Source organism: Glaciecola punicea ACAM 611 (assembly GCF_000252165.1).
Classification (GTDB): Bacteria; Pseudomonadota; Gammaproteobacteria; order Enterobacterales; family Alteromonadaceae; genus Glaciecola; species Glaciecola punicea.
The window spans coordinates 1-115,343 of record NZ_BAET01000012.1 but is presented as its reverse complement, the minus strand read 5'-3'; the positions used below and the strand labels follow the sequence as shown (position 1 = coordinate 115,343).

111 protein-coding genes are annotated in these 115,343 nt (G+C 42.6%); 65 read left to right on the top strand and 46 right to left on the bottom strand.

Annotation, left to right across the window (positions count from 1 at the left end; translation table 11 throughout):
• Window positions 1-195: 195 nt before the first annotated feature.
• Complete coding sequence (locus GPUN_RS06140; protein ID WP_006004522.1) at window positions 196-408, top strand: hypothetical protein; 213 nt, start codon at window positions 196-198, stop codon at window positions 406-408.
• A gap of 370 nt (window positions 409-778) precedes the next feature.
• Here GPUN_RS06140 and GPUN_RS06135 read toward each other — a convergent pair whose 3' ends face one another.
• Window positions 779-2,419, bottom strand: a complete 1,641-nt coding sequence (locus tag GPUN_RS06135; protein ID WP_141567235.1) for a BCCT family transporter — start codon at window positions 2,417-2,419, stop codon at window positions 779-781.
• A 657-nt stretch (window positions 2,420-3,076) separates the two neighbouring features.
• Between GPUN_RS06135 and GPUN_RS13675 the strand changes: the two genes are divergently transcribed.
• The gene (locus GPUN_RS13675) at window positions 3,077-3,268 is read left to right on the top strand and encodes a hypothetical protein (protein WP_141567234.1); all 192 of its coding nucleotides are present in this window, start codon (window positions 3,077-3,079) and stop codon (window positions 3,266-3,268) included.
• A 568-nt stretch (window positions 3,269-3,836) separates the two neighbouring features.
• On the opposite strand, the gene GPUN_RS06125 is transcribed toward GPUN_RS13675, so the two are convergent.
• Together GPUN_RS06125 and gcvA are read right to left on the bottom strand one after the other, a co-directional pair.
• Window positions 3,837-6,344 (bottom strand): CoA transferase, encoded by a 2,508-nt coding sequence (locus GPUN_RS06125; RefSeq protein ID WP_006004513.1) that lies wholly within the window; start codon window positions 6,342-6,344, stop codon window positions 3,837-3,839.
• A 368-nt stretch (window positions 6,345-6,712) separates the two neighbouring features.
• Window positions 6,713-7,606 carry a transcriptional regulator GcvA gene (gene gcvA / locus GPUN_RS06120; RefSeq protein ID WP_006004511.1) on the bottom strand — a complete coding sequence of 298 codons (894 nt, stop codon included), beginning with the start codon at window positions 7,604-7,606 and terminating at the stop codon, window positions 6,713-6,715.
• A 373-nt stretch (window positions 7,607-7,979) separates the two neighbouring features.
• Here gcvA and GPUN_RS14330 point away from each other — a divergent pair, with 373 nt between their 5' ends.
• The 9 genes from GPUN_RS14330 to GPUN_RS06080 all read left to right on the top strand — a co-directional run bounded on the left by GPUN_RS14330 (window position 7,980) and on the right by GPUN_RS06080 (window position 18,002).
• The gene (locus tag GPUN_RS14330) at window positions 7,980-8,132 is read left to right on the top strand and encodes a hypothetical protein (protein WP_006004510.1); all 153 of its coding nucleotides are present in this window, start codon (window positions 7,980-7,982) and stop codon (window positions 8,130-8,132) included.
• 936 nt (window positions 8,133-9,068) lie between these two features.
• Window positions 9,069-10,229 carry an iron-containing alcohol dehydrogenase gene (locus tag GPUN_RS06115; protein ID WP_006004505.1) on the top strand — a complete coding sequence of 387 codons (1,161 nt, stop codon included), beginning with the start codon at window positions 9,069-9,071 and terminating at the stop codon, window positions 10,227-10,229.
• A gap of 42 nt (window positions 10,230-10,271) precedes the next feature.
• A complete protein-coding gene (locus GPUN_RS06110; protein ID WP_006004504.1) occupies window positions 10,272-11,768 on the top strand; it encodes a CoA-acylating methylmalonate-semialdehyde dehydrogenase in 1,497 nt (498 codons plus the stop codon).
• 82 nt (window positions 11,769-11,850) lie between these two features.
• Complete coding sequence (locus tag GPUN_RS06105) at window positions 11,851-12,000, top strand: IS3 family transposase (protein WP_006004502.1); 150 nt, start codon at window positions 11,851-11,853, stop codon at window positions 11,998-12,000.
• Between the two features lie 211 nt (window positions 12,001-12,211).
• Complete coding sequence (locus GPUN_RS14770; RefSeq protein WP_369403272.1) at window positions 12,212-12,316, top strand: Fic family protein; 105 nt, start codon at window positions 12,212-12,214, stop codon at window positions 12,314-12,316.
• 132 nt (window positions 12,317-12,448) lie between these two features.
• Entirely contained in the window at window positions 12,449-12,889 is a 441-nt protein-coding gene (locus GPUN_RS13670; RefSeq protein ID WP_051987300.1) for a Fic family protein, read from the top strand.
• Between the two features lie 686 nt (window positions 12,890-13,575).
• Window positions 13,576-14,022 (top strand): hypothetical protein, encoded by a 447-nt coding sequence (locus GPUN_RS06090; RefSeq protein ID WP_193360400.1) that lies wholly within the window; start codon window positions 13,576-13,578, stop codon window positions 14,020-14,022.
• Window positions 14,023-14,845: 823 nt separating this feature from the next.
• Complete coding sequence (locus tag GPUN_RS06085) at window positions 14,846-16,189, top strand: ATP-binding protein (protein WP_040520467.1); 1,344 nt, start codon at window positions 14,846-14,848, stop codon at window positions 16,187-16,189.
• Window positions 16,190-16,763: 574 nt separating this feature from the next.
• Window positions 16,764-18,002, top strand: a complete 1,239-nt coding sequence (locus GPUN_RS06080; protein WP_006004496.1) for an ATP-binding protein — start codon at window positions 16,764-16,766, stop codon at window positions 18,000-18,002.
• 81 nt (window positions 18,003-18,083) lie between these two features.
• Here GPUN_RS06080 and groL read toward each other — a convergent pair whose 3' ends face one another.
• The 3 genes from groL to GPUN_RS06065 all read right to left on the bottom strand — a co-directional run bounded on the left by groL (window position 18,084) and on the right by GPUN_RS06065 (window position 20,799).
• Window positions 18,084-19,727: a chaperonin GroEL gene (gene groL, locus GPUN_RS06075; RefSeq protein WP_006004494.1), complete on the bottom strand. Its 1,644-nt coding sequence runs from the start codon at window positions 19,725-19,727 to the stop codon at window positions 18,084-18,086.
• An 85-nt stretch (window positions 19,728-19,812) separates the two neighbouring features.
• Window positions 19,813-20,103: a co-chaperone GroES gene (locus GPUN_RS06070; protein WP_006004492.1), complete on the bottom strand. Its 291-nt coding sequence runs from the start codon at window positions 20,101-20,103 to the stop codon at window positions 19,813-19,815.
• Between the two features lie 192 nt (window positions 20,104-20,295).
• Window positions 20,296-20,799 carry an FxsA family protein gene (locus GPUN_RS06065; protein WP_006004490.1) on the bottom strand — a complete coding sequence of 168 codons (504 nt, stop codon included), beginning with the start codon at window positions 20,797-20,799 and terminating at the stop codon, window positions 20,296-20,298.
• Between the two features lie 293 nt (window positions 20,800-21,092).
• Here GPUN_RS06065 and GPUN_RS06060 point away from each other — a divergent pair, with 293 nt between their 5' ends.
• From GPUN_RS06060 to purD, 13 genes are all read left to right on the top strand, one after another.
• Window positions 21,093-23,411, top strand: coding sequence for a protein-disulfide reductase DsbD (locus tag GPUN_RS06060; RefSeq protein WP_006004488.1), 2,319 nt, complete (start codon window positions 21,093-21,095; stop codon window positions 23,409-23,411).
• Window positions 23,412-23,635: 224 nt separating this feature from the next.
• The gene (locus GPUN_RS14325) at window positions 23,636-23,803 is read left to right on the top strand and encodes a hypothetical protein (protein WP_006004486.1); all 168 of its coding nucleotides are present in this window, start codon (window positions 23,636-23,638) and stop codon (window positions 23,801-23,803) included.
• A 320-nt stretch (window positions 23,804-24,123) separates the two neighbouring features.
• Entirely contained in the window at window positions 24,124-24,561 is a 438-nt protein-coding gene (gene aroQ, locus GPUN_RS06055; protein ID WP_006004483.1) for a type II 3-dehydroquinate dehydratase, read from the top strand.
• A gap of 30 nt (window positions 24,562-24,591) precedes the next feature.
• Window positions 24,592-25,032 carry an acetyl-CoA carboxylase biotin carboxyl carrier protein gene (gene accB / locus GPUN_RS06050; protein WP_006004482.1) on the top strand — a complete coding sequence of 147 codons (441 nt, stop codon included), beginning with the start codon at window positions 24,592-24,594 and terminating at the stop codon, window positions 25,030-25,032.
• A gap of 11 nt (window positions 25,033-25,043) precedes the next feature.
• Window positions 25,044-26,390 carry an acetyl-CoA carboxylase biotin carboxylase subunit gene (accC, locus tag GPUN_RS06045; RefSeq protein WP_006004480.1) on the top strand — a complete coding sequence of 449 codons (1,347 nt, stop codon included), beginning with the start codon at window positions 25,044-25,046 and terminating at the stop codon, window positions 26,388-26,390.
• A gap of 288 nt (window positions 26,391-26,678) precedes the next feature.
• On the top strand, window positions 26,679-27,056 hold the full coding sequence (locus GPUN_RS06040; RefSeq protein ID WP_006004479.1) for a hypothetical protein: 378 nt from the start codon (window positions 26,679-26,681) through the stop codon (window positions 27,054-27,056).
• 9 nt (window positions 27,057-27,065) lie between these two features.
• Window positions 27,066-27,251, top strand: a complete 186-nt coding sequence (locus tag GPUN_RS06035) for a DUF6435 family protein (protein WP_006004477.1) — start codon at window positions 27,066-27,068, stop codon at window positions 27,249-27,251.
• Window positions 27,252-27,268: 17 nt separating this feature from the next.
• Window positions 27,269-28,777, top strand: coding sequence for a S10 family peptidase (locus GPUN_RS06030; protein WP_006004475.1), 1,509 nt, complete (start codon window positions 27,269-27,271; stop codon window positions 28,775-28,777).
• A gap of 17 nt (window positions 28,778-28,794) precedes the next feature.
• Window positions 28,795-29,679: a 50S ribosomal protein L11 methyltransferase gene (prmA, locus tag GPUN_RS06025; protein ID WP_006004474.1), complete on the top strand. Its 885-nt coding sequence runs from the start codon at window positions 28,795-28,797 to the stop codon at window positions 29,677-29,679.
• A 137-nt stretch (window positions 29,680-29,816) separates the two neighbouring features.
• A complete protein-coding gene (gene dusB / locus GPUN_RS06020; RefSeq protein WP_006004473.1) occupies window positions 29,817-30,815 on the top strand; it encodes a tRNA dihydrouridine synthase DusB in 999 nt (332 codons plus the stop codon).
• A 34-nt stretch (window positions 30,816-30,849) separates the two neighbouring features.
• Window positions 30,850-31,143, top strand: a complete 294-nt coding sequence (gene fis / locus GPUN_RS06015) for a DNA-binding transcriptional regulator Fis (RefSeq protein ID WP_006004472.1) — start codon at window positions 30,850-30,852, stop codon at window positions 31,141-31,143.
• A gap of 162 nt (window positions 31,144-31,305) precedes the next feature.
• Window positions 31,306-32,907 (top strand): bifunctional phosphoribosylaminoimidazolecarboxamide formyltransferase/IMP cyclohydrolase, encoded by a 1,602-nt coding sequence (gene purH, locus GPUN_RS06010; RefSeq protein WP_006004471.1) that lies wholly within the window; start codon window positions 31,306-31,308, stop codon window positions 32,905-32,907.
• An 89-nt stretch (window positions 32,908-32,996) separates the two neighbouring features.
• Window positions 32,997-34,280: a phosphoribosylamine--glycine ligase gene (purD, locus tag GPUN_RS06005; protein WP_006004470.1), complete on the top strand. Its 1,284-nt coding sequence runs from the start codon at window positions 32,997-32,999 to the stop codon at window positions 34,278-34,280.
• Here the strand turns inward: purD and GPUN_RS06000 are convergent.
• Window positions 34,219-35,241, bottom strand: coding sequence for a transposase (locus GPUN_RS06000; RefSeq protein WP_141567233.1), 1,023 nt, complete (start codon window positions 35,239-35,241; stop codon window positions 34,219-34,221). The genes purD and GPUN_RS06000 overlap by 62 nt on opposite strands.
• A 234-nt stretch (window positions 35,242-35,475) precedes the next feature.
• Between GPUN_RS06000 and GPUN_RS05995 the strand changes: the two genes are divergently transcribed.
• From GPUN_RS05995 to envZ, 3 genes are all read left to right on the top strand, one after another.
• A complete protein-coding gene (locus GPUN_RS05995) occupies window positions 35,476-36,381 on the top strand; it encodes a phosphoribulokinase (protein ID WP_006004468.1) in 906 nt (301 codons plus the stop codon).
• Between the two features lie 93 nt (window positions 36,382-36,474).
• Entirely contained in the window at window positions 36,475-37,200 is a 726-nt protein-coding gene (ompR, locus tag GPUN_RS05990; RefSeq protein ID WP_006004467.1) for an osmolarity response regulator transcription factor OmpR, read from the top strand.
• Between the two features lie 10 nt (window positions 37,201-37,210).
• Window positions 37,211-38,506, top strand: a complete 1,296-nt coding sequence (gene envZ / locus GPUN_RS05985; protein ID WP_040520461.1) for a two-component system sensor histidine kinase EnvZ — start codon at window positions 37,211-37,213, stop codon at window positions 38,504-38,506.
• A gap of 16 nt (window positions 38,507-38,522) precedes the next feature.
• Here envZ and hslO read toward each other — a convergent pair whose 3' ends face one another.
• Window positions 38,523-39,404 (bottom strand): Hsp33 family molecular chaperone HslO, encoded by an 882-nt coding sequence (gene hslO, locus GPUN_RS05980; protein ID WP_006004465.1) that lies wholly within the window; start codon window positions 39,402-39,404, stop codon window positions 38,523-38,525.
• Window positions 39,405-39,415: 11 nt separating this feature from the next.
• Window positions 39,416-39,841 (bottom strand): ribosome-associated heat shock protein Hsp15, encoded by a 426-nt coding sequence (gene hslR / locus GPUN_RS05975; protein WP_006004464.1) that lies wholly within the window; start codon window positions 39,839-39,841, stop codon window positions 39,416-39,418.
• Window positions 39,842-40,192: 351 nt separating this feature from the next.
• On the opposite strand from hslR, the gene gspC reads away from it, so the two are divergent.
• The 12 genes from gspC (at window position 40,193) to GPUN_RS05915 (ending at window position 51,803) form a co-directional block, all read left to right on the top strand.
• Window positions 40,193-41,149 (top strand): type II secretion system protein GspC, encoded by a 957-nt coding sequence (gene gspC / locus GPUN_RS05970; RefSeq protein ID WP_006004463.1) that lies wholly within the window; start codon window positions 40,193-40,195, stop codon window positions 41,147-41,149.
• A 12-nt stretch (window positions 41,150-41,161) separates the two neighbouring features.
• The gene (gene gspD, locus GPUN_RS05965) at window positions 41,162-43,216 is read left to right on the top strand and encodes a type II secretion system secretin GspD (RefSeq protein WP_006004462.1); all 2,055 of its coding nucleotides are present in this window, start codon (window positions 41,162-41,164) and stop codon (window positions 43,214-43,216) included.
• 89 nt (window positions 43,217-43,305) lie between these two features.
• Window positions 43,306-44,793, top strand: coding sequence for a type II secretion system ATPase GspE (gene gspE, locus GPUN_RS05960; protein WP_081483907.1), 1,488 nt, complete (start codon window positions 43,306-43,308; stop codon window positions 44,791-44,793).
• A complete protein-coding gene (gene gspF / locus GPUN_RS05955; RefSeq protein WP_006004460.1) occupies window positions 44,793-46,013 on the top strand; it encodes a type II secretion system inner membrane protein GspF in 1,221 nt (406 codons plus the stop codon). Before gspE ends, gspF begins: the two co-directional genes overlap by 1 nt.
• 3 nt (window positions 46,014-46,016) lie before the next feature.
• Window positions 46,017-46,466 carry a type II secretion system major pseudopilin GspG gene (gene gspG / locus GPUN_RS05950; protein ID WP_006004459.1) on the top strand — a complete coding sequence of 150 codons (450 nt, stop codon included), beginning with the start codon at window positions 46,017-46,019 and terminating at the stop codon, window positions 46,464-46,466.
• A 154-nt stretch (window positions 46,467-46,620) separates the two neighbouring features.
• Window positions 46,621-47,256, top strand: a complete 636-nt coding sequence (gspH, locus tag GPUN_RS05945; protein WP_006004458.1) for a type II secretion system minor pseudopilin GspH — start codon at window positions 46,621-46,623, stop codon at window positions 47,254-47,256.
• A complete protein-coding gene (gspI, locus tag GPUN_RS05940; protein WP_238528943.1) occupies window positions 47,246-47,653 on the top strand; it encodes a type II secretion system minor pseudopilin GspI in 408 nt (135 codons plus the stop codon). The genes gspH and gspI overlap by 11 nt, the downstream gene beginning before the upstream one ends.
• Window positions 47,653-48,315, top strand: coding sequence for a type II secretion system minor pseudopilin GspJ (gspJ, locus tag GPUN_RS05935; protein WP_006004456.1), 663 nt, complete (start codon window positions 47,653-47,655; stop codon window positions 48,313-48,315). The genes gspI and gspJ overlap by 1 nt, the downstream gene beginning before the upstream one ends.
• Window positions 48,312-49,376, top strand: a complete 1,065-nt coding sequence (gspK, locus tag GPUN_RS05930; protein ID WP_006004455.1) for a type II secretion system minor pseudopilin GspK — start codon at window positions 48,312-48,314, stop codon at window positions 49,374-49,376. The genes gspJ and gspK overlap by 4 nt, the downstream gene beginning before the upstream one ends.
• Window positions 49,377-50,561, top strand: coding sequence for a type II secretion system protein GspL (gene gspL / locus GPUN_RS05925; RefSeq protein WP_006004453.1), 1,185 nt, complete (start codon window positions 49,377-49,379; stop codon window positions 50,559-50,561). It begins immediately after the preceding gene.
• Window positions 50,561-51,037 (top strand): type II secretion system protein M, encoded by a 477-nt coding sequence (locus GPUN_RS05920; RefSeq protein WP_006004451.1) that lies wholly within the window; start codon window positions 50,561-50,563, stop codon window positions 51,035-51,037. The genes gspL and GPUN_RS05920 overlap by 1 nt, the downstream gene beginning before the upstream one ends.
• Window position 51,038: 1 nt before the next feature.
• Entirely contained in the window at window positions 51,039-51,803 is a 765-nt protein-coding gene (locus GPUN_RS05915; RefSeq protein WP_006004449.1) for a type II secretion system protein N, read from the top strand.
• A gap of 19 nt (window positions 51,804-51,822) precedes the next feature.
• On the opposite strand, the gene yjjX is transcribed toward GPUN_RS05915, so the two are convergent.
• Both yjjX and yrfG read right to left on the bottom strand, forming a co-directional pair.
• Complete coding sequence (yjjX, locus tag GPUN_RS05910) at window positions 51,823-52,371, bottom strand: inosine/xanthosine triphosphatase (protein ID WP_006004447.1); 549 nt, start codon at window positions 52,369-52,371, stop codon at window positions 51,823-51,825.
• Between the two features lie 44 nt (window positions 52,372-52,415).
• Window positions 52,416-53,099, bottom strand: coding sequence for a GMP/IMP nucleotidase (yrfG, locus tag GPUN_RS05905; RefSeq protein ID WP_006004445.1), 684 nt, complete (start codon window positions 53,097-53,099; stop codon window positions 52,416-52,418).
• A gap of 59 nt (window positions 53,100-53,158) precedes the next feature.
• Here yrfG and nudE point away from each other — a divergent pair, with 59 nt between their 5' ends.
• Complete coding sequence (nudE, locus tag GPUN_RS05900; protein WP_006004443.1) at window positions 53,159-53,722, top strand: ADP compounds hydrolase NudE; 564 nt, start codon at window positions 53,159-53,161, stop codon at window positions 53,720-53,722.
• Entirely contained in the window at window positions 53,719-54,540 is an 822-nt protein-coding gene (gene cysQ / locus GPUN_RS05895; RefSeq protein ID WP_006004441.1) for a 3'(2'),5'-bisphosphate nucleotidase CysQ, read from the top strand. Before nudE ends, cysQ begins: the two co-directional genes overlap by 4 nt.
• A gap of 187 nt (window positions 54,541-54,727) precedes the next feature.
• Here cysQ and GPUN_RS05890 read toward each other — a convergent pair whose 3' ends face one another.
• From GPUN_RS05890 to GPUN_RS05875, 4 genes are read right to left on the bottom strand one after another with little or no spacing between them, the layout of a single operon-like run.
• Window positions 54,728-54,934: a YheU family protein gene (locus GPUN_RS05890; RefSeq protein WP_006004438.1), complete on the bottom strand. Its 207-nt coding sequence runs from the start codon at window positions 54,932-54,934 to the stop codon at window positions 54,728-54,730.
• Complete coding sequence (locus GPUN_RS05885; RefSeq protein WP_006004435.1) at window positions 54,928-55,938, bottom strand: hydrolase; 1,011 nt, start codon at window positions 55,936-55,938, stop codon at window positions 54,928-54,930. Before GPUN_RS05885 ends, GPUN_RS05890 begins: the two co-directional genes overlap by 7 nt.
• Window positions 55,935-56,501 carry a DUF2390 domain-containing protein gene (locus tag GPUN_RS05880; RefSeq protein WP_006004433.1) on the bottom strand — a complete coding sequence of 189 codons (567 nt, stop codon included), beginning with the start codon at window positions 56,499-56,501 and terminating at the stop codon, window positions 55,935-55,937. Before GPUN_RS05880 ends, GPUN_RS05885 begins: the two co-directional genes overlap by 4 nt.
• Window positions 56,501-58,426, bottom strand: coding sequence for an ATP-binding cassette domain-containing protein (locus tag GPUN_RS05875; RefSeq protein WP_006004431.1), 1,926 nt, complete (start codon window positions 58,424-58,426; stop codon window positions 56,501-56,503). Before GPUN_RS05875 ends, GPUN_RS05880 begins: the two co-directional genes overlap by 1 nt.
• A gap of 111 nt (window positions 58,427-58,537) precedes the next feature.
• Between GPUN_RS05875 and GPUN_RS05870 the strand changes: the two genes are divergently transcribed.
• A complete protein-coding gene (locus GPUN_RS05870) occupies window positions 58,538-58,744 on the top strand; it encodes a YheV family putative zinc ribbon protein (protein ID WP_040520433.1) in 207 nt (68 codons plus the stop codon).
• Window positions 58,745-58,770: 26 nt separating this feature from the next.
• Here GPUN_RS05870 and GPUN_RS05865 read toward each other — a convergent pair whose 3' ends face one another.
• Window positions 58,771-58,989: a SlyX family protein gene (locus GPUN_RS05865; protein ID WP_006004427.1), complete on the bottom strand. Its 219-nt coding sequence runs from the start codon at window positions 58,987-58,989 to the stop codon at window positions 58,771-58,773.
• 508 nt (window positions 58,990-59,497) lie between these two features.
• Between GPUN_RS05865 and fkpA the strand changes: the two genes are divergently transcribed.
• The 4 genes from fkpA (at window position 59,498) to GPUN_RS05845 (ending at window position 64,426) form a co-directional block, all read left to right on the top strand.
• Window positions 59,498-60,232, top strand: a complete 735-nt coding sequence (fkpA, locus tag GPUN_RS05860; protein WP_006004426.1) for an FKBP-type peptidyl-prolyl cis-trans isomerase — start codon at window positions 59,498-59,500, stop codon at window positions 60,230-60,232.
• Between the two features lie 225 nt (window positions 60,233-60,457).
• Window positions 60,458-60,934, top strand: a complete 477-nt coding sequence (greB, locus tag GPUN_RS05855) for a transcription elongation factor GreB (RefSeq protein WP_040520432.1) — start codon at window positions 60,458-60,460, stop codon at window positions 60,932-60,934.
• Between the two features lie 132 nt (window positions 60,935-61,066).
• A complete protein-coding gene (locus GPUN_RS05850; RefSeq protein WP_006004420.1) occupies window positions 61,067-63,412 on the top strand; it encodes a Tex family protein in 2,346 nt (781 codons plus the stop codon).
• A gap of 306 nt (window positions 63,413-63,718) precedes the next feature.
• Entirely contained in the window at window positions 63,719-64,426 is a 708-nt protein-coding gene (locus GPUN_RS05845) for a ComF family protein (RefSeq protein ID WP_006004418.1), read from the top strand.
• 11 nt (window positions 64,427-64,437) lie between these two features.
• Here GPUN_RS05845 and GPUN_RS05840 read toward each other — a convergent pair whose 3' ends face one another.
• Window positions 64,438-67,002, bottom strand: coding sequence for a M14 metallopeptidase family protein (locus tag GPUN_RS05840; protein ID WP_006004416.1), 2,565 nt, complete (start codon window positions 67,000-67,002; stop codon window positions 64,438-64,440).
• A 199-nt stretch (window positions 67,003-67,201) separates the two neighbouring features.
• On the opposite strand from GPUN_RS05840, the gene nfuA reads away from it, so the two are divergent.
• Entirely contained in the window at window positions 67,202-67,780 is a 579-nt protein-coding gene (nfuA, locus tag GPUN_RS05835) for a Fe-S biogenesis protein NfuA (RefSeq protein WP_006004415.1), read from the top strand.
• A gap of 43 nt (window positions 67,781-67,823) precedes the next feature.
• Here the strand turns inward: nfuA and GPUN_RS05830 are convergent, their stop codons facing one another.
• The 7 genes from GPUN_RS05830 to GPUN_RS05800 form a co-directional block, all read right to left on the bottom strand.
• On the bottom strand, window positions 67,824-69,128 hold the full coding sequence (locus tag GPUN_RS05830) for an MATE family efflux transporter (protein ID WP_006004413.1): 1,305 nt from the start codon (window positions 69,126-69,128) through the stop codon (window positions 67,824-67,826).
• A gap of 72 nt (window positions 69,129-69,200) precedes the next feature.
• Window positions 69,201-69,413 carry a hypothetical protein gene (locus tag GPUN_RS05825; protein WP_006004411.1) on the bottom strand — a complete coding sequence of 71 codons (213 nt, stop codon included), beginning with the start codon at window positions 69,411-69,413 and terminating at the stop codon, window positions 69,201-69,203.
• A gap of 18 nt (window positions 69,414-69,431) precedes the next feature.
• Entirely contained in the window at window positions 69,432-70,103 is a 672-nt protein-coding gene (locus tag GPUN_RS05820; RefSeq protein ID WP_006004409.1) for an SCO family protein, read from the bottom strand.
• 28 nt (window positions 70,104-70,131) lie between these two features.
• Entirely contained in the window at window positions 70,132-71,049 is a 918-nt protein-coding gene (gene cyoE / locus GPUN_RS05815) for a heme o synthase (RefSeq protein WP_006004406.1), read from the bottom strand.
• 66 nt (window positions 71,050-71,115) lie between these two features.
• A complete protein-coding gene (locus tag GPUN_RS05810; protein WP_006004404.1) occupies window positions 71,116-72,099 on the bottom strand; it encodes a COX15/CtaA family protein in 984 nt (327 codons plus the stop codon).
• A gap of 22 nt (window positions 72,100-72,121) precedes the next feature.
• Window positions 72,122-72,685: a redox-active disulfide-containing membrane protein gene (locus tag GPUN_RS05805; RefSeq protein ID WP_006004402.1), complete on the bottom strand. Its 564-nt coding sequence runs from the start codon at window positions 72,683-72,685 to the stop codon at window positions 72,122-72,124.
• Between the two features lie 77 nt (window positions 72,686-72,762).
• A complete protein-coding gene (locus tag GPUN_RS05800) occupies window positions 72,763-73,494 on the bottom strand; it encodes an SURF1 family protein (RefSeq protein WP_158309260.1) in 732 nt (243 codons plus the stop codon).
• A 78-nt stretch (window positions 73,495-73,572) separates the two neighbouring features.
• On the opposite strand from GPUN_RS05800, the gene GPUN_RS05795 reads away from it, so the two are divergent.
• Entirely contained in the window at window positions 73,573-73,779 is a 207-nt protein-coding gene (locus GPUN_RS05795; RefSeq protein ID WP_006004398.1) for a DUF2909 domain-containing protein, read from the top strand.
• Window position 73,780: 1 nt separating this feature from the next.
• On the opposite strand, the gene GPUN_RS05790 is transcribed toward GPUN_RS05795, so the two are convergent.
• The 5 genes from GPUN_RS05790 to lexA all read right to left on the bottom strand — a co-directional run bounded on the left by GPUN_RS05790 (window position 73,781) and on the right by lexA (window position 79,009).
• Window positions 73,781-74,659 carry a cytochrome c oxidase subunit 3 gene (locus GPUN_RS05790; protein WP_006004396.1) on the bottom strand — a complete coding sequence of 293 codons (879 nt, stop codon included), beginning with the start codon at window positions 74,657-74,659 and terminating at the stop codon, window positions 73,781-73,783.
• 15 nt (window positions 74,660-74,674) lie between these two features.
• Window positions 74,675-75,286 (bottom strand): cytochrome c oxidase assembly protein, encoded by a 612-nt coding sequence (locus GPUN_RS05785; protein ID WP_006004393.1) that lies wholly within the window; start codon window positions 75,284-75,286, stop codon window positions 74,675-74,677.
• 9 nt (window positions 75,287-75,295) lie between these two features.
• Entirely contained in the window at window positions 75,296-76,936 is a 1,641-nt protein-coding gene (gene ctaD / locus GPUN_RS05780; protein ID WP_006004391.1) for a cytochrome c oxidase subunit I, read from the bottom strand.
• A 2-nt stretch (window positions 76,937-76,938) separates the two neighbouring features.
• Window positions 76,939-78,066: a cytochrome c oxidase subunit II gene (gene coxB, locus GPUN_RS05775; RefSeq protein WP_040520447.1), complete on the bottom strand. Its 1,128-nt coding sequence runs from the start codon at window positions 78,064-78,066 to the stop codon at window positions 76,939-76,941.
• Window positions 78,067-78,388: 322 nt separating this feature from the next.
• The gene (gene lexA, locus GPUN_RS05770; RefSeq protein ID WP_006004388.1) at window positions 78,389-79,009 is read right to left on the bottom strand and encodes a transcriptional repressor LexA; all 621 of its coding nucleotides are present in this window, start codon (window positions 79,007-79,009) and stop codon (window positions 78,389-78,391) included.
• 254 nt (window positions 79,010-79,263) lie between these two features.
• Here lexA and plsB point away from each other — a divergent pair, with 254 nt between their 5' ends.
• Entirely contained in the window at window positions 79,264-81,696 is a 2,433-nt protein-coding gene (gene plsB / locus GPUN_RS05765; protein WP_006004386.1) for a glycerol-3-phosphate 1-O-acyltransferase PlsB, read from the top strand.
• A 90-nt stretch (window positions 81,697-81,786) separates the two neighbouring features.
• On the opposite strand, the gene ilvA is transcribed toward plsB, so the two are convergent.
• On the bottom strand, window positions 81,787-83,379 hold the full coding sequence (gene ilvA, locus GPUN_RS05760; protein WP_051987297.1) for a threonine ammonia-lyase, biosynthetic: 1,593 nt from the start codon (window positions 83,377-83,379) through the stop codon (window positions 81,787-81,789).
• A 202-nt stretch (window positions 83,380-83,581) separates the two neighbouring features.
• Between ilvA and GPUN_RS05755 the strand changes: the two genes are divergently transcribed.
• The gene (locus GPUN_RS05755; protein WP_040520429.1) at window positions 83,582-85,135 is read left to right on the top strand and encodes a YifB family Mg chelatase-like AAA ATPase; all 1,554 of its coding nucleotides are present in this window, start codon (window positions 83,582-83,584) and stop codon (window positions 85,133-85,135) included.
• Window positions 85,136-85,171: 36 nt separating this feature from the next.
• On the opposite strand, the gene ilvY is transcribed toward GPUN_RS05755, so the two are convergent.
• Window positions 85,172-86,047 (bottom strand): HTH-type transcriptional activator IlvY, encoded by an 876-nt coding sequence (gene ilvY, locus GPUN_RS05750; protein WP_006004380.1) that lies wholly within the window; start codon window positions 86,045-86,047, stop codon window positions 85,172-85,174.
• Between the two features lie 239 nt (window positions 86,048-86,286).
• Here ilvY and ilvC point away from each other — a divergent pair, with 239 nt between their 5' ends.
• Window positions 86,287-87,765: a ketol-acid reductoisomerase gene (ilvC, locus tag GPUN_RS05745; RefSeq protein WP_006004378.1), complete on the top strand. Its 1,479-nt coding sequence runs from the start codon at window positions 86,287-86,289 to the stop codon at window positions 87,763-87,765.
• A gap of 150 nt (window positions 87,766-87,915) precedes the next feature.
• Here the strand turns inward: ilvC and GPUN_RS05740 are convergent, their stop codons facing one another.
• The 6 genes from GPUN_RS05740 to GPUN_RS05715 form a co-directional block, all read right to left on the bottom strand.
• Window positions 87,916-89,094, bottom strand: coding sequence for a glutathionylspermidine synthase family protein (locus GPUN_RS05740; RefSeq protein WP_006004375.1), 1,179 nt, complete (start codon window positions 89,092-89,094; stop codon window positions 87,916-87,918).
• Window positions 89,095-89,712 (bottom strand): DUF1190 domain-containing protein, encoded by a 618-nt coding sequence (locus GPUN_RS05735; RefSeq protein ID WP_006004372.1) that lies wholly within the window; start codon window positions 89,710-89,712, stop codon window positions 89,095-89,097.
• An 11-nt stretch (window positions 89,713-89,723) separates the two neighbouring features.
• On the bottom strand, window positions 89,724-90,137 hold the full coding sequence (locus tag GPUN_RS05730; protein WP_006004370.1) for a DUF350 domain-containing protein: 414 nt from the start codon (window positions 90,135-90,137) through the stop codon (window positions 89,724-89,726).
• Window positions 90,138-90,202: 65 nt separating this feature from the next.
• Complete coding sequence (locus GPUN_RS05725; RefSeq protein ID WP_006004368.1) at window positions 90,203-90,847, bottom strand: YjfK family protein; 645 nt, start codon at window positions 90,845-90,847, stop codon at window positions 90,203-90,205.
• Between the two features lie 200 nt (window positions 90,848-91,047).
• The gene (locus GPUN_RS05720; RefSeq protein WP_006004366.1) at window positions 91,048-91,731 is read right to left on the bottom strand and encodes a PspA/IM30 family protein; all 684 of its coding nucleotides are present in this window, start codon (window positions 91,729-91,731) and stop codon (window positions 91,048-91,050) included.
• Between the two features lie 13 nt (window positions 91,732-91,744).
• A complete protein-coding gene (locus GPUN_RS05715; RefSeq protein WP_006004364.1) occupies window positions 91,745-92,134 on the bottom strand; it encodes a DUF2170 family protein in 390 nt (129 codons plus the stop codon).
• A 201-nt stretch (window positions 92,135-92,335) separates the two neighbouring features.
• Here GPUN_RS05715 and GPUN_RS05710 point away from each other — a divergent pair, with 201 nt between their 5' ends.
• The gene (locus tag GPUN_RS05710; RefSeq protein ID WP_006004362.1) at window positions 92,336-92,617 is read left to right on the top strand and encodes a DUF6471 domain-containing protein; all 282 of its coding nucleotides are present in this window, start codon (window positions 92,336-92,338) and stop codon (window positions 92,615-92,617) included.
• Between the two features lie 21 nt (window positions 92,618-92,638).
• Here the strand turns inward: GPUN_RS05710 and GPUN_RS05705 are convergent, their stop codons facing one another.
• The gene (locus tag GPUN_RS05705) at window positions 92,639-93,874 is read right to left on the bottom strand and encodes a multidrug effflux MFS transporter (RefSeq protein WP_006004361.1); all 1,236 of its coding nucleotides are present in this window, start codon (window positions 93,872-93,874) and stop codon (window positions 92,639-92,641) included.
• A 264-nt stretch (window positions 93,875-94,138) separates the two neighbouring features.
• On the opposite strand from GPUN_RS05705, the gene GPUN_RS05700 reads away from it, so the two are divergent.
• A complete protein-coding gene (locus GPUN_RS05700) occupies window positions 94,139-95,185 on the top strand; it encodes an AI-2E family transporter (protein WP_006004358.1) in 1,047 nt (348 codons plus the stop codon).
• 119 nt (window positions 95,186-95,304) lie between these two features.
• On the top strand, window positions 95,305-96,126 hold the full coding sequence (locus GPUN_RS05695) for a DUF6671 family protein (protein WP_006004357.1): 822 nt from the start codon (window positions 95,305-95,307) through the stop codon (window positions 96,124-96,126).
• 74 nt (window positions 96,127-96,200) lie between these two features.
• Here the strand turns inward: GPUN_RS05695 and GPUN_RS05690 are convergent, their stop codons facing one another.
• From GPUN_RS05690 to GPUN_RS05680, 4 genes are all read right to left on the bottom strand, one after another.
• A complete protein-coding gene (locus GPUN_RS05690) occupies window positions 96,201-97,028 on the bottom strand; it encodes a type 1 glutamine amidotransferase family protein (protein ID WP_051987296.1) in 828 nt (275 codons plus the stop codon).
• Between the two features lie 6 nt (window positions 97,029-97,034).
• Window positions 97,035-97,346: a hypothetical protein gene (locus GPUN_RS13665; RefSeq protein ID WP_051987295.1), complete on the bottom strand. Its 312-nt coding sequence runs from the start codon at window positions 97,344-97,346 to the stop codon at window positions 97,035-97,037.
• Window positions 97,347-97,579: 233 nt separating this feature from the next.
• On the bottom strand, window positions 97,580-98,794 hold the full coding sequence (proB, locus tag GPUN_RS05685; protein WP_006004353.1) for a glutamate 5-kinase: 1,215 nt from the start codon (window positions 98,792-98,794) through the stop codon (window positions 97,580-97,582).
• Between the two features lie 74 nt (window positions 98,795-98,868).
• Window positions 98,869-99,555 (bottom strand): hypothetical protein, encoded by a 687-nt coding sequence (locus tag GPUN_RS05680; protein ID WP_006004351.1) that lies wholly within the window; start codon window positions 99,553-99,555, stop codon window positions 98,869-98,871.
• 238 nt (window positions 99,556-99,793) lie between these two features.
• Between GPUN_RS05680 and GPUN_RS05675 the strand changes: the two genes are divergently transcribed.
• Window positions 99,794-101,119 carry an ABC1 kinase family protein gene (locus GPUN_RS05675; RefSeq protein WP_006004349.1) on the top strand — a complete coding sequence of 442 codons (1,326 nt, stop codon included), beginning with the start codon at window positions 99,794-99,796 and terminating at the stop codon, window positions 101,117-101,119.
• 83 nt (window positions 101,120-101,202) lie between these two features.
• Here GPUN_RS05675 and GPUN_RS05670 read toward each other — a convergent pair whose 3' ends face one another.
• Window positions 101,203-101,511 carry a DUF6482 family protein gene (locus tag GPUN_RS05670; RefSeq protein WP_006004348.1) on the bottom strand — a complete coding sequence of 103 codons (309 nt, stop codon included), beginning with the start codon at window positions 101,509-101,511 and terminating at the stop codon, window positions 101,203-101,205.
• Between the two features lie 251 nt (window positions 101,512-101,762).
• Between GPUN_RS05670 and GPUN_RS05665 the strand changes: the two genes are divergently transcribed.
• From GPUN_RS05665 to GPUN_RS05645, 5 genes are all read left to right on the top strand, one after another.
• Window positions 101,763-102,635: a DUF3014 domain-containing protein gene (locus tag GPUN_RS05665; RefSeq protein ID WP_006004344.1), complete on the top strand. Its 873-nt coding sequence runs from the start codon at window positions 101,763-101,765 to the stop codon at window positions 102,633-102,635.
• Between the two features lie 16 nt (window positions 102,636-102,651).
• Window positions 102,652-103,203, top strand: a complete 552-nt coding sequence (locus GPUN_RS05660) for a DUF1285 domain-containing protein (protein ID WP_006004343.1) — start codon at window positions 102,652-102,654, stop codon at window positions 103,201-103,203.
• A 230-nt stretch (window positions 103,204-103,433) separates the two neighbouring features.
• Window positions 103,434-104,759, top strand: a complete 1,326-nt coding sequence (locus GPUN_RS05655) for a metal-dependent hydrolase family protein (protein ID WP_006004339.1) — start codon at window positions 103,434-103,436, stop codon at window positions 104,757-104,759.
• A gap of 131 nt (window positions 104,760-104,890) precedes the next feature.
• Window positions 104,891-105,469 carry a YqaA family protein gene (locus tag GPUN_RS05650; protein ID WP_006004337.1) on the top strand — a complete coding sequence of 193 codons (579 nt, stop codon included), beginning with the start codon at window positions 104,891-104,893 and terminating at the stop codon, window positions 105,467-105,469.
• A gap of 40 nt (window positions 105,470-105,509) precedes the next feature.
• Window positions 105,510-106,274, top strand: a complete 765-nt coding sequence (locus GPUN_RS05645) for a class I SAM-dependent methyltransferase (RefSeq protein WP_006004334.1) — start codon at window positions 105,510-105,512, stop codon at window positions 106,272-106,274.
• 77 nt (window positions 106,275-106,351) lie between these two features.
• Here GPUN_RS05645 and tusA read toward each other — a convergent pair whose 3' ends face one another.
• The 3 genes from tusA to rph form a co-directional block, all read right to left on the bottom strand.
• Complete coding sequence (gene tusA / locus GPUN_RS05640; protein ID WP_006004332.1) at window positions 106,352-106,633, bottom strand: sulfurtransferase TusA; 282 nt, start codon at window positions 106,631-106,633, stop codon at window positions 106,352-106,354.
• A gap of 127 nt (window positions 106,634-106,760) precedes the next feature.
• Window positions 106,761-107,402, bottom strand: a complete 642-nt coding sequence (pyrE, locus tag GPUN_RS05635; RefSeq protein ID WP_006004329.1) for an orotate phosphoribosyltransferase — start codon at window positions 107,400-107,402, stop codon at window positions 106,761-106,763.
• Between the two features lie 24 nt (window positions 107,403-107,426).
• Window positions 107,427-108,140: a ribonuclease PH gene (gene rph, locus GPUN_RS05630; RefSeq protein WP_006004327.1), complete on the bottom strand. Its 714-nt coding sequence runs from the start codon at window positions 108,138-108,140 to the stop codon at window positions 107,427-107,429.
• 226 nt (window positions 108,141-108,366) lie between these two features.
• Here rph and GPUN_RS05625 point away from each other — a divergent pair, with 226 nt between their 5' ends.
• The 5 genes from GPUN_RS05625 to GPUN_RS05605 form a co-directional block, all read left to right on the top strand.
• Complete coding sequence (locus GPUN_RS05625; RefSeq protein WP_006004325.1) at window positions 108,367-109,230, top strand: YicC/YloC family endoribonuclease; 864 nt, start codon at window positions 108,367-108,369, stop codon at window positions 109,228-109,230.
• Window positions 109,231-109,407: 177 nt separating this feature from the next.
• On the top strand, window positions 109,408-109,647 hold the full coding sequence (locus tag GPUN_RS05620; protein ID WP_006004322.1) for a hypothetical protein: 240 nt from the start codon (window positions 109,408-109,410) through the stop codon (window positions 109,645-109,647).
• 253 nt (window positions 109,648-109,900) lie between these two features.
• Complete coding sequence (locus GPUN_RS05615) at window positions 109,901-110,884, top strand: NUDIX domain-containing protein (protein WP_006004320.1); 984 nt, start codon at window positions 109,901-109,903, stop codon at window positions 110,882-110,884.
• The gene (locus tag GPUN_RS05610) at window positions 110,881-114,201 is read left to right on the top strand and encodes a DUF3427 domain-containing protein (protein WP_006004317.1); all 3,321 of its coding nucleotides are present in this window, start codon (window positions 110,881-110,883) and stop codon (window positions 114,199-114,201) included. Before GPUN_RS05615 ends, GPUN_RS05610 begins: the two co-directional genes overlap by 4 nt.
• Window positions 114,202-114,504: 303 nt before the next feature.
• Window positions 114,505-115,343, top strand: an 839-nt coding sequence (locus tag GPUN_RS05605) for a PKD domain-containing protein (protein ID WP_040520419.1), incomplete at its 3' end; no start/stop codon positions are given.

Here is a 115,343-nt window from a genome sequence, read left to right as displayed (position 1 = left end):
CCCGTGCGACTCGTTGCTCTTGCGCTTCTCTCATGCGGTAAGAATCGCCTTCAGTCGCTATGACTTCACTTATGTGGACTCCCCCTTGTCAACAATAATATTGCTAAATGATAAAAGGATAATCTGATAACAGCAGCCCTACGAAAGGTGGCAGCATGTTGGCGAGCTTACAACAACTCGGAAGAAGATAACCTTATGCACCTAGGCAACCATCCTACCTTAGTTGTTTGCCATCCTGACTTTGCGAAATCTTTTGGAAAGGATCTAAGCATAAAACATATGGCCGAAGCTGAAGTTGTACAAACTGTTGGTGCTGAAACAAATTGGATTAAAATGTCTAAACTTTATGAGCTAAATCTTAAAATGCCAGCTAATTGGATTAAAGCAGATTCATCGCTGATTACCTGACAGGCAGTTTTATCTGGTCAGAACTCAACCATTTTTTTTCAGACAATGCGCGAAATGGTATTTAGACCAAGGTCTATTCGTTTCGCCATTTGAATACCGTTTACCAAACCTCTCTTCACTTTATGCTGTGCTGAGGCACGGCGTAAAAAACGTGAAGAAATCAGAGTTTTCTGTACCTGGCTGCACTCATTAAGCTAAACTTGATTCAGCAAATAAATATTCGTATAAATCTGACTACTTTGTTGGTCACTGCGCGAGTATTACTTAGTCCGGTTGGTGTTATTAGTGATGTAGCACTAAATACAATAATAAAAGCGTAAATTGAGCTTTTAATATTCTTTATCTATTGCAACTTAATTTATCGGTTTATCTACTTATTAACTGGCTCCATTGAATGCCCTTTAGAGGCTTTATGGATCAGTTTAAACAACGTTATATTAGTACCAATGATTATAATCATCGCGGGTAAACCACCTAAATTAGACATCATTTTTATGCCATCAATACTAGCAAAACTCACCATAACCCAAGCGATTACGCCAATAGAAATGCCCCAAACAAATTTAAGTAACATCTTAGTTTTGGCTGTTGAATCTTCGCTGTTAATTTTTTCATCACTTTTATTTAGCGCACACTCACTCGTACTTTCGCCAGAGTCAGCGGCACAGAGATTACTCATTGCATCTGTATTGGAATCAGCTGCGGTAACAAATGAAATGAAGGTAATACCAATAAAAATTGCAATAGTAATTGCTGACAGAGGCAAGTTATCAAATACGGTAAAGATAACCGCTTCAGCACCTTTCTCTTGCATGACCTGATGTAAACTGCCTAAAGTGAGATGATCTAAACGCATGGCGGTACCTGAAAAAGTAGCCATCCAAACAATTGCACATGAAGCGGGTAATATTAAGTTAATCATAATAAATTGACGAACGGTGTAACCTAACGCTATTCGCCCTAAAAATAAAGCGGTGACAGGTGCCCATGCATACCAATTGGCCCAATAAAACACAGTCCAAAGTTTTGGCCAGTTATCTTCTGGTCCGGTATAGGTATTAAAACTTCTCGCAAAAAAGTTGCCAAAATAATCAAGAATGCCATCAAAACCAATAGACAAAATATAGCCTGTTGGCCCAAAAATAAAAACAAATACACAACAAAGGATAAATACTTGAGCATTAATATTTGATAACCGAGCAATCCCTTTTTGTAGGCCACTAACCGCTGAAGCAATAAAGGTCATAACAATCGCAAGAGCAATCATCGCCATAACGGTCTTATTACTAGAGATCCCAAAGACTGACTCTACGCCACCACTTAACACTAAAATTCCGGTGCCTAAAGACGAAGCCATTCCTGCAACTAAAGCAAATAATGCTATAGCATCAATTACTTGACCTTTTCTTCCTTGTACCCAACTCCCAAAGATGGGGCTTAATGTTGAGCCAATAGAAAAAGGCAGCTGTAAATTATAATAAACCAATGCAAAAACTAAACCAGGTAGACAATAGATGGCGTAGGGGGTAAAGGACCAGTGCATAAACATTGTGGCCATAGTAAATTGAATAGCTTCGGTACTTTGGGGAACAATTCCTAAAGACTCTGGTGGTTGATAAAGATGAAACATTGGCTCTGCCGTGCCCCAAAATAAAATGCCAGTCGCTATGGTGGTACACAAGGTAATTGAAAACCAACGCCATTTAGACAGTAGCGGTTTGGCGTCATCGCCACCAATACGTATTTTACCTAATGGTGAGAAATACGTAACAATCAATGTGACTAACAAAAGAAAACTAGACAGACTAAAGAGCCAAGCAAATTTAGACAAAATCCAGTCATTAATTTGCGTCGCAATGCGCATATACTGTTCTAAATTGACAAAACTAAAAACAACCGCAACTATCAATAATAAAAAAGGCGCCCAAAACACGCCATGTTTTACGTTAAAAATAAATATATTTCTTTGAGTTTTCTCGAACATCGGTTTTGTTTGGTCTTTCGCCATCATTGCCCACTTATGCTATCTACTTCGCCATTACAGTACTAGGAATTTAAATCACGCATATTATTTATTGATAAGTTGCTTATTTGTTTTTAGTTGATGTTAAATTTTCCTAATTCCGTATCAAGCCTGAACCAGATCCGTTAGCTAAATGAATTTACCCAGTTTCACCAACAAGGCTTAGTACCATTTATATTTAGATCTGAATAATTAAATATATGATTATTATTATGTAAATACCACGTCAGCATAACTGAAATATTTTGAGTGTTTGGTAATAATAATTAACTGTTTAAGATCAGCTCAACATGCACACTTATGATTTTCTATATGCTTCCAATTAACTATCCACTTTTTCCAAGTAATAACCATCGTGCATTAATAATCAAGAGACACAACCAAAGAATTTAAACACAAATAACAAGCTTTTATTGAAATCTAAGAATGAAGACTGGCACTCTCTTTCCCCAGGTAAAACTATTAACAAGCGCCAGCTAAATTTAATGATTAGCAATCTAATTAGGATTAGTAGGTGTGGATGTGATGATGAACTTAGTATATCGACGACTGTCACGAACCTTTGGTTCGTTCTTACAATGAAGTACTGCAAGGTGAGAATTAAACATAAAAATAAAAATAAGAATAAGAATACTTTATCCCCCGTTGCCATTCAAAGTGCAGGATGTCATTGGAAAGAAAAACAAGCTCAGCAATGTCGATGCGGATATGCCAGAAATAGCTGTGTACATAGGTACTGGTCGCCCTAAATTAGGCCAGTTACTCCAGCGAATTGAATACCAAATAGTTGGCGCATTATTCACGCCATTGGCGTCTCGTAAGACAGCCTTGCAGTAATTTGGATTGTTTATTATTGCCACCAATAATGTCAGCGAACACCTCGATATGGCAAGCTTGCTGAGCATTTATAAAGCACAGCAGAATGTTGAAAAAGGCTTTCGTTTTTAAAAAGTCCTGACTTCCTAAGCAGCGCAATCTATGTTAAAAAGCCCGAACGAATTGAAGCCCTGCTGATGGTGATAACTTACTGCTTGATGGTATATGCAGGCTTAGAGCATCAAGTCCGTAAAACCTTGGTAGAAAAGTCCTGCTACTTCCCCGATATGAAATACAAAGCTCGCTAGCGGCTGATGGCGCGCTGGATATTCAAGTGTTTCGAAGGTGTTACCATCATGTATTGGCCGGATAATCCGCCAATAGTGGCAAATTTACAAACGCGCAATCAAACCACCATTGATTGCTTGGGCAAAAAATATCAGAGGATTTATTATTAAAGTAGGTCCGCAATGTCAGTTATATGGTTCTTGCTAGCTTATTTAAGCCTGTTCCATTCATTCATCTTTTATCAGTAGAAAGTTGTGATTGTGGAACAGGCTATTAGCAAATTTTTAATCCAGTTCGAAGATTAACTAGGTAAAAACTCTCTCCCCCAGCCGGTAGCAGCAATTTTTCTATCGATCATTGATTGCACTTCTGCACTATTGTAACCAAGGCCTTCGAGAACTGTTTGTGTCGAATGACCAAAGCGTTCTGTAGACTCTATAGCTAAAATTCTCGCTTCTGTTGGACGAATAGCATATTGGTCAATAATAGTAACGCGATGGCCACTTGGGTGGTTATCATAAACAGAAAAAGCATAACTGCCACGGTCAAGTCCAACAGTGCCATCAGCATCTCGAGTATACAAGTCTCTGAGTTGCTCAATACCCATAGGTTTTGCGGCGGCAATATCGGCACTTTGTAAAACCTCAGCCCAGTTTTCTGAGCTATCCTGACTAAATCTTTCAGTTAAAAATTCACTTATATTTTCAGTATTAGCAATCCCTGATAGTCCACTGATCGTTTCAAGCTTTGCTAACTCACTTTCGTTTGAGTCAATAAAAATAAAGCCATTTCGAGTATGGTAAAAGTGAGAATATACATCATTGCCTAATGCTTCACGCCCTGAAGCTTCATTAAATGGAGCTCGACCTTCATAATCAAAGGCAAATTTGATTTGTACCAGATTAGTAACCGCTGAAAGCGATGTCCTAGCGCGTGATGTTTGACCATGTTTTTGTTTGTTATATAAAGCGACGACCATGCCCAAGCCTCCTGCAAAACCACAGTTAACATCTAAGGTACCTAAATGTGCGTGTTCTTCTGGTGTTTGAATACCACCGAAGCGGCTCATAATGCCACTATTTGCCTGAATAATATCATCATAGCCTATATAGTCCGTTTTAGGACCACGCTTAGGACCCCCTAAACAATCTAAACGACAAAATAAAACCCCTGGGTTAATTGCTTGTAAGCTGTCGTTATCTAAACCAAGCTGTTCCATTTGACGTTCTGGCGCATTAATCACCACAACATCAACTGATTTAACTAAACGCTCAAATATTTCTCGACCTTCACTCATCGTAATATCAACGAGCACACTCTTTTTGCCAAGATTGGTTTGAAAAGTAAACAATGTACCAATAAGAGGGTCATATAGTGGTGTAACTGGATCAAGTTTAATAACTTCAGCGCCAAATCGTCCTAAAAATGCTGTTGAGTGTGGACCCGCAATAACATTGGTAAGATCTAAAATTCGAACGCCATCTAACCAAGCACTATTATTAATAGGCTGAATTTGATTACCTACAGGGCGAGTAATGACTTGGCTGTCAATAATATCGACTAGCTGAGCCATCGCTTGGCTAAAATCAACTTCTTTACGTGGTTTTGGTGTTAGCATTTGCTCGACCGATTCTTCAAGCCATGCTATTGGCCCTGGTTGCTTCATCAAACCGTATTGAGGATCATTAACTTCAACAATAAGGCCTGAAGCCACACAGTGTTGACTGTTCACCCACTCTTGCGTTGTTCTATGTGGAGCCCCTGGAATTTGTCCTTCACCAAAAATAGTGCCCCATTGCTCTGACGTTTTGGTCAAAAAAACTTTTTTCATTTTATTAGAAATAATATCAGCCCATTTTTTCGGTAATGGGTAAACACCAATTGATGTTTCACCATCCCATTCTTCTATAGGTAAGTGCAGATCATTTACTTCGGGTAATCCATCAGACAATAACTCCTCATACAGACCTAAAGCTTGTAAACAGCGGCGAGCATGATTACGATGCGATGGACATACCACATAGAAAAAGCGTCCGTCACTGCATTTATAGGTGCGATAAAAGGGGTCTAAATATTCTTGAAGATCTTGGTAGCTCAAATCCATTTCAAGATTATTTACTTTACGATGCTCTATTTCAAGCTCGCGCATTGTCAGATAACGCTGTGGCAAATCTTCAATGACAACAGAGTTATAAGATAATCCTTCCATTAATGCCGCTGCGAGAGGTACTTCGATGCTATCACCACGCCCGGTTTTTTCACGCGCCAATAATGACATCACTACAGAGCTTGTAGCTAACGTGGTTGCATAAGAAGAGCCCAAAGACAAAGGTGAAAAGCTTGGATTAAGTCCCATTAATATACGATTGAAGCCCATGTCAGTAAATGCTCCTGATGTTGCATTTACAATTGCTTCAGTGGCTTTCCATTGACTTCTAAGTTGGTCGTTACTAGCAAAACCAGGCATGGATAGCGTAATCAGCTCTGGGCGAGTTTCGCGTAATTTAGCAAAATCGATTCCCAAACGTTTCATTACATTGGGTCGGAAATTTTCAAGTACTACATCAGCATGTTCAATTAGAGTTAGTGCTTCAACTAAGCCTTTGGGCGATTTTAGATCTAGCCTTAGTGTACTTTTATTTCGGTTCAATATCGCATTTGCAGGGTGATCCCATTGCGGCCCTTGAGGTGGTTCAATATGAATCACTGTTGCCCCTAAGTCAGCGAGAATCATAGCAACAGCAGGTCCAGCTATTTGTTGACCAAAATCAATGACGCGCACGCCGATTAACGGTAGTTTTGTTTTCATTTGTTTTTTTCCTATCATTAATATTGTTAGCCAAAATGTTTTTTAATCTCACTTAAAGAGTTTGCTAAACAGGCTGCTTTTATATTTATCAGTTAGGTTATTTCAAAGACCTAGAGCCTGATTAGGTGGATATTAGGTTGTTATTACTGTCTGAACCAACAATAAAAAATACACCTATAACGCTGTTTTTTTTATGGCTTGGTAACGCTCATGAGGGATGAACAAAGGGAGATTACGTCATTAGTACTATTTGAAAATTGTTACGCTTATTGACGTGAGCTTTTTTAAATTTGAATTAGCTGAAATATTTAGTGGTTAACAACTTGCCTAAATTGTAGAAGCAAGCGTCATAAAGGAAGTAAGTGTTTCTATTTTTTGTCTATTTTATTTAAGATCCATTCTTTAAATTTATTCGCGTGAGGATGTATTAAATTAGAGCTTGCATAAGCAAGGTAAAATGCTTCGTCAGTAGCAATTTGTTCTTTAAATGGAGCTATTAATTTACCCGAGCTTAGCATTTCATCAACCAAACTAGTACGCCCCAGAGCAATACCTTCACCTAAGATAGCCATTTCGAGCGCAGTAATTAAAGTGTCAAACTGAAACCCCTGACTTATTTTAAGGTGCTCATGGTTTGTCTGGTTTAACCAATATCCCCAGCCATCTTCGTAACCTATAACGTGCAACAATGTGTGATTAGCGAGATCGTTTGGGGTTATTAAAGGTGCATTACTATTTAGGTAATTTGGGCTACACACAGGTAAAAGGTTATCCCAAGTTAAACGTTCTGCTTGTAATCCTTTCCACTTTCCTTTGCCATAACGAATCTCGAAATCATTATCTGAAGGAGTATCTTTGTCATTGATCCAAATATTACTGGTAATGCGCAGATTAATCTCAGGGTATGTAATTCTGAAGTCACTGATTTTTGGTGCAAGCCAATTCATAAAAAAAACCAAATTAACTTTAATCGTTAATAAATTGGTTCGGCCTTGACCAAAAATTTCTTCAGTAGCAACTCTTAAACGCTCAACAGATTCATGCACAATAGGTAGATAAGCTGCACCAGCATTAGTCAGCTCTAAACCGCGAGGAAGTCGCTTAAACAGTACAGTGCCAAGCTGGTGTTCAAGTCCTTTAATTTGTTGACTGATCGCTGCTTGGCTTAAATTTAATTCGACTGCGGCATGAGTAAAACTTAAATGTCGCGCTGCTGCTTCAAATGATCGGATCCAGTTAAGTGGAGGTAATTTTTTTTTCATTATCAATTCCAATATTGCCGTAGTTCTGCTTTTTATTATAAATATAACCTCATTTATTTTCGGATATTAGCATACTGTTATCGCTTGCCTCATAAGTAATCACAGCAGAGATATAAATATTTTAATGTCTCAGGGGTGTTTTTTATTGTTTGTGGATTTGCTGATCATTTCACAAAATGATGATTAATATTGCAACCGCAAGAATTGTGAAATAAGTACGAACAAAAGAATCACCATAGGATCGATTCTCCCTCTGTCATAGTTGTTGTTACCTTAATTAATTTACTAAATAAAAGAGAGGTGTCGGTAAGTAAATATAGATGAAGCTGTCAATGCGGGTGCGCGTAAAGTAAAAGCGTGCGAAGAGGTCGGTGTGTCCATAAAAACACTCCAAAGATGGCGTCAAGAGGATGAAATGTCCGATGATAAGCGTCCTGAAGTCATTAGGCCGGTGCCGCCTAGTAAGTTAACAGAAGCTGAGCGTGAGCACATTTTAGCGGCCTGTAATCAAGATGAATACGCCTAACTACCGCCCAGCCAGATGGCCCAAAGTTGGCAGATAAGGGTATTTATATCGCCTGTGAGTCGACATTTTACGGTTTACTTAGAGGCAAGAATCACTTGCATCATAGCGGACGTGATAAGCCTAAAGGGACGGTTGTTAAACCAAACACACATACCGCGATAGACCTTAATGAGGTGTGGTGCAGCATTGTGTCAGCGCCAGCCCGATGAAAAACCTGACAATGCGAGCAAAAATCCGCGCATTGGGTGTAGAAGGCTCGTGCGGACGCCCTAGCTTGAGCTATGATAATCCGTATTGTGAATCATTATTTAGAACAGTGAAGTACAGCCCGCACTAGCCTTCAAAGGGTGTTGAGTCGCTTGAAAAAGCGCGGGACTGGGTAAAAGAATTTACGCATTGGTACAATAAAAAGCAGTGTCATAGCAACACAAAGATTATTACGCCGGAGAAAAGACACCTTGGCTTAGACAAAGAAACTTTAAAAAAGCGCCATGAATTATATTTGGCCCAAAAGCAAACAAGCCACATCGGTGGAAACGAACACTCTCCGACTCAATAGTGCGTATTCTTTTGTGCCTATTGGATCCGTAGTGGGAGGATTACTACTGGCGGGCCGACTCTATATGTTACAAACAGCCTCAATTGAAGCATCTTTGCTTTTGCCTTTTTTATTTTTTCTCTCTTGATGGTATAGGGTCTATATAAATATCTTAGAGAGGAGGGCAGTGCAATAAAACGATCATATACTATGTCGGGAGTAACCCCGATGATGATAAAAAATAAAACATGCAGTTCACACATGATTAACTTTTTGGCGACTGACAACTTTGGCTATCAGTTACTGTTTTACAAAAATATTATTGTTTAATCTCCTTTATACACAGGTATATACAAGAAATGATTAAATGGTGCTATTTGAGATAAGGATTCAAATTTATGTCTTCACAAATAATCTTACCACGCATTATGCAAGTTGGCGCAGACGCCAGCCTTCAAATACCTAATGTTTTAGCTAGCCTAAACTGCAACAGAGCTTTAATTGTTACCGACAAAATGATGGTTAAGCTAGGTTACGCCAATACTATTCAAACGGTATTACAGCAGTATGATATTTCATGTGATGTTTTTGATGATACTGTGCCAGAACCGACAGTAGCATCTATTCAGGCAGGTGTTACCAAAGCGAAAAATGGCGATTATGACTGCATTATTGCTTTGGGTGGTGGTAGCCCAATTGACAGCGCTAAAGCCATTGCGATTTTAGCTAAGCATGGTGGTGTGATGCAGGATTATCGCTTTCCTCGCATGGTTACAGAACAAGGCTTACCTCTTATTGCTATACCAACAACTGCTGGCACTGGATCTGAAGTAACTAAATTCACCATTATCACCGACGAAACAAGTGATGAGAAAATGCTATGTGTTGGCATTGGATTTATGCCCGTCGCGGCCTTGGTTGATTATAAATTAACAATGAGTTTACCCCCACGAACAACGGCCGATACGGGTATTGATGCCTTAACACATGCCATAGAAGCTTATGTTAGTAAGAAAGCTAATCCATATAGCGATTGCCAAGCGATTGCCGCAATTAAGTTAATAGGGCCAAACTTACGGAAAGTATATAACAATGGAGGTGATGAAAAAGCGCGTGAAGCTATAATGATTGGTTCAACCCTAGCTGGTATTGCATTTTCTAGCGCATCAGTGGCATTGGTACATGGTATGAGTCGCCCTATTGGAGCATTTTTTCATGTGCCTCATGGTCTGTCTAATGCGATGTTATTACCAAGCGTTACCGCTTTTTCTATTCCCGCCGCACCAGCACGCTATGCCGATTGTGCACGAGCTATGGGTATCGCAACTGAGCAAGACAGCAATGAGCTTGCTAACCAGAAACTATTAATTGAACTTCGTGCATTAAACGATGAATTAGCGGTGCCAACGCCTGAGCAGTTTGGTATTAAACGCGATGACTTTTTCGAGGTTTGTCAAACTATGGCAGAGCAAGCCTTGGCTTCAGGCTCTCCAGCTAATAACCCGATTGAACCGTCTATTAGCGATATCGTCGCTATCTACCAAGGCCTGTGGGATTAAGCTCTGTACTTACATTACTTTTTATAACGTTAGGAATTATTTATGAATACAATTGGACACTTAATTAACGGTGAAATCTGCACCGACGCTGCTCGCACTCAAGATGTGTTTAACCCAGCAACGGGTCAGGTGATACGACAAGTGGCATTAGCCTCTGTTGAAACAGTAGAGCAAGCTATTAGTTATGCTCAGGCCGCATTCCCAGCATGGCGAAATACGCCGCCGATTAAACGGGCGCGAGTGATGTTTCGTTTTAAAGAATTGCTTGAAGCCAATGCGGATAAAATCTGCCAATTGATAGGGGAAGAGCATGGTAAAATATCACATGATGCGGCGGGTGAATTACAACGCGGTATCGAGAATGTTGAATACGCTTGTGGCGTGCCTGAATTATTAAAAGGCGAGCATAGCAAAAATGTTGGACCAAATATTGATTCATGGAGCGAGTTTCAACCCTTAGGTGTTGTGGCGGGTATCACGCCATTTAACTTCCCTGCGATGGTACCACTGTGGATGTTCCCAATGGCGATTGCGTGTGGTAACTGTTTTATATTAAAACCATCAGAACGGGATCCAAGTTCAACGTTACTTATTGCTCAGTTATTAAAAGAAGCGGGACTACCTGATGGCGTCATGAATGTTGTTAATGGCGATAAGGTGACGGTTGATGTGTTGTTGTCTGATGAGCGTATTAAAGCGGTTAGCTTTGTAGGTTCAACACCGATTGCTGAATATATTTATGCCACAGCCAACGCGAATGGTAAACGTTGTCAGGCATTGGGTGGCGCAAAAAATCATGCCATCGTGATGCCAGATGCGGATATGGACAACGCCGTTAATCAGTTACTTGGTGCTGCATTTGGCTCTTCAGGCGAACGTTGTATGGCGCTATCTGTTGCAGTTGCTGTTGGCGATGTTGCCGGTGATGCGTTAGTTGAAAAGATGACCAAGGCAATGGCAGGTCTAAAGGTTGGCGCATATACTGATAGCATCAATGATTTTGGCCCTGTTATTACCGCTCAGCATCGTGACAAAGTGGTTGGCTATATTAATCATGCTCAAGAGCAAGGCGCAACAATTGTGGTTGATGGTCGAAACCCAGAGGTTGAAGGCTATTCGGATGGTTTCTTTGTTGGCGGTACGTTAATCGATAACGTGACAACTGATATGGTGAGTTATAAAGAAGAAATTTTTGGTCCGGTGTTACAAGTTATTCGTGTGCAAACAATGCAAGAGGCAATGGATTTAATTGACGCCCATGAATATGGCAATGGCACGTGTATTTTTACTCGTGACGGTGAGGCGGCGCGTTATTTTTCTGACAACATTCAGGTGGGTATGGTTGGTATTAACGTGCCATTGCCTGTGCCTGTTGCTTATCACAGCTTTGGTGGTTGGAAGCGTTCCTTGTTTGGTGATTTACATGCTTATGGACCTGATGCGGTTCGCTTTTACAGCAAACGTAAAACGGTCACTCAGCGTTGGCCTTCTGTCGGAGTGCGTGAAGGGGCAGAGTTTTCAATGCCAACAATGAAATAATTTACTACCCTGAACTTTTGTTATGGTTGAATTAGAAGGACACTTCAATAAAGAATAAACTCCAACTTATTGAGGTGTAAGAATGCCTAAACGTACAAACAAGAATTACCCAAATAATTTTAAGCAAGAAGCAGTGTCACTGGCAACTGAACAAGGTTATTCAGTTGTTGAGGCTCCTGCTTCATTAAATATTACCGATAAATTGCTTTATAATTGGGTAACGAAGTTTTGAGAAGATGCTTGCGCCACTGCCGCCTAAAAGCGACGTTTAATCCCCGATTGTGCTTAAAGCCCTTATTCATGCTAGCGCAGGAATGCGCAAAACTCCTGGCACTGTGCTTAAAAATGAACGCACTGGTGAGATTGTATTTCAACCACCATCGCCTGAGACTATTGCACCATACATGTCGTCGTTTGCGCTATTTATGAATACCTAGCAACAAATAGACCCACTTGTTTGTATGTCACTTATTCATCGTCAATTTGAAACTATCCACCCATTTTATGACGGTAACGGACGTACAGAGCGGATCATAAATATTCTATAATTGGTTCAATAAGGTCTATTAAACACCCCTATTTTATATCTCAGTCGATATATTAATCATACCAAAAACGACTATTATCAGCTGTTCCAGTAAACCAGAGATACTGGTAATTGGGAGCCTTGGTTAGTTTATATGCCCAAAGCAGTTCCCAACACAGCGAAACATACCACCATTTTGATAGGAGGAATTAGTCAGTTACTCGCTAAGCAAAAGCAGCTTATTCGACGCGATTACAAATCCTACAGTCAAGATCTAATGAATAACCTGTTTTCACATCCATACACAAAAGTCGCTTTTGTAGAAAAAGACCTGAATGTCTCCGGGGCAACAGCAACCCGTTATTTGGAAGCACTTAGTAAAGGTGGGGTATTGGAAAAGCACAAGTTAGGATGTCAAATATCGCTTTTTAGAGTAAGTGGTTCGAACGAGTTATATGGTGTCTGGCTGTCGTATGATTTTACTCGCGTAACTTTGGGTGTCGGATATAATAGAAACGATAGGCGAATAACTTGTAGAAAGGAAACTTCTCAGGTCAGCAGTAATCGTAGTCCCCCTATTGAAATTGGCTCATAAACAACTGAGAAGGAACAAGCGAATGCGCGGGGTGTCACAGGCGCTTGCTTTATTGGCTGTGGTGACGTGAATCGTCTTTTTTAAGATAATAATATGCCAGACAGCGCTTAATCATCTTAAATATCAAGATAGATGCTACAGACGCTAAACCAGGTGCTGCGTACGCATAAAAGTTTTTTTCGACATTATAGGTATCAAACAAAAGCATTGGCACAAACCAATGCAGTAAAAGATACTGTTAAACCCATAACCAATGACACAGCAAATATTTGGTTTTTGTTCATGTACGCTTATCTCTTTCAGGCTGTTGGACTACAGTAACAAGATAGTTGACGGACTAACAAACAAACAAAGCCGCCAGCAGAATGCTTTAATTAATTCCGGTCGTATTTTCCGCCTTCAAAATTCTCGATCCTCATACTTTTTCTTCCTAACATCGCACCTGCAAAAGTTGAGCTGCTTCCTGTCCCAACAGCAAAGCCAACAAAAGCACCGATAGCCCCGCCAATTGGCCCGCCAATTGCGGCGCCAGTGGCAAATCCAGCAACCGTACCGGCAAAACCCTTCGGATCACTATATACCCTCTCACTTTTCAAGAATTTATGTTAGCGTGTGGCGAACGTATATTAGCTCAATTACTAAACGAACATCCCTCTAGCATTCCCAAAATAGCGCATGACAAATTAATGAAGGCATTAAATGATTATCTATTTGTGGGCGGGATGCCCGATGCTATTAAAGAATGGACGGCGGGAATTAACAGTGATCAAAGTATTTTGAAAACACTTCAAAATGTAAGAAATACCCAAAATCAGCTCGTCACAGATTATATAAACGATTTTGGTAAATTCTCTGAAGGGGAGAAGATGTCAGCGTTAATGGTTGAACGCATCTATAGGAATATTCCGGTGCAGTTGGCGCAAACACAAAATGAAAAGCCAATACCGCTGGAAGTAAAAAGTGGAAAAAACACTAAAGCTAAAAGTTTAACAGCGCTTGTGACCCGCTTTGATTTGCCAAAAGCTTATAAACTGAGTGCTAATTTACTAGAGGTAAATGCTCAGCGAGTTGTGGAGCAATGGCCAATATATTTAGCTAGGATTCTTTATAAAACCAAAGTAGTCAATCATTAGGTCATTGCACCGAGTTTTATAGGCTATTGCTAATTAACCATGGAACAAACGCAATAATAGGAAACGCGCTTCGTTTAAAACATCAAAAAACCCGCAGACCATAAAATCTGCGGGCTCTGATACTACTACATTGCAAGCTTATGCAATGCACGACAATGCAATCTAATGCAATTACATCATGCCGCCCATACTCGACTTAGCGCAACGTTTTTAATGAATATTTAAACTTATAAAAAAGGTACCCCACTTTGTACCCCATTAATATTGCAACTTAATGCAACCCTATGCAATGTAATGCAACCAATCTCAGAATTACGCTTTTTAAATAAAAAGGTGACTAACTTCTCAAAAGAATCAATTATTGAGAATAAGAGTATTTACGTGTTCAATATAACGCGGTTTTAAGAAGATGTGTAAGCCACTGCCGCCCAAACGCGACTGATGAGCTTAATTTAGCCAGACAGTTCAGGTTGACGAGACCGACTATGTTTGGTTACGCCTGAACTATACTGGTGAGCAGCGCGCTTTTTTCTAAACCAGAGAAAAAGCCTGAAAATATTGAAATCTGCGGGCTTTAATCGTGTCATATTGCGACCTCATACAATAGGCTAGAGGCTTAATACATATGTAGTCTAACAATGAATTTAGTAGTATCCAATCACTTATATCACTCTATAAATCTCAATTTTTGGAATTATACATACTAGTATATCTCATTACATAGAAATTATTCCCTTGTTAAATTCTCATTAGCATGATAATTTCAATCAATAAAATTGTAACAGGTAGATTTATTGTGTTTGTGCGGATTTACGAAGACATCATGCTTTCTTGGAAAAACAAGCAAAATCGTCAGCCCCTACTTGTGGAAGGAGCAAGGCAAGTAGGTAAAAGCTTTTTAATTGAAAAGCGGTTCGCTCCTAAGCATTTCGAAAAAACACTAAAGCTAGATTTTATGCAAACGCCAGAGTTTAGTGCTATTTTCGATGATGGTCTGTCACCAAAGTCAATCATTAGAAATGCAGAAATTGCCACAGGACAAGCTTTCAATCCAGATACAGATCTTCTATATTTTGAAGAAGTAGGCATGTGCAAACAAGCACTTGAGTCGCTCAAGTACTTTAGCCAAGATGCCCCTAATATTTTTTTAATTGCTACAGGCTCCAATATTGGCCTTTTTGGCCGATTCCCTGTTGGCAAAACCCTTCGGATCACTATATACCCTCTCACTTTTCAAGAATTTATGTTAGCGTGTGGCGAACATATATTAGCTCAATTACTAAACGAACATCCCTCTAGCATTCCCAAAATAGCGCATGACAAATTAATGAAGGCATTAAACGATTATCTATTTGTGGGCGGGATGCCCGATGCTATTAAAGAATGGACGGCGGGAATTAACAGCGATCAAAGTATTTTGAAAACACTTCAAAATGTAAGAGATACCCAAAATCAGCTCGTCACAGATTATATAAACGATTTCGGTAAATTCTCTGAAGGGGAGAAGATGTCAGCGTTAATGGTTGAACGCATCTATAGGAATATTCCGGTGCAGTTGGCGCAAACACAAAATGAAAAACCCATTCCTAAATTTCAGTTTAAACAAGTCAACCCCAATCGAAACACATCGTATGCTGATGTGAGTTCACCTATTTCGTTTTTGGGAAAACTCAACTTAGTACAGCGTATAGGACTCATTGATACCGCAGATAGTAAATTTCCACTGGCATCTTATAGGCAGGAAAGCTTATTTAAGTTAACACTCACTGATATTGGCTTGCTCAATGCGATGGCAAATATTCAATACAAACAAATTATAAACAAAGACTTTGCTTTCAAAGGTTTTATTGCCGAAGTGTTTGTACTTAATGAAATAGTAAGTGCGCATATTAGGCCAAGTAACGCTGCGTTTTACGCATACAAAAAAGGCGAAAGTGAGGTTGAGTTTTTATTCCAAGGAGCAAGCGGCTACCCAATACCGCTGGAAGTAAAAAGTGGAAAAAACACTAAAGCTAAAAGTTTAACAGCGCTTGTGACCCGCTTTGATTTGCCAAAAGCTTATAAACTGAGTGCTAATTTAGTAGAGGTAAATGCTCAGCGAGTTGTGGAGCAATGGCCAATATATTTAGCTAGGACTCTTTATAAAACCAAAATAGTCAATCATTAGGTCATTGCACCGAGTTTTATAGGCAGTTGCTAATTAACCATTGAACAAACGCAATAATAGGAAACGCGCTTCGTTTAAAACAACAAAAAACCCGCAGACCATAAAATCTGCGGGCTCTGATACTACTACATTGCAAGCCTATGCACGACAATGCAATTACATCATGCCGCCCATATGCCAGTTAGAGCCTTGTTTCTATTGGTTATTTCCATTTAATTTAAAAAAGGCACCCCCATTTGGTACCCTATAAATGATGCAACTTAATGCAACCCTATGCAATCGCATGCAATGGATATACTGTTCATTTGACAGACCATGACAAATTAAAGACGACAACACAAAAGTATCAGTAATAATTCGAAAAGTACGTTTACGCTATTCAATCATTACGCCATAGAGACTAACTACATTTTGAACGGTGAACTGTCGGCATTACTTAATGCCGCTAAGAGCTTTTGCCCCTGTCGGCGGGTAGTAATTTTCGTGTAAAATTTCAATTAGACGAATTTAAACTTTCAATTGGACGATAAAGAATCTACAATTAGCCGAGCAAATATCTTCTCAGGCGCAAAGCATGTTTCCACGATTCGTTGAGCATAAATTACTAGAAGCGCTACAAGACACGCCCGTTGTCTTAATTCATGGCTCACACCAATCTGGTAAAACGACACTTGCACAAATGGTGGGTCAACGACATAACTATCTTTACATTACATTTGACGATGTTAACCAACTCAATTCAGCCAAAGCTGATCCTGTCGGGTTTATTGATAGTTTGCCCGAAAAAACAATATTAGATGAGATCCAAAGAGTCCCCGAAATTTTTACCAGTATAAAATCAAGTGTGGATAAAAACCGATTGCCAGGAAGGTTCATTTTAACCGGCTCTGCAAATGTATTGCTTCTACCCACCCTATCAGACTCTTTAGCAGGAAGAATAGAAATCATCCATTTAAGGCCATTAGCACAGGCTGAAATTAATGGTCAACTCTCTGGTGTATTCAACACCTTATTTTCAACCGAGGTGGGTTATCAGTTGACTACCACGGGTTATTCCAAACTAGGCAATGAATTAACTAAATTAATCACGGCTGGTGGATACCCTTCAGCACTATCTCGAGCAAGCACAAGCAGAAGAATGTCATGGTATAGGGACTTTACAAATACGCTCATTCAACGCGATATTAAAGACATTGCTAACATTCAACATATCAATGTCATTCCTAAGTTATTGCGTTTATGTGCCAGTCAAACAGCTAAACTATTCAATGTATCAGGCCTCGCTTCGCCATTTAATATTAGCCGCCCTACTATTAAAGAATATATTGGATTACTTGAACAACTATTTTTAGTTGAACAAATTCAACCTTGGCACACCAATCGACTTAGTAGGCTTATCAAGACGCCAAAAATGCACCTTACAGACACAGGTTTAATTTGTGCTTTACTCAATATAAAAGCAGATGATTTAAAAGCTGACCGAAATCTCTTAGGACAACTTTTAGAAACTTACATATTTCAGGAATTACAGAAATATATAAGCTGGCAAGATTCGACATTCGAGGTTTATCATTTCAGAAATAAGGATAAAGTAGAAGTCGACTTCATATTACAAAACGGGCAATTTATCACAGGTATTGAAGTCAAAGCTTCAGCAACTATTCAAATGGCTGACTTCAAGGGTCTGGTTAAACTGCGTGATTCAATCGGGGATAGATTTATCAAAGGTATTGTATTTTATGATGGTGAATCAATTCTTTCGTTCGGCGATAGGCTATTTGCGATACCTTATGGCGCATTCCTTTTAAAATAAAAAAGCCCGTAGACTATAAAATCTGCGGGCTTTAATACTACTACATTGCAAGCTTATGCAAGCTTATGCAATCTAATGCAATTACATCATGCCGCCCATACCACCCATGCCGCCCATATCAGGCATACCACCACCGGCTGATTCGTCAGTCGGTGCATCAGCGATCATCGCCTCTGTGGTGATCATAAGGCTGGCAATTGACGCTGCAAACTGGAGTGCAGAGCGAGTCACTTTAGTAGGGTCAAGAATACCCATTTCTATCATGTCGCCGTAGGTGTCGTTTGCCGCATTGTAACCGTAGTTTCCGGTGCCACTTTTCACTTGGTTAGTCACCACCGAAGCTTCTGCACCTGCGTTAGATGCGATTTGACGAAGTGGAGACTCCATTGCGCGTAGCAATAACTTTATGCCTTGTGTTTGGTCTTCGTTTTCACCGGTAAGGCCATGTAGCTTAGACGCGGCTCTTACTAATGCAACGCCACCTCCAGGTACTACACCTTCTTCAACAGCTGCGCGAGTCGCATGAAGTGCATCTTCAACGCGCGCTTTCTTCTCTTTCATTTCAACTTCAGTGGCTGCACCAACCTTAATCACGGCAACACCGCCAGCTAGCTTAGCCAAACGTTCCTGCAACTTTTCTTTGTCGTAGTCTGAAGAAGATTCTTCAATTTGGGCACGAATTTGGTTACAACGGCCTTGAATTGCGTCTTGCTCACCGGCGCCGTCAACTAAGGTAGTGTTATCTTTAGTAATAACTACACGCTTAGCGGTACCTAAGTCTTCAAGCTGCACTTTTTCAAGTTCTAAACCAATTTCTTCAGAAATAACAGTGCCACCCGTTAGCATAGCGATGTCTTGCAACATTGCTTTACGACGGTCGCCAAAGCCTGGCGCTTTAACGGCTGCTACTTTCACAATACCGCGCATGTTGTTTACCACTAAAGTAGCTAAGGCTTCGCCTTCAACGTCTTCAGCAATAATCAATAATGGCTTAGACGATTTCGCAACTGCTTCTAAGGTAGGTAGCAATTCGCGAATGTTAGATATTTTCTTATCAACTAACAAAATGTACGGACTTTCTAGCTCAATTGAACCGCTTTCTTGGCTGTTGATGAAGTAAGGAGATAAGTAACCGCGGTCAAACTGCATACCTTCAACCACTTCTAGTTCGTTTTGAAGTGCTTGACCTTCTTCAACGGTAATAACGCCTTCTTTACCCACTTTTTCCATCGCTTCGGCAATAATTTCGCCCACAATAGTGTCAGAGTTTGCAGAAATTGTACCTACTTGTGCAATAGACTTGCTGTCGGCGCAATCAGTTGAAAGTGCTTTAAGCTCTTCAACAGCAGCAATAACGGCTTTGTCGATACCGCGCTTAAGATCCATTGGGTTCATGCCTGCAGCTACAAGCTTGAGGCCTTCCGCTACGATTGACTGAGCTAACACAGTTGCAGTAGTGGTTCCGTCACCGGCTTCGTCGTTTGCTTTAGAAGCCACTTCTTTGACCATTTGGGCGCCCATGTTTTCGAATTTGTCTGCTAATTCGATTTCTTTAGCTACCGATACACCGTCTTTGGTAATGGTAGGCGCGCCAAAAGACTTGTCTAAAACTACGTGACGGCCTTTAGGACCTAAAGTTACTTTTACTGCATTTGCTAATACGTTTACGCCTCTTAGCATTTTAGTGCGGGCGTCGTTGCCAAAATGAACTTCTTTAGCTGCCATGATAATTATTCCTCTAAACTTATGTGGTAAGCCCAACAGGGCTTAAAATCAAATATTTACGTAACGCTGATATGCTGAATAGGGTTTATTCAACAATCGCTAAAATGTCGTTTTCACTTAATATTAGTACTTCTTCACCGTCTAACTTTTCAGTTTTAACGCCGTAGCCTTCGCTGAAAATTACGCTGTCGCCTACTTTTACATCCAAAGGTTGCAGGTTACCGTTGTCTAAGATACGACCTTTGCCTACCGCAATAACTTTACCGCGCGTTGACTTTTCGGCGGCAGAGCCTGTTAATACGATGCCACCAGCTGACTTGCTTTCTACTTCTTCGCGCTTGATTATTACGCGGTCGTGTAAGGGACGAATTGCCATTTTTCAAATCTCCAGAATTGTTACTAAAAAAGTTGTTTATATAACGATAGAACAAAGCATTATGGCCTTATTCTAGCCATTTTCTTTTTGCGAACGGCAAATAAAAAAAACGATTTAAATAATGTCATTGTCTATTGTAAAAAGGAGGTGGGGCTTAGGAAGGCGATCTCAAGGGCAGACAATGAAAAATAATTAATTTAAACGATTTTTATCATCACTTTGGGTCTTGTCGGTGAACTCGCCGTCAATAATATCGCCGTCATCGGTTTTGCCCTCATTAAATGGCCTGCCGGTAGGACGGGTATTGAAACCGCTTTGACTGAAATGCGCACCACCTGCCTGCATGATGGGTATTTTTCGCATTAAAAACTCGGCGATAGGGGCGCGACTAAACGGCAATGTAAATAAAAACCCAAGTATATCGGTAATAAACCCAGGAGTAATTAGCAACACACCGGCAACTAACAACAATGCTGCTTCAGCCATTTCGGTACTTGGTGCTTCGCCGGCGCGTAGTTTTGTTTGAATTTGCTGCAGTAAAGAAAACCCTTGTTGACGCACGAAATAAGCGCCAAATGCAGCGGTAACGATAACGATTAAGAATGTGTTCAAGCCGCCAATACTGCCAGATACATTAATGAGCAGTATTATTTCAGCAATAGGCAAAACCACGAATAAAGTGAACAATATAAGCATTAATGCTCCTTGTTTAACATACTGTGTAAAAAGGTGAAGTGCCTGCCTCCTATACACATAAATTGGGACACCTATAAATATTTCAATCTAACCCGGCGTCAATTGAGTATGATATGCTAGCCGCTTGGCATCTTTCATAGTATTTATGCATCTATATTCACCTATATAGCACTGGTAATAAAACAACGGCGACCCAGACACAGCGCTACCTAACACGACCAAAACGTAACAGTAATCAAGTGTTATCCACACTACTATTACAATACTACCAATCGTTTTTAAAAGGAATAGGCGTGCAAAAACTCGCTCAAAGCCATTATATCTTAGCACTCAAGCCACACATGGCATTTTGTCAACGCGCTGGCATTATGCTGGCGTTCATATTTGCACTAATGCTTAGTACTTTAGGCGTATCGGGTTTCACTAGCGCGCAAACCACGCCTGAATCTATTTTTAGCGACTCCCCTACTTTTCTCAAAGTTGACGAGGCCTTTGGCTTTGATTTTGAACAACAAAACGGCAAACTTATTGTTAAATGGACCATTGCCGATGGCTACTACTTATATAAGAGGCAGTTCAAAGCGGCAGGCAAAAACGCCCTTGTAGGTGAGCCCCTTTATCCTGCGCATGAACAAATAGAAGATGAATTTTTTGGCTTGTCTGACGTTTTCTTTGACGACATGCAAATGGTCTACCCTATAATAAAGGCACAGCAAGACGGTTCTATAAAAATTCGCTTTCAAGGCTGTGCAAAAGCAGGTTTGTGTTACCCACCCACCACAAAAGTGGTGTTTTTAGACGCTTTTAGTACCGGACTGCTGTCGCCAGAACAGGCTTTTACAGCTGCTTTAGTGCAATCAACTAGCACCGAACTGGTGTTTGATTTAAGTACTGCCCCAGGTTATTTTTTACGTAAAGACAGTATCAGTATCGAGTCATTTATTCATGAATTTGGTGAACCGCTATTCCTTGACAATGAAGAGCTTGACAATGAAAAGTCTGATAATGAAGGGCTTTCTACCCCAGGAGAGAAAAGTAAAACAGGCTACGTTAAACAAGCCTTAACGCCCACCGGCATCACCGATGTATTTTATGACAAGGTCAGCGTCACTTTTCCCATTATTAGTACCGACTCACAGTCACAAGCACCGCCAATGGTTGATTTGTTTTTTGCCGGCTGTGCTAATGAAAATATCTGCTATCAGTCCATAAGCGTAACACTTGATGCTAATAATATTGGCGTAATTGCACCTCAAAGAATGCCACTAGTGGATAATTCTGCGCCCGTGTCTGAGCAGTTTACGTTAGCCGAAAAACTGCTTTCAGATCAGAGTATCTTTATAAGCTTAGGCTTACTCACCCTACTTGGTTTAGGCCTTGCGTTCACGCCCTGCGTTTATCCGATGTACCCTATTTTATCGAGCATTGTACTAGGCAAGGGGAAAAAACAGCTTAAAACCTCGCATGCCTTCGCCCTTAGTTTTGTATTTGTGCAAGGTATGGCAATTACCTACTCAATCATTGGGCTTATTGTGGCCTCGGCTGGCGTGCGCTTTCAAGCCGCCTTGCAGCATCCTGTGCTCTTAGTCATTTTTATTGTGCTGTTTGTGGTGCTTGCTTTGGCTATGTTTGGCTTATACGAAATTCAGATGCCTTCAAAGTGGCAAAATAAGCTTAATAGCCTTAGCGATGAGCAAAAACAGGGTAACTTCTTTGGCGTTTTCGTAATGGGCATAGTGGCGGGACTCGTAGCCTCGCCTTGCACCACAGCCCCCTTAACGGCCGTATTAATCGTGGTGGCCCAAAGCGATAGCTTGGCCTTTGGGTTTTTCTCACTGTACGCCCTTAGCATAGGCATGGGCATTCCGCTGATATTATTTGGTATAACCGGCGGTAAATTATTGCCCAAAGCAGGCGCATGGATGAACGTTATAAAAGTCACGTTTGGCTTTATGATGCTCACTGTGGCGATCTTGTTTGTTGAACGCTTTATTGTGGCAGATTGGACCGATTTATTATGGGCTGCATTAGGCTTAGGGCTTTTTGCCTACTGGTATACAGTAAATCAAAATACGCAAATGAGTTTTGCCAAGGGTCTACGCACTACAATTAGCTTAGGTGGTTTGGTATTTGTGATTATTTTCAGCATTCAAGCGCTGCAAAAAGTTGATTTGATCCCCACCATCGTTAGCAATAACGCAGGTTCGGGTGCCCAAGGCACTGGCAGCAACGCATTTGAACATCCAGAATTTATGGTGGTGCGTGATTTAGCCGACTTTAGACAAAAACTGAATGAAGCAAATGAACAAGGCAAGCCCGTTATGCTAGACTTGTATGCTGACTGGTGCGTTGCCTGTAAAGAGTTTGAAAAGTATACATTCCCTGCACCCCAAGTAGTTGATGCCCTCTCACAGGCTGTTTGGATGCAGCTAGATTTAACCGACAACACCCCGAGTAACTTCGAATTTCAAGAGCAATTTGGCATAGTAGGCCTGCCCACCATCATGTTTTTTAATCAACAAGGTATTGAACTTGAGCGCGCAAGAGTAACTGGCTTTATGAAAGCTGACGTCTTTGCAGACCACGCAAAAAACACATTGCCTAAAAGCTAAACTTTTAGGCAATGCTTACGATAACTTCATAGTTAAGTAAACGAAATAATCTACGCGCTAGATGATTTCAGTTACGTTAGCAAGCTTGGTGGCACTTAGTGCCAGCACTCTTATAGCGGGCGCAAAAAAATCAACGCACCGGAGGATATAATAAACCAGCGTTGAGAAACCGCTTGTTTCAGCTAATCTTGCTCGTCTATTCGATATTAGATAGGAGACAAGCCATGCACATTTCTATTATCGAAGACGACCGTCTTTTTGCGAAAATCTGCCCTGCCACTGCCTATCACCTTCATTACACTAAGCGTTTGTCAATCAATAATAATGCTTGGTCATCTATTGCAGTTAGTGCGGCTAGTGCGCGACGCGTGCGCACTTACCTGTTGATGTAAAAACGAAAGCTTGCGTATTGCACTGGTTTTACCCTGTCAATATCAAATTTTCGGTGCCGCACACGCTAAAATAATAGTGGCTATTTTAGTTTGCGATTGAAAAATCATGTCCGCGCATGTCAAAATGGGCTCACAAAAACGCTCAATATCAGCTAACGTCGCTGATTAGACCAGTATTTTGCTGAAAACATGCTGGCAAGTGTGCTACTTTAGCTAGATTAATTTTAACAAGTGCAAATGAGATTGATAATAACATTACTACCCAAACCTTGTCTTGCCAGTCAGTTGACATGCAATGACCACAACAAGTAAGAACGTACATGCAAATATTGTTATTAAATGGGCCAAATTTGAATATGCTGGGGAAGCGCGAACCTGATGTTTATGGCTCTAGAACGCTTGCTGACATTGAAAGAACACTGTCCACTGCCGCGCAAGCAAAGGATGTTCAGCTTGTTTGTGTGCAGTCAAATTCAGAACATGTGCTGATAGACAAAATTCACGCAAGCGCGGCAGATGTCAATGGCATTATTATCAACCCTGCTGCGTTTACCCATACCAGCGTTGCCCTGCGTGACGCTTTATTAAGCGTAAACATTCCATTTATTGAAGTACATTTGTCAAACGTTCACAAACGTGAAGCATTTCGGCATCATTCTTATTTTTCAGACATCGCCATAGGCACCATAGTGGGCTTAGGCGCAAATGGTTACGAATATGCGCTTGACGCACTGATAAAACAATTACAACATTCCTAACAAACGACGATTACATTAAAAGGCATAGTGATGGACATAAGAAAAATTAAAAAGCTCATTGAGCTAGTCGAAGAATCAGGCATTTCTGAGTTAGAGATCACTGAGGGCGAGGAGTCAGTGCGTATTCATAGAGGCAGCAGTGCTAGCCAAGCACCTTTTGCTTATCCTTCTCACATGGCACCTCCTCCCGCAGCGCCCTTAGCTCCCGTGGCCGCAGAAGTGACACCAGTTACAACCGGTCATGTATTAAAATCGCCTATGGTAGGTACGTTTTATCGCTCTTCTTCTCCAGAAGCAAAAGCCTTCGTTGAAATAGGTCAAGCGGTGAGCGTGGGCGATACTTTATGCATCATCGAAGCCATGAAAATGATGAACCAAATAGAGTGTGACAAAAACGGGGTGGTCAAAGAAATATTAGTTGGAAATCAAGAATCGGTCGAATTTGACCAACCACTTTTCGTTATTGAATAAAGGGCGCCACTATGTTGGATAAAGTATTAATAGCGAACCGTGGAGAAATAGCGCTGCGTATACTTCGCGCCTGCAAAGAACTCGGCATAAAAACCGTTGCGGCTCATTCCACCGCGGATAGAAGCTTAAAGCACGTGCTGTTAGCTGATGAATCCATTTGCATTGGCAGTGCGCCTGCAAAAGAAAGCTACTTAAATATTCCACGGTTAATTGCTGCGGCCGAGGTGACTAACTCAATTGCTATTCATCCAGGCTATGGATTTTTATCAGAAAATGCTGAGTTTGCTGAAGCCGTGGAAAAAAGCGGATTCGTGTTTATTGGACCACGAGCTGAAACGATCAGCCTTATGGGCGACAAAGTATCCGCTATAGCGTCTATGCGAAAAGCAGGTGTGCCATGCGTGCCGGGTTCAGACGGGCCTTTAGGCGACGATATTGAGAAAAATAAAGCCATTGCGAAACGCATTGGCTACCCCATGATTGTAAAGTCAGCAGGCGGTGGCGGTGGACGCGGCATGCGTGTTGTGCGCAGCGAAGCCGAGTTAGACGAAGCCATTCGCACAACCAAAGCAGAAGCTGGAGCCGCGTTTAATAATGACGTGGTATATATGGAGAAATTTTTAGAGAATCCCCGCCATATTGAAATTCAGATCTTAGCCGACGGTCAAGGCAATGCAATTCACTTAGGCGAGCGTGACTGCTCTATGCAAAGGCGCCATCAAAAAGTGGTTGAAGAGGCCCCTGCTCCAGGCATTTCAGATTCAATGCGCGAAAAAATTGGTGAGCGCTGCCGACGCGCCTGTCTTGAAATAAACTATCGCGGTGCAGGTACTTTTGAGTTTTTATATGAAAACGGCGAGTTCTTTTTTATCGAAATGAATACCCGAATTCAGGTAGAGCATCCCGTTACCGAAATGGTCACCGGCGTTGATCTTATTAAAGAGCAGCTGCGCATTGCCGCAGGGCAGCCATTGTCGATAGAGCAGTCGCAAATAAAAGTGCGTGGCCATGCCATAGAGTGTCGTATAAACGCAGAAGACTCTGAGACATTTATTCCCAGTCCAGGCAAAATAACCACGTTTCATGCACCCGGTGGATTAGGGGTACGCTGGGAGTCACATATTTACTCAGGCTATACTGTACCGCCTTATTATGACTCTATGATTGGCAAATTAATTACCTTTGGTGAGAGTCGTGATGAGGCTATAGCCAGAATGCGCCACGCCTTAAATGAACTCGTGATAGACGGCATTAAGACTAACGTATCGCTACAAAAGCGAATTATGAAAGACGAAAACTTCTTTAACGGCGGCACCAACATCCATTATTTGGAACGAAAACTCGAGAAAGAGAAATAAACCCGAAGCCAGCTAAAGCTGGCTCTTTTGTGCCCAAAAGTCATGGTTCTTTCGCACTGGAGTCACGTTAGACGACTCACGCTAGACTGTCTGGTGGACTCACGCTAGACTGTCTGGTGGTCAACCATAGACAGCATTTAGTTTGGACAGTCTAAAGCATAACTCTTCATTCTGGACAGTCTAGAATGAAGCTTTGGAACTAACTTGGATTTTTTTAAAACCTTTTCCAGCTTTAATAAGTTTAAATCTAGACTGTCCACACTTATCAAATACAAATAAAGATAGCTTATGACACTAAAAAGTAAACAGACTAAAATCACTGATATTTATACAGTTTTTACTTACAGATACATATTTGATGAAAAAAATGATATCGTTAACTTGCACTCAGACGTATACGATCTACAGCATTTTCCAGAGCGCTTGATGAGTAGTTACAACGCTGAGTGGCAGAAATACAACAGAAAGGCGGCAAATAAACGCAATCTCGATTTAAGTGCTCAACAAGCAAAGATATTGGTCAGTAAGCTAACTGATTCTCAACAAGAAGAGTTGAGTGAATTCCTGCAAGTTATCGAGAAGACAGCCGCTATTAATGCGTCTTCCAATATAAAAGTAATCAAGACTGAGTTTAAGTCGTATATAGAATCTCTACTAAAACTATAAGGTATTACAATGTTTGGATTATTTAAGTCTGACCCCACAAAAAAACTACAGCGCCAGCATGATCAACTACTTCAAAAAGGAGTCGATGCACAGCGTAAAGGTGATATGAGATTGTATGCACAAATAACATCGCAGGCTGAGGAATTGTCAAAACAAATCGACACGATTAAGAAGGCAAACGAAGCAAATAAATAAAAAGGTTACGGGTCGTCATGATGGTAAAAAAAATTTTAATTAGCTTTTTATTTGTAACACTGGTTACTACTTCACTTATAGCAAAATCAGATGAGGTAGGCATACTTCCATTTGATTTGGTTGAAACAAAACATAGTATTCGTGGGAAAAATGGAAAGCTAAACTACATTGCAGTAGCTGGCGACACCGAACTAAAAGATAGTAAAGGAAAACCAAAAGCCTCTATATTTAGCACTGCCTATTTTAGAAGCGATGTTAAAAATACATCGGAACGTCCCTTAATATTTGTTTTTAATGGCGGCCCCGGCTCATCGAGCGTTTGGTTACATCTTGGAGTTTTTGGGCCCAAAATAGTCCAAATCCCCAGCGACGCGCAAGCGGTACCTGCGCCACCGTACACACTAAAAGAAAATGCGTTAACCTTACTCGACATCGCTGACATGGTGTTTATTGACCCTGTGGGAACAGGTTATTCAACAGCCCTTGGTGAGTATGAAGGTAAAGACTTCTGGGGCGTGCGCCAAGACGCTGAAATAATGTCAGATTTTGTTCGCCAATTTATCACTAAGTATCAGCGCTGGAATTCACCCAAATATCTAGCCGGCGAAAGCTATGGTACAACGCGCGCAGCGGTAATGGTAAAGGAACTCCAAGAGGGGTGGGGAAGTATAGACCTTAACGGCGTATTCTTAATTTCAAGTATTGTCGATTTTCAAGCAGGAGACTTCAATACGGGTAACGACTTACCTTTCATCACATTTTTGCCAACTTATGCCGCCACGGCTTGGTATCATAACGCACTGCCGAATAAAGAAAACTATGCGGATCTACCTACCTTTATAGAAGAAGTCAGAACCTTCGCCATGACCGAATATGCTTCAGCGCTCATTCTTGGCCAGAATGTTTCAAAGGAAGCGTTTACAAATGTAGTTGATAGACTACACGAGTACACAGGCCTCAGTAAGAAGTATCTGGAGCAAACAAACTTAAGAATAGATGAAATGTTGTTTATGAAAGAGCTTCTGCGCGACAGGGGCCTCAGCGTAGGCCGACTAGACAGTCGCTACTTAGGCGTTGACGCTAGTAATGTGGAAGCCCGTTTTGACACCGATCCATCTAGTTACGCAATAGACGGTGCGTATACCGCAGCAATGCAGACCTATCTTGCTAGCGATTTAAATATTCTAAGACAGCAGCGTTACAATATCCTATCAGGCGAGGTATTTTCAAACTGGGACTGGCTATATGAAGGAAGTGCTCGCAGCCAAGGATATTTGAACACAGGACATTTTTTATCCAGAGCACAGCGCCAAAACCCTTCTTTTAGAATATTTGTTGCAAATGGTTATTACGATCTAGCCACCCCTTTCTTTGCAACTGAATATTCATTTAATAGAAGCGGGTTTGATACACAACGTATTACAATGAAGTATTATGAATCAGGTCACATGATGTATATTCATCACCCCTCTTTGAAGAAGCTTGCTGACGATATGCGCGCGTTTCTATCCATTTACACGAATTAATCTTTAGGTGTTCTGATATGGCTTGGCAGCAAATAAAAATCAATGTTGAGGCCGATCATGCTGAGGCTTTAGCTGACTTTTTCACGGAATTAAATGCGCAGGCGGTAACGTTTGTTGATGCAAAAGACACTCCAATGTATGAGCCCAAACCTGGTCAGATATTGCTGTGGCCTGACACGCAAGTTATCGCTTTATATGATGCACAGGAAGATTTAAAACCAGTAATAAGCGCTATTCTTAAGCAGTATCGCTTTATTGATACTAATGAGATTGCGGTAGATCAGCTTGAAGATAAAAATTGGGAAAGAGAATGGATGAAAGATTTTCATCCTATGAAGTTCGGTAAGCGGCTATGGATATGCCCTAGTTGGCATGACATACCCGATATTAACGCCGTTAACATTAAACTCGATCCAGGACTTGCATTTGGAACAGGCACACACCCCACCACAAGATTATGCTTAGAATGGCTAGACAGCGTCGATTTAGTCGATAAAGTGCTGGTTGATTTCGGGTGTGGCTCTGGAATATTAGCAATTGCGGCCTTAAAATTAGGCGCTAAAGAAGTTATTGGCATAGATATTGACCCTCAAGCCTTAATAGCTAGCAAAGATAACGCCCAAAGAAATAGCGTTGAAGACAGGTTGTCATTATATCTTCCACAAAACCAACCCAATTTAGAAGCCGATATAGTTATTGCCAATATTTTATCGGCGCCGCTTAAGGAATTATCTGACACAATTTCAAATTATTGTAAAAATGCGGGCATGCTCGTTATGTCAGGTATATTACAAGAACAATACGAGTCAGTTGTTCAAGTCTATGAAAACCAATTTATTTTTGACCCTGCCACACTTGAAGGCGAGTGGGTCAGGCTTAGTGCCTTGAAAAAAAAGCAGTAAGTCAAGCTGAAAAATAATATTTTGTTTAAATATTAACCTTCACAAATAAAGCAAAAATAAGTACTATACTGCCCCGCTCGGGATGGCGTTCGTTTCTACGCTCCATTAGATCATGAATCCAATATAAAGGTTGTGGTATGCGAATAGGACCCTACACATTAAAAAACAATTTAATATTGGCTCCTATGGCGGGTGTAACTGACAGACCCTTTAGGCGTTTATGCTCAGAAATGGGGGCAGGCTTAGTGGTTTCAGAAATGCTGTCTTCAAATCCAAAGGTTTGGAAAACAGCAAAATCACTAAATCGTATGAACCATGAGGGTGAGTCGGGCATTCGTTCTATTCAAATTGCCGGCAGTGAGCCTTCTTTGATGGCAGAAGCGGCGCAATTTAATGTCGAAAGGGGTGCTCAAATTATTGATATCAATATGGGTTGCCCTGCAAAAAAAGTAAATAAGAAACTAGCGGGTTCGGCGTTATTGCAACAACCTGAGTTAGTAGCTAACATTTTGGATGCAGTGGTTAAGTCCGTTGATGTACCGGTCACCCTGAAAATTAGAACCGGTTGGGACGTAGATAATCGAAACGGAATACACATCGCTAAAATAGCGCAAGATAAAGGTATTGTGTCTATTGCAGTACACGGCAGAACGAGAACATGCATGTTCAAAGGCCATGCAGAGTACGACACCATAAAGGCAATAAAGGCAAATGTGAGCATTCCGGTCATCGCCAATGGGGATATTAAAAACGCTTTACAAGCAAAGGAAGTTTTACATTACACCGGTGCTGACGGGATAATGATTGGCAGGGCTGCACAAGGAAATCCGTGGATTTTTAGGCAAATAGAGCATTTTTTATCACAAGGAATTCAGCTAGAAAAGCCATCACCACAAGAGATGGCGGTGATATCCATACGGCACGTTCACGATATCTATGACCTATATGGTCTTAATATGGGCGTTCGGATAGCGCGCAAACATGTTGGATGGTATCTGGACTCGTACGATCCTGAAAAGGAATTTCGTCGCAGATTCAATAAAATAGACGAAGGTGTTCTCCAGATAGAGGCACTAGAAGAATTTTTTTCATTGTTGTCAAAGCAAGTTAACTACAATCCTTGCAACGCAGCTTAGTTACATGGAATAACCAAAGAGAGCTCTCAAATATATGTTCGATCAAAACCTTACCTCACCCTTTACAACAACAGTGACGACGCCATCACAGGCAAATGCCCAAAAGCCATTGCGCTCTTCTGTGAAACAAGCTGTAAACAAGTATCTAAAAGAACTTAATAATCAAGACATCGACAACTTATATGAATTGGTGTTAGCGGAAATAGAAGCACCTCTTCTAGAAGAAGTAATGACGTATACTAGGGGCAATCAAACCCGTGCTGCCAACCTTATGGGTATAAACAGAGGAACACTCCGTAAAAAGCTAAAGCAATACGGATTAGGCTAACTTCGTATTTTAAAAAAAGAGCGTATGATAACGCTCTTTTTTTTGGAAAACTAAAATCTAGACTGTCCAGCTTTTTACTTTTAGAACTTACTCGGCTGAGTTGATTATTAAAATCCAGACTGTCCAGACTTTTAAAAAATTACACATACTATCGAGTAACCAATGCAAAATACTACTATTACTAGGGCGCTAATTAGTGTTTCTGATAAAACGGGGATTGTTGAGTTCGCTAAGTCACTTGCGAGCATGGATATTGAAATTTTATCAACCGGTGGAACTGCATCGCTTCTGCGCCAAGAAGGCTTGACTGTTAAAGACGTTAGTGAACATACTGGCCACCCTGAAATAATGGATGGGCGCGTTAAAACACTACATCCCAAGATCCATGGTGGAATTCTTGGTAGAAGAGACATAGATGCGAACGTAATGCAGAAACATGAAATTCAAGCCATTGATTTAGTTGTGGTTAATCTGTATCCATTTGCTGAGACAGTGTCAAACCCCGATTACAGCTTTGAAGATGCCATTGAAAATATCGACATTGGCGGCCCAGCGATGGTTAGAGCCTCGGCCAAGAATTTTAAAGACGTTACTATTGTTGTAGAACCTAATGACTATTTAACAATTTTGGATGAGTTAAACTTAGACCCTTCTGGAATAAGCTATGCAACTAGATACTCATTAGCCGTAAAAGCATTCGAGCACACTGCAAGATACGATGGTATGGTAGCAAACTACCTCGGTACAATGATTGAAGATGCAGCACATACTTGCCACGATAGTTGCACACATAAACGCAGTTCTTTTGGAAGAACACTCAATTTACAAATGGTCAAAAAGCAAGACTTAAGATATGGTGAAAATAGCCATCAAAATGCTGCTTTTTATGTAGAGCACAATATTCAAGAATCCTCAGTTGCCACAGCAAAACAACTGCAAGGCAAAGAGCTTTCATTCAACAACATAGCAGACACAGATGCGGCTTTAGAATGTGTAAAAGAGTTTGAAGAGCCGGCATGTGTGATTGTGAAACATGCAAATCCATGCGGTGCTGCACTAGGGGAGAGTATATTAGAGGCCTATTCCAAAGCTTTTAAAACAGACCCAACCTCGGCATTTGGCGGCATAATAGCGTTTAATCGAGAGTTGGACGAAGTAACCGCCACTGCCATAATTGAAAGCCAATTTGTAGAAGTCATCATCGCACCATCAATAAGCGATGCCGCATGTAAAGTAATTGCGAAAAAAGCGAATATTCGCTTACTAGAGTGCGGTGATTGGCAAGGTCAGTTAACTCATGAGTTTGACTTTAAAAGAGTAAATGGAGGCTTACTTGTACAAGAACGCGACTTTGGTATGGTCGACATTGATGATTTGACAGTGGTGACCGACGTAGCCCCAAGTGATTCACAAATAAGCGATTTATTATTTGCTTGGAAAGTGGCTAAATATGTAAAATCTAACGCTATCGTTTATAGTAAAGACACTATGACAATTGGGGTTGGCGCTGGTCAAATGAGCCGAGTTTATTCAGCTAAGATAGCTGGCATAAAAGCGCAAGATGAGGGATTAACGGTAGAAGGCTGCGTAATGGCATCTGACGCATTTTTCCCATTTAGAGACGGCATAGACGCCGCCGCTGCCGCAGGAATTAAGGCTGTTATACAGCCTGGTGGTTCAATGCGAGACAATGAAGTGATAGCAGCGGCGAATGAACACGGTATTGCGATGGTCTTTACCGGCATGCGTCATTTTAAGCATTAGCAACATCTAGACTGTTTAGCAACAACAATGGCAAAGTTATGGATAGGGTAACTCTTAATCGTCCAACTGTAATAGGTAGAAAGATAAATATGAAAATTTTAATCATCGGCGGCGGCGGCAGAGAACATGCAATAGCTTACAAAGTCGCCCAATCTTCTCTTGTAGACCAAATATTTGTTTCTCCAGGTAACCCGGGTATAGCGGACGAAGAAAAAGTTGAGCTAATAAATTTAGCAATAGACGATTTGGATGGTTTGTTAGCATTTGCCTTGAAAGAAGAAATTTCACTTACCATTGTTGGTCCAGAAAAACCTCTTGTAATGGGTATAACTGACCTATTCGAGCAAAATGGGCTTAAGATCTTTGGTCCAAGCCAAAAAGCAGCCCAGTTGGAGGGCTCTAAATCATTTAGTAAGGACTTTTTAGCCAAGTATAAAATCCCAACTGCTAAATATAGAACCTTTGATGACATAGATGAAGCAATAGATTACATAAATTCTAAACGCATGCCAATTGTCATAAAAGCAGACGGCTTAGCCGCTGGCAAAGGAGTAATAATAGCGAATACTAAAAAAGAAGCTCGCGAGACAGTTTTTCAAATGATGGACTGCGGCTCGCTCGACGGTGCAGGTAGACGCGTAGTGATCGAGGACTTTTTAACGGGTGAAGAGGCTAGTTTTATCGTAATGGTTGATGGTAAAAATGCACTTCCTTTTGCGACCAGCCAAGATCATAAAAGGGCATTTAATAATGATACTGGTCCTAACACAGGTGGCATGGGCGCTTACTCTCCCGCACCGGTGGTGACGCCAGAAATTCATCAAAAAGTTATGGATAAAATAGTTTACCCAACCATAAATGGAATGATAGAACAGGGGAATCCCTACAAGGGCATACTTTACGTTGGATTGATGATTACCGCCCAAGGTCGCCCAAAAGTAATTGAATTTAACTGCCGATTCGGAGACCCTGAGACCCAGCCAATTATGATGCGTTTAGAGTCAGATTTAGTTGAGCTTTGTTTGCTAGCCTGCGAAGGTAATTTGGATAAAGCTGAGATAAACTTCACAACTCAAGCTGCGCTTGGTGTGGTGTTAGCCTCTGGTGGTTATCCTGACAGCTATGAAAAAAATATTCCCATCGTTGGCTTAGATTATATCTTTCGCGCTACAGATACGAAAGTGTTTCAAGCTGGCACCGTCTTTATGAGAGGTATTGTGTCAACAAATGGCGGACGAATTCTATGCGTTACCAGCCTAGGTGACACGGTTAAAGAAGCGCAAACGCAGGCTTATAAACAAATTAGAAAGATCAGCTGTAAGGGTTCTTTTTTTCGGAGCGATATTGGTAATCGCGCAATCGAGAGAGAATAGTTTCGCATAATGCGCTAGTTTGCGCTTCTCGTAGACCTGAAAGTAGTCTAGCTTGTTTAGTAAACATATCGACAAGCTGACTTTCTCCAGCACTCATTTCAAAGGCCTTTTCGAAGTCCAAGGAACGATTAGCCCAGTTTTCTCCGTCTTTGCAGTTGTCATCTAGTTCAGCAAAATCTTCATGTTTACTAACATCAGCAATCAAACTTTCCAATCTATCAATGTAATCTTGTAAAGACATATTTAAACATCCTCTACAAACCATGCAAGAACAGGTTTTTCGTAATGGTATCATTTGCGTCTGGGCGCAGTTGACCGCCTTGTCTAAGCGATACTTAATACTAGTAAAGTGCGAATCAAAAAGGGATTTCGACTTTCTTGCTCTTATTGGATTTAAATCTACATATTGCATACATGATAAAACTGCATTTGCGTCAAGTAGGGCTTGGCTTTTGAACCTGGCTTCCCAAAAGTGCCCTTTTATTTTATCTTCTTTATTGGCTCTTTTGGCTACATAGCAATTAAACCTGCTCATGAAAGTACTGATATCCGTCAACTTTCGCCGATACTCATCAATTTCATTCATTACTACGGTCAATTCAACGTCATTTAGTTTAGCGCCCCAGTCACGCTGTAAATATGACTGACACAATACGGATAATTTCCCAATTTTAGACCATCTTTGTAGTACCTCCGCGTTACTCCATTGCTGCGATAATTCAAGATTTACGAATAACACAAGGTGAGTATGGTTATCCATTATCGCAAAGGAAAGCAGGTCGATGGCAAACACATCAGACAAGAACAGCAATCGACGTTGGATCCATTCATTCCTGTAATTAGAATGCCCTTCGTTAATTTCAAGTGAATTTAATAAGAAGCCTTGGCGCACGCATCTTGTAATGCAGTGATAGAAGCATGTTGTTGCATAATTGATTAGGTATTTGCGTGCAATTGTCATGCAAAAAGACTAATCGTTTACCCGATGTATTGTTACTGTTCAGTAGTCTAGTTTTTCCGCAACATGTGCCTTTTCGCCCAGAGTAACAGCATAAAAACTCTTCTGAAAAACTCTTCTGGACAGTCTAGAAAAAACAAGTTTGGACAGTCTAGAATTTACCAATAAAGCTTAAAGGGCTTGACGCAAACCTTTAGCTTCCCTATAAGTAGGGTATACAAAACAAAGAAGTCCAATATGTCAGTTAAACATCCAATTATAGCAATAACAGGTTCCTCTGGTGCAGGGACAACTACGACTACTAATGCGATTAGGCATATTTTCCGTAATTTGAACATAAATGCGGCTTCAGTAGGCGGAGATAGCTTTCATCGATTTACGCGTCCTGAGATGGAAGTTGAAATAAGAAAAGCGCAGGAACAGGGACGGCATATAAGCTACTTTGGTCCTAAGGCTAACGATTTTGAATTACTCGAACAACTGTTTAAATCATATGAGCGCGAAGGCCAAGGCCAGTATCGGCAGTACTTACATACATTCGATGAAGCCGTTCCCTTTAACCAAATGCCAGGCACATTTACACCTTGGCAAGAGCTGCCAGATAAAACTGATTTACTGTTTTATGAGGGCTTACATGGAGGTGTAAAAACCAACGACTGCGATGTCGCTTCATTTGTCGATTTATTAGTTGGCATGGTGCCAATCGTAAATTTGGAGTGGATTCAAAAAATTGTTCGTGACACCTCCGACCGTGGACATTCAAGAGACGCGGTAATGAGCAGTATAGTCAGAAGCTTAGACGACTATTTTCATTTTATCACTCCGCAATTTTCTCGCACCCATATCAATTTTCAAAGAGTGCCCACCGTGGACACCTCTAACCCCTTCAGTGCGCGAGAAATCCCGTCGCAAGATGAAAGCTTTGTGGTTGTTCGATTTAGACGCGACATGACAAAGGTTGACTTCCCTTATTTGCTAAAGATGATTGATGGCTCTTTTATGTCTCGCATCAACACCTTAGTTGTCCCTGGCGGTAAAATGGGCTTAGCCATGGAGCTTATATTAACCCCTTTAATTTCCGAGCTTATGGATAAAAAGCGGCGGGCTGATTATCAAGTAGATTGGGTAGCAGACAATAAGTAAGTCGACTTCGACACACTTAGAAACATAAGAATAATTGGCTTACGTACTTCTATTCGCTATATTCAAAAAAATTAGCTTAAGGATATGCCCTATATGACACGCGAAACCCCAAAAATTTTAGTCGTGGATGACGACATGCGCCTTCGCTCATTACTTGAAAGATACTTAAGTGAACAAGGTTATCAGGTAAGAGGCGCTGCTAATGGCGAACAAATGGATAGGCTACTTGCACGAGAAAATTTTCACTTGATGGTGTTGGATTTAATGTTACCAAATGAAGATGGACTGTCTATTTGCCGCAGACTTCGTCAACAAAAAAACCCAATCCCCATCATTATGCTAACCGCCAAAGGAGATGAAGTTGATAGAATCATTGGCCTAGAAATGGGCGCAGACGATTATTTGCCAAAGCCGTTTAATCCCAGAGAATTATTAGCCCGAGCTAAAGCGGTACTGCGTAGGAAAGTTACTGAAGCACCGGGTGCACCCTCACGATCTGAACAAACTGTCGAATTTGGTCCATTCACACTTAACTTAGCAACACGAGAAATGCGTCAAGAAGGAAAACCAATAACGTTGACTAGCGGAGAGTTTGCTGTACTTAAATCGTTAGTCACACACCCTAGAGAGCCCTTATCGCGTGATAAACTAATGAATCTCGCCAGAGGCCGAGACTATAGCGCACTTGAACGAAGCATCGATGTGCAGGTATCAAGGCTTCGTAGGATGGTAGAAAGTGATGCGACCAATCCCCGATATATCCAGACTGTCTGGGGACTGGGTTACGTATTTGTGCCTGATGGTCAATCTAGGCCTTAGGCAAAAATTTATAAGCATCCTTCCAAAAAGCACGTTTGGTCAAACGGCTCTGCTCATTGCTGCCTTGTTATTTATCAATCAGCTCGTCTCTTATTTATCAGTAACACACTATTTTATCAGCCCAAGTTACAAACAAATTAATAAGCTGATTTCAAATCAAATAAACACTTTTTTTATCCTTGATATCGAATCATTAAGCCCAGCGCAAATTGAAAAACTAACAAGTACCACGGGAATTCGTTTTCACGATGAGATTTCAGCTATGCACGCAGGCTTAGGCAATGCTGCTTACTACGACTTTATGTCAAAGCAAATCACGCAGCAACTCGGCAAAGACACCGAAATAAGGGTCAAAACAGGGAAGAACTATATGGTGTGGATAAAGCCACCGCAAGACCGCGACATATGGATTTCGATACCCCTTACCGGACCGAATGAAAATTCACTGTCACCGCTAACCATGTATTTTTTTGTTATTGGCGCATTAAGCGTTACAGGAGGATGGTTGTTCGTTCAGCGTTTAAATCGACCTTTGCAAGCACTTCAAAAGGGTGCCACACAAGTTGAAAAAGGACATTTCCCGGCCCCTCTTGCGCTCGTTGGTAGTAGCGAAATAATAGCCGTTACAGAGGCTTTTAATAAGATGTCGCGGGGTATTAAACAGCTTGAGAACGACCGCGTCCTCATGACAGCTGGTATATCACATGACCTACGAACTCCCCTGACCCGGATTAGGCTTGCAAGCGAAATGCTGCCAGATGAACAAGCGTGGGTTAAAGACGGCATAGAGCACGATATAGAAGATTTGAACGCAATTATTAATCAATTTATTGACTATGCAAAACAGGACCAGCAAGAAACGGCGGTATTTGCTAACATAAACGAATTAATTCATGAGTTAGTTGATAGCAGAACCATTATCTCAACGCATATGATTGAACTAAAGTTGGCCAAAGTCACTGCTACAAAACTACGCACGGTAGGTATTAAGCGCGTAATTGAAAACCTAATCGAAAATGCTTTAAAATATGGTAGCGATACCATCACCATTTCAACGGCAATGGTTGATAAAAACAGAAATATCTTATGCTGCGTGAGGGATTTTGGAAAGGGGATTGATCAGACCCAGATGGAGCAAATGTTTACGCCTTTCGCTCAAGGAGATCAAGCCCGAGGAACAAGCGGATCCGGCCTTGGCTTGGCCATTGTTAAAAGAATTATCGAGAGCCATGGCGGCAAAATTCAGTTTACTAATCATCCCGACGGTGGCCTAAACGCAAGTTTCTTGCTGCCCGTCTCTCACTAAAGTGTTTAATCTACTCTTAGGCCCTACCAGAACCCAAGTTTTGGCTATGTATGTTCTTAACATCAATTTCGTCGAATATATATACGCTGTGGCAGAATTGACAGTCCATTTTGATGTTACCATCCTCAACGATAATCTCTAAAAGTTCGTCTATAGGCATACTTCTAAGCGCACCTGCACTTCTGTCTCGTGAGCAATCACAAGAAAACTCGACTTTTTGAGGCTCAAAAATTCTAATGACTTCATCATGATAAAGCCTGTGTATCATTTGAGAGTGTTGAAGTGTAAGTATTTCTTCGCTAGTCACCGTGTTTGCTAAATGCACAACATGCTCAAAATCTGGGTTTTCTTCTACGTTACTCGACTCACTAGAGGTGGGCACAATTTGAATAAGTAGTCCTGCTGCTTTGGGGTTCACGCCCAATTGACTAGTTAGAAACACTTTTGTTAAGAGTTGTTCAGACTGCAAGAAATAGTCCTCTACGCAATCCGCTAGGCTTGATTTATCAAGCGCTACCATACCCTGATAACGTTGACCGTCCTTAGGCGTAAGGGTAATGACTAAAATACCTTTTTTAAAGCACTCTGAAAATGATTTGGGGTGCTGGACAATTGTTTCGTCCCACCTCGCTACACCCCGAAGCTTCTGCTCATGCGTGCCATTAACAATAATATATTTTATGGGACCTTCCCCCTGAATCTGCAGGGCAATTTCACCCTCAAATTTGAGGGTTGCCGCAAGTAAGCTTGCCGTGACCAACAATTCACCAATCAGTGTTTGCACAAATCCTGGGTAATCTGCGGATGCTAAAATAGATTGAAAACTTTCTTCTAACGACACTATTTCGCCTCGTATTGATCTATTCTCAAAAAGAAATCTGTCTAGAACGTCTGCCATATACTACCTACTCACTGATGCTTGAATTTTATGATTTCTCGTCGCTGCTTTTTATCTGGACGGGAATCAGGTTTGGGACTGTGAAAAGCACTTAACTCTCTTGCCTGCGCGTTTTTTTCACGCTGTATAATACTCTGGGAAGTCTCACTGTAAAGTGCCTGAGCGAGAATGGCGCTTTGTCTTTTATCGTTAATACTCTCGACGGTTATAATTTTCTGGTCGTAACCAGAAGGTATCTTAATTTTTGCGCCCACCTCAACCAATCGACTGGCTTTCGTGCGCTGCTCATTGTACTGAACTTTACCTGCTTGCACCAAATCTCGGGCGATTGCCCTAGTTTTGCAAAATCGAGCAGCCCATAACCATTTGTCTAATCGAACCTTTAATACAACATCAGACGCATTAGCTTGCTTGTTTTTTTGTGACTTACCAGCCATTCAAAAACTCCTCAAATTGAGTAACAGCCCTTTTCTGGACAGTCTAGATTATAACTTAAGGCTCTACTGAAAAATAGAAAAACGCTAAAACTAAAGCAAAATTAATGGATAAGTATAAAATCTGGACAGTCTGGAAAATAACTTCTGGACAGTCTAAAAATTAGCTTTTAGAGCTTAATAGTTGGCACTATACAAAAAACGTGACTCTCCACAAAAAAATTGACTATCCGAGATAATTGCAGCGCAGTAATGAGTTTTTTTTGAGAGTTTTAATCTTTGCTATTGTAGCTTTAACTCGTACTAGCTATGATTAATGATTAGCGAATTTAAGATGACTTTAGTAAATTAACCATGAGTGTTTTTACAGTAGTAAACGCAAAAGAAACTTATCAACGCAACGAAGGCAAACTAATCCTAGTATTGATAGTGATACTAAGCATCTATTTGCTGGCTTTTGCAGCGAAAATAACTTGGTCGATGCTACCAGAACCTCAAAGTAAGTTAGCACAACTACAGGCGCCCCAGATAACGGATGATAGCAGTTCACGTGCCTCCAATAATATTAGCAACATAATCAATCAAAATTTATTTGGTAACGCCGATAAACCAGCACCCGTTGCTACGCTAGATAAAGTAAGTGATGTACCTCAAACTCAGTTGAATTTGATATTATCTGGCGTAGTTTCTTCCAACGACCCAAACCGTAGTGCTGCCATTATAGAGTATAGAAACAATCAAAGTACTTACGGCGTGGGCGATAGAATTGAAGGAACTAACGTAACGCTTGACAAAATTTATGTAGACAGGGTCATTATCAAAAATAGAGTTACTCGTGAAACACTCATGCTAGACGGTATTGACTTTGACGAAGCCAATAAGAAGAGAGCTGATGAGACCTTCGTTACCTCAGCAAACACTCAACCATTCATGAATTCGCCCAGTAAGCCAATTGCACAAAATCAAAATATACGTAATCAGGCGCAAGCGCTGCGTGATGCTCGACAAAAATTAGCACAAGAACCAGCCAGTTTTACTGATATGATCTCATTGTCACCGCACAGAGTTAACGGCGTGTTTATCGGCTTTAAAGTGACCCCTGGATTGCAACCCACTTTGTTTAATTCGGTAGGTTTGCAAAATGGTGACATTGTTGTGCAACTTAATGGTTTAGATTTAAGCGATTTACAACAATCGAAAGAGGCAATCACAGAATTACAACAAGCAGAATCTTTGCAATTAGAAGTACTGCGCGGCAATGAGTACGTCTCTCTTAATCTAGATATTTCCGATGCATCGGGCAACGAATAAGGTAGCAGTTTTATGATACTTATAAAGCCAGGAAAAAAAGTTAAACACTTAGCATTCAGCCTTCTAATAGCGGGCACATTGTTAAGCAATAGCTTTTTTGTCAGCAGTGCTGAATATCAACCTAACTTTAAGAATACGGAGATCACTGAATTCATTAATATTGTTGGGAAAAATTTAAAGCGTACTATTATTGTTGACCCTAACGTAAGAGGCAAAATTAGCGTTCGCAGCTACGATTTATTAAGTGAAGATCAGTATTACCAATTTTTCTTAAACGTATTACAAGTCTACGATTTTGCCGTTGTAGAAATGCCAAACGGCATTCTAAAAGTGGTACGATCTAAAGATGCAAAGTCATCCAACATCCCGGTAGTTGAGGCCACTGAGTTTAACGGCGACGAAATGATCACGCGCGTTATTCCCGTGTACAACGTACCCGTAAGAGAGTTGGCGCCTATTCTAAGGCAGCTAAATGATCAAACGGGCGGCGGCAATGTTGTTGCCCACGACCCTTCAAACGTAATGATGATCACTGGCCGCGCAGCAGTTGTAAATAGATTAGTAGAGATCATCGAGAGGGTCGACAGAGCCGGCGATGAAGACGTTGAAGTCATTAAATTGCGCTTTGCCTCAGCCTCAGAGATGGTGCGCATTATAGACAGTGTTAACAATTCCCAAAATAACCAAGCTGCCGGTGGCAAGTCAACACCAAGAGTAGTGGCCGATGACAGAACCAACAGCATCATAGTGAGCGGCGATGCAAAAGCACGCCAGCGTTTAATCAACTTGATCCAAAGAATGGATGAAGAGCTTGAAACGAGCGGCAACACGCGCGTTATTTTTCTAAACTATTCGAAAGCAGAAGATCTAGTAACAGTACTTCAAGGCGTTAGTGACAGTATTCAATCGGAAGCTCAAGGCGCTCAACAACAGCAGCGTAGGAGCCGTGGCGGCAGCCGCAATGTGAGTATCGACTCGCATGAAGATAGCAACTCTTTAGTCATCACCGCAGAGCCAGACATGATGCGGTCATTAGAGGAGGTCATTCGCCAGTTAGATGTACGCAGAGCTCAAGTTCAGGTTGAAGCAATAATAGTAGAAGTATTTGAAGGCGATGGTGTAACCCTTGGCGTGCAGCTTGTTTCAGAGGAAGGTGGAGGCACGCAGTTTACCAACGGTGTTATTGGAGTAGGTTCATTGGGAGTTGCCTTACGTCAGGCTGAAGATCGCACAGTGAGTGGCACCACACTATTGCCTGAAATTGGCGACGTTCCGACATCTCGCACAATCGAAGGTAACCTAACACCACTTGCTCAATTATTAGGCGGCGCCAATGGCCTAATTGCTGGAATCGTTGAAAACGGCTGGGGCGCAGTTGTCCAGGCTGTCAGCACCGACACAAACTCCAATATTCTAGCCACACCACATTTAACCACCTTAGATAATGAAGAAGCGTTCTTCATTGTTGGCCAAGAAGTCCCAATTATTACTGGCACCTCTACAGGCTCCAATAATTCCAATCCTTTTCAAACGGTAGAACGACAAGAAATAGGCATTAAACTAAAAGTAACTCCCCAAATAAACGAAGGCGACGCGGTACAATTGACCATTGAACAAGAAGTTTCGAGTGTAAGTGGCGCTACCTCTGTTGATATTTCTATCAACAAACGACAAATTAAAACCACCGTAATCGTAAATGACGGCGGCACTATTGTATTGGGCGGCTTAATAGATGAAGATGTGCAGGAAAGTGTATCAAAGGTGCCTATACTAGGGGATATACCAATCATTGGCCACCTATTCAAAACCTCCAGCACGAGTACTCGAAAGCGTAATCTCATGGTATTTATAAAGCCCACCATTGTGCGCGATGGCATTACAATGAACGATATCAGCCATAGAAAATACAATTTTATTCGGGCGCAGCAGCTAAATAGGCAGTCTCAGGGTATTCCACTAATGCCGTTTAAAGAAGGCCCTAGTTTACCCGCATGGGATGATAAACTGATCCTGCCCCCATCGTTTGAAGAATATTTGACTGAAAAAAACAAGCAGGATATTGATTAATGGCTAGTGAGTTAGCGCATACACAATCCACTGACATCAAAGGCTTAGACGGATTAGCGGACTCTGTAGCTGAAGAAGTTATAGCCGACATGGCAATTGACGAAATGAGCCCGCAAGGCTCTGGGAAGCTACCCTTTAGCTTCGCTAAACGCTTTCATTTGCTGTTGGATGTAGATGTTGAGCCGCACGATCTCTACTATACGCCTGAAACACCCATGTCAGCATTTGCTGAGGTACGTCGCTACAGCGGTCAAACTTTTGTATTAAAAAAAACCACTCAAGGTGATTTTGAAACCTTACTAACAGATTCATTTCAACGCGACTCATCAGAAGCAAAGCAGTTAATGGAAGACTTAGGTAACAAAAGCGATTTATTTGCACTAGCTGAAGACTTACCCGATACAGAAGATTTACTCGATAACGAAGATGATGCTCCTATAATTAAACTTATAAACGCGATGCTAGGAGAAGCCATTAAGGAAGGCGCGTCTGACATTCATATTGAAACATTTGAGAATCAATTGGTAGTCAGGTTTAGAGTAGATGGTGTGCTGCGCGAAATTCTCAGACCAAATCGCAAGATGTCTTCAATGCTGGTATCGCGTATTAAAGTTATGTCGAAAATGGACATTGCTGAAAAGCGAGTCCCTCAAGACGGCCGCATAAGCCTTAGGATTGGCGGTCGCGGGGTTGACGTCAGAGTGTCGACCATGCCGTCGAGCCATGGCGAACGGGTAGTCTTACGTTTGCTTGATAAAAACAATGCACGCTTAAATTTGCAAGACCTAGGGATGACCCTTGTCAATAGAACCTTTTTCTCTGAGCTTATTCGTAAACCACACGGCATCATCCTAATTACGGGGCCCACCGGTTCCGGTAAAAGTACCACCTTGTACGCTGGTTTAAGTGAAATTAACTCAAAAGATCGTAATATTCTTACCGTCGAAGATCCCATCGAGTTTGACTTAGAGGGTATAGGGCAAACTCAAGTGAATCCTAAAGTGGACATGACATTTGCACGTGGTCTGCGGGCAATATTACGTCAAGACCCTGATGTGGTAATGGTCGGTGAAATACGCGATTTAGAAACTGCGCAAATTGCTGTGCAAGCAAGTTTGACCGGTCATTTGGTCCTTTCAACCTTGCACACCAACACCGCCGCAGGCGCAATTACTCGGCTGGAAGATATGGGTATAGAGCCTTTTTTGCTCTCCTCCAGCTTAGTTTCCGTACTTTCCCAACGCCTGGTAAGGACCCTATGCAAGGAATGTAAAGCGCCGCATATGGCAAGCAAAGGAGAACAGGAAATTTTGAACACCTCAAATGAGGTCACTATTTACAACCCTGTAGGCTGTATTAGCTGCAATCACACAGGCTACAGAGGCAGAACAGGGATACATGAACAGCTTATAGTTAATGATACAATACGTGAAATGATGCACGAAGGCCGCGGTGAACAAGCCATTGAAAAATATATTCGCACTACCACCCCTTCTATTAGACAAGATGGCTGCGACAAAGTATTACAAGGTGTTACTTCGTTAGAAGAGGTCTTAAGAGTGACCAGAGAAGAGTAATGCCAGCATACGCATATAAAGCACTAGATGCAGCAGGCAAAAATAAGAGTGGTGTTTTAGTAGCTGACAACCCTCGCCAAGCACGGCAGCAACTGCGCGAACAATCTTTTATTCCACTTGAAGTCGCCCAAGTTGAAGAGCAAAAAGCCAGTGAAAAAAGCGTAAAAGCATTTTTTAGCCCTAGTATATCTACCCCAGAACTCGCCCTTCTCACTAGGCAGCTTTCAACGCTTATTGAAGCTTCACTGCCCATTGAAGAAGCACTATTAGCGGTGGCTGAACAATCTGAGAAGTCGCGCACCAAAAACATGATGATGGCGGTTCGCAGTAAAGTAATTGAAGGCCATAGTTTAGCTAAAGCGTTGGGTGAGTTTCCAAAAGCTTTCGACAAGCTATTTAGATCGATGGTGGCGGCAGGCGAAAAATCAGGCCATTTAGATGCTGTATTAACTCGCCTTGCAGATTATGCCGAAAGACGTTATCAAACACAGAGCCAAATTACACAAGCGCTCGTGTATCCTATCCTAATGACAGTGGTTGCACTTGGTGTCGTTATAATGCTGCTGACCACCGTAGTACCTCAAATAATTGGACAGTTTGACAATATGGAGCAAGAGCTGCCAACCGTGACCAAAGTGTTAATTGCGATTAGTGAGGGCGTGCAAAACTATGGTGTTTACGCCGCTATTGCGCTGGGTATATTAATATTTGCCATTGCCAAAATGCTTAGAAATTCTCTCCTTCAGGAGCGCTGGCATAAACATTTATTAACATTACCGTTTGTTGGCAAGCTTACTAGGGGAACTAATACGGCTAGATTTGCTCGAACATTAAGTATATTGACCTCTAGCAGTGTTCCATTACTGGAGTCAATGATAATTGGTGGAAACGTGCTTGAAAATAGACATTTGCAAAACCTTGTGCGCATAGCCGCGGAGCGAGTTAAAGAAGGCAGTAGCCTTAGAGCAGCTTTAGCGCAGACCAAAGTATTTCCGCCTATGATGATGCATATGATAGCGTCTGGTGAACGGTCTGGCGAATTAACTCAAATGTTAGCGCGCGCAGCCGAGAATCAAGAAAGAGAGTTTGAAAACACAATAAATATGTCACTTAAAGTATTTGAACCTGTATTGATAATTTCTATGGCAGGCATAGTACTGTTTATTGTGATGGCGATTATCTTGCCAATATTAGAATTAAACAATTTAGCTGGAGTGTAATACATGATTGTGAAAAGCAATATGAAGAGTAATATACAAGGTTTTACCCTCATTGAAGTGATGGTGGTCATCTTTATTATCGCCACCATGGCGGCGGTTGTTGCACCGCAAATATTTAATCAGCGAGACTCAGCTAAGATAAAAAAAGCCGCGATCGACATTCAAGCTTTAGAGGGCTCTCTTGAACTATATCGTTTGCAAACGAACACTATACCCACTACTGAACAGGGCCTTGACGCCTTGGTAAACATTCCAACTATCGACCCAATTCCTCGTAGTTATCCCGAAGGTGGGATTATTAAGCGACTGCCCGAAGATCCTTGGGGCAATGCCTACGTACTGCTCTACCCAGGTGAAGTAGGTCAATATGATATTTATAGTTTTGGGCCCGATGGATTAGAAGGATCAGAGGATGACATTGCGACTTGGAACCTAAACGAATATTTAAAATAACTACATGAAGTTATCATCTAGACTGTCCAGACGATAACTTTGAAATATCTAGACTGTCCAGACGATAACTTTTTTAAATATCCAGACTGTCTAGATGCTAATCTTTGCGTTTATAAAAGCATACAAACAAATAAATAAATAAAATCAAGGACTTATGTTTTTTGACTTAAATAAACTCAAATCAAGGCGTTCACAGCAAGCAGGGTTTACATTGCTTGAAATTATTATTGTGCTCGCTTTAATAGGACTGATTTTAGCCAGTGTTAGATACACTGTTTTTACCGGGAATGTAGAAAAGGATATTGAAAAAGAAGTGAAGCGACTGCAAGTCGTTTTTAATATGGCCAGTGACTATGCGCTAATTAATCAATTAGAGCTAGGATTACGAATTGATGGCGACGAACAGTCTTACCAATTCGTCAAATTAGACGATGATGAAATGTGGGTTGCGCTAGACAATCAAAAACATTTCGATAAAGTATTTTTCACACAAGGCGTAACGCTAGGAATCACGCTAGACGGCTTTATGTGGGAGGAGGATGACTCGTTATTTAACAATCGCATTTTCGACGACGAGCTAAGTGTCAGTAATGATGGCGTAGTGATCGGCAACGAAGAGGACAGAACACCTCCGCCACCCCAGGTATTTATTTTATCGAGCGGCGAAATAAGCCCTTTCGAACTGCAAATTAGATATGAGTCACAAGAGATAAACCAAGAGCCTTTTGAGTTTGTTTTAGAAGGACGCGACACTGTTCCCTTGAAAATGATTAAGCCTGATGATGTATAAGCGCAGAGTTATAAAAAGCGCAAAAAAAACAAAGGGCTTTACTTTAGTGGAGGTTATGGTTGCTGTTGCTATTTTTGCTATGGCTGGTGGTGCGGTTATGAAAGCGGTTTATGAAAATTTGAGCGCAATTACAGTATTAGAGCGGGTGACATTTGCAACATGGGTAGCCAACAATGAACTTACCAAAAGCAGTTTAGAAACAACGATTAAATGGCCTTTAGATAAGCAAACAAAAGGCGAACAGGAAATGTTAGGCAAACGCTGGTATTGGCAAAGAGTGGTAGTGAAGACAGCTGATGATGCTTTGTATCAAGTAACGATTACAGTTGGTTTAGATGAAGAACTTAAGAACCCTATTACGTCCGTGACAACTTTCATGACAAATCAAACCGAATAATGAAAACGCCTCAAACTGCCATAAATAACAATCTAGACTGTCCAGATTTTTACTTCACGTATAAAAATCATAGAGGTTTTACTTTACTAGAAATTGTTATCGCCATCGCGATATTTTCGCTATTAGCATTAGGCGCAAACTCCTTGCTAACGACAGTCATGCGATCAAATGAAATATCAGCACAACGAGAAGCAAAATTTGAGCAACTACAGCGCGCAATGCTTATTATTGAACGCGACTTTTTACAAATACAAGCGCGCACCCCGCGCACTCAAGGCCTTGAAAATGATCTGATCATAAGAGGCGGTGAGTTTGAATTTGAAAGTGATGCTTATGGTATCGGTTTCGTGCGCGGGGGCTGGCGAAATCCTCAGTTACGGCTCAAACGCAGCACCTTGCAAAACGTAGCCTACAGGCTTCAAGAAAATCGTTTAGAACGGCTTCATACAAACTATGTTGATGCGGTATTGGGCACTGAACCAAATATACGGGTGCTTTTAGACAATGTGAGTGATTTTAAAATTGAGATCCTATCAACCGTTCAAACTGAGCTAGAGTGGTCTGAGACCATCCCCAGTACCGAGCTTCCTATCGCCATAGCGGTAATTATGACGATTGACTCTTTTGGCATAATACGAAGAGAGTTTCAGATAAAAGTATGAAAAAGGCATTAAATACACCTTCTTGTCATAAGCAAAAGGGCGTTGCACTTATCGTGGTGCTACTCATTGTGGCTATTATTACGGTCATTGCGGTAGAAATGAGCAGCCGACTGCAGCTAAACGTGGCCAGAACCCTTAATTTAAAAGCCAATAACCAGGCCTACTGGTATGCGCTTGGTGCTGAGCAGTTTGCTAAAAAATCGTTGATAACCTTGAATACGCTCACCCCCGAAAATACCAATTTAAGCCAGCCCTGGGCTGAAACTTTCGAATATCCAGTTGAGGGCGGATCAATAAAAGCGCAGTTAATCGACATGCAGGCGTGCTTTAATCTTAACGCAATTAATTCAAGTGATAGCGCTAATACGGCAAACTCAACCAACTCAATGAATTCAAGTACTGCGACAAATTCAGCAAATCCAACTACTGCTAAAATAGGTCCAAGCCCGTCTCAAAAATCATTTCAACTTTTATTAGAAAGTTATATTAACGACAGTCTAGTCGTTGAGACAATTCGAGATTCCCTAATAGATTGGATAGACAAGGACAGCATACCCAATAACTATGGCGCTGAAGACGCTGACTATGAGTCATTAGTAAACCCTTACTTAGCCGCAAATAGTCCATTAGGACACGCTTCAGAAATAAGATTAATTAACGGCATTGACCAATTACTAGCTATGGGCGGCTTCCAAGATTTACGCAAAGCCATTTGTGTACTGCCCGAATCCAAGCTAGCGGTAAATGTGAATACTATTACCAAAGAGAACGCGGTTGTGTTGAGCGCCCTTTTAGGACAGAATTCAAATGTCGGCGCCGATATTATAGGAAGTCGCCCACCAGAGGGCTTCCAAAGCGATGAAGAATTCTTAAATCTGTCTGAAGTGCAGGCACTCTCGTTAAGCAAGCAACAAAAGAGTTGGTTCAAGGTGACAACCCAGTATTTTCGACTAAATGTTACAGCCAAGTTCCAAGGCTCGCAGTTTACATTATCGACTATTTTTAAAGTAGATAGCGGCGAAATAACCATTATTAGCAGAGAGTTTGGAGGCGGATTTTAGATGCAGCATTTAATAATTCGATTGGGTTCACATACCAGTGACCCTATTCACTGGTTACTGTACAGCGAACAGGAACAAGAAATAATTGCCTCAGGGAAACTCAATGACGCCAGTGCACTTGGCTCGCTAGCAGACAGGGCCAACCACGCGCAGGTTTATGCCCTAGCGCCCTCAAGCGATATCGTTTTTAGACAAGTTGAATTGCCAAAAAATGCGTCTCGTAAAGCAATTTCTGCAATACCATTCATGCTGGAAGATGAAATATGCGTTAATGTAGAACAGCTATTTTTTGCACTGGGACCTAGAATAGAAAATACTCAACAAGTGGCAGTTGTTGCTAAAGAAAAACTCAAGCAGTGGATGCAGATGCTTGGAGATGCTAATTTATTTTGCCTTCATCTTTTGCCCGATGCCTATTGCTTGCCCCAAAATGACGGTATTAGTCTGTTGGAAATAGAAGGTAACTTGATCGTAAAATTAGCCGACGGTCAATGCTTACAAGGTGAAAACCAGTGGTTATTGCCATTAGTCTTAGAACAAGCAAGCGCCAAAGAAACGCGCATAACTTGCTATAGCGAAGTTGAAGGACTCACAGAATCAAGCCAAACAGCCTTTAATTTTGACAGCTTACCTATGCATTTGCTGCTTAAAGGCGCATTAATATCCGATTTAAATTTGTTCCAAGGTGAATATGCGGTAAGGCGCAAATCTAACCCTAGCTGGGAAAAGTGGAAGTTTGCCGCAGCACTTGCAGTCGTTGCGCTATGCGCCAATCTAGTGTTCAAAACTGCCCAGCTTAACGAAGTAAAACGTGAACGCGCTCAAGTACGACAAGCCATCACCACAAGTATTGAGCAAGGTTTCCCAGATTTAGGAAAAGTCACAAATGTGAAAATTGTGCTTACCCGAGAAATAAAAGCATTGGAACAAGGCGGTGGAAATTTGAGCATGCTGGCCATGTTATCTAGGTTGGGCAGTGCTTTTGAAAACTCTGGCGTGAAACCGCAGACGCTGAAGTATGACAGCAGACGCTCTGAAATTCGTATGCAATCGGTAGCACAAAACTTCGAAGACTTAGAGAAATTTAGAAGACACGCTCAAAATCTCGGCTTCGAAGTAGATCAAGGTGCTATTAATAATCGTGGCGATGAAGTAATTGGCGTTATCACAGTGAGGGGTTCATAATGGATAAGCTGAAAGCGTGGTTTGTTAGCATGTCTGCGCGTGAACAGAAGTTGGTTATAGTGGCGGCTGCGGTGGCCGTTATTGGCATTTTCTATTTTGCTATCTGGTCTCCTATGACCAGCGCATTGGAAACTCAACGCCTTGCATTAAATAGCGAAAAGCAACTGCTTACTTGGGTTAATGAACAATCAGGTCGCGCCATTGTTTTACGCCAGTCATCGAATAAAACCTTATTTGACGGTTCTTTAACCCAAGTGGTAAATCAAACTACCCGAAGTGCGAATATTCCTGTGGCGCGAATGCAGCCCCAAGGGGAGGAGTTAGTTGTTTCTTTAGACCAAGTCGTCTTTAATGACTTTTTACGATGGCTTGACGTACTTGAAAAGCGAGGCGTTGTTATTCTTCAGTCCGATGTGTCAGAGGTCGACGAGCAAGGTTTTGTTCAGGTTAGACGTTTACAGTTAGGAAAAGCGTAAAGTGAAGCGTTGGCAGTGGATGATATTAGCACTTCTTGCTTACCTAATACTATTACTGGTATACATGCCCGCACGTTATGTCACCAGTTACGTGCAAGAAAGTACCCAGAATCAGCTTAGGTTTACAGGGGTAGCGGGAACGCTTTTTTCAGGAACATCCCAAAGCTTGTCTTATGAAGGTCTGCGCGTCACTAATATCAAATGGGACTTATCGCCCTTGGCCTTGCTATGGTTACAAGCAAGCCTTGATATAAGAGGCGGTGCAATTAGAAACAGCGAACAAATCTATATAGATGGGAATATCAATCTCTCTATCTTAAATCCGGCACAGGTAAATCTTAGTAGTGCCAGAATATTTGCACCCGCGAAGCTTTTATTGTCACAGGTAAATTTACCTGTAGCGGTAACGGCTTTAGGAAGATTCAGGCTAGATATTGCGAATTTTAAGTTTAATGAAGGCTGTCAGCAACTAAACGGACAGGGAAGCTGGTTACAGGCTGGGGTGAATATTGAAGGGAGTCCTTTAGATTTAGGCAGTTTTGACGCACTGTTGTCGTGTGAGTCACCCGCCTTCGTGCTTGACGTTTCTCCCGAAAACGGCTTAGCATTAGATGCTAAAATCAGTTTTGACCAAAATGGCAATTACGCTGCCGTTGGTACGTTCTCTATCCCATCTGACTTTCCTAACGACATCAGGCAAGGCGCTAGTTTTTTTGGAGAGTCACTGGGTCAAGGCCGTTACGCGTTAGATATAAAATCGCGATAATTGTTTAAAGAAATATCTCTCATTCAAACAAATCAGCGTTTACAAAGCGGCTCAATGCAAGAATAGTGGCCGATTTATAGATACTCATTCTGGTTTCTAAACCGTCTGTTAGCTGGCCAATGGCGCCCCCCTTTTGTTTGATATTCACTGTATTGAAAAGCTCGTCCATTGCACACCCTAATTCAATTCCATTTTGCAGGTTTTCATATACACGCATAGGTAAAGGAAGGGTTGCAGACTGTCCAAACACTCTATCTTTGCCGTTTGAGATACAAATTACCGCGAATGTTTTGGGGCCATCAGAGAATACATCAACGCCGCCTTCAAAAGCGATGTAATAGTCTGCTTGCTGAGACTCAATAGCTCTATCTACACGATTATTGGCACCTAAATGCGTTTCCTCAAAGTTCATAGGCTGATTGGAAACACCTGAATCGACATCTATAGTGATAAGTTCCACTGACCTGTTAAATACCAGTGAGAAGGCCTCTTTAGCGGCATTTATTTTCACAGGGTTTGCGGATGCAACGGCAACGATAAGAGAAGAAGTCGAACGGTTTTTTGTCATTTTAAACCTTAGTAACCACGATGTATCTATACACCTAGTAATGCTTAAGCCACATACGGCTCATCTATAATAGACTGTAATAAATCGTAATAATTATTGGTATGCAGATGATTTGCTATTGTCGTATCTGGCAGTTGGCTATCTGGGTTGGTAATGCCTAAAGTATAGGCAATACCAAACTCTTTAGCTGCATCGAGGATCCGCTCGCCATCGTCAACAAACAGGGTACTTTGGGGCTCAAACTTGAGATGGTTATGTAACTTCTTCCAAAGAAGCTGAAACTCCTTAGGTACGCCAAACTGATGCGTTGATATAAGTATGTCAATGTGATCGTTCAACTGCGTCTTTTCAACTTTTAACGATAGGCTGTCTGGGTGAGCATTTGTGACTAAAACAACTCTGCGATTACTTTCACGTAAAGCATCTAAAAAAGCGATACTGTCCTTGCGGATAGTAATGAGGTGCGCAAGCTCTAATTTTGCTTCCATTATATCGAGTTGCAAGCGATCGGCCCAATAATCCAAGCAGTACCACTGCAATTTACCTTGAACTTGCGCAAAAGCTTCTTTAAGTTCTTCGTGACATGACTGCGGTGACCTTCCTGTCTTTTCAGCATACTTTTTAGGCAGGTGATGCAGCCAAAATTGATTATCAAAGTGCAAATCTAAGAGGGTGCCATCCATGTCCAATAAAACAGTTTCAATCTTATGCCAAGGTAAGAGTGCCAAGCGTTTATCCTTATGCTAAAGTCATATATTAATTTTGTATTATATCCTGTGAAGTCGTAATGAGTAAAACAAACCAAGAAAATAAATTACCCGAAATAAATGCGCGAGCGGTGGTCGCCAAAAGCCGTTTTTTTAAAGTAGAGAGAGTTGATTTAACCTTCAGCAATGGGGCAACCAGAGAGTTTGAGCGTATGTCAGGCAGCGGCCGAGGTGCAGTGATGGTAATCCCATTAACTGACGACAACCATATTCTACTCATAAGGGAATATTCGGCAGGCACTCACTCATATCAGCTAGGCTTTCCTAAAGGCCTAATAGATCCTGGAGAAACTCCTATTCAAGCCGGTAATAGAGAACTGCAGGAAGAAGTTGGGTTTAAAGCTGAGCAATTTTTGCCGCTAAAAGATCTCTCCATGGCACCTACATTTTTTGATGCAAAAATGAATGTGCTAATAGCCCAAGATTTAACTGAATCCCACTTAGAGGGTGATGAGCCTGAGCCTCTTCAAGTGGTAAGATGGTCGCTAGATAATATTGATGAATTACTTGGCCAAGAAGATTTTAATGAGGCAAGAAGCGTTGCTGCACTGCTTTTGTTGGAACGTTGGAGAAAGTCTCAATGATGTCGCAGTCTCTTAGCGACTTACTGGAAATAGCAAAACAAGCGGCAACTAAGGCGGGTATTGAAGTATTAGCCATATACGATAAAGGTGATTTCCAGGAGTATCAAAAGGAGGATGAAAGCCCCGTTACTAGTGCTGACTATTGCGCCAATGAAATCATCATGGAGATGTTGGCAAGACTCACCCCAAACATTCCGATTATGTCAGAAGAATCGCCTATTCCGGCGCTTAAAGACAGAGCCAATTGGACTCGCTATTGGTTAATTGATCCTATTGATGGAACGCAGGAATTTATTGCACGTTCGGGTGATTTTGCTATCAATATTGCGCTGATTGAAGACCATCAGCCCGTTATTGGAGTGATTTATTGGCCATGTGGAGAGTCACTGTATTTCGCAAGTAAGGAGAGCGGTGCATATAAGCGCTGCTCACGTGAAACCAAGCCAATCAGCGTTAGACGCTTCAGTGTGCCAAGTGAAGACGTAATAATGATTGCTATTAGCCGAAGGCAGTCACGGGAAAAAATCTTTGAGCGCTTAAGCGATAAACGTTCATATCAAACATTACCTGCAGGCAGTTGCTCACTCAAAGCCTGCTTTATCGCTGAAGGCGCCGCTGATGTATTTTTGCGTTTGGGGGCAACGGGCGAATGGGATACAGGTGCTTCGCAATGCATCATAAATGAAGCTGGGGGAGCTATCATGGCTGCCACTTTTGACCCTATCACCTACAATCAGCGAGAAAGTGTGACTAATCCAGACTTCGTTGTTTTGGGCGACAAAAGAGTCGCTTGGAACAGCGTAATTCAATATAGATAAACTTAATTTGTTCTTAGCTGAAGAGCCTCGAAAATTTTGAAGCCTTTGCAATTGCATAGGTTCTTTATGTCCTGGACAGTCTGAAACCTAAACGAAGTTAACCTCTAGACTGTCTAGAAGATAACTCTGGCCTAATTCTGGAAAGTCCAGAGGTTAACTTTATTTTTATTTCAAACACTTCAAAAGTTCATTCAAGCGCGATAATATTTACCGACTCATGTTCCTCTGAATATTCAATGGCGGCGACGCCGTCATTTAGCTGGCGTTTTACCATAGCAACCTTTTCATCTAAGGACATTTCTACCTCGCCATAGTCGGTGCCATCGCGTAATACAATACTTTCAATTAAACTGCTTAGGGTGTCAGGATCTAAATCTTGATGGGGGACTAACATAAAAACTCACTCAAAAAATGGGTAATGCGCTGCGGTAGCCAAAGCTTGCTCCTTGCACTTAAGCTTTCTAAAAAGCCCACATGACCGCCGAACTCGCTCAGTTCATACGCTACATGCTTATTAATTAACGGCGGACCTGGTATAACCCTGTCATCCATAAAAGGGTCATCTTTTGCATGAAGAATTAAGGTTGGCTTATCAATAAGCACCAGATCATGTAAAGCACTACATTTTTCGTAATAGTCATTCGCGTCACGAAAACCATGCAGCACGGAAGTTATATGCTCGTCAAATTCAAAAAAGGTCGTCATTTTAGCAATATCCGCCAATGACACCTTCAAGCTAGCCGTCATATCGACTGTTTGCATTTTCGTAAGAAGGTTACGTTTCATGCTTTTCATCAAATGCCATTGATACACGCGAGAAAAGCCTACTTGAATTGCTGCTGATGAGGCTGCCAAATTTAGCGGGGCCGATACACAAATACTGGCTTTAATGGGTAAATAGGCATGGTGCGCCATAAGTTTCATCAACATATTACCACCTAAGGAAAACCCGACCGCAAAAAGCGGTTTATCTGCGTATCGTGCTTTTATAATAGGCACCAAAAACTGCGCATCAAAAGTTGCCCCAGAATGATAGGCTATAGGCATCAAATTAGGCTCGCCGCTGCAGCCCCGAAAATGCATTACCACGCAGCCCAGTCCAATTGCGTTCAATTCAAATATTACATGTTTGATGTAATGCGATTGGCTTGAACCTTCCAAGCCGTGAAAAAGTATCGCTATACCCCTCACATTGACTGACTTGTGCGGCATTGCCCAAGCTAAATCGATAAAATCACTGTCGGGCGTTTGAATGCGTTCATTAATATAGTTAATTTGCGGTGAGCGAACCAACATTTTCGACAGTACTGTTTGCACATGCGCGTTTTGCAACCATGGCTTAGGCTTAAAGTTAGCCGCACTAATACGGCCAAATTTCGTCTTAACTGAATCAATCATTGGCGGTTACAACGAAGGTGCTGGCTAGCTTTTTTTTGCGCATTGAGAAGTTCTTCTAATATATCTGCAATATCGCATATTATTGAGCGCTTATCTTCCCCAGCGAGGCTTTTCATGGCTGCTAACAAAGTATCATCATAGAATCCGCTAGTGACATATGATTGAGATTCGCTTACAAAAAACGTTACAAGATCAATCATTAAAGCTTGCTGTTTTTTTTCAAGAGCAAGCTCCTGAGCTAGCAAATCCTTATATTCTAGGGTCTTATAATCCGTCAAACCCTGGGCAATATTATCAGCTTTAAGCGACCTTCTTTTTTGGCGAATGTTTGAGGTTAGACTGTCCAGAATCTGATTATTATCGTTTATTGCGTAAATATTGTCAGTTGTCAAACCCACGTTTTTAGTGCGTAGGTACATCATTAACAGCACAATATTTACGTTCAAATCAGCGTTATCTTGTACCAACATCAAATTTTCTTGATTACTACCTGGAAAGTAAAACTGCAGCGAGTAGTCGAAAAACTCGTCGCTAGACAGTCTAGGAATTAACGCTTCGCGCATTAACTAGCGGCCTTGTCACGGTCAAATTCAGCTTGAGCCTGCTCTAGCCCTTCTTGAGAGTCTAGCCACTGCATTTCTAATTCATCTATTTGATTTTTCGCGTCAACTTGTTTGGCTATTATCGCATTTAATAAATCTTTATTATCAGCATCATATAAGGCTGGATCAGTCATTTTAGTTTCACTTTCTTGTAAAATACTTTGATACTTGGCAATGTGCTTTTCACACTTGGCAATATCTTCACGAAACGCTTTGGTCGACTGGCGAAACAACGCTTCCATTCTCTTGAGTACTTTTTTATCGATACTTGGCGTCTCATCTTTTTTACCTGTCACCGCCATGGTTTTTCTATCTGTTTTATTCGCAAACAACCATTTTTGATAGTCGCTTAAGTCGCCTGAAAAAGCACTGATCTCGCCGCTGTCGACTAAATAAAAATCATCGCACACGCTTTCAAGTAAATAACGGTCGTGCGACACAATTACCATCGCGCCTTCAAATGACTGCAGCGCATAAGCAAGTGCTTCGCGCATGTTCATGTCAAGATGATTTGTAGGCTCATCGAGCAGCAGTAAATTCGGTTTTGAATACACAATTAATGACAATACCAAACGCGCTTTTTCGCCACCCGACATGGGCGCGACCTTTTTTAAGGCCTCGTCCCCATGAAAGCCAAAACCGCCTAAATAATCTCTTATTTGCTGATCGGTTAAGCGCCGGTCAAGCGCAAGTAGGTGATCAAAAGCGGAGTTTTCTAAATTTAATGCTTGCACTTGATGTTGCGCAAAGTAACCGATTTTAAGCCCAGCAGATGTAGTATAACGCCCTTGCAAAGGGGTAATTTCATCGGCCAATAACTTAATAAAGGTCGATTTACCTGCACCATTTCGACCCAGCAAGCCAATACGGCTGCCAGGCACTAAATTTAAGTGAATGTTAGATAAAATAGTAGTCGTGTCATATCCAAGCTGAATATCTTCCATATTAATCAGCGGATTAGGCAGTTTATCAGGATCTCTAAACGCAAACGAAAACTCATTTGCAGCCTGAATAGGCAATAAAGCCTCCATTTTTTCCAGCTGTTTCACACGACTTTGTGCCTGTTTAGCCTTACTCGCTTTGGCCTTAAAACGCAGGATAAAAGACGTTAAATGCTGTTTTTTCTGCTGCTGCTTTTCATATTGCTTTTGCGCTAGCGCCATTCGTTCGGCGCGCTGTTTTTGGTAGCTTGAGTAATTACCCGTATAGCTAACAAGCTGTTTGTCTTCAAAACTGACAATCACGTTCGCACAAGAATCAATAAAAGCTTGATCGTGAGATATTAGCAAAAGGGTACCAGGGTACTGCTGCAAATAGTCTTGTAGCCAAATGACCGCATCTAAATCAAGGTGATTGGTGGGCTCATCTAGCAATAACAAATCTGAGGGGCACAGTAGCGCCCGGGCTAAATTTAGACGCATTTGCCAGCCGCCGGAAAAATTCGCAACCTGTAATGACAAATCTGCCTCACTAAAACCTAAACCAGCTAGTATAGTAGACGCTCTAGCTTGGACGTCATAGACGCCAGCATGTTCCAACTTTTCATGCAGTTGCGCAATTAATTCACCATCGTTATTCGACTCAGCTAGCACAAGACGCTTCTCAATGTCCCGAAGCGCCGTATCGCCATCGATAACATAGTCACGTGTGGTGCGACTCGTGTCATCAATGTATTGTGCAATTGCCACTACATGCCAATGTTTTGCGACTGAATACTCACCCGCGTCAGGCGTAATTTGATTCAGCAATAAAGAAAAAAGACTCGACTTACCGCAGCCGTTTGGACCAATAATAGCGACTTTTTGGCCAGAAAAAATCTCCAAGTCGGAGGACTCTATGAGCGTTTTGATACCGCGTTGTAAACCCAGTTTTTGTAATTTAATCATAGCATCGACTTAAATAAAGGTGGCGCGCAGAATAACAAAATTTCGCATGTTGATCATTAGTTACTGTATGTAGGTATACTAGTAACACGTTACCTAACTAATATAGAGCCAATGACAAACAAGACTAAAAAGCGTTTTATCGCAGGAGCTAAGTGTCCAAGCTGTAAGAGCCTTGACACACTAATGTTATATTTTGAAAACAATGTTGAGAAGCTAGCGTGTGTGAGTTGTGATTACAAAGAAACTCAAACCACTAAAGAAGTCACAAAAGCGAGTAAAACAAACAGCGGCGTTATTGGGGTTTTCAAGCCTGATTAACCTACACATAAAGAGTAACATCTATATTAGTAATGCGGGGGAAGTTCTACTTGTTCATTGATGTGCCCTTCAGATGAAGGCATTGACTTGATCTTATCCGCCATTTTACGCAGGACTTCTTCTATTTTGTTGATTTTATCTTGCTGCTGAATAATCGTTAGGTTTAACATTTCAATAGTATCTTCTTGATATGCAAGTTTAATCTCAAGTGATTCTAATGCATCTTTCATTGAATTGTTTGTCATTGCTTGTTTACCTCATACCCTTATGTATAAATTTGGCGCCTATGATTAGTTATCAACTGCCCATTTTTCAAAATTGCCGTTGCTTGCTATTGATACCGTTGTGCTACCATCATAATCACCGTCTTTTTAAAACTTCACGCTGGCGACTAAATTGAGTCCCACGCTCTGATGACGCTATAAATCTAACTGTGTATTTGAACGCAAGTCATACACTTTTGCCTTCCCACTCACCTCAGAAACAACCGCAAGTTGCTTTTTAAAATCGATATCAGCCGCATGTACGCTACTTAAGGATAGATTCGTACGGCTTATAGGGGTCGTATCGGGTATCGGGTATCGTGCAGATGCCTAAAAGTAGCGCGAGTGCTATAAAAACAAAAATAAATGCGGTCTATTTACTGACAAGGGTTTCACTTTGCTTTGAAGAACATTAACATATAGCTTAGTATAAACCATGAATAAATAAAAACACCATAAAGCATACCTTTTATATGTTAGGAGATAATTAATGAAGAAGGCACCACTTACACTAATAATCGCTACTACATTGGCGCTGTCTGCATGTAGCAACGACAATGCAGCACAACAAGAAGCCAATGATACATTGACAACTTATACCACCGAAGTTGGCCAAGAGTCGTATGCACTTGGCGCTCGTATGGGTATATATGCACAAGAACAAGTTGCTGTTCAAGATGAACTTGGTTTACAAAGCGATAAAGCCGCGCTTCTAGCTGGTTTTACCGATGGATTTAACGGAAACTCTCAGTACAGTGATGAAGAAATAGACGCTTATGTTCAGGCTTTTGCTATGAAATTTCAAGCAGCGGAACAAACAGAGCAAGCCGCTCTTATTGAGGCAGGCAAAAACTATCTAGTTGAAAATGCTAAGCGCGAAGAAGTGGTTACAACTGATTCTGGCCTACAATATGAAGTCCTTACCGAAGCTGAAGGCGCTAATCCTAAGGCTGGAGATACCGTGCGCGTTCATTACCATGGCACATTAGTTGACGGCACCGTATTTGACTCGTCAGTTAATAGAGGCGAGCCCGCAGAATTCCCGCTTAACCGCGTGATCCCAGGGTGGACAGAAGGCGTGCAGTTAATGGAAGTAGGCAGTAAGTATCGCTTTTATATTCCAAGTGAATTAGCATACGGTCAGCGCGCAACAGGCGCAATTCCGGCTAACTCTACATTGATCTTTGACGTTGAATTACTCGCAATAGCGCCTTTCACTGATTAGACTCATTAAGTAAACGCGGATCAGCGTGACATTGACCTTATATTAAGCGCAGTAGCTTACATACTGCGCTTTTTTTGGTTTTTGTATGCGCAAGCCTACAAGCTATTAATAGCGCTATGTAAAAGATTTTTTCTTAAGGTAATTAATATTTTGTGTATGCAGACAGCTTCAGACATATCAAGACGCTTTTCAATTACACCAGCTTTTAATGAATGACTCTAGATTATGAGGACACCGCTTCTAACCAGTAATGGTCTCATACAACTTAACGCTGAGCTTGACCACTTATGGCGAACCGAGAGACCAGCGGTGACTAAAAAAGTGACATGGGCAGCCAGTTTAGGCGACCGCAGCGAAAACGCAGACTATCAGTATAATAAAAAGCGACTGCGTGAAATTGACCGTCGCGTGCGCTATTTGCGCAAAACCTTGGAAAACTCTACGGTGGTAGCTTACTCACCGCAGCAAGAAGGGCGTGTGTTTTTTGGCGCGTGGGTAAAAGTTGAGGATGAAAACGGCGCAGTGAAATCTTTTCAGATCGTAGGATATGATGAGATTTTTGGTAAAAAGGACGCTATTTCTATCGACTCTCCCATGGCAAGAGCACTATTGAAAAAAGAAGAAGGCGACTGTGCAGTCGTGAAAACTCCGGTAAGCACATCGCAGTGGAAAATATTAAAAATATGGTATACAAAAACATGAAACTACATGCTAAGTATGTCATCTATCGCTATAATTACGGTGAAGAAATTGATCACGTAATCAAGTACTCGTCCTAGTGTTGCCCCTTGCAACTGCATCCTAACCCTACATGTCTTTATTGGATTTTATTGAATGATTATTGAAAAAATTGCAGCAGAGCTTGGCGCCACATCAGGCCAAATTAAAGCGGCAGTGACCTTACTAGACGACGGCGCCACCGTGCCATTTATAGCCCGCTATCGCAAAGAAATTACGCAAGGTTTAGACGATATTCAACTCAGAAAGCTCGAACAGCGCCTTGGTTATTTGCGTGAGTTAGAAGCCCGCCGCGCGGTTATTTTAAGATCCATTAGTGAACAAGGAAAGCTTAGCGACGCGCTTGCAGGTAAAATAAACTCGGTAGAAAATAAAACTGAACTGGAGGATTTATATTTACCGTTTAAGCCTCGCAGGCGCACCAAGGGTCAAATTGCGATTGAGGCTGGCTTAGCGCCACTAGCAAACATTCTCCTAACCAACAAAGACGCTGATCCGCAGGCGTGTGCAACCAATTATGTCGACAACAGCAAAGGTATCGAAGATATAAAAGCAGCATTAGACGGCGCCAAGTTTATTTTAATGGAGGAGTTTGCTGAAAATGCTTCTGTATTAATGAAAGTTCGTCAGTATTTATTGCAACATGCTCACTTCACCAGCAAAGTAGTACCTGGCAAGGAAAAACAGGGTGAAAAATTTAGAGATTACTTTAATTTTTCAGAAAAACTCAGCCTAGTACCTTCACATCGTGCATTGGCAATATTTAGAGGTCGCAATGAGGGCATGCTTCAGGTTACTTTGGACAGTGAACCTGCCAATCCCGAGAACAAAGGCGAGGCATGCGAACGTATAATATTACATACGCTTAATTTAGACTGCCATACTCAAAGCGCACGAGATGAATGGCTTAAGCTTGCCGTTGTGTGGACATGGCGTGTTAAAATTAGTCAGTATATGGAAACCGAATTATTCGCTCAATTGCGCGAAAAGTCAGAAAGCGAAGCAATTGACGTTTTTGCTAAAAATCTGCAAGATTTACTCATGGCAGCTCCTGCGGGACCAAAGGTCACCTTAGGCCTTGATCCTGGCTTAAGGACCGGCGTTAAGACAGCTGTGTTAGACGCAACTGGCAAAGTATTGTCAAGCGCGACAATATTCCCTCATCAGCCTCAAAATCAATGGGACAAATCTTTGCGCACCTTAGCCAATATCTGCAAGCAGCATAAAGTTGAGTTAGTTAGCATTGGAAATGGCACCGGCTCGCGCGAGACCGACAAACTGGTAGGCGAAATGATGAAAGCAAATCCTGATTTAGCTTTGCAAAAACTAGTCGTGAGTGAAGCCGGCGCGTCGGTGTACTCGGCCTCAGAACTAGCGTCTAACGAGCTGCCGGACCTGAATGTATCTATTCGCGGCGCGGTCTCCATTGCCAGACGTTTACAAGATCCATTGGCCGAGCTGGTTAAAATTGAGCCCAAAGCAATTGGCGTTGGACAGTATCAGCATGATGTTAATCAAAGTAAGCTTGCCACATCGCTTGATACCGTAATAGAAGATTGTGTGAACGCGGTTGGCGTGGATTTAAACACCGCTTCGCCTGCCCTGCTAGCGCATGTATCAGGTTTAAATAAGACACTAGCAAATAATATCGTATATTTTAGAGATACCAATGGGGCATTTACCGATCGCAGTTCGCTTAAGAAAGTTGCCCGCTTAGGGCCTAAGGCTTATGAGCAGGCAGCTGGTTTTTTGCGCGTTATGAACGGTAAAAATCCGCTGGATAAATCAGCCGTGCATCCAGAGGCCTACGAAATAGTGACTACCATTATTGCAAAAACTGGCGGCGCGGTTAATGACGTACTAGGTAACAAAACCCTATTGCAACACCTTGATCCAAAGGAGTTTGTAACACCAGCATTCGGGCTACCCACTATTACTGACATCATTTCAGAATTAGAAAAGCCTGGCCGTGATCCTCGTCCCGAATTTAAAACCGCCAAGTTCAACGAATCAGTTTCTACAATGAATGATTTAGAAATTGGCATGGTACTAGAAGGTGTGGTCAGTAATGTTGCTAACTTTGGTGCTTTTGTCGATATAGGTGTACATCAAGACGGACTAGTACATATATCGGCGATTACTAGCAAGTTCATAAAAGACCCGCGCGAAGTCGTTAAAACTGGGGATATTGTTAAGGTAAAAGTGACAGAGTTTGATATAAGCCGCAAACGCATATCGTTAACAATGAGATTGGATGAGCCTGCACACACAGCCTCTTCAAGCAAGAATGAAAGACCGCAAGCAAAGCATGACAAGCCTAGCGCCAAGAAAAGTGGAGCCCCTTCTTCATCGAGAGGCCACGCATCGCAAAAATCCGTGCCGGTAAACAATGCGATGATGGGAAATGCATTTGCTGACGCCTTTGCTAAGGCTAAAAAATAGCACTCAGGAAGTAATAGTGAGGCGCTTATGGACACGCTAAACCTCGTCCGATAAGCGCTGATTGCTTCATAAGCCTGCGCTTTAGCTTTAAATTTAGACTCGCAACACTCCATAGCGCCAGACCAAATACCCCTATTTACACCTACCTATACGTGAACACTATATTCAAGTTATTTTGCTTACTCAAACCATACTCCCGAACAGCTCTCACTTAACAATTTTAGTGATACACTTTTTACATAGTGAAGATGACCTTTTAGAAGCAGCAACTCCTACTGTAAATGGCACAAAAAATAACAGATCAAAATGAATAAACATAAGCTTTTAAAACAACTAATTAAAGCGGTATCAGATGCAATTGGCAATAGATGTTGCTTTCTTTGTCATCAAACTAGCTTGCTATTAGTGTGCAAATGTTGTCTTCATGAAACTAAATTACCTCTGTTCCCAGCGCCGGGACACAATTTATTAGACTATCCGCCGGTTTATGACAACTTAGTGCCTGCTGCTTATGAATCGTTAATTGCATTAGGAGAATATAGCGGAGTGCTGAAAGGCCTAATTAATCAGCTAAAATTCTCTAGCAAACCATTAGCCGCGCAGGTGCTAGGAGAACTTTTTACTGCTTATTTAGGCCCTAGAATGAGGATGCAACATTCTATACCAGAAGCCTTGGTGCCTATCCCACTAGCTAACAGACGTCATGTAAAAAGACAGTACAATCAATCCAGACTGCTATCATGTGCGCTGGCGAGTCACTTTAATATAAGGAGCATAGACGGCCTAAAAAGAATAAAATACACCCATCAACAATCAACGCTTGACCGTGCAGACCGCCAACTTAATATCCGCCAAGCGTTTGCTATTCACCGACCATTAGACGTAGGATCAATTGCCATTGTCGATGACGTTATTACCACGGGAGCAACGGTGAATGAAGCCTGTGCAACAATACAGCAGGCTTACCCAGATATTAGCGTTAGTGTGTGGTGTGTGGCCGCCACTCTCGGCTAGCGACGTTTATTTTACATTAGGCCCGACAGATATAAGGCATTCGCCGTCAGCTTATTAGTACCATCCCAATAGCCTCTAAAGTGCACATTATCTACGAATCCAATCACAACGCCACTCCCTTTCTTAACGGCGACAATCGCCGCGGTGTTGCGGATCAACGCTTGCATTTCATCGGCTGAGTATCCCGCCATTAAAGGCTCGCTTGAATATGTTGCAATGTCTTCAAAAGGGTTGTCAGTAACGTTTAGCACCATGTTGTCAGTTTTGAACAGAGGCAGCATGTTTCGTTCAAATCCAAAAAATAGAGGATGAGATAAATCAATATTACTTTGATAAACCGCACCTGCCACTAACTTTTTAGCAGCCAAAGCGTCTTGATCGCCAAACGCTAGCGCTTTGGTTGAAAATGCCGCGTTCACGGTATCTTTAGAAACAGTTTCATTATTTATCCAATCATTTTTGGCAAACCAAGTCACTGCCGATTTTTGGCCGATGAGTACGCCGCCTTCGGTTATCCACGTCTCCAATCTCTTAGTCAACGAATCACTCAAGTCATCGTAGCGACCTGATGCAAAGATAATATGTGAATATCTTTCAACACTTCTGCTGCCAAGATCAGATAAGTCCCAAATGGTCACCGGTACGCCTAAGCTCGTGTCAAGATAGTGCCATATTTCACCTACCTCATTGCTAGAAGTGCCCTTTCCACCAATCAATAACACCTCAGGTTTTTCTACTTTTGCAAGCTGAGGAGAACCCAAATCAATTCCTGTCGTGGTTAGGCCTGACGTAATCGTGTGCACCTCAATATTATATTGTTTAGCATAGCCATTAAGCAATGAGGCTAAGGTGTCTGGCTGTTGTAAAGCTGCCGGTATAACGATTGCCCCTTTACTAAAGGCTATCTCACCGCGTGGAGTTTTTGCAGTGAAATTTGCACCTGCGGCTCTCACTTGTACATCATGCTCTAGCAAGCTCTGCAGCATAGTAGGCGCTTGATGATCAAACCACTCAAACACGTAGGCATATTCATTTTCAACTATATTCACTTTTTTAGGCTGTGGAGACTGCCAATCGGCAAGCTTCAATTTACGGCTTAACGATGGCTTTATCGCCGCATAAGGTAAGTTAAACGCCAGACCAATATTCCAATTTGAAACATCATAAAAGGTGTTGTCAGTAAAGCGCTGACGCTCACTAAACAAAGATTGAATTAAACGATACTGATTTTGCGCCAATGGAACAAAAATAGCATTGTTAGCACGGTAGGTAAAATCATCCACTTCGATGTCTTGTGTCACTAACTTCAGCTCTATTTTATGCGACTTTAATATATCAACCATACGCTCGAAACGTGACTCATCTGCGCCTTGGCTCACTAAAAAACCACTTAGTTCATCGTCGTTTATCAGCTTTCGAGTATCCCTATAAAATTGCTTTTGATAAGCTAAAATGGCAGCTTTATTTGCCACTGCGCCATCGAAGGTCGAAATAGTCGTGGTAATCTGATTTTGTATGGTGCGCGGAAAACTCAATAGACCATTCATAGATTCTTGTAAATGCCCTCGACTACTGGCTTGTTCAAATAAGATACCAATACTGCCATGAGCATCCGGATATGTAGACCCTTTACCATAATAAAAGTCATCAAAACTTTCCTCCGTGTAATACAGTTGTTTGTCTGCGTCTAATGCTTTTGCGTGAAACTCCCCCAGTGCGGCCGTTAAAGTCACATTTTGTGACGGCGTCCAAGGATTTTTTCGCGAAGGAACACCAGGCTGAAAAAAGTACGTACTGTTCGTGCCCATTTCGTGAAAATCAGTCAGAATATGCGGGCGCCATTTATGAAATTGCTCAATACGCGCTTGCGATTCAGGGTGAGTAAGTAATAACCAATCTCTATTTAGATCAAACCAATAATGATTAGTTCGACCCGACGGCCAATGCTCAATGTGTTCTCTATGCATAGGATCTGACGCCAGGTTTTGGCCCTTGTGCATATTGGCCCACTGCGCAAATCTAGCCAGTCCATCAGGGTTTAAAGCAGGGTCGAGCAAAATAACATTTTCACTTAATAATTTGTCTACCTCAGGACTATTTGAAGCCGCTAAATGATAGGCAATAAGTAAAGCCGCATTGCTCCCCGATGGCTCATTTCCATGCACACTGTATCCCATATAAATAATTAGCGGCGCGTCAGGCTCTTTCGCTGTTCCGTTTGCAATGCTGTCTATGTGCGTTGCTTTTAAGGTATCAATATTTTCATGATTTTCGGGTGATGTTATGGTCAACAACACTAGCGGCCGCTGCTCATGGGTTCGGCCTGTCTCGGTCAACGTGATCCTGTCAGACTTTTCAGCTAGCAGCTCCATATAACGCACTAATTGGTCATGCCTAACGTGCCAGGTACCAACAGGATAGCCCAACACATCTGCTGGCAGCGGAATATCGGCGTCATAATTTTGGTCTTGAGGTAAGTACTGTAAATCACTTAATTGCGTAGTCGCAAAAATTTGAAATGAAACAGCAAATAGTATTATTGAACGAATGGCAAGTCTGAAAAAACTTTTCAACATGTGGGCTCTCTTGTAGATAATCATTTTAAAATAAACAACATATATTGATTGTCGCTTAAAATCTTACGAAAGTATAATTTCATCTTTATTTAGCCACAATAAACATTTCTTATTGTAATTTTAGAAAATGATTAATACTTGAGTGTTTTACTCGGGTAATATTTGCTACAATGCTCACACAAACATGATAGAGGTGAACATGATAAATATTTCTGAATCTGCCCAAACACATTTTGGCAAGCTTTTAGCACAACAAGAAGCTGGGACGCATATCCGCGTTTTTGTGATTAACCCCGGAACATCTAAAGCTGAGTGCGGAGTGTCTTACTGCCCACCGGATGCGGTTGAACCACAAGATTTAAGGCTAAACTTCAACGGTTTTGACGCTGTTGTTGATGAAGAGAGCATACCGTTTTTAGAAGAAGCACAAATTGATTTTGTGACCGATCAGATGGGATCACAGCTAACGCTGAAAGCACCAAACGCAAAAGCGCGCAAAATTGCTGACGATGCATCCCTTATTGACCGTATTAACTACATGATTGAGTCTGATGTAAACCCTATGCTAGCCAGCCACGGTGGCCAGGTTTCGCTAGTTGAAGTTACCGAAGACGGCGCAGCGGTACTTCAATTTGGCGGCGGCTGTAATGGGTGTTCCATGGTTGATGTAACCTTGAAAGACGGTATTGAAAAACAAATGCTAGAGCAGTTCAAAGGTGAAATAACCAGTGTGAAAGATGCCACAGAGCATGAAGCCGGTGAGCATTCATACTACTAAGAAATAACCAGAACTTCAAAAAGCGAGATTTTTCTCGCTTTTTTTATAGTAAATATTCAGGCTTTTGTGTGTACAAATAAGCGTAATAGCCACCCAACAAGATACCCCTAAAACTAAGAAATACCAACATCGCATACCAAAGCGACATATTGCCACTGTCCTGCCACCACCACCATGTAGGTAAAAAACCCACTATGGTACTTATAAACATACTGTCGCGCATCGGCTTTCCTAAACTCAAGCCTACAAATACACCATCAAACAAATAGCACCAATGAGACAGCAGCGGAATTAGTATTACAATAAATGCATAGTCTGCCATGAGGCTCACCACCTCTTGATGGTGGGTAAGTAAGTTAACAATCAGACTGTCTAGAAAGTAAAAAAGTAACGAATATACAATCGCAAAAAAAGATGACCAAATAAGCCCAACGTTCACATACAAATTAAGCTGAGCTTTATTCTTTTGAGCTTTTGCCTCTCCTATTAATGCCTCGACCGCATTTGCTACCCCGTCCAAGCCCAAGGCTATTAGAGCAAAAAACTGCATAATGATGGCGTTCACAGCAGCAGCCTGCGCACCGTATTGAGCCCCCTTCAAGGTGATAAAAGCAAGGGTAAACTGCAGAATGAGATTACGCACGAACATGTGGCTATTTAAGGACAGGATCTGCTTTAGTTGCGTAAACGTAAACCAAGACCTAACCAGCATAAGTTTCAATCTAGACTGTCCAGAGATAGAAAAAAGGCGAAAATATTTGTGGTTTAGGAGGTATTTGTGAACCATGAAAAACCCAATAAACATCATTAGGTATTCTGCACAGACGGTTGCCGCTGCAACGCCTTTTACCCCAAACCCTAGGCCGTACACGAATGTCAGACTTAGCAGTATGTTTGCTAAATTTATAATAACCTGCAGAATCAGCACGTACTTGGTTTTTTGCTGGCCTATTAGCCAGCCAATCAATACCATATTGATTAACGTTGCCGGTGCCCCCCACACGCGAGTATAAAAATAGGCTTCAACGTTAATTTTGAGTGCATCGTTAGCTTGTGCAAAATATAAACCCCCTTTAACCACCAAGGTTTGACTCACTAATATTGCGACAGCCAGTCCGAGCGCGAGTAAGATTCCCTGTAACAAAACTTTGCAGCTATCAATCGGGTTTTTATTGATCGACTGAGCGCTTAAACCAGTGATCGACATTTTCATAAACCCGCATACCCAATACAGCTGCGTAATAATGAGACTGCCTATTGCCGCGCCTGCCATTATTGTGACGTCGTCCATTCGTCCTAAAATAGCGGTATCTACTAGGCCCAATATGGGGGTGGTAACGTTTGCCAAAATAAGTGGAAATGCTAGATAAAGGACGCGCGCATGGGGTTTTGCAGTTAAAATAATATGCTTTTTTCCTACTTAAGATTGTGTCGCATTACTATTGGCGCTGTATGCAAAATGGTGACGCGCAGCGCTGTACTGTCCATGTTCTCGCTGTGCAGCATTAACCAAAAAATTCAGTGCCTTTTTTTCATCCGTAAATAAATAAGGCAGTAAAACCGGCGCTGATGATAAAATAAGGGTCGCTACTTTTGCGCTATTCGCATCATTCCAACGCGATAGGTTTTTCATAGTCCTAAAACAGTAGCACTAGCGACTGCCCATTAAAATAGGCATGTCCGCCAAAATTTGTTCGGTATCACTAATTGATAATGCACCCAGCACATGCTTTGGTTTGAACCTACCCACCACGTTGCCATCAGGGTTAATAACCACGATGGATGCACTGTGATCGACTAGATAATTGGGGTTATCGGTGCTCTCGCTCATAGAATACATCATGCCCATGCTCCTAACCAGTGGAAACAATTGCTCGTGAGGGCCTGTAGAAGCTACAAATTCATCGTTGAAAAATCCGATGTATTCATTTAAGCGCTCAACAGTGTCGCGCTTTGGGTCAACCGACAAAAACCATACCTGCAGCTCAGAAGACGCCTGCGCTGCTTGTAACTGCGGATACACAGCGTTTATTTCAGCTAATGTAACCGGGCAAATATCAGGGCAAAATGTATAACCAACAAACGCTAAGGTCCATTTACCCTGTAAGTCTTCATTAGTGAATGCATCGCCTGTATGTTTTGACAGCGTAAAATCACTGAGTTTACGTGGCATAGGAAACCAGCTCATGTACTTGGTCTGTTGGCTCAGTGCAGTGCTGTTGCTTTTATCTACTTCGTGTCCTGGCGGTGCAATGACTAGAGCGGCATAGATACCGCCGCAAAAAACCAAAAATAATAACAAGCCTAACCATTTATTTTGCATATATTATGACGCCTCAAACCTGTAAACCTCAGTAAGGAATATAGTGATCTACTAACAATACAACAAATAATACCATTAAGTGGATAATTGAGAACCTAAATGTTTCCATTGCCGTGCCCGGTTCCGGTTTAAATTTAAGTTTTAAGGCCATATATAAGAAATAGCCGTTAAGCACAGTGGATCCTGCCAAATATAGGCCACCACTCATGCCCGTTAAATACGGTAACACACAAATTAAACACATAAGGACCGTATATAAAATAATGCATGTTTTTGTAAACTCTATCCCATGGGTATTCGGAAGCATTGGAATTTTAGCTTTTGCATAATCTTTTTCCCGATGAATAGCCAAGGCCCAGAAATGTGGGGGAGTCCACGTAAACACAATCAATACGAGCAAAAGAGCGTAGGCATGAATTTCACCTGTTACCGCCGTCCAGCCCAAAAGGGGCGGTATGGCACCAGCAAGACCGCCGATAACGATATTTTGCGGGGTAGCACGTTTCAAATACATGGTATAAATAAACGCATATCCCACTAAGCCCAAAAGTGTAAGCCACGCGGTAAGCATATTGACGAACACCGCCAGCGCCGCAAAACCGATTATCGCCAGCACGAGCGCGAAGCCTAGCGCGCTTTGCACTGAAATCTTCCCTTTTGCGACAGGACGATTGAATGTACGCGCCATTAGCGAGTCTATTTTATGGTCAACTACATGATTTATAACGGCTGCGGACGATGACAATAAGCCTATTCCAAGCATTCCTGCTACTAAAATTTGGGGGTCAACCCAGCTAGTCGTCGCCAAACACATTCCCACCAGTGCAGTTAACAAAAGCAACATGACCACTCTAGGCTTGGTTAACTCATAATAATCACGCCAAGACACGCGCTGATGTGGTATCGCTATCTTTTTCGCTGTTATTGCTAAGGCAGACTTACTCATGCTTGGCTCCTTAAGAAAGTTGAGCTGCTGTAGCAGCTCTTAAGAAAATAGACGGTAGGCATCATGCTAAAATCTCCTTCGCATAGTGTAGGAAAGTAATATCATGACCAGCAGCAAACACGCTGCTACCGCGTTGTGCATAGTCGCTACTATGAGTGGTAAGGCATAAACCACATTGCTAATGCCCAAGGCAATTTGCAGGCTAAGCACAACTACCATCAAAACGACAATTCGTTTAATCATCCCTGAGGATGTTTTCCAAAAAAGCGAGATGGCAAGCCCAACCAAATACAAAAACACAATTATTGCACCAAACCGATGCATTACATGCATCGTCATGCGTTCTGCGTATGAATGCACTCCATATTCATAGTTATCGGCAGCAGGTACACTAAATGCGCCTGCCAAATCAAATCTAGCCGACCACTGCCCTTCACAAATAGGAAGTTCGGTGCAGGCAAGGGAAGCGTAATTTGCTGAAGTCCAACCGCCTAATGCAATTTGCCCCACCAGCAGCACAATGCCAATTATGCTGAATTTAGCGAAGCCTTTTATGTTTGGATCACTGCGGGAAATATTAACGTTACTCAAACGCAAATACAGCACAAATAGGCAAGACAGAACCGTGAACCCACCCAGCAAGTGCGCCATCACGACCACCGGCAGTAAGTTAAGAGTGACTGTCCACATGCCAAGCGCACCTTGAAAACAAACCAGCACAAGAATTAAGAAAGGAAGTTTGACTGGACAGTCCTTACCTTTGCGTTTATTAAGCGCTGAGACTGCGGCAATAATGATAATTAATAAGCCCAAAGCACTGGCAAAATAACGATGAATCATCTCGTTCCACGCTTTTTCAGCTTCTAAGGGGCGATCGGGAAAGGCTTGGTTAGCACGTTCGATGAGTGCGTCTGACTGAGGCACTAATAACTGCCCGTAGCAACCAGGCCAATCGGGACAGCCTAGGCCTGCGTCAGTTAGGCGTGTGTATGCACCTAGTATAATGACAACCAGTGCTAAAAAAATACTGACGAGCACTAACTTCTTCATGTACAACTCTTTATCCTACAGGCTAACCAATACGCGACAATTTTAATAATTTCTTTAGGTCAGCGAGAATATCTCGACTGTCCATTATTGCTTGTTCTTTGTCGGTGGTTACCGGGTATCTAAGCACAACATTGTGCAAAGTATCTGAGATGAAAATAGCATTTATATCGGTGTTTTTAAACACTTCACTTACATTTTCATTACTTTTATTTAACACATCAGCGCTAGTGAAGGCTTTCGCCTTCGCCACGGCTTCAGCGCTTGACGTATCGCTATAAATAAATAGCGCGTTAACACGGTCGGCGTGTTTACCTGTAGCCATAAAAATCTGCTTCACCGCATATAGGGCATTGTCACAGGCTAAGTCGCAAATGTCGGGAATAATATAAAGAAGATGCCATTTAGTATCACTCTCATTGACTAATGATGAGGCCTCTATAACCGGCTGCAGTAGTTCACCGCGGTTAGTTACCGCTTGATTAAACCAGTCAAGCTTCAGTGCCATAAAAGCAAATATGACGGGTAGCACAAATACTGCGATTAACAATAAAAGGCTGCGTTTGTTTTTTGTATTTTGTGCACTCATGTTTGATAAACCTGTATCTCATTGTACGTTGCCGGTAAATCGACGCCCCTTAGCCAATGCTAAGAGTCATTAATTGCTTATTCATTTTCTGCCCGCGAGGACGAACCCTGCATTCTTTTTAACATAGACAACAGATACACGGTTAATGCCGCAATTGCCAGGCCAAACCACTGCACCGCGTAGCCTAGATGCTTCTGTGGGCTCATGATCACGGCTTGCCATTGTCTAACAAAATCTGTCCCGTGCGGCAGCAATCTAAGGGTTACCGGCAGCACTGACGTGCCCAAATGCAAACTTATTTCCTGTAAATCAACTTGCTGCAGTAACACTGGAAATTTTCCGTAGGCTATATTTGTTTCTTTAATAAAAGTATTTTTTAGCGGTATGTGAACAACGCCTTCTACTGTGGTGAGCCTTGGCATTATAAACTCTGGTAAACTGCCTCGCATACCCGTCCCGGGTATCCAGCCAAGGTTGATCATAAGGGTGCCTTGGTCTGCCTCAAAAGGCACCAGCACGTGGAATCCCGCGCGTCCGCCCAACAGTTTATTATCTATATAGAAATATTTGTTTTGCGCTCTGCCGCTGGCAACAACTGTAAAGTCTTGGTAGCTTTGAATGTTACCTAGGGCTTGAGCTAAATCAATGTGTGCACTGTCATTGGCCATTTCTATATTGGCCAAGCGAATATCTTTGTCTGCTTTGCGATCTAATTGCCAAAAACCTAGACCCACCATAATGACAATTGCCACAAAAGCGACTACTGTAGCGAGGTAGGGGAATTGTTTTGGTGAAGTATTTATTATCATATAATAGTTGGACTCAATACCTAACAACACACTGTCTAAAAATAAAAAGCGATGTCTATTCATAAAAACGGGATTACAATGGCTATAAAAATTATTGTTTCAGGTTTACTTGTATTCATGGTGTACAATTTATGTCGCGCCATGATGATAATGCTTAAAAATGACCCTAACGTGCCCATGAGCAAATTTATAGGACGAAGAGTGCTGGTGTCGGTCATAATTGTCGCCCTTCTACTGCTAGCACTTGCCACGGGCGTAATAACACCCAACCCGCGACCTTACTAAATCATAGAATATAAACAAAGAAAAATAGCATTACCCACACGACGTCAACAAAGTGCCAATACCAAGCACCGGCCTGAAATGCAAAATGTTCTTTAGGGGTGAAATGGCCCCAAACTACTCTGAAAAATAAGACCATTAAAATGACAGTACCTAAGGTAACATGCAGCCCGTGAAACCCAGTGAGTAAAAAGAAAGTATTGCCGTACACACCTGAATCGAGCGTTAAACCAATATCGTAGGCGTGAATATACTCGTATCCTTGTAACCCTAAAAATATTACGCCTAGCAATATCGTTAAACCTAAGCAAATTTTAACCGAATTGCGCTTATCGGTTTCTAGGCTCGTGTGGGCATAGTGCAAAGTCACTGATGAGATAAGCAGAATAATCGTATTGGCAAGTGGTAGACCAAACCAGCCCATTTGAGTAGAGGTATCGCCACCGGGCGTGGTAAGTAAAGGCCACACAGCTTCAAACGTTGGCCACAACACTTCATTGGTCATTGCATTGTTAGAAGCGCCGCCTAACCAGGGTACTGATATGGTTCGCGCATAAAAAAGCGCACCAAAAAAGGCCGCAAAGAACATCACCTCAGAAAAAATAAACCATGCCATACCTTGACGATAAGAGCGACCTAACTGCGCGCTATACAAGCCTGACATTGACTCATCAATTTGGTTTTTAAACCACCCTACGATCATTACCAGCAGCAAACCTAATCCAGCAATAAGTGTGTAAGCACCGTAGCCATCTTTATCTCTGGTTGATTCAATAATGAAATTACCCGCGCCTACCGCAATTAAAAACAAAGCAACTGCGCCTACAATGGGCCAAACGCTTTGTGCGGGTACGTAGTATTTTTGGTATTCTTCTTCAGCCATATTGTGCTTCCTTCCTTAATTCATCGCTACATCGACGGTATCTTTATCAACCGTTCTGGTAATGTCATATAACGTATATTGCAAGGTAAAAAATGTTATATCTTCGGGTAGTTGCGGATCAACATAAAATACCATGGGCATAAGCGCTTCTTCGCCTGCCTTTAAAGGCTGATGCTGAAAACAAAAACACTCCGTTTTGTTGAGGTATAAAGCGGCAGTGCCAGGCGACACAGAAGGCACCGCTTGCGCGATAATATCGCGGTTTGTTGGGTTTCGAACGTAAAAAGCAACTTCGTTCATTTGCCCAGGGTGTACATCAATCTTACGCGTTTGTGCAGTAAACTCCCACGGCATACCTGAGTTAGTGCGAGTAATAAAATCTACCGTAATAGTGCGCGTTTCGTCAATATCGGTGGCTGTGTATACGGCAGCCTCGGTGTTTGTTTTGCCATTAATGCCAGTCACTTTGCAAAAAACGTCGTATAGCGGCACTAAGGCAAAAGCGAAGCAAAACATGCCAGCAACGAGCAATAAGATTTTATTCACCGTTTTTGTATGGTCTAACGGCGTTCTTACCCCAGCATGGGCACTTTTATCTACTTCATCATCATGTTTATTATCTTGCATATAAAGCTCCTACCTCACTATTGGTGGCGTTTCAAAGGTATGATAGGGCGCTGGTGAAGGAATTTCCCACTCTAAACCTTCTGCTCCATCCCACACTTGGCTAGACACTGACTCACCTTGGTGACGACACGCTTTTATAATAAGCGCTAAGAAAATTAGCTGTGATAAACCAAATGCGAAGCCTCCGACTGAAATCCATTTATTAAAATCAGCAAACTGCAGCGCATAATCAGGAATACGCCGTGGCATACCCGCTAAGCCGACAAAGTGCATAGGGAAAAACAACACATTTACCGACACAAGCGAACACCAGAAATGCCATTTTGCTAAGGTAATATCGAACATCTTACCGGTCCACTTTGGCAACCAATAATAAACAGCTGCCATAATTGAGAAAATGGCCCCAGTAACCAGCACATAGTGGAAATGCGCAACCACAAAGTATGTATCGTGATACTGAAAGTCCGCTGGCACTATCGCAAGCATTAAGCCTGACAGACCGCCAATGGTGAATAAGACGATGAAGGCGATAGCAAACATCATGGGAATTTCAAAGCTTATTGAGCCGCGCCACATAGTAGCCACCCAATTAAACACTTTCACTCCAGTTGGCACCGAAACTAGCATAGTGGCAAACATAAAGAAGATCTCGTACTCCACAGGCATACCCGTTGTAAACATGTGGTGACCCCAAACAATAAAGCTCAATAAGGCGATTGCACCGGTCGCGTAAACCATCGACGCGTAGCCGAACAATTTTTTACGTGAAAAAGTAGGCACTATTTGCGAAATAATACCAAAGGCTGGCAATATCATTATGTACACTTCAGGGTGTCCGAAAAACCAGAAAATGTGCTGGAACAGGACTGGATCTCCACCGCCGGCCGCATCAAAAAAGCTGGTCCCAAAGAACTTATCGGTTAAGACCATGGTCACCGCCGCGGCTAACACTGGCATTACTGCTATAAGTAAAAATGCGGTAATGAGCCATGTCCATACAAACAGAGGCATTTTCATATAGGTCATGCCAGGAGCACGCATATTAAATATGGTAACAATGACGTTAATGGCTCCCATAATTGAACTGATCCCCATTATGTGCACAGAAAATACAAACAAGGCGGTGCTGTCACTACTATAAGTAGTTGATAAAGGTGCGTAAAAGGTCCAACCAAATGCGGGACCACCGCCTTCCATAAACAAAGAAGAAAGCAATATTAAGAACGCGAAAGGTAAAATCCAAAAGCTCCAGTTATTCATGCGTGGCAAGGCCATGTCAGGCGCACCAATCATCAAGGGTATCATCCAGTTAGCCAAGCCGGTAAAGGCCGGCATTACTGCGCCAAATACCATTATTAATCCGTGAACGGTGGTCATTTGATTAAAGAAGTTAGGTTCTACAATTTGCAGGCCTGGCTGAAATAGTTCAGCGCGAATGACCATTGCCATCGCCCCACCCACCAAAAACATAATGAATGCGAACCACAAATATAGAGTGCCTATGTCTTTGTGGTTCGTAGTGAGTAACCAACGCGATATACCATATGGCGCCTCGTGGTGGTGATGATCATCAATATGATCGCTAGCAACGTGGTCTTGAGTATCAGCGTCGTGGTCGCCCGAATGGGTTGTATCAGTTGTGCTAACCATTGTTATTCCTTACCATACATAATTGCGTTAATGTCTTTTGCTTGCACAATATCGCCAGTATCATTACCCCAAGCGTTACGCTCATAGGTGACTACCGCCGCTATTTCTGACATTGTTAGTTGTTTAGCAAATGATGCCATTGAGGTACCTGGACTGCCTTCAACGATAATTCTGATATGTCCGGGAATGTCCTCAAGCGCAAGAGCAGAACCTTTAAGCGCCGGAAATACACCGGGTAACCCCTCACCGTTTGGCATGTGGCAGGCTGCGCAAACGGCACCATATACTTTTTCACCCTGGCTCATAAGCTCATCCATGCTCATGTTCATAGACAGCAAGCGCTGTTCTTCGTCACGAGCACGCTGCGCGATGGCCTCTTGCTCTGCTACCCACGCGTCATATTGCGCGGGCTCTTTCGCGACTACCACAATGGGCATAAAGCCGTGGTCTTTACCGCAAAGCTCAGCGCATTGTCCTCGGTAAACGCCAGGCGAGTTTACGTTTGTCCACGCTTCGTTGATGAAACCTGGGTTGGCATCTTTTTTAATGGCAAAGTCAGGCATCCACCAAGAGTGGATAACATCGTCTGAGGTGATTAAAAATCTGATTTTCTTACCCGTGGGAATAACTAGGGGACGGTCTACTTCTAGGAGATAGTTTTGGGTTTTTGTTAACTGGTTACGTATTTGACCTTGCTCTGTTGCCAGAACCGAAAAGTACTCAACATCGTTGTCCATGTATTTATAGTGCCATTTCCACTGCGAACCGGTGACTAACACTGTTACATCAGGTTTGCTGACGTCTTCCATATCTATCAGCGTGTAAGCCGCTGGTACGGCCATGAATATCAAAATAACGAAGGGAACGATTGTCCAGACCACTTCCACCGTTAAATTTTCGTGAAAATTAGCGGCTTTAGCCCCTTTAGATTTGCGATGGACCACCATCGAATAAAACATAAAGGTAAACACAACCACCCCTATTGCGATGCACACATAGAACATAAGCATATGCAAATCATAGACTTGGTTACTAATACCGGATACGCCGGGGCGCATATTTAAATTTGACCGGCCTGTATCTATCGCTTGCGCCGCAAAGCTTAAGCACACAATTAAAAGCACGGACATATAAGAGATAAAACTGCTGAACTTCACGCTAACACTCCCCCTATGTTTACAGCTAATGAAAACTTTTTTAACCGAAGCGGCGCTTTCATTTTTGTAGAAACAAGTTTAATTTTAAGTAAGTAATTTGTATAATTTTTGTTAATTACAGGACAATAATCGTTCAAATGGCGTCGTTAGTCTAGTTTTTTATCTTTTTATTTGCTGCTAATCATCGTATTTTCCGAACTGTTCAAAAAGTAGACGCAAAAAAAAGGGCCCGTTTATTATTACGGGCCCTCAAATGGCATTGTGAAGTGAACCTTTTTGTCAATTCCTGAGTAGGTTACAAGTCCACGTGATCGCGTATTACGCCTACGGCTAAACCCTCAATAGTAAAAAATTGGGATGCAAGATCCACACGAATAGGTGGAAAACTGTCGTTTTCAGCGTGTAGCAAAATTTCGCTACCTTTACGCTCGAACCTTTTAACCGTTACGTCCTCGTCAACGCGTGCAACCACTACCTGACCATTGTTAACTTGGTCTGTTTTGTGCACAGCCAGCAGATCGCCGTCCATTATACCAATGTTTTTCATACTTTCACCTTTCACGCGTAACAAGAAGTCGGCGCGAGGAGTAAACATGGTAGGGTCGCATTTAAATCTAGATTCAACATGTTCTTGGGCTAAAATAGGCTCACCGGCAGCAACTTGACCAATTAATGGCAAGCCATCTTCAATGGGATCCTCAAGCTCTACGTTTAACTTAATACCGCGAGACGTCCCTGGTAAAATTGCAATAACGCCTTTTTTAGCGAGCGCTTTAAGATGCTCTTCTGCAGCGTTAGCAGATTTGAAACCTAACTCGCGCGCGATTTCCGCTCGTGTAGGCGGCATTCCCGTGTCTATCATAGTACGTTTTACAAGTTCTAGAACTTGCTGTTGCCTTGGTGTTAGTGGACGCATAAACAGCCTGTTTTTCTATACAGTAGATGTGAGTATATCCACAAACAGTGTTTTAGCAACAAGTATTTGTCTATTTGATGTAAACGGTAATGCCATATCACAGCATAGCGCAATATACCCATCGAATGAGACAAATGCTGATTACATTAAGGATCTTCGTGCTAACATTACAACAAAATTTTCGCAAAATATAGAAAACCGCAGTGAAATTTGCTTTTTCATCCCGCTGCATCCGCCTTAGTTATGGAGTACTTATGAATTGGATGGCCTCGTTTTTACGCTCGTTCTTGACCAAACCAATCGGCTGGCTGGTCAAAGTAAAAAGTATACCCTCAGACTTAGAAAATGAACTTGGCATCGACAAAACCAGGCCTATTGTATATTTACTGCAAACAAAATCATTCACCGACTCGATAGCGCTTGAAAAATCAACTGCGTTTCTTGGCCTTCCCAGTCCACGTAAAAAACTTGCGCTGGTGGATCACGAGCATAAACGAAGCTACTATCTCAATAGACCGCAAAACATCTTTACGCGCAAAGTAAAGCCCACCACTATTGAAGATAATTTTACCGAGATGTTTCAATACCACCGGCAATATGACGATCTAGATGTTCAGCTTATTCCCGTTTTCATTTCCTGGGGACGCTCGGCGGGTAAAGGTAAATCGGGTTGGGCTCAGCTAATCGCCTCAAAAGCGTCGCCAAACTGGCTACGTAAAAGTTTCATTGTGCTATTTTTTGGCCGCGATAATTTTGTCAGTTACTCAAAGCCTGTTTCAACAAGACAAATGGCATCGCTAAGCGGCAGCGATCAACAGATAGCACATAAATTAATCCGCGTAGCGCGCACACACTTTCAGCGTAAACGCCAGGTATTATCAGGACCAACGCTGCTTGAACGTCAAGAGTTATACAACTCTATTTTAGGCGCAAGGGGCGTAAAACAAGCCATTGAAGATGAAGTTGCCAACAAAAACATCTCCCCCCAAAAAGCCCGTAAACAAGCGAAGAAATACGTAGATGAAATAGCTGCAGACTATCGCGAGGGCCTAGTGCGCCTTGGAGAAAGACTGCTGGCACGCATTTGGCACCGTATCTACGACGGTATTGAAGTCAAGCACGCTGAACGCGTGCGTGAATTAGCCGCCAACGGACATGAAATTATTTACGTACCCTGCCATAAAAGCCATATGGACTATTTGTTACTGACCTACGTTATTTATCAAGAAGGCTTGGTTACCCCTCACATTGCCGCCGGTATCAACTTAAATTTTTGGCCTGCTGGACCCATTTTTAGACGCTGTGGCGCATTTTTCCTGCGCCGTAGCTTCGTAGGCAACAAGCTTTACAGCAGTATTTTCAGAGAATACTTAGAGCTTTTGTTCAACAAAGGCTATTCGGTGAAATACTTTCCAGAAGGGGGAAGAAGTCGTACCGGTAGATTACTACCACCTAAAACAGGCATGCTCGCTATGACGTTGCAAGCGGTCACTAAAGGCGTGAATCGTCCGGTGTCTGTGGTACCGGTTTACTTAGGTTACGAGCACGTAATGGAAGTAAAAAGTTACCAGAAAGAACTCAAGGGAAAGGGAAAAAAGAAAGAGTCAAATACACAAGTTTTCTCTGCCATTCGTAAGCTTAAAAACTATGGCCATGGCTATGTTAACTTTGGCGAGCCTATTTCCCTACATAAGTTTTTAGACAAACAAGTACCCGATTGGCGCGACGACATAAGCGATGATGAAAAGAAACCAACGTGGCTTACGCCTACAGTGAATGTGTTAGCCAACGATATAATGGCAATAATTAATAAAAATGCGGCCTTAAATGGCACTGCCTTGCTAGCGCTTTGTTTGTTGTCATCAAAAACGCATGTCATGAGTAAAGATGATCTGATAAACGCTATTGATGATTATCTGAGTCTATTCAAAGCCAACCCCTATAGCGCAGACGCGACGTTTCCCACCCAAGACGCTGAATATTTAGTAGAGCGTACGCTTGCCTTAAACAGATTTCAACAAAGCGAAGATAAATACGGCCTAATGGTGTCTCCTAAACAAGATAATGCCGTGCTACTGACATTCTACCGAAATAACATTTTACATATGTTTGCGTTGCCTAGCTTAATAATGGCTGCCGCTTTTGCTCATCGAAACCTCACCAGAACCGCTTTATTGAGTCTTGTTGAGCAGTTGTACCCAATTCTGAAACGCGAGTTTTTCATGTACTTTAGCCATGACGAAGTGGTCGTATATATTGAAGAGTTGGTTATCTATTTAAAGACCTGCGGCATGCTGGTGCAAAATGGCAAATACTTAGCCCCGGTTGAACCAAGCTCACCTAAATTTCACAGCGCGTGGCTATTAAGCCGAAGTATGCAGGAAACTTGGCAGCGCTATGCGGTAGTGCTGAGCGTGCTGGAGTCTGAAAAAATCATCGCGCGTGCCCAACTTGAGCGACAGTCTACCGATGTAGCTGAGCGTTTGTCTTCTTTGTTTGGCATGCACTCGCCTGAGTTTTACGATAAAAACGTGTTGGCCTCCTTTGTAAACGCGCTGCGTGAAAACAAACATGTGCACAGCCGTGAAGATGGTAGTTTAGAATTTTCAGAGTCAAGTTTAGTCTTAAAACACGCTATTATGCCGCTGGTATGGCCTGAAATAGTGCAGCATTTGGAACGCTTATAGACAATGTAATAATCGCGGACATCTGCGATGACTTATTTAGCCAAACTAGCGGATTTATAAATGACGTTAACCGTCTTCTAAATAATCGCATTAGCCTTTACTAGATAAAAAGAAAGTATAGGCAGGATCGTCTTTATGCTCTTGCACCTCGAAATCGAGCTTGTCGAGGTACTCTTGGAAACTGGATCGCTGCTGCTCTCCAATCTCAAAGCCAGCTAATACAAGGCCCTGCGCCGCCCCGTGATTGCGATAATGAAATAAAGTAATATTCCACGATTCGCCAAGGGTATTCAAAAAGTGCATCAGCGCACCAGGATATTCTGGGAATGAGAAACTAAAAATACTTTCGTCTATTTTTTGGTGAGGACGCCCGCCCACCATGTGCCTTACATGCAGCTTGGCCAGTTCATTTTGCGAAAGATCACAGTACGTATAGCCGTTATCATCGAGCTTTTTAAGTAGCTCATGATATTCAGACGCACCGTTTCGCAGCTTTACACCAACAAAAATCTGGGCGCTGCCGGTGGCTGATTCCCCAACACTTTGGGTGCGTGCATTGAAGCGATAGTTAAATTCTGTAATAACAATGCCGCCCAACAGACTACAAAAAGACTTAAACGCACCTTTAGTTTCAGGGATATTTACCGCAAAAACTGCTTCTTTTTGCTCGCCTAATTCACATCGTTCGGACACATATCGAAGAGTGTGAAAGTTTATATTAGCACCGCATAGAATACCGGTTAGGCGTTTATTTTTTACATCATTTTCACGGCAGAACTTGCGGATTGCAGCCACAGAAAGCGCGCCTGCAGGCTCTGCTATTACGCGCGTATCATCAAAAATATCTTTAATAGCGGTACAAATTTCGTCGTTAGTAACCGTCATTACGCCGTCTAAATACTGCTTACACAACCTAAATGGCTCCTCGCCAATTGTTTTGACCGCTACACCGTCAGCAAAAATACCAACTTGGGGCAAAGTAACGGGTTTTCCAGCCGCAAGCGCCGCGGACAAACAAGCTGACTGGTCAGATTCAACCCCAATAATTTTGATACTGGGTTTTATTTGCTTCAAGTAAACTGCCATCCCTGCGGCTAGGCCGCCGCCGCCTACGGCCACAAATAGATAATCAAAATCACTTAACTGTTCTAGCATTTCTTTTGCAATAGTACCTTGTCCGGCAATCACATCGGGATGATCAAAGGGCGGTATCATGGTAAAGCCATGGCGCTGTGAAAGCATCAGCGCATGTGCACTTGCCTGATCGTAACTGGTACCGTATTGCACCACGTTAATGTGCTTGCCTCCGAAAGTGCGTACCGCATTTACTTTAATTTCAGGCGTTGTATCTGGCATTACAATGGTAGCTTTTATATTCATTGCTTTCGCTGCATAGGCGACGCCTTGCGCATGGTTGCCCGCTGAGGCTGCCACCACACCAGCGGCTTTTTGCTGCTCGTTCAACTGTGACATACAGTTAAAGGCACCGCGTAGTTTAAACGATTTTACGGGCTGCTGATCTTCACGCTTTAAATACACCTCATTTCCCAAAGCGCTTGACAGGGTCGCCAGTCTATTCAAGTCTGTCACTACAGCGGCATTGTAAATAGGGGCTTTGAGGATCTTAATTAAATACTCATAGTTTGACGGGGGGGAAGATAGTGTTTGTGTAGACAATGGCATTCTCTTATCGCGTAATAGTTGATTCGTAAATATGCTCAACAGCGTGTGCTATGTACTCATGTAATGGTTGCCGCAAGAGTCTGCCTCTAATCACATTGTAACGCAAGCACAAAGGACAATAGAAAAACGCTACCGAAGGACAGTAGCTTATCTTATAGGTAAATCGCATTATGTGCGTACTCAAAACAGACCAGAAAAGCATATGGATCTTGCTGTTGTATATACCCGCGCTAACTTAGGGATTGACGCGCCCCTTGTCACCATAGAAGTGCATTTAAGTAATGGCTTACCCGGATTTCACCTTGTGGGTTTACCTGAAACTACCGTGAAAGAATCGCGCGATAGAGTTCGCAGCGCTATGATTAATGCTGGGTTTGAATTCCCAAGTAAGCGCATTACGGTTAACATGGCCCCTGCTGATTTACCTAAAGGCGGCGGAAGATTCGATCTTGCGATTGCCATTGGTATTATTTGTGCCAGCGAAGCCTTAGGTGCTGGCTGTTTAGAGGCCTATGAATTTGTTGGGGAACTTGCATTGTCTGGCGATCTTCGCAGCGTGCAGGGCGCATTACCCATGGCCTTTGCCGCCGCAAAGTCGGGTCGAAAATTAATATTGCCTGAAATAAACGCGCAAGAAGCCGCCTTAGTCAGTAAAGCTCACGTGCTATCAGCAAAGCATTTATGGGGTGTGTATCTGCATTTAATTGACAAGCAAATGCTGGAACGTGCGCAAGTGCGAGACGCTGATATTTCACTTGACCACAACCTTGAGAAATATGGCGATCTTGCCGACATCATTGAACAAGAGCATGCCAAGCGAGCCTTGCAAATTTGTGCGGCAGGCGGCCATAATATGCTACTTTTTGGCCCCGCTGGTACGGGCAAAAGTATGCTGGCAAATCGATTACTGTCTATACTTCCAGAATTACCCGAGCAAGATGCGCTCACGGTAGCCTCAATTCGCTCAATAGTGGGTGAACAAGTATCCGCTGACAACTGGCGTCGGCGACCTTTTCGCCAACCCCACCACTCAAGTTCAGCGGCGGCCTTGGTGGGCGGTGGCAGTTACCCGATGCCCGGTGAGATAACGTTGGCGCATAAAGGGGTACTTTTCCTTGACGAGTTGCCAGAGTTTGGACGCCATGTTCTCGACGTTTTGCGTGAACCCCTAGAAACGGGTGAAATCAATCTGTCAAGAGCCAAGCATAAAATGACCTACCCTGCAGACTTTCAGCTGATTGCAGCCATGAACCCAAGTCCTACCGGTGATGTGGACGATCAGCGCTCAAACGACGACCAAATATTGCGCTATTTGAATAAAATTTCAGGCCCCTTACTTGACCGTATAGATTTACAGGTGCATGTACCGCGAGTAGATATAAGCAAAGCTTTAGGCACCAAGGGCACGCAACGTAGCAGCAAAGCTGAAAATGCCAAAGCGCACACAAGCGCCCACATTAAAAAGCTGGTATCAAAAGCCCAACAGCTACAGTTTGCGCGCCAAGGGACTTTAAATGCAGGTTTAACTAACAAAACGCTGGCTGAATTTGCGATATTATCTAAAGTAAATCAGCAGTTTATTACTCACGCAATTGACGCGCTTGGACTGTCAATGCGAGCATTCCACCGCACTCTAAAAGTGTCCAGAACAATTGCTGATTTAGAAACAAGTATCGATATTCAAAAACAGCACATAGCCGAAGCATTATCGTACCGTAACTTTGACAAATTATTAAAGCAGCTGGCGGGAAATTAAGCCTTACTCATGAGATCTAGTTATAAAATGTAAATCTTAGCGCGAAAACAACTGGCTGATCGTTTTTAGTAAAGGTTCGTTTGAGCGCTCTTTTAGAAAACAAAGCCCAAGCTGATAGGGCTCAATGTTGTCTACTGCGATACTATTCACTTTGTTTTTAGCCGTTGAGTTTTCTAGCACCAAGCGTGGCACAAAGCCAATGCCTAGCCCCAATGAAACCATGCTGACAATAGCCTCGTTACCCGATACCTTCGCATAGACACGCGGACGAATATTTTGTTCAGCAAACCAATGGTGAACAATGCGCCTAGAGGGCCCGCGCGCAGGCATGATCACGTTCGACGCTTGCCAACTTATATCATTAATACTGTTCACATCCATAGTAGCGGGCACAATTAAGGTTAAGGGCACTGTGTCTATGGGCTGAAAATGTATGTGGGCTGGAAAGTCAGGGGTGTGAATAGCAATGGCTAAGTCGGCCGCGTTCTCATGCTGCACGTCACTTATCCGCCTTAGCGCAAGTTCATGATCACCGGTGTCTAGTTTGATGTCGACAAGCGGGTATAGCTTGCGCATGCTGTCGAGTATTTTGGGCAAGTAGGTTTGCGCGGCGGTCACTGAACAATATAATGACAGCTCACCACTGAGCGCATCTTTTTGCTGCGCCACCTCACTTTTTAATTGGTGATACTTTGCTAAGGTATCGTCGGCAAACGCGAGTAATTTTCGTCCCGCTTGCGTTAACTGCACATTGCGGTTATCACGTAAAAATAGTGAAGCAGCACATTCGTCCTCCAAGCGCATAATGCTGCGCGTTAGTGTGGGTGGAGACACGAACATAGCCGCGGCTGTTCGAGAAAAACTTAAGCTAGACGCTAAATGCTGAAAGTGTTTTAGTGTTTTTATATCCATTTAATGTATTTAATCCACTGTTTTTAAGCTTACTTGCGAGTGAAATATGCGTATCATCCATTGATTCTGAAGCTGCATCAGCTTCAGAATCAAGTAAGAAAAGATAACTGTTTCACATATTGAAACACTAAGTTTCAAATAATTCAATTTATAAAACAATCAATAAGCGTAATATGACGATAAGAATCGTAGCAGACCATTTTTTATCGTTAACGCATGCTTAAATGCTCGGAAACCACATGGCAAATTATTTTAACAACTTAGCTTTTCGCCAACAGCTCGACCAATTGGGTCAGTGCCGTTTTATGCAGCGTGAAGAATTCACAAAAGGCTGTGATATCCTCAAAGAAAAATCGATTGTTATCGTTGGCTGCGGGGCGCAAGGCCTTAACCAAGGCTTAAATATGCGCGATTCAGGTTTAAAGGTAAGCTATGCTTTAAGGCAGTCTGCCATAGACGAAAAAAGAGAATCGTTCAAGCGAGCCACCGATAACGGCTTTACTGTTGGCACGTATCAAAACCTTATTCCAAATGCCGATTTAGTCTATAACTTAACCCCCGACAAACAGCATGCAAGTGTCGTTGAAGCGGTAATGCCCTTAATGAGAAAAGGGGCAGTGCTGTCTTATTCTCATGGTTTTAATATTGTTGAGGAAGGCCAGCAAATTCGCAGCGATATTACAGTCGTAATGTGCGCACCTAAATGTCCTGGAACAGAAGTGCGCGAAGAATACAAACGCGGTTTTGGCGTGCCTACCCTTATTGCGGTTCATCCTGAAAACGACCCACAGGGAGAAGGCCTTGAAATTGCAAAAGCACTTGCTAGCGCGACAGGCGGTGACCGAGCAGGTGTTTTACAAAGCAGTTTTGTAGCAGAAGTAAAATCAGATCTTATGGGCGAACAAACTATTTTATGCGGTATGCAGCAGGCTGCGGCCATTTTGGCCTATGAAAAGATGGTAGCCGACGGCGTCGATGCAGCCTATGCAGGTGCACTTATTCAGTATGGCCTTGAAGCTATTACCGAAGCACTAAAAATTGGCGGCGTCACTAACATGATGGATCGCCTGTCAAATCCGGCAAAAGTAGCCGCTTTTGAATTGTCTGAAGAATTAACCGATTTAATGCGCCCACTGTTTGAAAAACATCAAGACGACATCCTTTCAGGTGAGTTTTCACGCAACATGATGCAAGATTGGGCCAACGGCGATGCCAATCTGTTTAAGTGGCGCGAAGAAACTGGACAGTCTGGATTTGAAAATGCACCGGTATATACTGGCACTATTTCAGACCAAGAATTCTTTGACAAAGGCATATTGTTGGTTGCTATGATTAAAACAGGCGTTGAACTTGCGTTTGACGTTATGGTTGACGCAGGCATACTTCCTGAGTCTGCGTATTATGAGTCGCTACACGAAACACCGCTTATTTCAAACACTATTTCGCGCAAACGCTTGTACGAAATGAACGTAGTTATTTCAGATACAGCTGAATACGGTAACTATTTATTCGCAAATGCTGCTATTCCGTTGTTAAAAGATAAATTAATGCCGCGGATTACCTTAGAGCACATTGGCGGTGGTTTAAGCACTACTAGTAATTGCGTAGACAACACAAAATTAGTGGCCATAAACAAAGCCATTCGCAGTCATGGTGTTGAGTCAATTGGTGAAGTTTTGAGGGGTTACATGACTGATATGCAGGCAATCGTCAAGTAAGCGCAAATGTAATTCACTGCAGTTCTGTCGTTAGGTGCTTTTTATAAGCTCCTTTTGCCCGGCCAGTTTGGTCGGGCTTTTTTATGCTTGCTTATACTCAACGCGAATGTTGAACAAACTTAAAAGATAAAAGTAAACTCAAGGATGTGTTTAGTAAATGACGTGCGGCAAATAACGACTCATATCTTGCGTGATCGCGTAGTTGTCTTCACGCATTGAAATACCGGCAGCCTGATCGTCAATCAGCCAGCTACCAATTAGCGTGTGATTGCCATCGAACACTGGCAGTGAATACTTTTGCTGATAAATAAAACCCTCTTCACCGTAAGGACCATCCGAATTATCCTTGTCATCTAAAGCATTCCCACGCGCATCGGTAAAACTAATATTTGCGCCCTCACGCGAAAAAATTGGCTTTTTAACCAAGAGCATGTCATCGGGCACTAAATGTAATTCATCTTCAAAAAACGAGGGCAATAAATTAGGATGATCGGGAAACAGTTTCCACAGCATCGGCAGTAAGGCTTTGTTTGATAGAATGGATTTCCATGGCGGCTCTAGCCAGCGTATATTTTGTTGGCCTAATAGTGCACCGTAGGCGTCTTCAAACATAAACTCCCAAGGGTAAAGCTTAAACATCCACGTGATCACATTGTTGTCTAGATCGGCAAACTGCTTGTCTTTGTCTATGCCAATGTCTTCAATATATACAAACTTGGTTTGCACACCCGCTGCCTTAGCGCAGTCTTCAAGATACTGCACGGTGCCGCGATCTTCTTCGGTATTTTTGCTACAGGCAAAGTGCAAATACCTTTGGGGGTTAAGAGCATGCAGTTCTTTAAACCGATTCACTAGTTTTTCTTGAACGGAGTTGAACTGGTCGGCGTGCCTTCCTAAAAGCTTACTGTCTACTTTGTTTTCAAGCCACATCCACTGCCAAAAGCCCGTTTCGTAAATAGAGGTGGGGGTATCAGCGTTATTTTCATACAGCTTAGCAAAGCCTTCACCGTTATACGCAAAATCGAGCCGTGAATATAAAGAAGGGTCGCCGTCTTGCCAACTTTTGCGCACAAACGCCCACTGCGCCTTGGGAATAGCGAAACGCGTGAGCAACTCGTCACTATTTACCACCTGCTCTACAACTGCTAGGCACATTTGGTGAATATCAGCAGTTGGGGCTTCAATGCCTTGCTCAATTTGCGCAAGGGAAAACTGATAGTAAGCCGATTCGTCCCAATATTTCTCACCGTACATAGTGTGAAACTTGAACCCGAATTCCTGCGCCATAGCTTCCCAGTTTTTGCGCTCATCACAAGGAACTCTCAGCATTTAGCCGCCCCAGCCTCTTGAACTGCTTCTGCTAGTGGCCCTTGAACTGCCCCAGTTGCTTTTAGCCGACGCCGTTGCCCCGAAACCACCACGTGAAATAGTGCGCGTAACGGCAGGTTTAGGTTTCAAAGCATCTCTGGGCACACGATATGAGCTTTGCCCTGGCGAACCCACCACAAATCCGTCACTGGTCATTATTTTATTGCGAAACTGGCCCGGCCCCCGATACATATAAGATGGATGCGAGTTGGTGAATCTATGCTTACGCTCCATCGAATCGCTGACGATATTAGACACTATGTAGCCGGCCATAAAGGGTACAAAAAAGCCCCCTCGGTTTTCACAATTGCCAAACTCGGCTTGGCAATCGCGCTGATATTGATAACGCGGGGCAGTAGACTCGGCTTCTTTTACCGCTTCTTCATAGGCAGCCTGACACTCTATAACCGACAGTTTGGTGCTACTAGCGCAGTTGTCAACAGAAGTAACGAAAGCTACCTGCTCATTTTGTCCACCACCTGAACAACCGGCCATAACCGCCAAAGAAATCGGCGCTAGCACAAATATACGCGTGCGCTTTCTTAATGCCGATAAATCGAGTATTGAAGATCGTTTCATACAAGCCTCCCTTAATAGGTCATGCAAGCGGCGTTAATTAGACCAACCGCAACATTTGTTGAGCCTAACACTAGGCCAGCGCTTACTTCGTTATTTTCAATTCGGGTACTTATTTTTGGCATAAACACGAATCGTACTATTGCAAAGGCAATAATTTGCGCCAGCAGCGCGACAACGCCCCAAATAGCAAAGTCGATTAATCCTTGAGAGTTACTTACTGCGCCCCCAAGCGCGGCAGAAAATCCAATAATTGCGCCACCAAAGGCAACCGCTGCCGCGGTGTTTTTGTCTTCTTTAATTAGCTTCCATTCAGCATGCGGGGTAATCCACGCATACACGGTTTTGAATATAATCAAAAACAAAATTGCAATACCGAAGTACAGGGCAAAATGTGATATGCCAATTAGTAAGTTGTAGTTTTCCATAGTATTTTCCATTGAGTGTTAGTATTTACACGCTGTTTGCGTAAAACGATTTTAAAATGAGCAGCTTAGCCGTTCACCCTAATTTGAGTTGACGTTAGCTTAACACCAGTGCTAATGACTAAACATCTTTCTAGCTGATTATTATCGTTTAGGCTTTCTTCGCCAGACAAATATAATTGCTCAAAAGAGCCATCGCTAAGCGCGCGTTCAAATAGCATAACAAACTGGTCGGTTTCGCTAATGTCATTAGTGTCATCAAAGGTTTTTTCTTGCATCGCCACCGGCGGATGATAAGTGGCAATGCTCGTCCATACTCGCTCATACTCCCTACCCTCGAGCGAATAGGTAGGCGCGCCAATTTTATTCGCCAAAATGTCGTCCCATTCAGCGGCGTTAACGTGTAGGGTGTCGTAGTAATGAAATAAAGTCACATCCACGATGTTTTCTTCTAGCTCGCCGCCTTCACACACTACCTGCAGCCAGGCTTCATCGTCGGTATAAAAACGTAGCAATACACTTGAGCCTAAGTCGACCCTACCCGCCCCTTGAATGAGCTGTGTGTCGGCAATGCCGCTAATAACCAGTTCTTCTAGAATCAGTTGAAAAGCAAGTTTATCAATATCGAAGCTAGAGCCCACGCAAAGACCCATCACTTCGGGTTTATTGATAGAGGGGACTGGTGGTGGTTTTTTCTTGAAAAAATTGAACATGTGGTGGCTCCGCGACTTATTAGTTAGTTGCCAGTATGGGCCGAATTAGCGAAAATAAAATTAACAAAATTATCGACCATGTCAGCATCTCATCGAATGACTGAATGTATAGATGCGCCGACAACATTATGTTGGGCGCATCTGTATGATTTTTGTTGTGTAGCGTTTAATACCACAGGTGATATGTGAATAAAAAATGGCTACTTTTTGCCTGCTAAAATTTTCGCCAGCATATCTTCACTTGAACCGCCGCCGGCGCTGCCGCCTGCCTGGCGCAGCTTATTGTCAAGGTCTGCCCCTGTTTCAATTTCTGCTAATTCAGCTGATGCGTCAAGTGCGGCTTCTCTTTCAGCCTGCTTTTGCTTGATACGCTCTAGACTGTCTAGCGCGGTTTTTACCTTGCTGTTGCCGCCCTCAAAATGAGTAGAAGCTGCTACTTGGGCTTTTTGTACGGCTTGAGTGGCCTTCACCTGATCAACCTGCTGTTCTAGCATACGCAAATTGTTTTTTGCCGTGACTAGGTTTGACTTAAGCGAGCCTTCGTTCTTCATATAGCTGTCTAAAATTTTCTGCTCACTTGCCTTTAGGTTTTCAATTTCACCAACGCGCTGGGCGCACTCTAGCGCTAGTTCACGATTAGTTTCAGCATGCTGAGCGGCGCTTTGGCTGTATTTGTCAATATCAGCATTATAAGATTCTATCTTGTTTTGCGCCATTTTGCGCTTCGCTGCGATGGAATGAAGACTTTGCCCACACAGTTGAATTTCCTTTTTGGCTTCGCGTATTTGCTGATCCAAAATAGTCAGCGCCTGTGAATCTGCAGCATCTTCAAGGGATTTGTTGGTATGGCCTTTCAGTGCTGTCCATAATCTACCTAAACTCATGATCTGACTCCTACTATTTTAAATGTTCTGAATATAATTCTATAAACTCTGGCACGTTTGCAAACAGAGCCTCTACTTCTTCAACTACCACTTCGTCTTTGCTGTCGAAACTTAATGCACCAAACGCAACGTAATATTCGTCTTCGCCAATGCGCGATACTGCGATGGTTGATAAAGGCACCAAGCGGTGCGTACGTAAAATATCATGGTCTAAGGCGGCCACGTCTTTCACGGCGCTTAGGGGGAATAATATAGTTTCCACCACAATCTGTTGTTCGCCTACTACCAAGAAAGCGTCTACGCCCTCGTCATTAGAGATGCTAATGCAGTCTCCTTCCACTTCTGCTGTAAAATTAATCTGTTCGTTCATCAGCGAAAGAATGTGGTCGCGCTTCGTTGTCATGTTGGTCTCCGTTAAAAAGCAATTTACTTTTTGTGTTTGACGTTGATTATAATAGTGAGTTTAGAAATAATTGCAACACATTTGTTGCAATTATTTATTATTTATTGCAACTGCTCGTAATGCATAACATTTGCGTTGTATAAATTGCGTTGGCCGCTATACTGTAGGTACGGTTTTATCATCGCAAAGGACTATCCTACTATGCAAACAAGTAATCACAGCCAAGTTAATATAAGCGTCAATAACAAGAAGTCAATTCTACCGTACGCTAAAGCAACTACGTTACACATAAAAAAGTTAATGGTTGAGTATGAAATGACCTACGACGGCATAGTCGAGAAATTAGAGCAGCGCGACGTGGTGCTCAGCTCAAGCAACCTGCGCAACAAAGTGTCGGGCAATGCACTGTCGGCAGGTTTGTTTTTTTTGATAGTGGAAATTATTACAGACGACTTGCACGCACACATAAACGTAAAAAGTTAAGGCGCGTAAACATGCAGTGTATTAACTGTCTAGAGGCGTGTATTTAATGCCGAGTTTTACCGCAAAATAAGTCATCATGCCAAAGATTAAGAAGCCGTAGGCGATGGGCGCGATGTCATCCTGTAGAAAAATATTGATAAATGTTGCAATAGGCACCGCAAGCACACTCGTGAATGATCCCACAAAGGCAGCACCTACACCTGCCATATGACCCACCGGCACCATAGCCAATGAGTTTAAATTACCAAACAGCACGCCTAAAAAGAAAAACCCAAAAAACATAACCGAGATAAACAGCCACAGCGGCGGTATACCCGCATAGGCAATACTAATGCCGACCAGCATAAAGCCAAATACCACCGTCATGCTTAGGGCAAAACCAACCAGCTTAAGAATGCCAAGCCTTACCACCATAATACCGTTGAACAATGAAGCCGCACCTATGGCAAAGGCTAATAGCGCAAACAGCAAAGGGAAATATTCGCCGGTATCGTAAATGTCTTGAAATATAGTTTGTGACCCGCTCAAATAGGCTAAAAAAGCACCAAAAATGAATCCCATGCCAACCGCAGGCCCCATTACAGCTGGCTGTTTTACCAGCCATACTAAGGATCGGCCAAAATGAGGAAAGCTAAATTTAACCCGTTTCGCTCTCGGCAACGTTTCTTTTTGTCTGCTGAAAAACCACAGCGCTGATATTACCGCCACAATCGCAAACACCGTGAATATGTGACGCCAGCCATAATGCACCATGACCACCTGACCCATCAGCGGCGCTATCATGGGCACCAGAATAAAAATAACGGTGGTAAAGGACATAACTCTCGCCATCGCGTCGCCTACGTAAAGGTCGCGCACCAAGGCCATTGAAGCAACTCGCGGCCCCGACACGCCAAAGGCCTGAATAAGCCTACCCGCCAGTAACACCTCAATGCTGTTGGCAAAATAACACACCGCAGTGCCAATTAAAAAGATGATTAAGCCGACTAATATGGTTAGCCTACGTCCACGAGCGTCGGCAAACGGGCCAAAGAATATTTGACCTGCGGCCATACCAACGAAAAATATAGACACAATAAGGTAGGTTTGCTGCGCGCTGGTGCTATTAAGTTCAGCGCCAATTTGATCAAGCGCAGGCAGCATGGCGTCTATGCTAAGGGCGACTAATGACGTTAATAAGGCCATTAATAAAATAAATTCTACTAGCGGCAACCTAGCCGCGGCGGGCGGGTTGACGCTAACTCTTGCGGTTTCCATTGATTTACATAACTCGTTTGATAAGAAGACTAAAAAGCAGCCCAAAAGACTACCATAAAGTAAGCTTAAGCGCTCACTTTTGGCGCAATTACTGCACAAAGCGTGTATTGAGACAGATAAATAAAACGCGCACTTTTACCGCTTAAATACCGATTATTCTTATCAGTTATGGTAAATTAAATTATCAATTGTATTGTCACAGTTATCAATTTGAGAGTTTGTCGAATATTCGTACAAAACTCTTTAAAACCAAGGTACTAAAATATGCGCGAATCCTTAGAGAAGCGGTCATTTTTAATCACACTCGCTTTTGTCAGTATTGCCTTTGTGTGGGTATTAATCCCATTTTGGGGCGCCATTTTTTGGGCCTGTGTGGTGGCTGTTATTTTTTACCCTGTGTACCAAAAACTACTCAGTAAGCTGGGTGATAAGCCAAACCGAGCAGCCCTAGCCACTTTGTTTATCGCACTTATTATTGTGATAATCCCATCCCTGGCTATTGCATACACCTTTATACAAGAAGGGGTTGCCTTTTATCAGCAGTTAGACTCTGGAAATATTAATGCAGGTAAGTTGTTCAATGACGTTCAAACGGCATTCCCGATCGTCAACACTGTACTTGAGCGTTTTGGGATTGATGCAAGCGTAGTGCGACAAAATATATCAGCAACAGCTATTAGCGGCAGTAAGTTTTTAGCAGAAGAAGCTTTCACAGTAGGACAAAACACATTCGCTTTTTTACTCAGCTTGGCGTTAATGATTTATTTGACCTTTTTCTTGCTGCGTGATGGCCACCGATTAACTAACTTACTCATTCAAGCATTACCGTTAGGTGATGAGCGCGAACATAAGCTTTTTAGTAAATTTGTCGAGGTCGCCCGCGCGACCGTTAAGGGTAACTTAGTGGTTGCTTTTGTGCAGGGTGCCTTAGGCGGCATTATTTTCCAGTTACTGGGTATTCCCGGGGCGCTTCTGTGGGGCGTGATAATGGCATTTTTGTCATTGATCCCGGCCGTGGGTGCTAGCTTAGTTTGGTTGCCTGTGTCTGTCTATTTATATGCCACAGGCAGTTGGATTGAAGCAACCATATTAGTGGCATATGGCGCGATTATAATTGGCTTGGCAGACAATGTACTGCGGCCTATTTTGGTTGGTCGTGACACCAAGCTGCCAGATTATCTGGTCCTGTTTTCAACACTAGGCGGATTGTCGATATTTGGCATAACTGGTTTTGTTTTAGGCCCGCTTATAGCAGCTCTATTTCTCGTATTCTGGAATATATTTATAGTAGAATTTAACAGCGACGACTAAAACTAAAAGCATAAGCAAAGCCCGGCTAATAACTTTGATTCACCCTACTTTCTTCTTATTGCACACGCGCTTAGTTTATACTGTATAAACTAAGCCTCAATATATTAAACGTGCCAAAGATGACAACACATTTTCTAATAGAAAAACACATTGCGCTGCTCACAAAGCATGGCAAAGAAGATTTATTAAGACCTATTTTTCATACAGCATTTGGCGCACAAATAGAGCGCACCAGCGCCTTTGATACAGATGAACTAGGCACGTTTGACAACAAAATCAAACGCACACTCTCGCCTGTCGATGCCGCCTTAAAAAAAGCCTACTTAGCCTGCGAACTTACCAAACGCACACAAGGGCTTGGCAGCGAAGGAAGCTTTAGCACCTTCATTACCGGCGCAACTACCAACACGGAGGTGATCGCATTTGTTGATATAAAAACAAAAATAGAAGTAATTGGATTTGCGCAGCAGTTTATAGGCTTACAAGCCATTGAGGCCAAAAACGAAATCGCCTTAGGTGAAAAAATGCAGCCTTTTATAGCACAATTCGGCTCGTCCCAAAAATGGCTCCTTCTGCAGGGTAAGCAGTGGCATAAAGGCCTCGACTTTAGCGATATTTTGCCATTAGTGAAGCAATGGCCTTGTGTTGTTGAACCCGACTTTAGAGCTCACCACTGCCCTGCCCGGCAACAAACTATTGCGCTGGCCGCGCAAGATGTGGTGAAGCGCCTGCAAAGCCATTGCCCACGATGCCGGACGGTTAATTTTGTGCAAAAACATGGTGATAAAGATGTCAGATTTTTGCCCTGCGAATATTGTGGCGCAAAAACCACAAAACAAGCGCCTAGGGCGCTAAAGTGCGATGCCTGTCATTTTGAAAAGCAAAGCAGCGAAGTTTCTGGGAGCGCTTCGGCTGCTTTTTGCACGCTTTGTAATCCTTAACAGCCAGGGGCCTGCAGCGGCAATTTAAACGTAAGCTGCTTATAAAGTGCGCTGCCATCCTTACAAGCAATTCACTAATGCAATTTATCAGTGTGCGCAGGGGCTAAAAAGATACTGTTGGCTAACAAAATATTCAAACCGTCTTGATAAGCACGCACCGCGATGTCTTGGGTAAACGCAATAACCATGCCTTTGCCCAATGGTTGTTGCACCATAAAGGGTTTAAACGGCATTTGCGCTAAGTTTTCTTCCCATATGTAACCGCTGGCCAGTAGCGTGTCTTTCGCTGAAAATGAAGCAACGTTGATGCCGTCGGCTAATTTAATAGGCTGAAATATAGTGTCACCTCTGACCAATCCATACACCTTGCTGCTTACCCCTGCGGCTAGCCAGTGCTCGGTATCAATATCAATTTTAGCTAAGATCCCCGGCACACTATCAGGAGAATCTTTGTGACTTTCAATCGCCTTAAAGAAATCTTCTTTAGCGTTTATCTGTTTTGCGGCGACTGCGTCATCCTCACGAGAAGTAGAATCGTTTTTGTCTTTTCCGTTTTTGTCTTTTTCGTCTTTGCCATCGCCGTCTTGTTTAAGCGCCAGCTCAAGCTTAAGCGCCAGCAGGCCGGTGTCTTTGCTAGCGGCAAACTCGGTGGCATCACCTAAGGTAAGCAACACGCCGCCTGCTTTTACCCAACTGCGGATACTGCTGATCATATCTTTATTATCAGGGTAGTCACCAGAAGGCAAAATAAGTACGTCATAGCGGGCTAAGTCTGCATCATCTAATTGCGCGACACGAATTGCGGTAATGGGGTAGCCTAGCCATACCGAGGCTGGCAAAGCTTTTATAAGCGCTTGTGCTGCGGCTTTGCTGGTGAGGCGTGGATCAGACAAACGCTGCATGTTAGCTTAAAAGACGGGTAAATTAGCCAGTGTTTCGCCACTTCCTAGCACCGCATAAACAAGACTGCGGCCCTGCCATGTTTTGCCATACTCTACGAGTGTAATGCGTTTAGGGGCCGCCGCAACTAAGGCCTCAAAGTATTTAAGCGAATCTGCATGCGAGGTAATACGCTCGCCTATGGCATAGCCTAACACCGATTCAACGGTGGGTATATCGGCAGAATATTCCGCGCCTGGCCACATGGGTTTTGTTTGGGCGAAAGATGATACTGCAAAAAATAGGATGGCAGTGGCTAGGTAGTATTTGAATGCGTGCATTAATTGTTTCCGTAATGTATATAAATAACAATAGTATATGAAGAATAAACCACATCTTTACACTATTTTACAGGGCTTAATATTGAGGTAAAAGCCCGTAGCTTTAAGATTGAAGCGGCAATAATAAAAGGTTTACTATCATAAGCTGGCATGTTGTAAACCGAAAAACTAAAACTGAGTGAAAATGCAGGCACACACTTTTTTTAAAGACTACAGCACTCTTTTATAAGCAGTTAAGCGTCAAGCGCGCTAAGCACTAAATTATCACGATGCACCACCGCTTCGCTCTCACAATAGCCCAAAACAGCTTTAATTTGGCTGCTTGGACGGCCTAATATGCGCGTAAGTTCGGTGCTGGAATAGTTGACTAAGCCCTTAGCACAAGTGTGATCAGCATGAACGATCTCTATACTATCACCTGCACTAAAAACGCCTTGGGTGCCTACCACTCCAGCGGCTAACAGCGACGCACCTGTATTAAATAAGGCCTTGGCTGCCCCGGCGTCAATAAATACTTTGCCTTTCACTTTACTGGTGTGTGCAAGCCAGTCTTGTCTAGCGCGCTTTGGTTTAGCGTGAGGCATAAAAATTGTACCTGAACATTGGTTATTTGCCAACGCTATGAAACTACTGGCTTTGGTGCCGTTTATTAATATAGTTTGAATACCCGACTGCGTGCATTTTTGAGCCGCTTGGAGCTTGGTGATCATGCCGCCGGTGCCAACTGCCGAGCCCGCGCCACCGGCAAGTGCCATAACGTTTGCGTCTATTACGCTAAGGTGTTTTATTAATTGCGCACTGGGCGATGTTCTGGGGTTTGCGGTGAATAAACCGTCTACGTCAGTGCAAATAATTAAGCAGTCGGCTTGGGCGGCAATAGCGGTGTGCGCGGCTAGGTTGTCGTTGTCACCCACTTTTATTTCATCAACGGCGACGGTGTCGTTTTCATTCACAATGGGAATAATTTTATTGATAAGCAGCGTTTCTAAGGTACTTTTAATATTTATAAAGCGCTTGCGATCAGCCAAATCTTCTACCGTCACTAAAATCTGCGCGCAGTTTATAGCGCTTGCCTTATGACTGTGTTCATTCGCTGGTAAAGGCGCAAACAGCGCCGCCCAATTAGCCATCATTCGCATTTGGCCAATCGCGGCCATTGCCTGTTTTTCGGCAATTGACGGCTTTAAGCCGGTTTTAATGCTGCCCCTTGCTGCTGCTATACTGCCCGAGGACACCACAATCACTTCCTTACCTTGGCTGATACTGGCAACAATAAAGTCACTAATAGCCCTTAGATACTGCGTTGAGCAACCATTCCCGTGGGGCGATACCAGCGCGCTTCCTACTTTAATCACCGCGCGTTGCCAAGGCGCAATATGCGAAACGCTAGAGGATGGATGAGGATATTCTTGGCTGCTATGGGTCATTCGGGCTAAATAAGAAGTCATGTGTTATCTGAATAATACACCTTCTTAGCCATTACTGAACGTTAAAACGTATACTTTTAAGCGTTAATGCTTATTTACCCCGTGTTTTTAACCTTCACTTTAGTAGAAAGCGCGCTCGTAAAGCCGGTTTTTTTCCACATTCTCGCCACACAGTAAAAAAGCGATATCATGATGATCGAAAACCACCATTCGTATGCGTTTTCCCAATTATCCCAGCCTTCCCATAAAAACCCGGCTACCGCTGAAGCAAGCGCCGTGGTAAGCATCACGAAACACAAATAAGCCATAGCCTTGACTTCACCGGCTATATTCAACATTTGCGTATTCACCTGCTTAAATTTGAGCAGCAACAGCAGGTGCCCACCGGCAGTAAAGCCAAAGTATACGGTTACCCCCAGACGTCTGGCTAAGGCATATGGCTCTCCCACTGCGCCAAGCGTTACCGTGTACACAATGAGCATAAACGCGGCCATGCACCCAAACGCGGTGATTATATGAGGCTTGATGTTGCTGTCACTTATTTGCTTTAGCCATGTGTGCAGCAGCAGCCAGTACATACCCATAAATACCGCGGTAGGTATCATGAACGCTTTAAACACAAAGAATTCAGGATATTGACGGCCCGTGGCACTTATGGAATGGCAGTGCGACCAATACGGCAGACACGCGCGCAGATTATCAAAAGAAATAGACACCGTTAAGGTTAAATGAACGGTAATAAGAGGTAACAATACACATATTATGGCAATTTTATACGGCATATCCGTCAACTTTCCGTTTTAGGTACACATCTGCACTCGCTTTTTATTTGCGCTCGCGCAGCGACTATCAAGACTACTTCATATCCTTTTTAAACGAGAAAAAATGCAAGGCGGTTTATAAAAAATGTACGATAAATCAGTGCACACACACTATGTGTAATAGTATGATCTTTAGCTTGTGTGTAAACTATTAGTAGAGGCTATATAAATCGAACCTCACCGTTAAAAAAGAGTAAAAATGCCCAACAAGTTCACCGAAAAATCAGTGCCTAGCTCGCGTATCGCTCGCTTCACTTCGCTAGGAAGCTTAGCCGGCTCGCTCACCGGTAACGTGATTAAAAATTCGGTATCGGCGGCGTTTAGTGCGCAAAAGCCCAACGTGCAAAACACCTTACTAAATACTAACAATGCACAAACGCTTACCAAGCATTTAGCGCAAATGCGCGGTGCGGCCATGAAGATAGGACAAATGCTTTCCATGGATGCCGGTGAAATACTGCCTCCTGCCTGGGAGCCTATACTAGCGCTGCTGCGAGAACAGGCTAACAGCATGCCGAAACACCAGTTACTTAGTATGTTAAACCTGCACTGGGGCAGCGATTGGGCTGATAAATTCGAATATTTCTCGTTTGAGCCAATTGCGGCAGCCTCTATAGGACAAGTGCATAAAGCGCAGCTAAAAACAGGCGAACACTTAGCCGTAAAAGTGCAATATCCCGGCGTATCCACCTCTATCGACAGCGACATAGACAACGTGGCTAGGCTGCTAAAGCTTGCTCGGTTGATCCCCAAAAGCATCGACATTGATACCATACTCATTCAAGCTAAAGCGCAACTCAAACAAGAAGCCGACTACCGCATTGAGCTAGCCTATTTAGAAAAATACCAAAGCCTGCTGCAGCATGATGAGCGCTACATAGTGCCAAGCACCTACAAAGCGCTCAGCAATGAATTTATTTTGTGCATGGAATTTGTGGAAGGCAGCCCTATCGCGCAGCTAGATGAAGCCCCTAGCGAGCTTAAAAACACTATTACTGAACATTTAATGGAACTGGTGTTTAACGAGCTGTTTACGTTTAAATTTACCCAAAGCGATCCCAACTTTGCTAACTTTTTATATCAACAAGACACCCAAAAGCTAGTGCTGCTAGACTTTGGCGCGTGCACAACAATAAGCGATAAAGCAAGCAAGGCATACAAGCAAATGACCGCTGCAATGCAAGCAGGCGATGGGGAAGCCATGTTAGCAGCGCTACTTCATTTAGGACTGTTAAGACGTGATTCGCCCGCGCATGTTAAGCAAATAGTCAAAAGTGCCTGCTTAATGGCGGGTGAAAGCCTAAAGGTCGACCGCTATAATTTCAAACAAAGCCTAATCATTAAGCGCCTGCAGCAAGAAACCATGGTACTGCTAAGTGATAAAAGCGCGGTGGCATCTCCCGACTTTGACATTGCCTTGATAAATCGCAAAATCACCGGCGCAGTGATGCTGGCCAATAAAGTGAATGCTGATGTTCGCCTGCGCTGCTTACTGGCACCGTTTATTGCAAGTGTTGAATTGTAAAGTGTTGAATTGTAAAGTGCTGAATTGTTAAGTGCTGAATTATAGAGCAAGCATTGGTTTACCGTAAGTTCAGCCTTAGCACACTAATAAGGCTGCTGCATTGAAAACGGCATTTCCGTGGACTGCTCAGCCTTATTGGGGTTGCCCACCATTTCGTCATAAGGAGAATCGTGCACCATAACCGCTTCTTTTACATCACATTGTTCAAACGCATCGCGCACTTGCTGAGAGTTGTGGAAACGCATAGGACGGTCGTTTTTATCATATACAAAACCGGCACTATGTAGTGTGTGCAGTTTGACCAAATAAACGTTCATCTCAAACGATTGTACTTCAAGCTTGTCGATACTTATTGGCTGCTTCGCAATACTCGACATTAGGAATTTTATCATCAAAATTACATCTCTTATTAGACTATAAATGTGCGTACTGAGCCTTAACACAGCGCGTTTGGTAATATTGGTATACGCCAAAAAATATGAGGAGTTCAAAAATAGCGACATAAAAACATTTAGCAACAGCGAATTAATTGATAAATATAGGGTCGTATTTTTTGTGTATACTAGGTGTACGCATTGAGGTTGGTAAATGGCATTGTATTACAAACCCATCACACACGTTATGCCAGAAAAAGGAGAATTATATGTCTAGTGAACCGAATCAGATAGAAAAAATGAAGCCGTATTTAATCGTGGCAGGCTTACTATTTGTGGTATTACTCACAGTTATATTGTGGCCTACCTCAGACGATGCAAAGACTGGCCCAGTCCCTATTGCAATTGACCTTGGTCAAACCACCATTGAAGCCGATGACATAAACGACGCGCCTGAACCTGATGTATTTGAAGCACCGCCAAAACCCGCCGAAATGGTTATTTCACCTGATATGGAAGTGACTCAAATTGAGGTGGTGGAAGTAGAGGTAGACCTAGTGCTTGGCTTAGACGATGCTCTCGTAAAATCTTCAATAGCGGCCGTTGCCTCGTCTCCAGCGCTAGCATCACTGCTAGTAAACGAGCGTTTAATTGAGAAATTTGTTATCAACGTAGACAACCTGGCAAACGCACAGCTTTCTGTGAAAGACACTTTGCTAACACCTCCAGTTGAGCAATTTAAAACCTATCAACAGGCGGACCGAACCTGGATAGATATCGCTAGCTTTCAGCGCTATAACCGATACATTGACGCACTAGAATCTATTGATATTGACCAACTGTTAGCGCTATTTGATAGCTATGAAGCTAATATCAAAAATAAATATGCGGAAATTAGCCGTCCTGGCCAAAACTTCGATTCAGCGCTCATTGACGCTATAAATACACTTTTAGATACGCCACAGGTGCCCGTTCCAATTGAGGTGTATACCGAAAGCGCTATGTTTAAATTTAAAGATGATCGCCTAGAGCGACTGTCGGGGCCACAAAAGCAATTGCTTAGAACCGGCCCTGAGAACATGCGCCGGATAAAAGATGTATTGCACAATTTAAGAGAAAGCTTAGAAGATAGAAATGAATAGGTAAGTTGGAGAAGGTATGGATATAGCACAGCTTCAAAAACAAATTTCAACGGCAGGCAGCGGCGCACAATCTATGCCTCCAGTAGACAAATGGGATCCGCCTTTTTGTGGTGACATGAACCTAGTGATAAAGCGAAGCGGCCAATGGTGGCACGAAGGTACTCCTTTTACCCGTGCTAAACTAATTGCGCTGCTAGCAAGTGTGGTAAAAAAAGAGGGCGAAAAGTACTTTTTAGTCACTCCCGGTGAAAAGATAGGCATTACCGTAGAAGATGTTCCATTTGTGATAATAGATGCGTCGCTTGATGAGGCTAGCGGCCTTATTCAAGTAGACACCCTAACCGGCGACTCGGTGCGCATAAGTAAAGAGCATCCGGTGGAAATAAGAGAGTTTGAGGGGAATTTGGTCCCCTATTGCCACATTCGGCGAAACTTGTGGGCGCGCGTGCACCAAAACGTGCTGTATAGATGGGTCGATCAAGCCAAACAAGTTAAGCAAAACAACACCACCGCGCTGCATCTTAGCAGTGGAGACTATAGTTTCGCCATTGGCACATTTAAAGAATAGTCGCGTAGCGGTGTTGATAAGCGCCGCTAGCTAAATATAAGACAGTGGCGGATACACCTTAAATCGCGGCATAGCGTCGCTAAGCTGCGTGTGGCACTTATATAGTGGCTTGTACCATTTTCTTATTTTGCCGACGGTTTTCTGAAATAAATCAAGCAAGCCATTCTAAAGCTTTGATTTGCTGTTCAATTTGTCTTATGGTGTGATGACTACATATAAAGGTTATCACAATGCTTAAAATCTGCACTTCCACAACCCACACCTTAGCCATGTCTGGCCTAGTTGTCAGCGCACTTCTGTTTGCCGCCATGCCCGTTCAAAGCGCGACGCATATTTTTGCAAGCACACTAATTTCAAGCAAAGACACAAAAATTCGCGCTGATAAAACAATTATTATCGAAAACAACAAAATAGTGAGCATTGAAGACGGCAGAATTGAGGGTGACAACGATGACACCTTCATTGATTTAAGCGGCTACACGCTTATGCCCGGCTTCATGGACATGCACACGCACTTATCGTTTCAAAATGAAGGCCCTGCCGGCTACATGAAGCGTTTTACAAATAACGAAGCCGATTATGCCATAGACTCAGTGGTATATGCGCAAACTACCTTAATGTCAGGCTTTACCACGGTCAGAAACTTAGGCGACTCGCTAAACGAAACCGTGGCGCTGCGCAATGCCATAAACGCCGGAAAAGTGCCAGGCCCAAGAATTTATACTGCCGCAAAATCAATCGCGACCACCGGCGGTCATGCCGATCCAACGAACTCATTTAGCAAACGCTTGATGGGTTCACCACAGCCAGTAGACGGCGTTATTAACGGCGCAGATGAAGCACGCGAAGCGGTACGTCAGCGGTATAAAGACGGCGCTGATTTAATTAAGATCACCGCCACTGGAGGCGTATTATCGGTCGCTAAAAGTGGACAAAACCCACAGTTTATGGACGATGAACTTGCCGCCATTGTGCAAACCGCAAAAGACTACGACATGACAGTAGCGGTGCACGCCCACGGTAAAGAAGGCATGAAGCGCGCCATTTTAGCCGGCGTTGATTCTATTGAGCACGGCACCTACATGGATGATGAAATATTTAAGCTGATGCGCAAACACAACGTGTATTACGTACCCACCATCTTAGCGGGCAACTTTGTGGCCGAAAAAGCTAAAATTGACGGTTACTTTCCTGAAATAGTGCGCCCAAAAGCCGCCGCCATTGGCCCCCTTATTCAAGGCACTTTCGCCAAAGCTCATGCAAACGGCGTAATGATTGCCTTTGGCACCGACTCGGGCGTATCGGCTCACGGTGACAATGGCCAAGAGTTTGCGCTGATGGTTGAGGCCGGTATGTCGCAAATGGATGCAATACGATCCGCCACCTACAATGCTTCTAAATTGCTGAGAATTGATGACAAATTAGGCACTATCGAAGTAGGCAAGCTGGCCGATTTAGTCGCAGTGAAAGGCAATCCACTTGAGAATATTTCACTGCTAGAAAATATTGGCTTTGTGATGAAAGACGGTAAGGTTTACAAGCACACGCAAGAGTAGCGCTATACATACATTTTTACATTTGCATAATTACTAGTGTGGTTTCAAGCCCATTGGTGATACGCACTAGCCTGCAGCGAACCTTCAATGCAGGCTAGCGCGTATAAAAATATGGATAGCAGCACACATTTATGTCAATCAAAGCGCGCATTAAATCTTTTATACATTCAAAGCACATGCTCAAAGGTATATTCACGGCTTCCTTCTTAGAATCAACGATTGTGCCTATACCCCTTGAGGCTATTTTGGTGCCGCTCATGCAAAAAAGGCGTGAAAAACTTTGGATTATTGCCACAGTTACCACCTTAGGCTGCATGTTAGGCGCACTTTTAGGCTATGCGGTAGGCTATTACCTTTTTGATATCGCGCGCGACTTCATTATGGACTATATCACCAGCGAAGAGCAGTTTGAAATCTTTCAAGGCACTATGAAAGACCAAGGATTTTGGTTGATATTTAGCACCGGCATAACGCCCGTGCCGCTGCAGTTGGCCATGCTAGCAGCAGGCGTGTCGCAATATTCTTTGATCCTGTATATGATAGCCGTGACCAGCAGCAGAATAATTCGCTATTTTGGCCTAGCGCTGCTCGTTTATTATTTTGGCGATAAAACCGAAGCGCTGATCCGCCAGTATAAATTTCAAGCCATAGTGATTGGCGTGCTGGCAGTATTGTTATTTCTTGGCCTGCAGTTTTGGCCTAGTGCTTAATTTACGTACAAGCCGAACATTATCTAAACAGGGAAACTGTATGAAAACATCTATAAAAAAACTTACCAACATTGTCCTAATTTGCGCAATGAGCGCCGCTGCATTTACAAGTACTGCAAGCGTACAAGATAAATTAAAAGCGGCAATGGCCTCAGATGTACGCAGCGCCTCTGACCTAGCGCGCGACGATAATCGCAAACCATTAGAGACACTGACTTTTTTTGGCATTAAAGCTGACATGTCGGTAGTCGAACTTGTTCCCGGTGGTGGCTGGTATACCCGACTATTAGTACCTTTGTTGAACGAAAAAGGTAATTACTATGGTGCGATAGGCGCCACACGCATAGAAAATAATTTAGCAGAAGCGCCTGGCTTTGAGCGCATGAATGTCATTGCTAAAGACGCACAAATTGCGCTTGAGGAAGGCGGCACCGGTTTTTATACCTTAGCAGCATCAAGCCTCGGAGTAAACGATGTAGACATGGTGCTTACCTTTAGAAACTACCATAACTTCAACGATGCAGGCCGCGCCACTATGAACAAACTCGCGTTTGATGCCTTAAAGTCGGGCGGTATATACGGTGTTATTGACCATACGGCACGTCATATGGAGCCGGCCACAAACAGCAACCGCCGCCGCATGGATCCGGTGCAAGCGATTAAAGAAATTCAAGACGCGGGCTTTGTGTTAGTCGACTACAGCGACCTGCACTACCGTGAAGATGATGAGCTACGGTTTGAGGTAGGTGCAAAGACGGTAACGGGTAACAGCGATCGCTGGACGCTCAAGTTTATGAAGCCCTAAACCTTATAACAAAAAGCCTGCAGGGTCTTGAGTGTGATACTTAAGACCCTGCAGGCTTTTTTGTGTCAGCGATAAAGTTATTCAATCCCTTTTCTAATCAGATAGGTGTAAGGAATATTTTGAGTGTCGCTAGCTAACAGCGTGTGCTGCATAAAACGGCAGAAGCTTGGCACATCACGTGTAGTAGCGGGATCGTCTGCCACAATAGTGAGTGTTTCCCCCTGCTGCATATTTCTGACTTGTAAGCGAATCATCATGACAGGCTCGGGGCAGCGAAGGCCTAAAGCATCTAGGTGTTTATCAGCCTTGGAAAATGGCTCGGGCAATGCCAATGGGCTTACATTAGGTTCATCGTTCACGCTTCACTCACTCTACTGCGTTTATGGTTGTTATGGTTACCGTCATGGCATTTAACGCTATGATCCTTAAGCGCTATGATCCTTAAGCGCGCGGCTAGGCTTACTGTCGTATTTATAAGCAATAGCCCTAAATGCCATAGGTTTCGCGGTATTTATTAATAGACGCAATGGATCCTTCATTACTCTTATCGGCTTTCAAGTGTTCAACAATATCACCCAAAGTCACAATAGAAAGCACTTTGGTGCTGAAATCGCGCTCTACCTCTTGCACAGCAGACAGCGTGCCCTGTCCTTTTTCTTGACGGTCAAGGGCAATCAGCACGCCGGCTAATGACGCGCCATTAGCGTCAAGCAGCAGCATAGATTCACGAATAGCGGTGCCTGCAGTAATCACGTCATCAACTAGCATTACGCGGCCTTTTAGCTCACAGCCAACTAGATTGCCGCCCTCGCCGTGCGCTTTAGCTTCCTTACGATTAAAACAATAAGGGATGTCTTCACCGTAGTTATTTGCCATGGCAATTGCGGTTGCGGTAACGGCTGGAATGCCTTTATAAGCTGGGCCAAACATAATATCAAACTCAACTCCTTCGGCATGTAAAGCGGCGGCGTAAAAACCGCCTAGCTTAGCTAAGTCTTTGCCTGTATTGAATAGCCCCGCATGAAAGAAGTAAGGACTTACTCTTCCTGATTTAAGCGTGAAATCGCCAAAGCGCAGTACTTGGCGCTTAATAGCAAAACGTATAAAGTCGCGTTTGTAATCTTTCATGACATTCCTTAAAGGGTCTGCTAATTAGTTAAGCGCACTACGCTGAAGCTCAAATAATTCTTTAATAGCCGCATGTGCTAAATCAAGCATTTCTTGCATTTCGTCAAAGCTAAACGGTTCGCCTTCAGCGGTGCCTTGCACTTCAATAAGCTTGCCGGTTTCAGTCATGACCACATTCATATCTGTTTCGGCAACCGAGTCTTCAGTATATTCTAAATCGGCAATAGGGTTGCCTTTATAAATGCCTACCGATACCGCTGCAATCATGTGCTTTAACGGATTGGTTTTTAAAATGCCTTTGGCGCGCATCCAACTTAGTGCATCAACCATGGCAACGCAGGCGCCGGTAATAGACGCGGTGCGAGTGCCGCCGTCGGCCTGAATAACATCGCAGTCAACCGTGATGGTATTTTCGCCCAAGAGCTTTAAGTCAACCGCCGCGCGCAGTGAGCGAGCAATTAAGCGCTGAATTTCAAGGGTACGGCCGCCTTGTTTACCACGCGACGCTTCACGATCGGAACGAGTATGGGTAGCACGCGGTAACATGCTGTATTCAGCCGTTATCCAGCCCTTGCCTTGGCCTTTCATAAAGCGCGGTACGCCTTCTTGCACACTGGCGTTGCATAAGACCTTGGTGTCGCCAAACTCGATTAACACCGAGCCCTCAGCATGAATAGTAAAGTTGCGGGTAATGGTAACAGGGCGGATTTGACTAGCGGTGCGGCTACTTGGGCGCATAAAACAAAGCTCCTAGGGTGTTGAAAAAATGAGTAAGGATGAAAATTGCCGTAAAAGCGATATAAGTACGCCTTAACGGTGCAACAACAAACAGCCTTTAAGAAGCGTGGATTATAGCCTATATAAATACTAGATTACATGGTTTAAGAGCGCGCAAAACGCAATCACTTGTTGTAAACTTGCAGTTCGAAGAAGCACCACGCGACTAAAAACTAAGGACTCACCCATGATCTTCAGTATGACCGGATTCGCACGCAAAGAACACAAAGCCAATTGGGGCACTGCAGTGTGGGAGATTAGATCGGTTAATCAACGATATTTAGAAACCTTCTACCGCATACCTGAAAATTTTAGAGGCCTTGAGCCAAGTTTGCGCGAGCGCCTGCGTAAAAAGCTGCAGCGCGGCAAAGTAGAGTGCGCCCTACGCATCAATTTAGATGACGGCAACAGCGCCGGATTTAGCGTGAACGAAGCTCTCGCAAAGCAGTTAATTGAAGCTGCAAAGTGGAGCCAGACGCAAGGGGCAAACGGCGACATCAATCCTACCGATATTTTACGCTGGCCCGGCGTTATGAATAGTGTTGAAGCCGACATGGATGGCGTGCAAAAAGAGCTGCTTGATTTATTTGACGCTACCTTGAAAGAGTTTATTGCATCACGCGCTAGTGAAGGCGAAAACATGAAAGTGCTAATTGAGCAACGCCTCACCGGTATTGAAAATGAAGCAAAGACAATTGAAAGCCATATGCCTGAAATTCTGGAATGGCAAAAAGACCGCATTCGCAACAAGTTTAAAGAAGCGAAGATTGAATTAGACGATACGCGTGTTGAGCAAGAGATGGTGCTGATTGCGCAAAAATCAGATATTACCGAAGAGATTGACCGTTTGCGTTCGCACGTGAGCGAGACGAATAAGATTATGCAGCAAGGCGGGGCCATTGGGCGACGCTTAGACTTTATGATGCAGGAGTTTAATCGTGAAGCGAATACGCTTGGATCGAAGTCGATTAACTCTCAAGTGACCCAGTCGGCGGTGGAGTTGAAGGTGTTGATTGAGCAGATGCGGGAGCAGATCCAAAATATTGAGTAAAGGTTAAATAGCATCAATTTAGATAAAATATAATCATAATATCAACAGTTTATATTTTTCCCATATTAATTAGCATTAAACAAAGTATGACAGATTCAACAAAAAAGTATGACAGAAAAGATCACAGATTTACAAGCCTTTGTATAATTGCGAAATCTGCCACGTTTTTGAGTTTTTATGGGTTTTGATAATAGCCACTCTGCTTATATTCAACCAACTTTTGATGAACTGATATCTAATTTTCTTGCTCAATCATGTCAAGATATTGAATCAATAGATTTGGAAAATCCTAAACCAGAAGACAGCGATCAACGAGGTATTATAAAAAATACTGACTTAATCAAACCATGGTTGGACTATCATAGGATTAACGCAAATTTTGAGTTGTGGAGCGCGGAAGCAAACTTGAAAAAGTGACGCACACCTAGGCTTCTACAAATTATTCCGCATAGCAAAAAGTGAACAAACACGTCAAACAGACTGTTTAAACCTTCGCTAGCTAAACCCATATTTTTACACCAAAAATGAGAGTAATTTCAAATCATTTTGTACTTATCTTTTTATTCTATTCTCAATATGAAAATGCGCTTGCCAGCGCTCGCAACCATTTCTAAATTAAGTTAACCTGGCAGCAGGGAGAGTCTTGAATTAAAAGGAAGTACCCACTTTTATGTTGTCGATTATAAATGTTGCCGTTGGCATTATTGCCAAAAATAACAAAGTATTTGCTGCACGCAGAAAACCTGGGCTGCATCTTGCCGGCTTTTGGGAGTTTCCGGGTGGAAAAATAGAACAGAGTGAATCCCCTGAACAGTGTCTTGAACGTGAATTGCGAGAAGAGTTTGGGATTGAAACTCAGGTTACCCATTACATTGGCGAAAATATACATTCTTATAACGATAAAACCGTTCGCTTAATTGCTTATCAAGTGGAGTACTTAAGCGGCGATTTCCAGTTACGTGATCATGATCAGATGCAATGGGTCGCAATACCAGAACTAGATTCCTTAGTATGGGCAGAGGCAGATATCCCGTTAATTAGTCAATTCAAATCCAAAGTCAGTTTAACGCGCTTCTATCAAAAACAGGCTAGCAGTTACGCCCAAGAAACTACTAGTGTTGACTTGGAGCCTCTGTACGCAAGATTTTTACAACATCTTAAACCAAATGCACATATTTTAGATCTCGGTTGCGGCTCAGGTCGTGATTCCCGTTATTTTTTAAACCACGGTTTTGAAATCACTGCCTTAGATGGTAGCTCAGAGCTAGCTAAAATCGCCGAGAACCTTATTAAACAAAAAGTTCTTGTCGCCTTATATCAAGACATGTTGTTTGATAATGAGTTTGACGCTATATGGGCATGCGCCAGTTTATTACATTGCCCTGAAGATCAAATATTATCTGTGCTATCTCGGGTAAATAAAGCCTTGAAAAAAGACGGCGTTTTTTATGCCTCATTTAAGTGGGGTGACGGTGAATCTTGTGACGCATTAGGTCGTTTGTTTAATAATTATAACAGTGAGCAACTACAAGCCTTAGTCAACGGTATTGGCGGTTTTAAAGTCATTGAGTGCTGGGAAGAAACAAAACCATTGAGAGACACGACACAGAAATGGGTCAACATATTGGTTAGAAAAACAGGAACTAAAAAATGAAGACCTTCCCATCTCAACATCTCACCGTTGGTGGAACTGACCCATTTTTACCTAATTTGCTGCAAGCGATAAATTATGCGACTTCAATCAGTATCGCAGCTGCTTTTATTCGAAAAACCGGCCTTAATTTAATTTTCCCAGCGTTGGAAGATGCCCTTTTACGCGGCGCAACAGTCAGGATTTTAACTGGCGATTATATGGGCATAACAGAGCCGGTAGCTTTACGCCAATTGATTTTAATGCAATCAAGAGGGGCTGAAATAAAAGTATTTGAATCCAAGGGATACCAAAGTTTTCACATGAAAGCTTATTTATTCATCGAGGGCTCGCAGCAAGATGCATTAGAAGGCTGCGCTTTTATTGGCTCAAGTAATATATCTAAATCCGCTTTGCAAGGCGGGCTCGAGTGGAATGTGAGCGTTGATCTAAAAACCGAACCTGACAAATTTAATACCATTCGCTTAAAATACGAAGAGCTTTATGTCGATCCAAGGTGTGTCCCATTAAACCATGATTGGATAGATAAATATGAAAAGAGGATCCCCAAGGCATCACCTCTTAAATTAGCATCCAACACAGGTACTGAGGCTTTTGAGCCTTTACCTGAGCCTAATATTATTCAACAACAAGCACTAACCGCATTACACCAAACTCGAATAAATGGGTATCAGCGCGGCTTGGTAGTCATGGCGACCGGCACAGGTAAAACATGGCTTGCCGCGTTTGATTCAAAAAATGTGTCTGCCAAAAAGATTTTATTTGTGGCTCACAGAGAGGAGATCCTTGATCAAGCAGAGCAGACATTCGTTAGGATCCACCCAAACACACGTATAGGGCGCTATTCAGGAAAAACGAAACAGCAGGATGTTGATTTGTTATTTGCATCAATCCAAACTATTGGTAAACAACAACATCTAGCCAAATTTTCGCCATTACATTTTGATTATATCGTAGTGGATGAGTTTCATCATGCTGCAGCAGCAAGTTATCAAAAGCTAATAGCCTATTTTACGCCTAAGTTTATGCTGGGATTGACAGCTACACCAGAGCGTACCGATCAATCAGACATCTTGTCGCTATGCGACGATAATCTTGTATTTAATTTTGGTTTGTTTGATGGCATTAAGTCTGGCGTTTTATGTTCCTTTGACTACCAAGGCATAGCTGATACTGTCGATTATAATGAGATAAGCTGGCGTAACGGTAAGTTTGACCCAGAACAGCTTGAAAATAAATTAGCGACTGTTTCAAGAGCCAAGCACAATTTGGTCCATTGGCAGAAACATAAGCTAACCAGAACTCTGGCTTTTTGTGTCTCTACCAAACATGCTGATTTTATGGCTGATTACTTTAATAGACAAGGAATTAACGCCGTTTCAGTGCATAGCAAGTCCAAAATGCCAAGAAATGTCGCGCTCAACGAACTCAGAGCCGGTGCCATCCAAGTGATTTTTTCAGTGGACTTATTTAACGAAGGCGTCGATTTACCCGCCATCGATACAGTTATGATGCTGCGCCCTACCGATTCAAAAATTATATTTTTGCAGCAACTAGGCCGTGGGCTACGAACCAGCATTGCAACGCAAAAAGAGCGCTTGGTGATCTTGGACTTTATAGGTAACCATATTAGCTTTTTCCGTAAGGTTGACTCTTTATTTGCCTTTGGAGTAACCAATGGTGCGCGTAGAAAGTTTCTAACAGATGCCAGAAGTGGCAATTTGCCGCTTCCTAAAGGGTGTTTCGTTAATTTCGAACTTGCTGCGATTGATATTTTGCAGCAGCTTATTTCCGACAACCCGGATCAACAAGTTGATATCTACATTGGGCTCAAAGACTCTTTTGGTCGCCGACCTACCCTCTCGGAGTTATACCATGCCGGCGGATCGGTAGAAAAAATTCGCAAAGAGTATGGTGGTTGGTTTGAATTTGTACTGAGCCAAAAAGACTTAAAAGCAAAGGAAGACGATTGTTTAAAGCAATTTGGAACATTTTTAAGAGCTTTAGAAACCACTCATTTAACCAAATCTTTTAAGCTCATTTTAATAGAGGCATTTTTAGAATTAGGTGGCCTTAACGCGCCAATTGAACTGGAAGCTTTATCGATGCGTTCGTTATCAGTTCTAAAACGCCACCGGCCATTATTGCGAGATCTAACGTCACAGTTTTACGACAGTATTATAGATGACAATGTTGATCTAAAAAAATGGACTAACTATTGGCGCAGCAACCCAGTTAAGGCATGGATAGGAGAAAACAGCATAAACAGTCAGGCCTATTTTCGACTCGATGAGAAGATTTTTGCTATCAACCTTGATGTGCCTGATAAATTGCGCGATATTCTAGCGGATATAATGCAGGAATTAGTAAACTATCGCTTTCTACAGTACGAGAATCGACTGGCAAATAGTGACGTCAATTCAGAAAAACCATTAGCAGAGGTTATTTCTATTAATTCAGCACTAAAACAGTCTGTTCCCTTTTTTACCGATCTTAAAATTGCTTACGGACATTTCAAGTCAAAAAGCCATGAATACTCAAAAACGATTGATCTCCCACTCTCCTATGGCAACTTAGACCCCAAACGACATTTTGTAGTATTTGCATCAGGGAATTCAATGGATGGTGGGGAATACCAAATTAAACATGGTGACTTGTTATTATTGGAACATATTACGCCTGAGTATACTGACGATATAAGCGGTAAAACTATTGCGATTGAGCGCAATAATGCAAGTGGTGATGAGCAATACCTTCTTCGGCAAGTGAAAAAGTTAGGCGACCAGAAATACCAGTTGATAGAGCAGAATGCTGTTCATGAGCCAATAAAGTCATATACTGATATGACTTTATTGGCTCTTTTAAAAAACATCCTGGATCCTGCTGATGTTTACTGCCATCAAGAGTTTATGCGCCAAGATATTCCAGGGCTGTTCGGATTGGAATTTAATAAAGGCTTGTGGGAAGCCGGCCATATTAGGCCCAAAAATTCTAATGAGCAGTTTTTATTGGTTACGCTGAATAAGCAAGGGAAAGCCAGTGAGCATCAATACAATGACTATTTTATCGACGATAAAACATTCCACTGGCAAAGTCAGGCATCAACCAAAGCAAATAGTGCCAAAGGAAAAGCAGTTCAGTTTGACGATAAAGTGCATCTCTTTGTGAGAAAAAACAAACTTACCGCAAAAACAGCTTCACCTTTTTATTACCTTGGAAAAATAGATTACCAGAACCATCAGGGCGAGGCGCCAATGAATGTAACTTGGAAATTACACACTCCTTTACCAGCGGAATTGTTCGCTTACTTTAAGATTTAGATTGTGACTATTGACGTGGTTGAGCCGTGGTTGTCCCGGTTAAGGGTTGATAGAAACAACAATGAAGGCTATTTTTACCACACATAAAATAAAATGACCACAAGACACTAAGATTAGAGCATTAGGCTATATTCCAAGCAAGATAGACATAACGTTGCTCCGTGTTTTTATTTTTATTCTAATTGGTATGTTCGAAAAATGTTGATTACATCACTTCGAACGGCACATTAAACCAGACGTAAGTACGAATAAAATAATGGCCATTACTTTGATTTATTACATCTTTCTTATTAGGAATGTGACATGAATTTTTATACACCAGTAATACAAATAAGACACATTATTGAAAAATTATCGACCTTACTAGTAGCAACAGCTATTTTGGTCGGCTGTGGTGGCTCCTCAAGTCCCGAAAATGAATCTCCAGTTGTCCCTTCTCCTCCTGTCGTTAACAGCGCCCCGGTGGCAGATTTTAAAATTGATTGCCTTGGTTTGCAATGTAACTTTGAAAACACCAGTTCAGATAGTGACGGTCAGATTACATCTGCAGAATGGGACTTTGGCAATGGTCAAACGGGAAGTACAACGACAGCTCAAGTGAACTATGGGGAGTTCATAGAGTTTACAGTTACTTTGTCAGTAACCGATAATGAGGGCAAAACAGTGGCTACCACTAAAACTGTTTTACCTTCCAAAAATGTTGTCCTACCAACTGATGTTTCATGGACGTCATTTAAGACAGAAATTGATAAATTTTCTCTCCAGTACAAAACTCTACCAACTATAATAAATGCTGGAAATATTTGGTTTAATTCATTACAAATCTCAGAATCCAATTTTACATCTAGCGAAACGACCTTGAATGCACCTGAAAAGCCTCTTCATGGCGTTGGTTATGGCGCATTTTTAAACGTCGATTCTAATAAGCAATTAGTCTTTTATTCAAACTGGGTTCCAGGAGAACCCGCCGCAGGAAGTGCAGTGGCGCTGGAATATGAAGATGGAATTCCTACAACTTTGCATGTAAAAAGAATTGACGGTGCAACGCACCAATGGATCCTAAATAATTCAGATGGCTCTAAGCAAGTTTTATTTCTAGGCGTAGATGAGGGCAAACTTGCAGTAAATCAGGGGGCTGTAGT

Coding starts and splice junctions, on each gene's coding strand:
- fkpA (WP_006004426.1), top strand. CDS start 59,498: ATGAAGAAGGCACCACTTACACTAATAATCGCTACTACATTGGCGCTG.
- GPUN_RS13665 (WP_051987295.1), bottom strand. CDS start 97,346: ATGCACGCATTCAAATACTACCTAGCCACTGCCATCCTATTTTTTGCA.
- GPUN_RS05890 (WP_006004438.1), bottom strand. CDS start 54,934: ATGTTAGTCCCCCATCAAGATTTAGATCCTGACACCCTAAGCAGTTTA.
- GPUN_RS05620 (WP_006004322.1), top strand. CDS start 109,408: ATGGGTTTTGATAATAGCCACTCTGCTTATATTCAACCAACTTTTGAT.
- GPUN_RS05865 (WP_006004427.1), bottom strand. CDS start 58,989: ATGACAAACAATTCAATGAAAGATGCATTAGAATCACTTGAGATTAAA.
- GPUN_RS05875 (WP_006004431.1), bottom strand. CDS start 58,426: ATGATTAAATTACAAAAACTGGGTTTACAACGCGGTATCAAAACGCTC.
- fis (WP_006004472.1), top strand. CDS start 30,850: ATGTTCGATCAAAACCTTACCTCACCCTTTACAACAACAGTGACGACG.
- GPUN_RS05740 (WP_006004375.1), bottom strand. CDS start 89,094: ATGCTGAGAGTTCCTTGTGATGAGCGCAAAAACTGGGAAGCTATGGCG.
- pyrE (WP_006004329.1), bottom strand. CDS start 107,402: ATGAAAGATTACAAACGCGACTTTATACGTTTTGCTATTAAGCGCCAA.
- nudE (WP_006004443.1), top strand. CDS start 53,159: ATGAGTAAAACAAACCAAGAAAATAAATTACCCGAAATAAATGCGCGA.
- GPUN_RS05810 (WP_006004404.1), bottom strand. CDS start 72,099: ATGAAGAAGTTAGTGCTCGTCAGTATTTTTTTAGCACTGGTTGTCATT.
- GPUN_RS05670 (WP_006004348.1), bottom strand. CDS start 101,511: ATGATAAAATTCCTAATGTCGAGTATTGCGAAGCAGCCAATAAGTATC.
- gspD (WP_006004462.1), top strand. CDS start 41,162: ATGATACTTATAAAGCCAGGAAAAAAAGTTAAACACTTAGCATTCAGC.
- GPUN_RS14325 (WP_006004486.1), top strand. CDS start 23,636: ATGCACATTTCTATTATCGAAGACGACCGTCTTTTTGCGAAAATCTGC.
- ilvC (WP_006004378.1), top strand. CDS start 86,287: ATGGCAAATTATTTTAACAACTTAGCTTTTCGCCAACAGCTCGACCAA.
- GPUN_RS05715 (WP_006004364.1), bottom strand. CDS start 92,134: ATGACAACGAAGCGCGACCACATTCTTTCGCTGATGAACGAACAGATT.
- GPUN_RS06035 (WP_006004477.1), top strand. CDS start 27,066: ATGTTTGGATTATTTAAGTCTGACCCCACAAAAAAACTACAGCGCCAG.
- GPUN_RS05665 (WP_006004344.1), top strand. CDS start 101,763: ATGTCTAGTGAACCGAATCAGATAGAAAAAATGAAGCCGTATTTAATC.
- plsB (WP_006004386.1), top strand. CDS start 79,264: ATGAATTGGATGGCCTCGTTTTTACGCTCGTTCTTGACCAAACCAATC.
- GPUN_RS05735 (WP_006004372.1), bottom strand. CDS start 89,712: ATGAAACGATCTTCAATACTCGATTTATCGGCATTAAGAAAGCGCACG.
- gspG (WP_006004459.1), top strand. CDS start 46,017: ATGATTGTGAAAAGCAATATGAAGAGTAATATACAAGGTTTTACCCTC.
- hslO (WP_006004465.1), bottom strand. CDS start 39,404: ATGGCAGACGTTCTAGACAGATTTCTTTTTGAGAATAGATCAATACGA.
- GPUN_RS06085 (WP_040520467.1), top strand. CDS start 14,846: ATGCTTTCTTGGAAAAACAAGCAAAATCGTCAGCCCCTACTTGTGGAA.
- coxB (WP_040520447.1), bottom strand. CDS start 78,066: ATGTCCGTGCTTTTAATTGTGTGCTTAAGCTTTGCGGCGCAAGCGATA.
- GPUN_RS05705 (WP_006004361.1), bottom strand. CDS start 93,874: ATGGAAACCGCAAGAGTTAGCGTCAACCCGCCCGCCGCGGCTAGGTTG.
- GPUN_RS06030 (WP_006004475.1), top strand. CDS start 27,269: ATGATGGTAAAAAAAATTTTAATTAGCTTTTTATTTGTAACACTGGTT.
- hslR (WP_006004464.1), bottom strand. CDS start 39,841: ATGGCTGGTAAGTCACAAAAAAACAAGCAAGCTAATGCGTCTGATGTT.
- GPUN_RS05720 (WP_006004366.1), bottom strand. CDS start 91,731: ATGAGTTTAGGTAGATTATGGACAGCACTGAAAGGCCATACCAACAAA.
- GPUN_RS05675 (WP_006004349.1), top strand. CDS start 99,794: ATGCCCAACAAGTTCACCGAAAAATCAGTGCCTAGCTCGCGTATCGCT.
- GPUN_RS06110 (WP_006004504.1), top strand. CDS start 10,272: ATGAATACAATTGGACACTTAATTAACGGTGAAATCTGCACCGACGCT.
- GPUN_RS06065 (WP_006004490.1), bottom strand. CDS start 20,799: ATGCTTATATTGTTCACTTTATTCGTGGTTTTGCCTATTGCTGAAATA.
- GPUN_RS05700 (WP_006004358.1), top strand. CDS start 94,139: ATGCGCGAATCCTTAGAGAAGCGGTCATTTTTAATCACACTCGCTTTT.
- yjjX (WP_006004447.1), bottom strand. CDS start 52,371: ATGACAAAAAACCGTTCGACTTCTTCTCTTATCGTTGCCGTTGCATCC.
- GPUN_RS05660 (WP_006004343.1), top strand. CDS start 102,652: ATGGATATAGCACAGCTTCAAAAACAAATTTCAACGGCAGGCAGCGGC.
- groL (WP_006004494.1), bottom strand. CDS start 19,727: ATGGCAGCTAAAGAAGTTCATTTTGGCAACGACGCCCGCACTAAAATG.
- GPUN_RS06140 (WP_006004522.1), top strand. CDS start 196: ATGCACCTAGGCAACCATCCTACCTTAGTTGTTTGCCATCCTGACTTT.
- prmA (WP_006004474.1), top strand. CDS start 28,795: ATGGCTTGGCAGCAAATAAAAATCAATGTTGAGGCCGATCATGCTGAG.
- gspE (WP_081483907.1), top strand. CDS start 43,306: ATGGCAATTGACGAAATGAGCCCGCAAGGCTCTGGGAAGCTACCCTTT.
- GPUN_RS05725 (WP_006004368.1), bottom strand. CDS start 90,847: ATGTTCAATTTTTTCAAGAAAAAACCACCACCAGTCCCCTCTATCAAT.
- GPUN_RS05870 (WP_040520433.1), top strand. CDS start 58,538: ATGACAAACAAGACTAAAAAGCGTTTTATCGCAGGAGCTAAGTGTCCA.
- GPUN_RS05655 (WP_006004339.1), top strand. CDS start 103,434: ATGCTTAAAATCTGCACTTCCACAACCCACACCTTAGCCATGTCTGGC.
- GPUN_RS05645 (WP_006004334.1), top strand. CDS start 105,510: ATGAAAACATCTATAAAAAAACTTACCAACATTGTCCTAATTTGCGCA.
- dusB (WP_006004473.1), top strand. CDS start 29,817: ATGCGAATAGGACCCTACACATTAAAAAACAATTTAATATTGGCTCCT.
- gspJ (WP_006004456.1), top strand. CDS start 47,653: ATGAAAACGCCTCAAACTGCCATAAATAACAATCTAGACTGTCCAGAT.
- gspH (WP_006004458.1), top strand. CDS start 46,621: ATGTTTTTTGACTTAAATAAACTCAAATCAAGGCGTTCACAGCAAGCA.
- aroQ (WP_006004483.1), top strand. CDS start 24,124: ATGCAAATATTGTTATTAAATGGGCCAAATTTGAATATGCTGGGGAAG.
- nfuA (WP_006004415.1), top strand. CDS start 67,202: ATGATAAATATTTCTGAATCTGCCCAAACACATTTTGGCAAGCTTTTA.
- ctaD (WP_006004391.1), bottom strand. CDS start 76,936: ATGGTTAGCACAACTGATACAACCCATTCGGGCGACCACGACGCTGAT.
- GPUN_RS05885 (WP_006004435.1), bottom strand. CDS start 55,938: ATGATTGATTCAGTTAAGACGAAATTTGGCCGTATTAGTGCGGCTAAC.
- GPUN_RS05805 (WP_006004402.1), bottom strand. CDS start 72,685: ATGAGTGCACAAAATACAAAAAACAAACGCAGCCTTTTATTGTTAATC.
- GPUN_RS05680 (WP_006004351.1), bottom strand. CDS start 99,555: ATGCCGTATAAAATTGCCATAATATGTGTATTGTTACCTCTTATTACC.
- lexA (WP_006004388.1), bottom strand. CDS start 79,009: ATGCGTCCACTAACACCAAGGCAACAGCAAGTTCTAGAACTTGTAAAA.
- ilvY (WP_006004380.1), bottom strand. CDS start 86,047: ATGGATATAAAAACACTAAAACACTTTCAGCATTTAGCGTCTAGCTTA.
- GPUN_RS06080 (WP_006004496.1), top strand. CDS start 16,764: ATGTTTCCACGATTCGTTGAGCATAAATTACTAGAAGCGCTACAAGAC.
- GPUN_RS05710 (WP_006004362.1), top strand. CDS start 92,336: ATGCAAACAAGTAATCACAGCCAAGTTAATATAAGCGTCAATAACAAG.
- GPUN_RS05845 (WP_006004418.1), top strand. CDS start 63,719: ATGAATAAACATAAGCTTTTAAAACAACTAATTAAAGCGGTATCAGAT.
- GPUN_RS06070 (WP_006004492.1), bottom strand. CDS start 20,103: ATGGCAATTCGTCCCTTACACGACCGCGTAATAATCAAGCGCGAAGAA.
- GPUN_RS05610 (WP_006004317.1), top strand. CDS start 110,881: ATGAAGACCTTCCCATCTCAACATCTCACCGTTGGTGGAACTGACCCA.
- GPUN_RS06115 (WP_006004505.1), top strand. CDS start 9,069: ATGTCTTCACAAATAATCTTACCACGCATTATGCAAGTTGGCGCAGAC.
- GPUN_RS05850 (WP_006004420.1), top strand. CDS start 61,067: ATGATTATTGAAAAAATTGCAGCAGAGCTTGGCGCCACATCAGGCCAA.
- GPUN_RS06040 (WP_006004479.1), top strand. CDS start 26,679: ATGACACTAAAAAGTAAACAGACTAAAATCACTGATATTTATACAGTT.
- GPUN_RS06000 (WP_141567233.1), bottom strand. CDS start 35,241: ATGACAATTGCACGCAAATACCTAATCAATTATGCAACAACATGCTTC.
- GPUN_RS05840 (WP_006004416.1), bottom strand. CDS start 67,002: ATGTTGAAAAGTTTTTTCAGACTTGCCATTCGTTCAATAATACTATTT.
- accB (WP_006004482.1), top strand. CDS start 24,592: ATGGACATAAGAAAAATTAAAAAGCTCATTGAGCTAGTCGAAGAATCA.
- GPUN_RS06105 (WP_006004502.1), top strand. CDS start 11,851: ATGCCTAAACGTACAAACAAGAATTACCCAAATAATTTTAAGCAAGAA.
- GPUN_RS05615 (WP_006004320.1), top strand. CDS start 109,901: ATGTTGTCGATTATAAATGTTGCCGTTGGCATTATTGCCAAAAATAAC.
- GPUN_RS06125 (WP_006004513.1), bottom strand. CDS start 6,344: ATGAAAACAAAACTACCGTTAATCGGCGTGCGCGTCATTGATTTTGGT.
- GPUN_RS05790 (WP_006004396.1), bottom strand. CDS start 74,659: ATGGCTGAAGAAGAATACCAAAAATACTACGTACCCGCACAAAGCGTT.
- cyoE (WP_006004406.1), bottom strand. CDS start 71,049: ATGAGTAAGTCTGCCTTAGCAATAACAGCGAAAAAGATAGCGATACCA.
- GPUN_RS05695 (WP_006004357.1), top strand. CDS start 95,305: ATGACAACACATTTTCTAATAGAAAAACACATTGCGCTGCTCACAAAG.
- GPUN_RS05995 (WP_006004468.1), top strand. CDS start 35,476: ATGTCAGTTAAACATCCAATTATAGCAATAACAGGTTCCTCTGGTGCA.
- GPUN_RS05820 (WP_006004409.1), bottom strand. CDS start 70,103: ATGCAAAATAAATGGTTAGGCTTGTTATTATTTTTGGTTTTTTGCGGC.
- purD (WP_006004470.1), top strand. CDS start 32,997: ATGAAAATTTTAATCATCGGCGGCGGCGGCAGAGAACATGCAATAGCT.
- ilvA (WP_051987297.1), bottom strand. CDS start 83,379: ATGCCATTGTCTACACAAACACTATCTTCCCCCCCGTCAAACTATGAG.
- gspC (WP_006004463.1), top strand. CDS start 40,193: ATGAGTGTTTTTACAGTAGTAAACGCAAAAGAAACTTATCAACGCAAC.
- GPUN_RS05690 (WP_051987296.1), bottom strand. CDS start 97,028: ATGCAGCGTTTGTCTGATCCACGCCTCACCAGCAAAGCCGCAGCACAA.
- GPUN_RS05800 (WP_158309260.1), bottom strand. CDS start 73,494: ATGATAATAAATACTTCACCAAAACAATTCCCCTACCTCGCTACAGTA.
- greB (WP_040520432.1), top strand. CDS start 60,458: ATGAGGACACCGCTTCTAACCAGTAATGGTCTCATACAACTTAACGCT.
- gcvA (WP_006004511.1), bottom strand. CDS start 7,606: ATGAAAAAAAAATTACCTCCACTTAACTGGATCCGATCATTTGAAGCA.
- GPUN_RS05785 (WP_006004393.1), bottom strand. CDS start 75,286: ATGCAAGATAATAAACATGATGATGAAGTAGATAAAAGTGCCCATGCT.
- GPUN_RS05625 (WP_006004325.1), top strand. CDS start 108,367: ATGATCTTCAGTATGACCGGATTCGCACGCAAAGAACACAAAGCCAAT.
- purH (WP_006004471.1), top strand. CDS start 31,306: ATGCAAAATACTACTATTACTAGGGCGCTAATTAGTGTTTCTGATAAA.
- GPUN_RS05755 (WP_040520429.1), top strand. CDS start 83,582: ATGGATCTTGCTGTTGTATATACCCGCGCTAACTTAGGGATTGACGCG.
- GPUN_RS05730 (WP_006004370.1), bottom strand. CDS start 90,137: ATGGAAAACTACAACTTACTAATTGGCATATCACATTTTGCCCTGTAC.
- accC (WP_006004480.1), top strand. CDS start 25,044: ATGTTGGATAAAGTATTAATAGCGAACCGTGGAGAAATAGCGCTGCGT.
- cysQ (WP_006004441.1), top strand. CDS start 53,719: ATGATGTCGCAGTCTCTTAGCGACTTACTGGAAATAGCAAAACAAGCG.
- GPUN_RS05920 (WP_006004451.1), top strand. CDS start 50,561: ATGGATAAGCTGAAAGCGTGGTTTGTTAGCATGTCTGCGCGTGAACAG.
- gspK (WP_006004455.1), top strand. CDS start 48,312: ATGAAAAAGGCATTAAATACACCTTCTTGTCATAAGCAAAAGGGCGTT.
- gspL (WP_006004453.1), top strand. CDS start 49,377: ATGCAGCATTTAATAATTCGATTGGGTTCACATACCAGTGACCCTATT.
- GPUN_RS05795 (WP_006004398.1), top strand. CDS start 73,573: ATGGCTATAAAAATTATTGTTTCAGGTTTACTTGTATTCATGGTGTAC.
- GPUN_RS05880 (WP_006004433.1), bottom strand. CDS start 56,501: ATGCGCGAAGCGTTAATTCCTAGACTGTCTAGCGACGAGTTTTTCGAC.
- GPUN_RS13670 (WP_051987300.1), top strand. CDS start 12,449: ATGCCCAAAGCAGTTCCCAACACAGCGAAACATACCACCATTTTGATA.
- GPUN_RS05825 (WP_006004411.1), bottom strand. CDS start 69,413: ATGAAAAACCTATCGCGTTGGAATGATGCGAATAGCGCAAAAGTAGCG.
- rph (WP_006004327.1), bottom strand. CDS start 108,140: ATGCGCCCAAGTAGCCGCACCGCTAGTCAAATCCGCCCTGTTACCATT.
- proB (WP_006004353.1), bottom strand. CDS start 98,794: ATGACTTCTTATTTAGCCCGAATGACCCATAGCAGCCAAGAATATCCT.
- gspI (WP_238528943.1), top strand. CDS start 47,246: ATGATGTATAAGCGCAGAGTTATAAAAAGCGCAAAAAAAACAAAGGGC.
- GPUN_RS05650 (WP_006004337.1), top strand. CDS start 104,891: ATGTCAATCAAAGCGCGCATTAAATCTTTTATACATTCAAAGCACATG.
- gspF (WP_006004460.1), top strand. CDS start 44,793: ATGCCAGCATACGCATATAAAGCACTAGATGCAGCAGGCAAAAATAAG.
- GPUN_RS06135 (WP_141567235.1), bottom strand. CDS start 2,419: ATGATGGCGAAAGACCAAACAAAACCGATGTTCGAGAAAACTCAAAGA.
- ompR (WP_006004467.1), top strand. CDS start 36,475: ATGACACGCGAAACCCCAAAAATTTTAGTCGTGGATGACGACATGCGC.
- GPUN_RS06090 (WP_193360400.1), top strand. CDS start 13,576: ATGAAGGCATTAAATGATTATCTATTTGTGGGCGGGATGCCCGATGCT.